Origin of the sequence: Siphonobacter sp. BAB-5405 (assembly GCF_002872335.1) — a bacterium.
In the GTDB taxonomy this organism is placed as follows: domain Bacteria; phylum Bacteroidota; class Bacteroidia; order Cytophagales; family Spirosomataceae; genus Siphonobacter.
In genome coordinates, this window is the sequence record NZ_NJAG01000036.1 from 115,343 (window position 1) to 230,685 (window position 115,343).

General features: G+C 50.3%; 94 protein-coding genes and 2 pseudogenes (2 of these 96 running past the window's edge). 50 read left to right on the top strand and 46 right to left on the bottom strand.

Translation table 11 applies throughout. The features are described 5' to 3' along the window. The 3 genes in view from BWI97_RS19915 to BWI97_RS19925 are tightly spaced (at most 41 nt apart) and all read right to left on the bottom strand, a layout consistent with a single transcriptional unit that may run on beyond the window. A protein-coding gene (locus BWI97_RS19915; RefSeq protein ID WP_102202484.1) for a hypothetical protein crosses the window boundary here: on the bottom strand, positions 1-310 show its beginning. The gene continues 458 nt to the left of window position 1, outside the view; the window shows 310 of its 768 coding nt (coding positions 1-310); the start codon lies at positions 308-310; its stop codon lies off the left edge, out of view. Positions 311-351: 41 nt separating this feature from the next. Further along, positions 352-615 (bottom strand): DUF2024 family protein, encoded by a 264-nt coding sequence (locus tag BWI97_RS19920; RefSeq protein WP_094808600.1) that lies wholly within the window; start codon positions 613-615, stop codon positions 352-354. 22 nt (positions 616-637) lie between these two features. Then, a complete protein-coding gene (locus BWI97_RS19925; protein WP_102202485.1) occupies positions 638-1,225 on the bottom strand; it encodes a protoglobin domain-containing protein in 588 nt (195 codons plus the stop codon). A gap of 461 nt (positions 1,226-1,686) precedes the next feature. On the opposite strand from BWI97_RS19925, the gene BWI97_RS19930 reads away from it, so the two are divergent. Together BWI97_RS19930 and BWI97_RS19935 are read left to right on the top strand one after the other, a co-directional pair. Continuing rightward, a complete protein-coding gene (locus tag BWI97_RS19930; protein ID WP_233207919.1) occupies positions 1,687-2,157 on the top strand; it encodes a cupin domain-containing protein in 471 nt (156 codons plus the stop codon). Between the two features lie 49 nt (positions 2,158-2,206). Then, positions 2,207-3,088, top strand: a complete 882-nt coding sequence (locus BWI97_RS19935) for a dihydrodipicolinate synthase family protein (protein ID WP_102202486.1) — start codon at positions 2,207-2,209, stop codon at positions 3,086-3,088. Between the two features lie 886 nt (positions 3,089-3,974). Here BWI97_RS19935 and BWI97_RS19940 read toward each other — a convergent pair. Together BWI97_RS19940 and BWI97_RS19945 are read right to left on the bottom strand one after the other, a co-directional pair. After that, complete coding sequence (locus BWI97_RS19940) at positions 3,975-5,033, bottom strand: PLP-dependent aminotransferase family protein (protein ID WP_102202487.1); 1,059 nt, start codon at positions 5,031-5,033, stop codon at positions 3,975-3,977. Beyond that, positions 4,942-5,418 (bottom strand): GntR family transcriptional regulator, encoded by a 477-nt coding sequence (locus BWI97_RS19945; protein ID WP_102202488.1) that lies wholly within the window; start codon positions 5,416-5,418, stop codon positions 4,942-4,944. Before BWI97_RS19945 ends, BWI97_RS19940 begins: the two co-directional genes overlap by 92 nt. A gap of 353 nt (positions 5,419-5,771) precedes the next feature. Here BWI97_RS19945 and BWI97_RS19950 point away from each other — a divergent pair, with 353 nt between their 5' ends. Both BWI97_RS19950 and BWI97_RS19955 read left to right on the top strand, forming a co-directional pair. Then, positions 5,772-6,491, top strand: coding sequence for a YggS family pyridoxal phosphate-dependent enzyme (locus BWI97_RS19950; RefSeq protein WP_102202489.1), 720 nt, complete (start codon positions 5,772-5,774; stop codon positions 6,489-6,491). 178 nt (positions 6,492-6,669) lie between these two features. Continuing rightward, positions 6,670-7,578, top strand: coding sequence for a hydrogen peroxide-inducible genes activator (locus BWI97_RS19955; RefSeq protein ID WP_102202490.1), 909 nt, complete (start codon positions 6,670-6,672; stop codon positions 7,576-7,578). Between the two features lie 52 nt (positions 7,579-7,630). Here the strand turns inward: BWI97_RS19955 and BWI97_RS19960 are convergent, their stop codons facing one another. Further along, the gene (locus tag BWI97_RS19960; protein ID WP_102202491.1) at positions 7,631-9,109 is read right to left on the bottom strand and encodes a catalase; all 1,479 of its coding nucleotides are present in this window, start codon (positions 9,107-9,109) and stop codon (positions 7,631-7,633) included. A gap of 266 nt (positions 9,110-9,375) precedes the next feature. Here BWI97_RS19960 and BWI97_RS19965 point away from each other — a divergent pair, with 266 nt between their 5' ends. The 10 genes and pseudogenes from BWI97_RS19965 (at position 9,376) to BWI97_RS20010 (ending at position 24,175) form a co-directional block, all read left to right on the top strand. Continuing rightward, on the top strand, positions 9,376-9,987 hold the full coding sequence (locus BWI97_RS19965) for an RNA polymerase sigma factor (protein WP_102202492.1): 612 nt from the start codon (positions 9,376-9,378) through the stop codon (positions 9,985-9,987). Between the two features lie 83 nt (positions 9,988-10,070). Next, entirely contained in the window at positions 10,071-11,093 is a 1,023-nt protein-coding gene (locus tag BWI97_RS19970) for a FecR family protein (protein ID WP_102202493.1), read from the top strand. A gap of 123 nt (positions 11,094-11,216) precedes the next feature. Continuing rightward, positions 11,217-14,609, top strand: coding sequence for a TonB-dependent receptor (locus tag BWI97_RS19975; protein ID WP_158242805.1), 3,393 nt, complete (start codon positions 11,217-11,219; stop codon positions 14,607-14,609). 20 nt (positions 14,610-14,629) lie between these two features. Next, positions 14,630-16,102, top strand: coding sequence for a RagB/SusD family nutrient uptake outer membrane protein (locus BWI97_RS19980; RefSeq protein ID WP_102202495.1), 1,473 nt, complete (start codon positions 14,630-14,632; stop codon positions 16,100-16,102). Positions 16,103-16,185: 83 nt separating this feature from the next. Beyond that, complete coding sequence (locus tag BWI97_RS19985) at positions 16,186-18,891, top strand: c-type cytochrome (protein ID WP_102202496.1); 2,706 nt, start codon at positions 16,186-16,188, stop codon at positions 18,889-18,891. A gap of 7 nt (positions 18,892-18,898) precedes the next feature. Beyond that, a pseudogene (locus tag BWI97_RS19990) lies at positions 18,899-19,647 on the top strand (DUF1080 domain-containing protein). A gap of 3 nt (positions 19,648-19,650) precedes the next feature. After that, a complete protein-coding gene (locus tag BWI97_RS19995; protein WP_102202497.1) occupies positions 19,651-20,712 on the top strand; it encodes an aldose 1-epimerase family protein in 1,062 nt (353 codons plus the stop codon). 14 nt (positions 20,713-20,726) lie between these two features. After that, positions 20,727-21,938, top strand: a complete 1,212-nt coding sequence (locus tag BWI97_RS20000) for a class I mannose-6-phosphate isomerase (RefSeq protein WP_369826616.1) — start codon at positions 20,727-20,729, stop codon at positions 21,936-21,938. A 32-nt stretch (positions 21,939-21,970) separates the two neighbouring features. Next, positions 21,971-22,999, top strand: a complete 1,029-nt coding sequence (locus BWI97_RS20005) for a sugar phosphate isomerase/epimerase (RefSeq protein WP_102202499.1) — start codon at positions 21,971-21,973, stop codon at positions 22,997-22,999. A 15-nt stretch (positions 23,000-23,014) separates the two neighbouring features. Then, positions 23,015-24,175: a Gfo/Idh/MocA family protein gene (locus tag BWI97_RS20010; protein ID WP_102202500.1), complete on the top strand. Its 1,161-nt coding sequence runs from the start codon at positions 23,015-23,017 to the stop codon at positions 24,173-24,175. Between the two features lie 157 nt (positions 24,176-24,332). Here BWI97_RS20010 and BWI97_RS20015 read toward each other — a convergent pair whose 3' ends face one another. The 6 genes and pseudogenes from BWI97_RS20015 to BWI97_RS20045 form a co-directional block, all read right to left on the bottom strand. Next, a complete protein-coding gene (locus BWI97_RS20015) occupies positions 24,333-26,810 on the bottom strand; it encodes a PAS domain-containing sensor histidine kinase (protein WP_158242806.1) in 2,478 nt (825 codons plus the stop codon). Between the two features lie 510 nt (positions 26,811-27,320). After that, positions 27,321-29,717, bottom strand: coding sequence for a penicillin acylase family protein (locus BWI97_RS20025; protein WP_369826617.1), 2,397 nt, complete (start codon positions 29,715-29,717; stop codon positions 27,321-27,323). A 70-nt stretch (positions 29,718-29,787) separates the two neighbouring features. Then, positions 29,788-30,876 carry a S9 family peptidase gene (locus tag BWI97_RS20030; RefSeq protein WP_102202503.1) on the bottom strand — a complete coding sequence of 363 codons (1,089 nt, stop codon included), beginning with the start codon at positions 30,874-30,876 and terminating at the stop codon, positions 29,788-29,790. Positions 30,877-31,013: 137 nt separating this feature from the next. After that, positions 31,014-33,203 (bottom strand): annotated as a pseudogene (locus BWI97_RS20035) (penicillin acylase family protein). 344 nt (positions 33,204-33,547) lie between these two features. After that, the gene (locus BWI97_RS20040) at positions 33,548-34,429 is read right to left on the bottom strand and encodes an SDR family oxidoreductase (RefSeq protein WP_102202504.1); all 882 of its coding nucleotides are present in this window, start codon (positions 34,427-34,429) and stop codon (positions 33,548-33,550) included. A gap of 109 nt (positions 34,430-34,538) precedes the next feature. Continuing rightward, a complete protein-coding gene (locus BWI97_RS20045; protein ID WP_102202668.1) occupies positions 34,539-35,129 on the bottom strand; it encodes a Crp/Fnr family transcriptional regulator in 591 nt (196 codons plus the stop codon). A 233-nt stretch (positions 35,130-35,362) separates the two neighbouring features. Here BWI97_RS20045 and BWI97_RS20050 point away from each other — a divergent pair, with 233 nt between their 5' ends. Next, positions 35,363-35,755 carry a RidA family protein gene (locus BWI97_RS20050; RefSeq protein WP_102202505.1) on the top strand — a complete coding sequence of 131 codons (393 nt, stop codon included), beginning with the start codon at positions 35,363-35,365 and terminating at the stop codon, positions 35,753-35,755. 89 nt (positions 35,756-35,844) lie between these two features. Here BWI97_RS20050 and BWI97_RS20055 read toward each other — a convergent pair whose 3' ends face one another. From BWI97_RS20055 to BWI97_RS20100, 10 genes are all read right to left on the bottom strand, one after another. Next, positions 35,845-36,903, bottom strand: coding sequence for an acyltransferase (locus BWI97_RS20055; protein WP_102202506.1), 1,059 nt, complete (start codon positions 36,901-36,903; stop codon positions 35,845-35,847). Positions 36,904-37,061: 158 nt separating this feature from the next. Then, positions 37,062-37,940: a PHB depolymerase family esterase gene (locus BWI97_RS20060; protein ID WP_102202507.1), complete on the bottom strand. Its 879-nt coding sequence runs from the start codon at positions 37,938-37,940 to the stop codon at positions 37,062-37,064. An 84-nt stretch (positions 37,941-38,024) separates the two neighbouring features. Next, positions 38,025-40,883: a M1 family aminopeptidase gene (locus tag BWI97_RS20065; RefSeq protein WP_102202508.1), complete on the bottom strand. Its 2,859-nt coding sequence runs from the start codon at positions 40,881-40,883 to the stop codon at positions 38,025-38,027. Then, positions 40,828-41,178: a hypothetical protein gene (locus BWI97_RS20070; protein ID WP_102202509.1), complete on the bottom strand. Its 351-nt coding sequence runs from the start codon at positions 41,176-41,178 to the stop codon at positions 40,828-40,830. Before BWI97_RS20070 ends, BWI97_RS20065 begins: the two co-directional genes overlap by 56 nt. Further along, positions 41,175-42,047 (bottom strand): ABC transporter ATP-binding protein, encoded by an 873-nt coding sequence (locus tag BWI97_RS20075; protein WP_102202510.1) that lies wholly within the window; start codon positions 42,045-42,047, stop codon positions 41,175-41,177. The genes BWI97_RS20070 and BWI97_RS20075 overlap by 4 nt, the downstream gene beginning before the upstream one ends. Before the next feature lie 72 nt (positions 42,048-42,119). Continuing rightward, positions 42,120-42,329, bottom strand: coding sequence for a helix-turn-helix transcriptional regulator (locus tag BWI97_RS20080; RefSeq protein ID WP_102202511.1), 210 nt, complete (start codon positions 42,327-42,329; stop codon positions 42,120-42,122). A 1-nt stretch (position 42,330) separates the two neighbouring features. Then, positions 42,331-42,843: a DUF2975 domain-containing protein gene (locus BWI97_RS20085; protein WP_102202512.1), complete on the bottom strand. Its 513-nt coding sequence runs from the start codon at positions 42,841-42,843 to the stop codon at positions 42,331-42,333. A 105-nt stretch (positions 42,844-42,948) separates the two neighbouring features. Continuing rightward, positions 42,949-43,425: an RES family NAD+ phosphorylase gene (locus BWI97_RS20090; protein WP_102202513.1), complete on the bottom strand. Its 477-nt coding sequence runs from the start codon at positions 43,423-43,425 to the stop codon at positions 42,949-42,951. A gap of 4 nt (positions 43,426-43,429) precedes the next feature. Then, positions 43,430-43,927, bottom strand: coding sequence for an antitoxin Xre-like helix-turn-helix domain-containing protein (locus tag BWI97_RS20095; RefSeq protein WP_102202514.1), 498 nt, complete (start codon positions 43,925-43,927; stop codon positions 43,430-43,432). 172 nt (positions 43,928-44,099) lie between these two features. Then, positions 44,100-44,465, bottom strand: coding sequence for a VOC family protein (locus tag BWI97_RS20100; protein WP_102202515.1), 366 nt, complete (start codon positions 44,463-44,465; stop codon positions 44,100-44,102). Between the two features lie 327 nt (positions 44,466-44,792). Here BWI97_RS20100 and BWI97_RS20105 point away from each other — a divergent pair, with 327 nt between their 5' ends. The 4 genes from BWI97_RS20105 to BWI97_RS20115 all read left to right on the top strand — a co-directional run bounded on the left by BWI97_RS20105 (position 44,793) and on the right by BWI97_RS20115 (position 47,092). Next, positions 44,793-45,671, top strand: a complete 879-nt coding sequence (locus BWI97_RS20105; protein WP_102202669.1) for an AraC family transcriptional regulator — start codon at positions 44,793-44,795, stop codon at positions 45,669-45,671. 70 nt (positions 45,672-45,741) lie between these two features. Continuing rightward, positions 45,742-46,251, top strand: coding sequence for an SDR family NAD(P)-dependent oxidoreductase (locus tag BWI97_RS20110; RefSeq protein WP_369826620.1), 510 nt, complete (start codon positions 45,742-45,744; stop codon positions 46,249-46,251). Between the two features lie 2 nt (positions 46,252-46,253). After that, positions 46,254-46,478, top strand: a complete 225-nt coding sequence (locus tag BWI97_RS29265) for a hypothetical protein (RefSeq protein ID WP_369826621.1) — start codon at positions 46,254-46,256, stop codon at positions 46,476-46,478. A gap of 203 nt (positions 46,479-46,681) precedes the next feature. Continuing rightward, entirely contained in the window at positions 46,682-47,092 is a 411-nt protein-coding gene (locus BWI97_RS20115) for a DUF1810 domain-containing protein (protein ID WP_094808563.1), read from the top strand. Positions 47,093-47,412: 320 nt separating this feature from the next. On the opposite strand, the gene BWI97_RS20120 is transcribed toward BWI97_RS20115, so the two are convergent. Then, complete coding sequence (locus BWI97_RS20120) at positions 47,413-47,814, bottom strand: DoxX family protein (protein ID WP_094808562.1); 402 nt, start codon at positions 47,812-47,814, stop codon at positions 47,413-47,415. 116 nt (positions 47,815-47,930) lie between these two features. Between BWI97_RS20120 and BWI97_RS20125 the strand changes: the two genes are divergently transcribed. Both BWI97_RS20125 and sugE read left to right on the top strand, forming a co-directional pair. Next, positions 47,931-48,272 (top strand): helix-turn-helix domain-containing protein, encoded by a 342-nt coding sequence (locus BWI97_RS20125; protein WP_102202516.1) that lies wholly within the window; start codon positions 47,931-47,933, stop codon positions 48,270-48,272. Positions 48,273-48,491: 219 nt separating this feature from the next. Further along, on the top strand, positions 48,492-48,812 hold the full coding sequence (gene sugE, locus BWI97_RS20130) for a quaternary ammonium compound efflux SMR transporter SugE (protein WP_094808560.1): 321 nt from the start codon (positions 48,492-48,494) through the stop codon (positions 48,810-48,812). Positions 48,813-48,921: 109 nt separating this feature from the next. On the opposite strand, the gene BWI97_RS20135 is transcribed toward sugE, so the two are convergent. After that, entirely contained in the window at positions 48,922-50,439 is a 1,518-nt protein-coding gene (locus BWI97_RS20135) for a T9SS type A sorting domain-containing protein (protein ID WP_102202517.1), read from the bottom strand. A gap of 45 nt (positions 50,440-50,484) precedes the next feature. Then, entirely contained in the window at positions 50,485-52,041 is a 1,557-nt protein-coding gene (locus tag BWI97_RS20140; protein ID WP_102202518.1) for a tail fiber domain-containing protein, read from the bottom strand. Positions 52,042-52,523: 482 nt separating this feature from the next. Here BWI97_RS20140 and BWI97_RS20145 point away from each other — a divergent pair, with 482 nt between their 5' ends. Next, positions 52,524-53,570 carry an Atu2307/SP_0267 family LLM class monooxygenase gene (locus tag BWI97_RS20145; RefSeq protein ID WP_102202519.1) on the top strand — a complete coding sequence of 349 codons (1,047 nt, stop codon included), beginning with the start codon at positions 52,524-52,526 and terminating at the stop codon, positions 53,568-53,570. 115 nt (positions 53,571-53,685) lie between these two features. Here BWI97_RS20145 and BWI97_RS20150 read toward each other — a convergent pair whose 3' ends face one another. From BWI97_RS20150 to BWI97_RS20160, 3 genes are read right to left on the bottom strand one after another with little or no spacing between them, the layout of a single operon-like run. Beyond that, on the bottom strand, positions 53,686-54,924 hold the full coding sequence (locus BWI97_RS20150; RefSeq protein ID WP_102202520.1) for a lipopolysaccharide assembly protein LapB: 1,239 nt from the start codon (positions 54,922-54,924) through the stop codon (positions 53,686-53,688). A 23-nt stretch (positions 54,925-54,947) separates the two neighbouring features. Then, complete coding sequence (locus tag BWI97_RS20155) at positions 54,948-55,979, bottom strand: lipopolysaccharide assembly protein LapB (protein ID WP_102202521.1); 1,032 nt, start codon at positions 55,977-55,979, stop codon at positions 54,948-54,950. A gap of 1 nt (position 55,980) precedes the next feature. Further along, on the bottom strand, positions 55,981-57,312 hold the full coding sequence (locus BWI97_RS20160; RefSeq protein WP_094808555.1) for an AAA family ATPase: 1,332 nt from the start codon (positions 57,310-57,312) through the stop codon (positions 55,981-55,983). 214 nt (positions 57,313-57,526) lie between these two features. Here BWI97_RS20160 and BWI97_RS20165 point away from each other — a divergent pair, with 214 nt between their 5' ends. The 5 genes from BWI97_RS20165 (at position 57,527) to BWI97_RS20185 (ending at position 63,039) form a co-directional block, all read left to right on the top strand. Beyond that, positions 57,527-58,285 carry an AraC family transcriptional regulator gene (locus BWI97_RS20165; protein ID WP_102202522.1) on the top strand — a complete coding sequence of 253 codons (759 nt, stop codon included), beginning with the start codon at positions 57,527-57,529 and terminating at the stop codon, positions 58,283-58,285. Positions 58,286-58,314: 29 nt separating this feature from the next. Next, complete coding sequence (locus BWI97_RS20170) at positions 58,315-59,457, top strand: NAD(P)/FAD-dependent oxidoreductase (RefSeq protein WP_102202523.1); 1,143 nt, start codon at positions 58,315-58,317, stop codon at positions 59,455-59,457. Positions 59,458-60,016: 559 nt separating this feature from the next. Further along, positions 60,017-61,291 (top strand): sialidase family protein, encoded by a 1,275-nt coding sequence (locus BWI97_RS20175; RefSeq protein WP_094808552.1) that lies wholly within the window; start codon positions 60,017-60,019, stop codon positions 61,289-61,291. Between the two features lie 111 nt (positions 61,292-61,402). After that, positions 61,403-62,299, top strand: a complete 897-nt coding sequence (locus tag BWI97_RS20180) for a hypothetical protein (RefSeq protein ID WP_102202524.1) — start codon at positions 61,403-61,405, stop codon at positions 62,297-62,299. A gap of 98 nt (positions 62,300-62,397) precedes the next feature. Beyond that, entirely contained in the window at positions 62,398-63,039 is a 642-nt protein-coding gene (locus BWI97_RS20185) for an HAD hydrolase-like protein (protein ID WP_102202525.1), read from the top strand. Here BWI97_RS20185 and BWI97_RS20190 read toward each other — a convergent pair. Both BWI97_RS20190 and BWI97_RS20195 read right to left on the bottom strand, forming a co-directional pair. Continuing rightward, entirely contained in the window at positions 63,036-63,731 is a 696-nt protein-coding gene (locus BWI97_RS20190; protein ID WP_102202526.1) for a LytTR family DNA-binding domain-containing protein, read from the bottom strand. The two genes, BWI97_RS20185 and BWI97_RS20190, sit on opposite strands and share 4 nt — an antisense overlap. A 1-nt stretch (position 63,732) precedes the next feature. Continuing rightward, complete coding sequence (locus tag BWI97_RS20195) at positions 63,733-64,755, bottom strand: sensor histidine kinase (protein WP_158242807.1); 1,023 nt, start codon at positions 64,753-64,755, stop codon at positions 63,733-63,735. 221 nt (positions 64,756-64,976) lie between these two features. Between BWI97_RS20195 and BWI97_RS20200 the strand changes: the two genes are divergently transcribed. Both BWI97_RS20200 and BWI97_RS20205 read left to right on the top strand, forming a co-directional pair. After that, positions 64,977-66,521, top strand: a complete 1,545-nt coding sequence (locus tag BWI97_RS20200) for a TonB-dependent receptor (RefSeq protein ID WP_102202528.1) — start codon at positions 64,977-64,979, stop codon at positions 66,519-66,521. Then, the gene (locus BWI97_RS20205; protein ID WP_158242808.1) at positions 66,460-67,395 is read left to right on the top strand and encodes an outer membrane beta-barrel family protein; all 936 of its coding nucleotides are present in this window, start codon (positions 66,460-66,462) and stop codon (positions 67,393-67,395) included. The genes BWI97_RS20200 and BWI97_RS20205 overlap by 62 nt, the downstream gene beginning before the upstream one ends. 331 nt (positions 67,396-67,726) lie before the next feature. On the opposite strand, the gene BWI97_RS20210 is transcribed toward BWI97_RS20205, so the two are convergent. The 3 genes from BWI97_RS20210 to BWI97_RS20220 form a co-directional block, all read right to left on the bottom strand. Further along, positions 67,727-68,170: a hypothetical protein gene (locus BWI97_RS20210; RefSeq protein WP_146010985.1), complete on the bottom strand. Its 444-nt coding sequence runs from the start codon at positions 68,168-68,170 to the stop codon at positions 67,727-67,729. A gap of 193 nt (positions 68,171-68,363) precedes the next feature. Beyond that, complete coding sequence (locus BWI97_RS20215) at positions 68,364-69,455, bottom strand: sensor histidine kinase (protein ID WP_102202531.1); 1,092 nt, start codon at positions 69,453-69,455, stop codon at positions 68,364-68,366. Between the two features lie 131 nt (positions 69,456-69,586). Continuing rightward, positions 69,587-70,702: a sensor histidine kinase gene (locus BWI97_RS20220; RefSeq protein WP_102202532.1), complete on the bottom strand. Its 1,116-nt coding sequence runs from the start codon at positions 70,700-70,702 to the stop codon at positions 69,587-69,589. Positions 70,703-71,049: 347 nt separating this feature from the next. On the opposite strand from BWI97_RS20220, the gene BWI97_RS20225 reads away from it, so the two are divergent. The 3 genes from BWI97_RS20225 (at position 71,050) to BWI97_RS20235 (ending at position 72,959) form a co-directional block, all read left to right on the top strand. Next, positions 71,050-71,538, top strand: a complete 489-nt coding sequence (locus tag BWI97_RS20225) for a MarR family winged helix-turn-helix transcriptional regulator (protein ID WP_102202533.1) — start codon at positions 71,050-71,052, stop codon at positions 71,536-71,538. A gap of 232 nt (positions 71,539-71,770) precedes the next feature. Continuing rightward, positions 71,771-72,001 carry a hypothetical protein gene (locus BWI97_RS20230; RefSeq protein WP_102202534.1) on the top strand — a complete coding sequence of 77 codons (231 nt, stop codon included), beginning with the start codon at positions 71,771-71,773 and terminating at the stop codon, positions 71,999-72,001. Between the two features lie 343 nt (positions 72,002-72,344). Continuing rightward, positions 72,345-72,959: an outer membrane beta-barrel protein gene (locus BWI97_RS20235; protein ID WP_102202535.1), complete on the top strand. Its 615-nt coding sequence runs from the start codon at positions 72,345-72,347 to the stop codon at positions 72,957-72,959. 76 nt (positions 72,960-73,035) lie between these two features. On the opposite strand, the gene BWI97_RS20240 is transcribed toward BWI97_RS20235, so the two are convergent. Continuing rightward, entirely contained in the window at positions 73,036-73,476 is a 441-nt protein-coding gene (locus tag BWI97_RS20240) for a DUF2141 domain-containing protein (protein ID WP_146010986.1), read from the bottom strand. Positions 73,477-73,796: 320 nt separating this feature from the next. After that, positions 73,797-74,633: an AraC family transcriptional regulator gene (locus BWI97_RS20245; RefSeq protein WP_102202537.1), complete on the bottom strand. Its 837-nt coding sequence runs from the start codon at positions 74,631-74,633 to the stop codon at positions 73,797-73,799. A 110-nt stretch (positions 74,634-74,743) separates the two neighbouring features. Between BWI97_RS20245 and BWI97_RS20250 the strand changes: the two genes are divergently transcribed. Beyond that, entirely contained in the window at positions 74,744-75,613 is an 870-nt protein-coding gene (locus BWI97_RS20250) for a DUF1080 domain-containing protein (protein WP_102202538.1), read from the top strand. A gap of 253 nt (positions 75,614-75,866) precedes the next feature. Continuing rightward, the gene (locus BWI97_RS20255; RefSeq protein ID WP_102202539.1) at positions 75,867-76,574 is read left to right on the top strand and encodes an AAA family ATPase; all 708 of its coding nucleotides are present in this window, start codon (positions 75,867-75,869) and stop codon (positions 76,572-76,574) included. Between the two features lie 136 nt (positions 76,575-76,710). Here BWI97_RS20255 and BWI97_RS20260 read toward each other — a convergent pair whose 3' ends face one another. From BWI97_RS20260 to BWI97_RS20275, 4 genes are all read right to left on the bottom strand, one after another. Continuing rightward, positions 76,711-77,277, bottom strand: coding sequence for a sugar O-acetyltransferase (locus BWI97_RS20260; protein ID WP_094808536.1), 567 nt, complete (start codon positions 77,275-77,277; stop codon positions 76,711-76,713). 33 nt (positions 77,278-77,310) lie between these two features. Beyond that, positions 77,311-77,853: a DUF1349 domain-containing protein gene (locus BWI97_RS20265; protein WP_102202670.1), complete on the bottom strand. Its 543-nt coding sequence runs from the start codon at positions 77,851-77,853 to the stop codon at positions 77,311-77,313. A gap of 236 nt (positions 77,854-78,089) precedes the next feature. Then, a complete protein-coding gene (locus BWI97_RS20270; protein WP_102202540.1) occupies positions 78,090-78,677 on the bottom strand; it encodes a Crp/Fnr family transcriptional regulator in 588 nt (195 codons plus the stop codon). A gap of 207 nt (positions 78,678-78,884) precedes the next feature. Continuing rightward, the gene (locus BWI97_RS20275) at positions 78,885-79,097 is read right to left on the bottom strand and encodes a hypothetical protein (protein ID WP_094808534.1); all 213 of its coding nucleotides are present in this window, start codon (positions 79,095-79,097) and stop codon (positions 78,885-78,887) included. Positions 79,098-79,384: 287 nt separating this feature from the next. Here BWI97_RS20275 and BWI97_RS20280 point away from each other — a divergent pair, with 287 nt between their 5' ends. The 3 genes from BWI97_RS20280 to BWI97_RS20290 all read left to right on the top strand — a co-directional run bounded on the left by BWI97_RS20280 (position 79,385) and on the right by BWI97_RS20290 (position 81,595). Continuing rightward, positions 79,385-79,828 (top strand): MarR family winged helix-turn-helix transcriptional regulator, encoded by a 444-nt coding sequence (locus BWI97_RS20280; RefSeq protein WP_102202541.1) that lies wholly within the window; start codon positions 79,385-79,387, stop codon positions 79,826-79,828. A gap of 13 nt (positions 79,829-79,841) precedes the next feature. Beyond that, positions 79,842-80,975 carry an epoxide hydrolase family protein gene (locus tag BWI97_RS20285; RefSeq protein ID WP_102202542.1) on the top strand — a complete coding sequence of 378 codons (1,134 nt, stop codon included), beginning with the start codon at positions 79,842-79,844 and terminating at the stop codon, positions 80,973-80,975. A gap of 101 nt (positions 80,976-81,076) precedes the next feature. Beyond that, a complete protein-coding gene (locus BWI97_RS20290; RefSeq protein WP_102202543.1) occupies positions 81,077-81,595 on the top strand; it encodes an antibiotic biosynthesis monooxygenase in 519 nt (172 codons plus the stop codon). A 35-nt stretch (positions 81,596-81,630) separates the two neighbouring features. Here BWI97_RS20290 and BWI97_RS20295 read toward each other — a convergent pair whose 3' ends face one another. From BWI97_RS20295 to BWI97_RS20315, 5 genes are all read right to left on the bottom strand, one after another. Further along, positions 81,631-82,773 (bottom strand): glycoside hydrolase family 88 protein, encoded by a 1,143-nt coding sequence (locus BWI97_RS20295; protein WP_102202544.1) that lies wholly within the window; start codon positions 82,771-82,773, stop codon positions 81,631-81,633. Positions 82,774-82,818: 45 nt separating this feature from the next. After that, the gene (locus tag BWI97_RS20300; RefSeq protein ID WP_102202545.1) at positions 82,819-83,802 is read right to left on the bottom strand and encodes a glycoside hydrolase family 43 protein; all 984 of its coding nucleotides are present in this window, start codon (positions 83,800-83,802) and stop codon (positions 82,819-82,821) included. A gap of 74 nt (positions 83,803-83,876) precedes the next feature. After that, complete coding sequence (locus tag BWI97_RS20305) at positions 83,877-85,511, bottom strand: RagB/SusD family nutrient uptake outer membrane protein (protein ID WP_102202546.1); 1,635 nt, start codon at positions 85,509-85,511, stop codon at positions 83,877-83,879. Positions 85,512-85,535: 24 nt separating this feature from the next. Further along, a complete protein-coding gene (locus BWI97_RS20310; RefSeq protein ID WP_102202547.1) occupies positions 85,536-88,547 on the bottom strand; it encodes a TonB-dependent receptor in 3,012 nt (1,003 codons plus the stop codon). A gap of 276 nt (positions 88,548-88,823) precedes the next feature. Then, a complete protein-coding gene (locus BWI97_RS20315; RefSeq protein ID WP_102202548.1) occupies positions 88,824-90,725 on the bottom strand; it encodes a family 43 glycosylhydrolase in 1,902 nt (633 codons plus the stop codon). Positions 90,726-90,911: 186 nt separating this feature from the next. Between BWI97_RS20315 and BWI97_RS20320 the strand changes: the two genes are divergently transcribed. The 10 genes from BWI97_RS20320 (at position 90,912) to BWI97_RS20365 (ending at position 110,064) form a co-directional block, all read left to right on the top strand. Then, on the top strand, positions 90,912-95,105 hold the full coding sequence (locus tag BWI97_RS20320; protein WP_102202549.1) for a two-component regulator propeller domain-containing protein: 4,194 nt from the start codon (positions 90,912-90,914) through the stop codon (positions 95,103-95,105). Positions 95,106-95,914: 809 nt separating this feature from the next. Then, positions 95,915-96,655 (top strand): SDR family oxidoreductase, encoded by a 741-nt coding sequence (locus BWI97_RS20325; protein WP_102202550.1) that lies wholly within the window; start codon positions 95,915-95,917, stop codon positions 96,653-96,655. Between the two features lie 47 nt (positions 96,656-96,702). Beyond that, entirely contained in the window at positions 96,703-97,608 is a 906-nt protein-coding gene (locus BWI97_RS20330; protein ID WP_102202551.1) for an AraC family transcriptional regulator, read from the top strand. A gap of 330 nt (positions 97,609-97,938) precedes the next feature. Continuing rightward, positions 97,939-99,477, top strand: a complete 1,539-nt coding sequence (locus BWI97_RS20335) for a glycoside hydrolase family 43 protein (RefSeq protein ID WP_102202552.1) — start codon at positions 97,939-97,941, stop codon at positions 99,475-99,477. A gap of 214 nt (positions 99,478-99,691) precedes the next feature. Further along, complete coding sequence (locus BWI97_RS20340; protein WP_233207920.1) at positions 99,692-100,333, top strand: RNA polymerase sigma-70 factor; 642 nt, start codon at positions 99,692-99,694, stop codon at positions 100,331-100,333. A gap of 42 nt (positions 100,334-100,375) precedes the next feature. Further along, positions 100,376-101,374 (top strand): FecR family protein, encoded by a 999-nt coding sequence (locus BWI97_RS20345; RefSeq protein ID WP_094808523.1) that lies wholly within the window; start codon positions 100,376-100,378, stop codon positions 101,372-101,374. 27 nt (positions 101,375-101,401) lie between these two features. After that, on the top strand, positions 101,402-104,821 hold the full coding sequence (locus BWI97_RS20350) for a TonB-dependent receptor (RefSeq protein WP_102202553.1): 3,420 nt from the start codon (positions 101,402-101,404) through the stop codon (positions 104,819-104,821). An 11-nt stretch (positions 104,822-104,832) separates the two neighbouring features. Next, positions 104,833-106,680, top strand: a complete 1,848-nt coding sequence (locus tag BWI97_RS20355; RefSeq protein ID WP_102202554.1) for a RagB/SusD family nutrient uptake outer membrane protein — start codon at positions 104,833-104,835, stop codon at positions 106,678-106,680. Between the two features lie 232 nt (positions 106,681-106,912). Continuing rightward, on the top strand, positions 106,913-108,283 hold the full coding sequence (locus tag BWI97_RS20360; protein WP_158242809.1) for a chloride channel protein: 1,371 nt from the start codon (positions 106,913-106,915) through the stop codon (positions 108,281-108,283). A 119-nt stretch (positions 108,284-108,402) separates the two neighbouring features. Continuing rightward, positions 108,403-110,064 (top strand): ATP-binding protein, encoded by a 1,662-nt coding sequence (locus BWI97_RS20365; protein ID WP_102202555.1) that lies wholly within the window; start codon positions 108,403-108,405, stop codon positions 110,062-110,064. A gap of 227 nt (positions 110,065-110,291) precedes the next feature. Here the strand turns inward: BWI97_RS20365 and BWI97_RS20370 are convergent, their stop codons facing one another. Beyond that, positions 110,292-111,518 (bottom strand): lipase family protein, encoded by a 1,227-nt coding sequence (locus BWI97_RS20370; protein ID WP_102202556.1) that lies wholly within the window; start codon positions 111,516-111,518, stop codon positions 110,292-110,294. A 451-nt stretch (positions 111,519-111,969) separates the two neighbouring features. On the opposite strand from BWI97_RS20370, the gene BWI97_RS20375 reads away from it, so the two are divergent. Further along, positions 111,970-112,248: a hypothetical protein gene (locus BWI97_RS20375; protein ID WP_102202557.1), complete on the top strand. Its 279-nt coding sequence runs from the start codon at positions 111,970-111,972 to the stop codon at positions 112,246-112,248. A 282-nt stretch (positions 112,249-112,530) separates the two neighbouring features. After that, positions 112,531-113,667, top strand: a complete 1,137-nt coding sequence (locus tag BWI97_RS20380) for a hypothetical protein (RefSeq protein WP_102202558.1) — start codon at positions 112,531-112,533, stop codon at positions 113,665-113,667. Positions 113,668-113,752: 85 nt separating this feature from the next. Here BWI97_RS20380 and BWI97_RS20385 read toward each other — a convergent pair whose 3' ends face one another. Next, complete coding sequence (locus tag BWI97_RS20385) at positions 113,753-114,127, bottom strand: WD40 repeat domain-containing protein (RefSeq protein WP_102202559.1); 375 nt, start codon at positions 114,125-114,127, stop codon at positions 113,753-113,755. A 321-nt stretch (positions 114,128-114,448) separates the two neighbouring features. Between BWI97_RS20385 and BWI97_RS20390 the strand changes: the two genes are divergently transcribed. Continuing rightward, a protein-coding gene (locus BWI97_RS20390) for a PAS domain S-box protein (RefSeq protein ID WP_102202560.1) crosses the window boundary here: on the top strand, positions 114,449-115,343 show its 5' portion. It continues 2,255 nt past the right edge of the window; only the first 895 of its 3,150 coding nucleotides appear in the window; its start codon is at positions 114,449-114,451; the stop codon falls past the right edge of the window.

Below are 115,343 nucleotides of genomic sequence, written 5' to 3' on the forward strand. Positions count from 1 at the left end.
GGGCCAGGGCTACGATGCCCTCGGTGGGCGAAAAGCCGACGTCCTCTGGCTTAAGCGTAGTCGGAAATACATAGGCAAGCACGGGGGCATTGGCCATACTGCCCGATGGTTTCGGCACGGTACGCCCGGCCTGCCCGCTTACTTTCATCGACATAACCACCAGATCCAGATCGGATTGATAGACGGCCTGCGTCGAAGTAACTTTAAAATCGGCATTGTTGTAGGCGGCTCCGGGCTGCGTAGTCTGGGCCAGAGCAAGTCCCGAAGAAACAACAAGCGTAGTGAATGTGAGGACAAGGGAACGATTCATGATTAGTCGTGTCAAAAGGATGATGGAATCAAAGGGGAATGTTAGTAACAACCCTGCATTTCAATGATGTGAAAACCCTGGTTGGTGATGCTGGTCTGTACTTCTTCCGTAGCCTGTTCAATGTGGCAGAACTGACATTCCTTCGCGGTTAAAGGTTGTCCGGCCTGGCCTTTGGTTGCCAGGTAGGTTTGTCCGTACTGGTGGATGGTATCCGTACAGGTTACGTTGGAGGGCACCAGAATGTCGAAGTGCATAAGCGTACCATCGGTGCGGGTAACGTAGGTATCAAAAACAGAAACTTGCATGGCTTTGAAAGGAATAAAGTGATTAAAATTCGTTGGTGTGAACGTAAGGATAGCTCCAGAGTACGGCGGTGAGGGTGACGGCTTTGAACCAGGCCGCGTGCATACCGGCTACAGTTTCGGCGTCGTGTCCCTTGGCTGCCAGAAACTCCTTAATGGTCAAGGTCAGGGGAACGATAAAGGCCAGGATGTACCGCAGGTGAATAATCGGTTCGGCCCTGGCCTCGTCGGTGCGGTTCTTCTTGGCCGTATGATGACGCAGGGCAATTTCCTGCTGATAGGCCAGCCAGGCAGTGTCGTAGGGACGCGTGCAGGTGTCAATGATCCACTGACCAAACCGCTTCCGCACTGCCGACAGGTAATGGGCGTCGGGCTGGCCCTGTAAACTAAAATAGTGCAGGAGGTGCGGGTGGCTCCCCACGTATCCGTACCAGACGTCCAGTATTGCTTCTGTTTGATCGCCCAGTACATCACCCGCCAGTTGCAGAAAACGCTCGTCTTCCGGGCTAAACAAAACCGTTTGTTTGAGTAAGTCCAGTTCCTCTAGCGAGAGGGGAGTAGTTTGGGATACGTCGCCGTACGTGTATCCAGGAATGGCATGTGATTCGCTCATCGTTGCTTGCTTGGTAAAAGGTTCGTGACAAATGTAGTTAGGAATCCTAACTATTATACTTTTGACGATTTTTCTTTTATCAATGGACCCATTAATAAAATCAATCGTGTTTACTGAAGTATTCGTGTCACGTTCTGATTGAGTTATAGTATCCCGCTTATGTATAGAAGAACATAGGTTCAGTTTAGCAGCGAGCAGACGGGTGGGGTCAGCTAGAGTTATGTAAGGATCAGATAAGAGGGATGGTCTTATAAGGGATCCCTCAACACTGGTTCATATCTACGCCTCAATACTTGGATTGATTTACTGATCAGCCTGAAGAACGTACCAGCCTCAATAATCAATATTTAATCTGGACCAGTAGTATTTGTGGAAACTGGATGATTCGTAGGGGCCAAACTACCTGCACTTTTGTCACGTCAATCACCGAAACGATGACTGTTAACGAATCAAGAAGGCCTATGGAAACTGCATCACCCAAAGACGAAAAATTCACGTCTAACGATTTTCACAAAACCTACGCACGTCCCGTGTTTCGGCGTCCCGAAAAACTGATTCACCGGAACGTCGAGCAGGCCGGTGCCCATGATCAGTTCTCTTCCGAGCGGAAGCATCCGGTTTTCTTCGTCGATCTGCCCACGCAGAATGTCAGCATGACCATCGGTGGATTATTGCCCGATCAGCTTACCAACCGCCACCGGCACACCTACGAGACGGTGCTATATGTACTGGAAGGACAGGGCTGGACGGAAGTGGAAGGCGAACGCGTGGAATGGAAGGCGGGCGACGCCGTCTACATTCCTTCCTGGGCCTGGCATCGGCACCAGAACACGAGTGCTACCGAACCAGCCCGGTATCTGGCCTGTGAAAACGCTCCCCAACTGCAAAATCTAGGCGTGGCTCTACGCGAAGAAGAAGGTCGTGACCTTTAAACCCACCCGGCCGGGGCGTTCGATCCCGGCCTTACCTGACTGACTACCTATGACGAATGTACCCTTTCACGGCGTTATCGCCTATCCAATTACTCCCTTCGACACCGCTGGAAAGGTCGATCTGGGCTTATTTAAATCACTGGTGGAACGACTGGTGGTGAATGGCTCTCACGGCATCGCTCCGCTGGGAAGCACGGGTGTGTTACCCTATTTGACGGACGAAGAAAAAGAAGCCCTGACGGAAGCAACCATCCAGCAGGTCGGCGGACGGGTTCCGGTCCTGGTGGGCGTTTCGAACCTGACGACCGAACGGACTGTGTACCACGCCAAATTTGCCGAAAAGGCCGGAGCAACGGCCGTTATGATTATTCCCATGAGCTACTGGCGGCTGACCGACGACGAAATTGTGGCCCATTACGACACCGTAGCCCAGTCTCTTTCCATTCCTATTATGGCTTACAACAATCCGGCTACGGGAGGGGTGGATATGTCGCCCGCTCTGTTGAAACGACTGCTTCGGATTCCAAACGTGACCATGATCAAGGAAAGCACCGGGGATGTGCAGCGGATGCATTATCTGCGTCGGCATCTGGGCGAAGAGGTCGCTTTTTTCAACGGCTCTAATCCGCTGGCTTTGTCAGCCCTGGCGGCGGGTGCCCGGGGCTGGTGTACGGCGGCTCCTAACCTCATACCAAAGCTGAACCTTCAACTTTTCGACTCCTTCCAGCAAGGGCAATGGACACAGGCTCAACAGGCTTTTTATCAGCAGTTTGATCTGCTTCAGTTTATCGTACAAAAGGGACTGCCGCGGGCCATTCAGGCCGGGCTGGAATTGCAGGGCGTGAGCGGTGGCGAACTACGGGCTCCCCTCGCTAAACTGACCATCGAGGAAAAAGCCCAACTTAATTCCATTCTGGCGGCATGTTTCTAAGACCGCAGCGGCAGGGTTAACCTGACGCTGCGTTTTATATAGAATAATAGGAGGTTTGTTTTATAGAGTATGAGGTCGATTGTACCAGGGCTGTTTTTTATCCTGCTACGAAGGCTGGTCAGCAGCCTTTGCCCATTTCTTGGAAGAACATCTGCTAGTTTTACTCTTATGGGGTTTCGTTATTCACCTAGACTGGATTCGTCCAGCAGGCAGGGCTGTTCGGTAGCCTATCAGCCACTCCACGCCTAACGATAGCCTGCTTAGGGCCACCGCATTGCAGCTATCGTAGGTCGTTCCGCGGCTGACAGGCGGGAGAGGTTTTCTTCTTCTGAAAGTTGATCAATATTTGACTAATTGTCAGAAGTTGATGGTTGTTGAATTTCAATCAAAACTCTTCATGGACGGCATAAACCCAATCCCCGTCCTATCGCGATAAGCCGCCTTTTTTATCCGCAATGCGGTGGCCTTGAGCAGGATGAAAAGAGCGGCATTCGCGATACGGACTGAAAAATCAGCCGCATCTACGGGGCGAAAAACAGCCTTAGTACAATCGACCTCTTACTCTACTGGTACAATCGACATCATACTCTATAAAATAAACCACCATTTTACCGTAAAGCCATATAAATCATATTTAACGTCACCGGCAATCTGGAACCGATTGTACGACTTTCCGGGGCTTCCTTTCTGGTTCCTCTCATGCTCTATACGGAATGGATGCTATTCGTACGGCTACCGTTTTATAAGCTGGTAACTGTACTTATCGGATATGATCCGCTGAAAGCCTTAGTGCGGAAGCTTTTTTCGAGGAAAGCCGCTTGCCACTTTCGGACGATGGGTTGCCTCTGTAATGCGATGCACACTGGCCCGGCTAAATCCTAATCGCTTAAAGCGTTTTTTGCAACACCTGTAGTACCTGTTCCATTTCCGGACTGGTCAGGGAAGCAAAACCGATGCGGAGGGCATTCAGGCCCGCACCCTCGTACGAAAAGGCATCCGTATCGATAACGCTGACGCCCTGCTGTTGTAACTGTTTGGTCAGTTCAGGAATATTTCGGCTCTGATTGAAACGAATCCAGTAAGCGAGGCCCCCTTCCGGTACGCGATAGGTAACAGCATCGGCCAGATACTGCTGCAAAAACTGGTGGGTTTGAGCGTGCCTTTGGCGGTACACATTCAGGGCCCGGCGGGCGTGTTTCTGAATTTCTCCCGCCTGCATCAACTCCGCCACCGCCTGTTCCAGCACATTGTCTCCCTGTCGGTCGATAATGGAACGAAGGGTGGCAGCCGCCTGAATAAAAGCCGGTGGACCCGTTACAAAACCAATGCGAACCGCCGGAGCAATGAGCTTACTCAGGGAACTAATGTAAAGGATAGGTCCGCCATGGGCAAAACTTGCCAATGGCAAAGGAACCTTGGTGCCGTAATGGAATTCATGGTCGTAATCATCCTCGATGATCGTGAAACCGTACTGATGCGACAACTCCAGCAGGGCCATACGCCGATCCGCTTTGAGGGTAACGGTGGTGGGAAACTGGTGCTGGGGTGTCGTCAGCAGGGCTTTGACGGAAGTACGCCGACAAACGCTTTCTACGGCTTCGATCTGAATCCCTTCGTCGTCCACCGGAATCGGGATCAGCTGTGCCCCCGCCTGCCGCAAAACCTGCCAGGCCGGAGCATAACCGGGGTTTTCAATCAGTACCACATCGCCCGGCTGAATCAGAGACAAAGCGGTTAAGTACAGGGCCATCTGGCTTCCCCGGGTAATGAGAATTTCGTCGGCCTGCACCGGAATGCCCCGGTACTGCGAAAGCATGTGAGCGATGTTTTCCCGAAGCAGCTCATTGCCCAGCTCACTGCTGTACCCCATCAATCGCCAGCGGCTTTTGGTTGAAAATACGCCGATAAGCCCTCGACAACTCATCCAGCGGAGCCAGTCGAACATCCGGAATGCCGTCGGATACTGCGATTACGGGAAGTTTGGGGGAGACGGTGGTCGCCGCTACCGAAGAACGGCTGGCCGCAGCTTTCCGGGTAACCCGACCCTGATCCGCCCGTTTTTGCGGGAGTTGCGGGGAAACGTACGTACCGCTTTTATGCCGACTTTCCAGCCAGCCTTCGGCCAAGAGCTGTTCGTAGGCTTCCACAACGGTTTTGCGATTGACCTGAAGTTGCTCCGCCAGACTACGACTGCCCGGCAAAGCCGTGTTGGGGAGTAGTCGGCCTTTCTGAATTTCCTGCCTGAGGTAATCCGCAATTTGTAGGTAAATGGCTTTTGAGTCTTCCCAATTCAGGGATAAACCAAGTGTCCATGGTCTTAACTGGCCCATGTGTATTTGTTAAAACTGGAGGAGATAGCTAGGCCAAATATAGGCAACCTTTGCTTGCGAATCCATCCAGTACTAATTCATTCTCAAGCATTGTGAAAAGGCAAAGCGAAATGAAGCTTTTGATTAATCTGTTCATGCTTCTTATGAAAACCTGATCGATACCAGCAAGTAGACCCGCAGCGTGTTAATGATGGAGTGGCGGCTCCAATCCTCTTTTCGAAGCTGTGGGGTACTACTTGCTTTTTTTAACATCAGCTAACCTTACACTACGGATAAGAGGTGTGTAGGAAAGCCAAAACTACAAGCCCGGCACTTGTACTCAGAAAAATCAAAACCTCATTTTCAATCCACGTATGCATACGCCCGTTTCCACAAATCTGCAAAGGGTTCATCAGCGAATCCAGAAAGCCTGTCAGGAATCGGGCCGGCCTGTCGCTGAAGTTCGTCTCTTGCTGGCTACCAAAACAGTACCCGCCGATCAGATTCGAGCGGCGATTGCAGCCGGTGAAACACTTATCGGTGAAAACAAAGTCCAGGAATTACGGGACAAACAGGCAGAGTTAGAGCATCTCCCCGTCGAGCGGCATTTCATCGGTCATTTACAAACCAATAAAATCAAAGAGGTGCTTAAGTACGTCTCCTGCATTCAGTCATTGGATCGGGTGGCCGTTGCTCAGCAACTCGACCAGCAGCTGCAAAAACTGGGTAAATCGCTGGAGGTGTACATTCAGGTCAATACTTCCTACGAAACCAGCAAATACGGACTAAACCCCGCGGAGATTCTGAACTTTATCAAAGCGATCCGACCCCTCGATACGCTCCGGGTCAAAGGTTTAATGACCATTGGACTGCTGGATGTTGAAAAGGAAAAGATGCGTCCCTCCCTGTCCTTACTTCGCCACACCAGAGATCAACTCCTGGCGGAAGGACTGGATGGTATCTCGTCCCTGGAACTTTCCATGGGTATGAGCCAGGATCTGGAATTAGCCATTGCCGAAGGCTCCAACCTGGTACGTATCGGTACGGCTGTGTTTGGGAATCGTTTTCTGGGTAAGGAAATCTGGAAGGAGTGAGAGGGGCATGGCATCTGTTCAACGAACAGTGGTAGCGTACCGCTTGCTTTTGAAATCTCCCCAATCTGTCATCTCCCCGGTGTAGTGCGTTTCTCCAGCTTATTTACGACTCCTCCGTTGCCACCGATTCATTCATTTTTCGGCGTAATACCCGTTCATCCTCAAGTCGTTTATTCCCATGACAATCGTTCAGCTCGAATACCTGGTGGCCGTAGATACCTACCGGAGTTTCAATAAAGCCGCTACCCATTGTTTTGTAACGCAGCCGACGCTCAGCCTTCAGCTGCAAAAGCTGGAAGACGTACTGGGCGTGAAGCTTTTTGAAAGAAATCCCGTGGTTCCCACCAAAATTGGTACGGAAATCATCGAAAAAGCTCGTTTGCTGCTGGACGATTACTATCGGATCAGAGAAGTGGCTCAGCAGGAACAACGGGCCTTAGCTGGCGAGTTGCACATCGGTGTCATCACGACGCTGGCTCCGTACCTGATTCCTGGCCTGATGAGCCGGTTTCGCAATAAACATCCAGGAGTTAAACTCGTGATTTGGGAAGAAACCACAGCCCAGATTATTCATAAAGTCAAACAGGGCGTAATTGACTGCGGGATTGTCTCCACGCCGCTTAACGAAAGCCAGTTGCTGGAACATCCGCTATTTACGGAAAAATTAGTGGCGTACGTGGACACTACCAGTCCATTGGCCCAGAAGAAAACATTGAAACCGGAAGACATTGATCCAACTGAAATCTGGGTACTTAACGAAGGCCACTGCCTGCGGGATGAAGTATTGAAGATGTGCCAGAAAAAGAGGGAACAGCCCGAGGAGCCCAACTATGCATTTCATACGGGCAGTCTGGAAACCTTACGACGACTGGTGGATGAAAACGGCGGAGCTACCATTCTTCCCGAGCTGGCTTTAACCCAGTTGAGTAAGGAACAACAACGGAAAATCCGACCCTTTAAAGCCCCGGAACCTACCCGCTCGATCGGCATCATCACCCCCAAAACGTTTGTCAAGCGACGAATGATCGAGTCACTAAAACAGGAAATAGTAGAGGTGTATGAGACGGCTATTCAAGCCAAACTTTAATCACTTGTGACAGGATTACAAAAAGCCAGTCGTAGCTACGACTGGCTTTTTTTTATAACTGAGGATGCGTAAACTGGTTAACCTCCTCCATCGTCAGCCCCAGAGCCTGAGCTACGCCCGTACCGTAAGCCGGGTCGGCCTGATAACAATTGCGGATGTGACGTACCTGAATGAATCGCTGGGCTTTACCCACGGCGGCGGCCGTATTGCTGAAAAGTACCCGTTTCTGGGCTTCAGTCATCTTTCTGAACAGATTGCCGGGTTGGGAGAAGTAATCCGTATCGTCTTCTCGAAACTCGTATGCATCCGCGTCGCCGTTCAGTTTCAGGGGTGGTTCCTTGAATGCGGGTTGCTCCTGCCACTGACCAAAGCTGTTGGGTTGATACGCGATCGTTGACCCGTAATTGCCGTCGGTACGCATGGCTCCGTCGCGGTGGAAGGCGTGGAACGGACACTTCGGGGCATTCACTGGAATATGGGCATGATTCACGCCCAGACGGTACCGTTGAGCATCGCCGTACGAGAACAATCGCCCCTGCAACATCTTATCGGGCGAATAGCCAATGCCAGGAACAATGTTGGCCGGATTAAAAGCGGCCTGTTCCACTTCCGCGAAGTAATTAGCAGGATTCCGGTTCAATTCAAACGCACCGACGGGAATCAGCGGATAATCGGCATGCGGCCAGACTTTGGTGAGATCGAAGGGATGAATGGCGTACGTGTGGGCCTCGGCTTCCGGCATGATCTGTACCAGGAACTGCCATTTGGGGTAGTTCCCCTGCTCGATGTTGTCGTACAGGTCGCGTTGGTGCGATTCCCGGTCCTGACCAATGAGTTCAGCCGCCTGTTCGTTCGTCAGGTTTTCAATGCCCTGCTGACTTCTGAAATGAAACTTCACCCAGAAACGCTCATTTTGATGGTTGATGAAGCTGTAGGTGTGACTGCCGAAGCCGTGCATGTGCCGGTACGTGCGGGGAATACCCCGATCACTCATCACAATCGTAACCTGATGCAGGGCCTCGGGCAACAGGGTCCAGAAATCCCAGTTACTGTCGGCATTGTGCATATTCGTTCGTGGGTCACGCTTGACCACGTGATTCAGGTCGGCAAACTTCATCGGGTCGCGGAAAAAGAAAACGGGCGTATTGTTTCCGACCAGATCCCAGTTTCCCTGGTGCGTATAAAATTTCAGGGCAAAACCCCGAATATCGCGTTCGGCATCGGCGGCTCCCCGTTCGCCAGCTACGGTCGAAAAGCGAATGAATAGCTCAGTTTTCTTCCCAATTTCGGAAAAGAGATCGGCTTTGGTATAGGCCGTAATGTCGTGTGTGACGGTAAACGTGCCGTACGCTCCCGAGCCTTTGGCGTGCATGCGACGCTCGGGAATAACTTCACGGTCGAAGTGAGCCATTTTTTCCAGAAACCAAAAGTCCTGTAGCAAGAGTGGACCTCGCGGCCCCGCTGTTAGTACATTTTGATTGTCCGGAACGGGCGTCCCCGTAGCCGTGGTTAATTTGTTCTGGTTTTCCATGGTAAAACAAGGGGTTAAACTGGTTTGCCGAACAAAAGTGACCACGCCCGATGGTTAAGAAAAATTGATAGTTTTAATCGAAAAATTGATTTTGTCAATGCTGGGAAGAAACGCCTAACACCCCTTTGAACGGGTGAGGACTAAAGGAGAGGAGAACATCTTTTTCCGAAAATCAGGAAAATTTAGTACCGGATATAAATTGCACTTTATGGTGTTTTTTTGTTAATTATAGTAACTTGCCGCGAAATCATAACCCTGTTTAAGCCTTGATTTCCCAGCACCCCCACTCCTTAGAGGCCCAACACGTATGGCTACAGCTTTGCCAGGGGGATTCGGCTGCCTTAAATCAGGTAGCGGAGTGGTATTATGCGGCTCTAATGAATTACGGGTTAAAGCTGGAACGTGATCGGGAACTCGTCAAAGATTTACTACAGGAGCTTTTCCTGGAACTCTGGACCCGACGCGAGTCATTGCCGAAACCCGAGGATATTAAAGCCTACCTGTTTGCCATCCTGCGAAACAAAATCTATCGATCTTACCGGCAGCAATCGGGGTATTCGCACGAAGCGTATCCGGAATCCTTGGGCAGTGAGGAGCTGGGGGTAGAATCGCTGCTCATCCATCAGGAAACCCAGGAAGAATACCACCTGCGTCTGACCAAAGCTCTGGAATCGCTGTCTCCCCGGCAGCGGGAAATTATTTTTCTACACTATTACGAAGGTCTCTCGCACGATCAGATTGCGGAGATCATGCAACTCAACCACCAGAGCGTCTATAATCTGCTGTCCCGTTCGCTCAAGGAACTCCGCAATGCCTGGGTCGTGGGAGGTGTCCTTTGGGTAACGAATGCGTTGAGTTTTCCTTTCCCCGAAAATTAATTCAAAAAATTTTCATCGTTTTTGGTTAGGTTCTGCGGCTACCGCACACTCTACTATTGAAACGTGCACTGTTTTATTTTTTCATGAAAAAATACCAGAATTTTGAAGCCCGTGATTTTATTCAGGACGAATCCTTTCGTCACTGGGTACGTGATCCGGCCGGATCACAGGCTTTGTTCTGGCAGGAGTACCTTACGATGCATCCGGAACAGGAGGACGTAATTCGTCAGGCCCGCCTGTTTCTGGAGGAGATTTACGCCCATTACGCCGAACCCGTTCCGCAGGCGGAGGTACAGCTGGAACTGGAAAAGCTGAGGGAACGCGTGGCGGTACAACCCGTACGTCGATTGCGAGTGTTTACCTGGGTCCGGTGGGCGGCGGTGCTGCTGATTCTGGCGGGACTGGGGTGGTGGAGCTGGCCGGAAAAACCCGCGACGCCCGAACCTGCTTCCCTGCATTGGGCCTTGAAAACCAATTCAGGAAAAGAACCTGTCACGGTACTGTTACCGGACGGCAGTATGGTAACGCTGGAAAAGAATAGCCGTTTATGGTATCCGGTGCAGTTTCCGAAGGACAAACGGGCAGTACAGCTCTACGGCGATGCTTTCTTTGATATTACTAAAAACCCGAATCATCCATTCGTCGTGTACACGTCTGAATTGAGTACAAAAGTGCTAGGTACGAGTTTCTGGATTTACGCCCGGCCCCAAACCCAGAAAACGGTGGTTCAGGTACGCAGTGGCCGGGTCGGGGTACGGGTACGAACGAGTACCGCTGTGCCGACGATTCTGAATCCGCAGGAACAGCTTACGTACGACAAACGGCTGGACCGTCTGGACAAAATCACGCTGGTTAAAAAACGAGCCGTGTTCCGGGAACAGACGTTTGACAACGCTCCGGTGCCCCGGGTACTGGCAGAACTGCAACGTCAGTTTGGGGTCAAAATCAATTACAATGCCGAACAGCTTCGCAACTGTTCCATTAATACCTCTTTTAAAGAAGAAAATCTTCAGGAACGTTTAAGTGCCATTTGTCAGGCCATCGGGGCCACTTACCAGGTGAAAGGGGGACAGGTATTTATTCAGAGCGACGGCTGTACACCGTAGTGCGGGTTAAAACCTTCGATAGACCTCGAACCCAGCTTCAGTTCATTTTTCGTCTCCAGTACATCCCTTGCCGGGATGCAGGGAAGTATTGTGTCTACTCTAAACCGTAAAACAGTACCTATTATGAAAAAATGGCTTACTTCTACCTGTCTTGTTTTGTGGGTATTCGCCAGCTATTGCGGAGCGTACGCGAATGACTCGGCCGATCAGGAAGTGCTGCAACGCAGGATTTCACTGAATCTCGTGAATCAGGACGTAAAAGTAGTACTGCAACAGCTGAGCAAACTGGCCGAAGTACGGTTTACCTACCAATCCTCTTTGTTCGGCTCCACTCCAAAAGTTTCCGTACAGGCTCAAAACCTGCCTTTGTCCAAAGTACTTGACCAGTTGCTTCGCCCGCTACAGGTGGAGTATAAGGTGGAAGCTCAGCAAATTATTCTGATCCGGCAGTCGCCTTCGGCTCCCCGTACGGCCGTGGACACGGAAGTTTCCGGAACGGTAACGGATGAAAAAGGCGAACCCCTGCCCGGCGTAAATATTCTGGTCAAAGGCACCCAGCGGGGTGTCGCTACGGACGTGAAGGGACAGTATCGCCTCCGTGTCCCGGATGAAAACGCCGTATTGGTTTTTTCCTTCGTCGGCTTTACCCCGCAGGAAATTACGGTGGGTAGTCGTACCAGTCTGAATGTCGTGCTGAAAGCCGATGCCAGTGCTCTCAATGAAGTGGTGGTCGTGGGTTACGGTACCCAGCGGGCTCAGGATGTAACGGGTTCCGTGGCGTCTATTTCCATGAAAAACGTCAAGGAAATGCCCGTCGCGGGCCTGGATCAATCCCTGTCCGGACAAATCGCCGGGGTGCAGATCAGCTCTTCCAACGGGGTGCCGGGGGGTGGACCACAGATTCAGGTACGCGGGATCGGAGCCGTTGGAGGGGGCAGTCAGCCGCTGTACGTGGTCGATGGGTTTCCCCTTTCCACGACCTCCAATCAAACGTCCAATCCCATCAATGACATTCCCCCGCAGGATATTGAATCCATCACGGTGCTGAAAGATGCCTCGGCTACGGCCATCTACGGTTCCCGGGGAGCCAATGGCGTTATTTTAATTACGACCAAACGGGGAAAGACCGGAAAAACCAACGTACAAGTGGGCGTATACACGGGCTTGCAGCAAATCCCCGATAAAGGAAAGCCGGATTTGATGAACGCTCAGGAATTCGCTCAGTTTCGCAAGGAAGCCATTTCGGATCGGATTCGGGCGGAACAAAACCGGGAAGCTACCGATGCCGATATTCCGGAGCAGTACCGTAATCCAGAGCGGCTGGGCAAAGGTACCAACTGGTTTGAAGCCATGACCCGCGTAGCACCGATGACGGACGTGAACCTGAGTTTGAGTGGCGGCAATGAAAACCTGAATACCTACGTATCGGCTGGCTTTTTTCAACAGGACGGTGTCGTGACGGGGACGAGCTTTCAGCGGTTTTCCCTGCGAGCCAACATTGACGGTCGGCTGAGCGATAAACTGCGGGTCGGGGTGAATCTGGCTCCCACCTTTACCCGTCGGCAACGCGGTATTTTCGGTGGTGCCGGGCGGGGGGAACAGGGCTTCGGCGAAGGCTTGGTAGCCAGTCCCTTACCACCCGTGTACCTGTCGGATGGTTCTTACAATCCCATGATTCAGAGTGATGGAACGTTTAATTATCCAAACCCGGTGATGGTGCTCAACGAAGTGGATGATCGCTCGAACAGTACGCGGGTGCTCATCAACGCCTACGCCGAGTATGAACCCGTGAAAAATCTGAAGTTCAAAACGACGTTCAATACGGATTGGCAGGACGGACGGGCCGAGTACTTCCACCCCTCCACGATTGGGTACCTCAACCAGAACCCGCCCACCATTCCTACGGCCCGCTATAACCGGAATTCGTACCAGAACTGGCTTAACGAAAATACGCTGACGTATCAGACTACCTTCAACGAAGTCCACTCCCTGACGGCCCTGCTGGGTTTCACCATTCAGCAGCAGACCAATAAAGGAGCCTCGTTTACCGGTGAAAATTTCCCCGATGATGATGTAAAAACCTTTAACGCCGCGGCTCGCATTACGGGCAGTACGGGTCAGGAAGACTGGTCGTTACTTTCCTATCTCGCCCGCCTGAACTACGCCTACCGCGACAAGTACCTGCTGACGGCCACCCTCCGGCGAGACGGCTCCTCCCGCTTTGGGCAGGATAACCGCTGGGGTATTTTCCCTTCGGCGGCTCTGGGCTGGCGAATTTCGCAGGAGGAATTTTTAAAACCCGTCAACTGGATTAGTGACCTGAAACTGCGGGCTTCTTACGGCGTTTCGGGAAATTTCGAAATCGGTAATTACACCTACCTGAGCCAGATGATTTCCAATAACTACGTGTTGGGCGGAACGCTGGTGGGTGGTCGTCAAATGGAAACGCTGGGAAATCCCCGACTGGGCTGGGAACGGATGCATGAGCTGAACGTCGGCTTCGATTTCGGCTTGCTGAGTGATCGTTTTTACATCACGGCGGATTTTTACCGCCGCAATACGGAAGACCTGTTATTGAATGTAGAGATTCCGCAGTCCTCGGGGTTTGGCTCGGTAATGGAAAACCGGGGCAACGTACAGAACAAGGGCGTCGAGCTGGCTATTACGTCCCGAAACATTTCGCGGGGTTCTTTGGGCTGGACGACGAATTTCAACATTGCCTTCAACCGTAATAAAGTACTCGCTCTGGGTCGTAGCGACCGTCCGATTCTGTCCGGCGTAAGTGGTGAGGGCAATCCGACCAACATCACCATGCTGGGCCGACCGCTGGGACTTTTCTATGGCTACGTATTTGATGGCCTGTACCAGAGTCAGGAAGAAATCAACGCGGGACCAGCCTTTCCCGGTGCCGTACCCGGCAACATGCGGGTAAAAGATGTCAACGGTGATGGCGTCATTACGCCGGTGGATGATTTCGATGTTATTGGCAATCCCTATCCCAAGTTTACCTGGGGTCTGACCAATACGCTCAATTACCGAAACTTTGATCTACGCGTCCTCGTCACCGGTTCCGTGGGCGGGCAACGGCTGCATACGGCCTATGAATACCTGCACAACATTGATGGCGTCTTTAACGTCACCCGCGACATTAAAGACCGCTGGCGATCGCCCGAACAGCCCGGCAATGGTCGTATTCCGACGACCAATGGCTCAGGACGGGGCCGGGTGATGTTCCGGGATGTCAGCTCGTTGTGGGTGGAAGACAATGATTACGCCTGGATAAAAAATATCACCCTGGGTTATAACCTGAGCAAAGGCATCGGGAAAGTCATTCGCAGTGCCCGCTTTTACGTATCGGCCCAGAACGCCATCCTGATTACCAATTATACGGGCAACCCCGAAGTGCAGAACTATGGTAATTCGGGGACTAAATCTGGCACCCTGGTACCCGGCGTAGACTACTCCAGCTATCCCGTTCCCCGCATTTTCACCGTAGGTACGAATCTTAGTTTTTAACGATCTGACGCTCTAAACCGATGAAAACATACCTTTTGTTCGCAGCCCTGTTGTTGAGCCTGACGGCCTGCCAGCAAGCACTCGATGTCAATCCGCACAGCTTTACGAGTGGTGACAAGTACTATAGCACGGAAGATCAGGTGTTAAAAGCCGTCAACGGAGCCTACGGGCAGCTCCAGGGTTTATACACGGGAGATCTGTACGCGATGGCTGAAATGCGATCGGATAACACCACGTACCAGTTCAACGAAAGTGATCGCGGGGTCCAGCAACGGGAGGAAATTGACGAGTTCCTGATCAATTCTTCCAACAATTACGTGCAGAATGTCTGGGCTGCCTTGTACAAGGGCGTCATGCAGTCCAATGTCATCCTGAGCCGGATAGATGCGGTTCCATTTAAGGACGAAAGCCTCAAGGCCCAGTACGTGGGCGAGGCTAAATTCCTGCGGGCGGTGCACTACTTTTATCTGGTACGTTTATTCGGCTCCGTTCCGCTGATTACGAAGGAAATTGCCGGACCGGAACAGGCCTTTACGGCGGAAAAAGCCAGCGTCGACAACATTTACCAGCAAATTATCAGCGACGTGCAGGATGCGGTGAACCAATTGCCGCAAACGTATACGGGCCAAAACGTCGGTCGGGCTACGAAGGGGGCCGCTCATACCTTACTGGGACACGTGTACCTGACGCGGAAAGACTATGCAAAAGCCATCGCCTCCTTCGAACAGGTCAAGGGCTATACATTGGTCAGCGATTACGCCAGCGTATTTGCGACGATAAATAAAAACCATTCCGAATCGGTCTTTGAAGTGCAGTACAACGCCGATATGGAAGGGGAAAGCAGCAACTTTATCTACTCCTTTGGACCGTATAACGCCGGTGTGCCACTCACGACTTTTCAGGGCAATCTGGGTGGTATGAACATTCCCACGCGGAATATTTTTCAGGCCTACGAAAAAGGAGACAAACGGCGGGACGCTTCGATTGGGTACTACATTGATGCCGGTAATGCCAAGTATTCGGAAGCGTTTGGCCAGGATTCGCTGCCTTACATCAAAAAATTCTTTCATCCACCCTTCAAGCTACAGGGCCGAACCGACGACAACTGGCCCGTATATCGCTATAGTCATGTGATGCTCATGCTGGCGGAGGCTCTGAACGAAACGGGACAAACGGCTGCGGCGTACCAGTACCTGAATCCCGTTCGTCAACGGGCGGGGCTGGCTCCGCTGGCGGGTCTGAGTCAGACGGCCTTTCGTGAAGCGGTGTATCACGAGCAACGGGTAGAGGTGGCTTTTGAAAACCACCGCTGGTTTGACCTCCTGCGAACCGGACGGGCACGGACGGTAATGAATGCTCACGGTGTCGAGGAGAAAAAGCGACTACCCCGCCTGAGTGCTGCTGCCTTCAATGTGCAGGATTACATGCTGCTGTATCCGATTCCCCAGCGGGAAATCCGGCTCAATGGTTTTGAGCAGAATCCGGGCTGGTAATTCATTTGATGTTACGCAGGCAAGGCCTCCTTTCCGACCTATGGAAAGGGAGGAAGACCTTGCCCTAATCTTCCGAAACCGTCATGGCTTTACCCTCTTTTTTTACCAGGCAGACGCTCGTGTATGGACTGCTTCTGTTGGGGATCCTGGGCTCGACTGCCTGGATCGTTCAGGCCCCGGAGCCTGAACATCCGAAAGTCAAAAAACTCAAACTACCCGCCGGATTTAAAGCGGAACACCTCTACAGCCCTTCGGAGCAGAAGCAGGGTTCGTGGGTGGCGATGACCTTTGATGGAAAAGGCCGACTCATTACTGCCGATCAGTACGGCTACCTCTATCGCCTGGAAATCCCGCCGCTGGGAGTACCGGATGCGAAGCCAAAGGTGGAGCCCCTGCCGATTCAATTACCGGATGCCAACGTACCCGACCCAGTCAAGACAAAAGTTCGAATGGGCTACGCTCAGGGTTTACTCTGGGCTTTTAACAGCCTGTATGTCATGGTGAACCACGAAAGTGACAAGAACTTTGACAAAGGCAGCGGCCTGTATCGGCTTCAGGATACCAATGGTGATGATCAGTTTGATAAAATTACGTTGCTGAAATCCCTGAAAGGGGAAGGTGAACACGGTCCGCATAGCCTGGTATTGGCTCCGGACAAACAGTCCATTTACGTCATTGCGGGGAATCATACCGACGTGCCCGAAATGAATAGCTACCGACTGACCCAAAATTGGCAGGAAGATAACCTCCTGCCCACGATCAAAGATCCCAGAGGGCACGCCGTAGACCGGATGGCACCGGGGGGGTGGATTGCTCACATCGATTCGCTGGGTTCGAACTGGGAACTCGTCGCGGCGGGTTTTCGGAACCCCTTCGATCTGGCCTTCAACGAAGCGGGCGAACTGTTTACCTACGATTCGGATATGGAATGGGATTTCGGACTGCCCTGGTACCGGCCCACCCGCATCTGCCACGTAACGAGTGGGGCGGAGTTTGGCTGGCGAACGGGCAATGGCAAATGGCTGCCGGCGTATCCGGATAATTTACCGCCCGTTGTGAACGTTGGACAAGGCTCGCCTACGAATCTCATCCACGGAGGTTCCGCCCGTTTCCCCGAAAAATACCGGAACGCTTTATTTGCTTTCGACTGGAGTTTCGGCATCATCTACGCCGTACAGCTCAAGCCGAAAGGAGCCAGCTACGAGGCTCAACTGGAAGAATTTATTTCCGGACCGGCTCTGCCCCTGACGGATGGACTTATTGGGCCGGATGGTGCTCTGTATTTCTTAACGGGCGGACGTCGACTCGAATCTGATCTGTACCGGGTCTCCTATCAGGGGGCTGTGGAGGAACCTAAAGCCGTAACCGCTTCGCTAACTTCTGAACAGCAGCTTCGCCGCCAGCTGGAGGCCTTTCACGAAAAGGCTCAGCCGCAGGCCGTAGACCTGGCCTGGCCCCATCTTAACCACTCGGATCGATTTGTCCGGTACGCGGCCCGTCTGGCTCTGGAGCATCAGCCCGTAGCCCAATGGCAGGAAAAAGCCTTGCAGGAATCCGATCCACAGCGTTCGCTTCAGGCTCTGCTGGCCCTGACCCGACAGGCCCCGGCCACGCTGAAAAGTCAGGTACTCGAAGCTCTGGCAAAAATCAAATTCGAGCGGCTTAATGAAGCACAGCAGGTAGACTGGCTTCGGGTGCATGAACTGGTACTGCTACGCTTGGGCACGCCAACGGCTCCGGAAAAAACTCGCTTACTGGCTACGCTAGAACCGCTGTACCCGGCCCGCAGTGCCGTACTTAACCGGGGCTTGAGCAAGCTACTGATCGCCCTGGAATCCCCGCAGGCGGCCCCCAAAACGCTGGCCCTGATGCGTCAGAAAGAAGAACCCGGCAGTCAGACCCTGGGCGGTATTGCCGCTACCAGTTCTTCCGATCTGATTTTGCGTAATCCGCAATATGGACTGGACATCGCCAAGATGCTGGAAAAAATGCCCCCCGCCCAGCAGACTTTTTATGCCGTAATGCTTAGTCGCCAGCAAACGGGCTGGACGCCGGAACTACGGTCGCAGTACTTCGAATGGTTTGCCCAGGCGTTTCAATACCAGGGTGGTCGCAGTTACATTGGTTTCATCGATAAGGCCCGGAAAATGGCCCTATCCCAAGTACCCAAAGAGCAGTTTGATCGCTACAACAAACTTTCGGGGGAAGGGCTGATCGGTCGGTCGGGGAATGAATTAGCCAGCAATTATACCTTACAGGGACCAGGTCGAAACTGGAAGACGAGCGACGCCCTGGCGGTAGTAGATAGTGGCCTGAACCGTCGCAATTTCGATCGGGGTAAAAACATCTACTCGGCCATTCTGTGCAGTCGGTGCCATACCCTGCGGGGCGAAGGCGGTGACATTGGTCCGGATTTAACTCAGCTGGGCACTCGCTTTTCCAACAAAGATATTTTAGAAGCCATCATTGACCCGGACAAAACCGTTTCCGATCAGTACGCTTCGACCATCTTTTCCCTGAAAAATGGCAAGTCGCTGGTGGGACGGCTGGTGAACGAAGATAAGACCAGCTATACCATCTCGCAGAATCCCTTCGCTCCGGAGCAGGTTCAGAAGATTCCCAAGAAGAACGTTACCTCTACTAAATATTCCTCCGTGTCGATGATGCTTCCGGGCTTGATCAATGGGCTTAATGCGGAGGAGCTCAAAGATCTGATGGCGTTTTTAAAGTCTTCCGGCAATCCACAACACGAAGTATATCAACCCAAAACGGCGGGTGGTAACGAATAATCGACCTATGATACGACACGCACGAATTACGCTCCTACTCTTCTTCGGACTTTGGATCGGTAGCTCCGAAGGCCGGGCCCAGACTACCGAATCCGGTTTTGTACCCCTGTTGAACGGATCATCGCTGGAAGGCTGGGAAGGTGATCCCACCTACTGGCGGATCGAAAACGGTACGCTGGTGGGCGAGGTAACGCCGACTACTCTTCTAAAAACCAATACTTTCCTGATCTGGCAGCAACAGCAACCGGCAGATTTTGAATTGAAGGGTACCTTTCGAATTACGAAAGATGGGAATTCGGGCATCAATTACCGCAGTGAACGCGTCCCGGAGGTACCCTACGCCCTGAAAGGCTATCAGGCAGATATCGATGGCCAAAACAAATACACGGGGCAGAATTACGAGGAACGAGGCCGCACGACGCTCGCGTACCGGGGTCAGCAAACCCGCATCCAGCCCTTTACGCAGGGAAACGTCCGCGATCTGATTAAAAACAATGCCTGGACAATGCTGACGGTTGAGAAATCGCTGGGGGAAGCGGAAGCTCTGCAAAGCCGTATCAAAACCGAGGATTGGAACGAATTTCACCTGATTGTGAAAGGGAATCGCCTGCAACATTTTATCAATGGGGTACTGATGAGTGACGTGACCGAGCTGGATACGGTACATGGCAAAAAGCGGGTTTACTAGGGGTGCAGGTACACGTAGGTCCGCCCATGAAAGTTGAATACCGGAATCTCCGTCTAAAAACCTTGTAAACCATGGCAGGAATCGATCAGCGGAGTCGGGACAAAATTTCCAATCCCGCCCAACTGGGGGGCATCGAAACGTCCGTACTCGATAACGGACCCGGACGGGGCAATCGAATCGCCTGGGTGAATACCGGAGCGGGACTGCGGTACAAAGTAGTACTGGATCGGGGAATGGACATTGCCGAGGCTTTTTATCAGCAACACAGTCTGGCCTGGCTGAGTCACGGGGGCATTACCACGCCGCAGCCCTTTTCTAACCGGGGTTTGGGCTGGCTGCGAACTTTCGGAGGCGGCCTGCTGACTACCTGTGGATTGACGCACGTAGGTGGTCCGGAAAGCGACGAATGGGGGGAACGCGGTCTGCACGATACGTTCAGCAATACACCCGCAGAACTCGAATGTATCACGCAACCCGATCCATTCACGGGTCAGCTGGTTATGAGCGTACGCGGGCGGATTCGTCAAAGTCAGGCCTTAGGTACGCGGTTGGAACTAAGCCGTACCCTTTCGTCAACGTTGGGAAAAGCCAGTCTTCGCTTGCGGGACGAAATAGTCAATCGGGGCAATACTACGGCTCCGCACATGCTGCTGTACCATATCAATCTGGGCTGGCCGCTCATCGATGAGGGTACCCGCCTCCTCTGGCGGGGTTCCTGGGAGGCGGGATCGGAGTCCTCGCAATTGTTTCGACCCGAGCATGATTTTCGTACCTGTCCCGCCCCCCTGGACGCCCACGCCGGGGCGGGGGAGGAAGTAGCCTTTATTAATCTGGAAGCGGACGAAGCAGGACAGTGTCAATGTGGCGTATATAATGAAACGTTAGGATTGGCACTTGTCATTCGCTTTTATAAACAGCAGCTTCCCTGGTTGACCAACTGGCAACATTGGGGAAAGGGCGAGTACGTGACGGGCCTTGAACCCGGAACCCACCCGCCGATGGGTCAGGCCCAGGCCCGAGCAACCCGGCAGCTGATTTGGCTCGAACCCGGTGAACGTCGTGTGTACGAACTGGAAATAGAGGTGCTGACGGATCCGCGGGCTCTGGAAACGCTTTTCATGCCATACCACTAAACCTTATTATGACAATGACATCAGCAAGCATGGCCGTCCGGGCCTTAGAGCAGGGACAAGGCATTCTACGACTGGCTCCTACCTGGGTGCCCCGCTCTTTTTGTGTACCGGGTCGGCGAATCAAACTGCATCCCGATGACTACTACGTACTCGGGGGCGAGCGGGGTGGTATCGATGAACGCTGGCTGGCTTCGACGACACCCGCTAAAAACGGACCCTTGACGGGCCAGGACGAAGGCCTCAGTCAGGTTGTGTTCGAAGCAGACGGAACCTGTCATCAGTTTCTTTTGAAGGATGCCGTAGCGGAGTTGAAGGGGGCGTTAATCGGCGATCGACTTTGGAATGCATACCAGAGCTGGCCGATGTATTCCAAGTTTTTCGACAACATGGGTCCCTTGCCGCATCACATCCACCATAACGACGAACACGCCCGGCTCATCGGGCAGCTGGGTAAACCAGAGGCGTATTACTTTCCACCACAACTAAACAACCACGGCGGAGACTTTCCCTATACGTTCTTTGGACTGACGCCGGGTACCACGCACTCGCAGGTCCGCCAATGCCTGGAAACTTTTACCAAAGGCGATAACAAAATCACCAATCTTTCGCAGGCATACCGGCTCGAACCCGGTACCGGCTGGGACGTGCCGCCCGGATTGCTGCACGCTCCCGGTAGCCTGTGTACGTACGAACCGCAAAAGGCTTCGGACGTTTTCGCCATGTACCAGTCCCTGGTCAATGAAGCGATTATTCCGGAAGAACTACTCTGGAATGGGACGCCACCCGAGCGTCGCGGGGATGTGGAACAACTCCTGGAAGTGATCGACTGGGACCTGAATCTGGACCCGCAGATGATGCAAAACCGATTCATGGCTCCTAAACCCGTACGCGATCCGGAAGCGATGCAGGGGTATCAGGAAAGCTGGGTATGTTATAAATCCGAAGCCTTCAGTGCTAAAGAATTGACCGTCCTGCCCGGCCAGACCGTAACCATTCAGGATGGGGCAGCGTACGGACTCATTCTCATGCAGGGGCACGGGAAACTGGGGGTCTGGAACATCGAAACGCCCAGTCTGATTCGCTACGGGCAGTTGACCAGTGATGAATTTTTTGTCAGCGAAAAAGCAGCTCTTGCGGGTGTTGTAATTACCAATGCTTCCGCCACGGAGCCGCTGGTGATGCTCAAACACTTCGGTCCCAACAATCCCGATCTGGTACTTGACTAGATTTTTTCACGTATCCTCTGAACCTATTTACGATGCATACATTCCCTAAACTTCATAACGCTACCTGGCCCGGCATTGTCGGCAAGGGGCCTGACTTGGAACCCATTCTTTCCCTCGATACCATGCTTGAACTGACGGCCGGGGCCGAAGTCAACGGCATTACCTTCGATGGCATAGATCTGGGCCTCTTCGAGCAGCACGTCAATCTGGATGCCGACGATCGAGAGATTCAGGCACTTGCCGACAAAATCAGCGGCTTTGGTCTGGACGTCGGTAGTCTGGTGGCTCCCATCTGGGGCGGCCCGGCCCTGGGTTCTGCATCAGAGCAGGCCTTTTTTCTGGAACAGGTTCGTAAATCCTGTCGCTTTGGGCAGAAGTTACGGCAGATCGGAATCCGTCCCGGCGGCGTCATTCGCATTGATTCGGCCAGCTCGCCGGAGCAGTGGGCCACGGACCCGCACGGAAATACGCAGAAAATTGCCGATACCTTTCGCCGGGCCTGTGACATTGCAGCCGAGTACGGAGAAACGCTGGCGGCGGAGGGGGAAGTCTGCTGGGGCGGTATGCACAGTTGGAAAACCATGCTCGAAACGCTGGAAGCCGTCAATCGACCCAACCTGGGTTTTCAGGCGGATATGTCACATACGCTTCTGTATCTGCTGGGAACAAACCGACCCGAGGATCGCATCTTACCGCCCGATTTCGACTGGAGTGACCGCGATACCCTTCAAGAGGCCCTTCAAACGCTAACGGCAGCCCTACGACCCTGGACGGTCGATTTTCACGTGGCCCAAAACGATGGAACCGTGTACGGAACGGGCTCGCACGATAAAACCGGACGGCATTGTTTACCCACGGACCCTGCGGGTAAACTCGACATTGTACACGATGCGGGCTACTGGCTGCGGGATGAAAAGGGGCAGCTCACCAAAGCCTTCCGCCACATTTGTTGGGATGGCTGTATGTTTCCCAACGAAGTAATGCAACGGCAGCAAACCTGGAACGACATTCTGGCGGTGATGATTCAGGTACGCGAAGCTCACGGCTGGTCAGAAGCTTAACCTTTCCCTACACACATGAACGCATCCAAAGAACTCCGCATTGGTTTAATTGGTACGGGCTTTATGGGCCGTACGCATTCAAACGGGTATAAACGGGTTGGTGATTTTTTCCCGAAACTGGCCTATCGTCCGGTTCTGCAGGCCGTCTGCTCGCGAAACCTTGAAAAGGTAACAGATTTTGCTCAGCAATGGGGCTACGCCTCGGTCGAAACGGACTGGCAGGCCCTGATTGCCCGGGACGACATTGATGCCATCGACATCTGTACACCCAATGAGTGGCACGCGGAAATAGCACTAGCAGCAGCGGCAGCCGGAAAAATGATTCTCTGTGAAAAGCCCCTGGCCCGAACCTTATCCGAAGCCGAAGCGATGGTAGCGGCGGTAGAAAAAGCCGGGGTTCGCAATACGGTCTGGTACAATTACCGCCGCCTGCCCGCGGTTACGCTGGCCAAGCAAATCATCGATTCGGGGCAGCTGGGACGTATCTTTCATTACCGGGCCAATTTTTTGCAGGACTGGACTATAAATGCTAATCTATCACAGGGGGGAGGAAACTGGCGAATGGACGTTGCCTCGGCGGGGTCGGGGGTTACGGGCGATTTACTCGCCCACTGCATTGATACGGCTCTGTGGCTGAACGGGTCGATTCGGGACGTATCAGCGGTAACCGAAACGTTCATCAAAGAGCGGGTTCATGAACAAACCGGAGAACTTACGGCCGTCGGTATTGACGATGCCTGCCTGTTTCACTGTCATTTTGAAAATGGTTCGCTCGGTTTGTTCGAATCCACGCGATATGCCCGGGGTCACAAAGCGTTGTATACCTTTGAAATCAACGGCGAACACGCGTCCATCCGCTGGGATCTGCATGATTTGAACCGACTGGAATACTTTGATCACCGCGATGCATCGGCCTTGCGGGGCTGGCGATCCATTCACGTTACAGATGGCGAACATCCCTACCTGAGTCAGTGGTGGGTACCCGGTTTAGGGCTAGGCTACGAACATAGCTTCGTGCATCAGGTCGCTGATTTTCTGAAAAGTCTGGAAACCGATGAACCCTGTCATCCTACCTTTCTTGATGCTCTGCAAACACAACGGGTATGCCAGGCTGTACTGGATTCAGCGGCCACCCGAAGCTGGCAGAACACGGGCATTCACGAAGCGGTACAGTGAGAAAAGATTATTCAAGCCATGAAAACAAATTTCAATACTGCGAAAGACCGATGATATGTAAGGTACTTCATGAGTAATTTCTGGTACTTTACTTAAGCAAAAAGGGGTTAGAAAACAGATGTTCCTAACCCCTGTTTCTGTTTCATAGCCTATTATATCAGGCCGGGAAAAAAACGTGGAAGGTGGCTCCCTGTCCGGGTTCACTTTCGGCAGTAATGGCTCCCTGATGATTTTCCATGACTCGCTGACAAATGGCCAGTCCAATGCCCGTTCCCTTGTACTGCTGTCGGGTATGCAGTCGCTGAAAAACTTCGAATAAACGCTCGGCGTACTGCGGCTCAAAACCAATACCCTGGTCGGCTACGCTGATGCGATAATACCGCGGAGCCTTCAGCACGGTTTGCAGTTCCGGGGGTAAACCACCGGATGGAATCAGTTGCGAATACACGTGAATACGCGGAATCTCTCCGGCTTTGACAAACTTCAAGGCATTGGAAAGCAGGTTCTGAAACAATTGCCGAAGCTGACTCTCATCCCCCAGCAAAGCCGGTAACGGATCAATCTGTAAGTCCGCTTTCGTTTCCTGTAGACGTATTTCCAGCGATTCCAGTACGCGGGCTAATACTCGCTGTAACGAAACAATCATTTTTTCGTCCTGATCGACGGCCAGCCGTGAAAAGGCCAGTAGGTCCTGAATCAGGGTGGACATTTGTTCGCCGGATTTGGTAATTTTTGACAGGATGGTCAGACCCTGTTCATCCAGTCGGTCCGCGTATTTCTTTTCAATGAGTGTACTGAAGGCCTGAATTTTCCGCAGCGGTTCCTGTAAATCGTGACTGGCTACGTAAGCGAACTGCTTCAAACGATCATTGGAAAGATGCAGTAGTCGATTCAGCTGCGTCATTTCCTCCAGATGCGTCGATAGGATTTCGTTGCTTTTCACTACTTCTTCGCTACTGGCCTGCAACTCTTCATTCACGGCGGCTAATTCCTCGGTGCGTTTTTGTACTTCGTTTTCCAGTGTGTTTTGTAACGCCCGTTCCAGCGTAATATCACGGGCTGTACCTAGAAAACGATGGACCTCGCCTTTTGCATTCCTGTAGTGCTGACCGATAACCTGAATGGCCTGGGCATGACCCGTCTCCGCATTCAGGATTCGATATTCGGCCTCAAACCGACCGTTGGATTCCGGACTTAAGGATTGCTCCCATAACCGGGTGAGATGACTCCGATCATCGGGATGTACCATGGACCAGGCTTTTTCCAGGGAAATTTCCGTATGAGATAGGCCAAACTTACGGGCGTACTTTTCAGAGGTGTACATCTGGCCTTTCGCAAGATCAATAGTCCAGGTGGTCAATTCCGCCAGTTCAATGGCATCCCGCAAAGCCGCTTCACTTTCTTCGAGTGCCTGGCGGCTAACAACCGTTGGCGTAACATCCTGAATGATACCCGAAATCGAAATGGGTTGCCCTTTTTCCGTCAGAACCTGTCCCATGGAATGCAGGTAACGCAAGTGGCCATTCTGGCGACTGATGACCCGGTAGGTGACATTGTGATAACCACCCTGCTTACCCGCGATGGAATCTTCAATCGCCTGGATCGTTTTTTCACGGTCCTGTTCGTGAATGAGTTGAAAAACTTCGTCGAGTGGGTACTCCTTGCTGGGTAACTCAAACCAGTCCATGATTTGCTGAGCGTGCGTAGAGATGCGACTCGCTAGATCTACCTTAAAGCTACCCAGGTTTCCAATCGCTAAGGCTAGTTCCAGATCACGGCTTTTATTCAATAGTTCCTGCTGGGCGTGCACCTGCGAAGTGACGTCCTGACAAAAGACGATGACACCCGTGATCGTACCATCCTGCTCGCGATACGGCTGATAAACCAGATTTAAAAAGCCCTGTCTGGTCCCGTTTTCAACCTGTATCTGATACGGTTGTTCGTAGAGGTACATGGGTTCGCCGGATTGCATAACTCCCTGTATTATAGTCTGAAAAGGGTCAGTTGCTTCGGGAATAATCTCAAACAAAGGATGATGCAGAAGCTCCTCAACCGTACGGTTCACCAGTCGGGCGTAGGCTTCATTGACAATCGTTACCCGCAGCGATTCCCCGGTCAGAACAATAATGCCCGCCGTAGCCTGACGAATCAGATTTTGGAAACGTTGCTCAGAAACAGCAAGTTGCTGAACCGTCAGCACTTTCTGTGTAGTCTCCGTACACGCCACAAATACGCCCCGTACCTGACCCTTTTCGTCTTTAACGGGACTGTAGCTGTAGGTCCAGTACACGGGTTCCATTTTTCCGTTCCGATAGATGGGCAAAAGCTGATCTTCCTCCCAGGTTGCTTCGCCACCCGCCATGATGGCGTTGAGCCGGGGACCATTAAACGCCCACACTTCCGGCCAAATGTCTTCGCCGCGGCTGCCAAGTACCGCTGGATGTTTACCCGTAACGCCCAGACTGGGTCGGTAGGCGTCGTTGTAAAAGCAGATATAGTCGGGTCCCCAGTAAAGAAACATGGGAAACTTGGAGTTCAGTAAAATACCCAGACTGATACACAAGCTGGCTGGCCAGGTATCCGGGGTTCCGAGCGAGGTCTTCGACCAGTCGAACTGCCGGGTAAGTTGACCCATTTCTCCACCTCCTTGTAAAAAGGGAAACGAATCAGTGTAGACGCGGGGTGAGGTCATAATTACGAATAACAATCAATACTTTCGTTGAAGGGAGAAATGAATTGATCCTAACGTTGAAAAGGAACAACTACCTCAAGAATGATTTGTTTCTTGAGGTAAGTCCACTACTAAAAAACCGTACAGGGGCGTGTTTTAAGTGAAGAACGAATGCATTCACGCATCATTCAGGTCTCTTTGGGGAAGACAGTAAACAAGCGATAAGTAACGGGTGGAGAGCTAGCGTACTTGGATCATTGAAGAATGGGAAGAATAGTGCGGAAGATCTGGAAAAAAACCATTGTTTCCGGTGTAACCTTCGTTAGGCTGGAACGTACCGTTTTCAAAGCCGAATCCCCGATCCAGCTTTGAAAGCGGTGTAATTTATAGAGCAGGCAATCGAAGAAAAGAAAGCCTCGATTAGAAAGGGCTGCAATCCTTTCGTTGAGAAAACGCAGCATCAACCACTTGGGGTCAGGGCGTAAGCAAGGTCGTTCGATCAGCTACGCTTTTGATTTTTTCTTTGTTGAAATACACCGGGAAGTACTCCCCCCGATTCCATTTGTCGAACAAATCCCGGTAATGCGGATCTTCGGGATTTTCGGATTGCCCCGGACTATTTACGCCCAGCGTCTTATCCCAGTTTTCGGTATCTACCAGGATTCGGAACGAAGCTCCGTGCGTCTGATTCAACGTATTGCCCGAATTGTTGATTGTCTCCGCATTGCCACCCCGGGCAATTGGACCCAGGTTGATTTTCTGTTGCATTGCGGGACTTACCCAGTCACTAAAGGCATGCGTGATGGTAATGTGTTTGTTAGTAGTCTGCCCATATGCCCAGTTCTTGGAATCTTTGCCTAACCGTTTGGTCAATACCGTCAGGGCTTCCTGCAAGGCCGTGGTTACTACCTGATTCCGGGTTTCGAGGGGTGTAGAGCCAAAAACTTCCGGCGGCGGCGTGAGCAGATAGTCGATCAGAACTTTCGTAGAAAGCTTTCTGAAATGAGCCTGAGCGGCTTTGGGTACTGCTTTTTCGTACACGTAGTCCCGCAGTTGGTTTTCCCATTCGACGTAAATGGCCGCTTCTATGGATTCCGGGTTCAACCGGAAATCCCAGTTTTGCAGCAGGCTTACGGCTTTCTGAATCGATTCCTCGTTCGAAGGAAAAGCAAATTTCAGCAGCGGTACCAGCGTGCGGGCGGGAATGGACAGAACATCATTCTGTAACTGCGAAAAATCACTCAGATTGAACCGTTTACTACTGCCCAGCACTTCTTCCAGCCGATCGGTTCGGTACGGAGTTGACCATTCCCAACCGAGGGCCGTACGGGGTTGGTAGTCAGGCGAGGTAAGGTTACTATTGGCCGAGGCAATGAAGCCTTTGGCGGGGTCGCTCAGGTGCGGTAACTGCTGGATGGGCAGATAACCCTCCCATTCAAATCGTCCGTCGCCGGGGACGGGTACCAGTCCGGACCAGTTGGGGCGAATGGGTGCTAACGTTGAAACCTGCCAGCCGATATGCCCTTTACGATCGGCCCAGATCATGTTGAGCGACGGAAGCCGGGCGAAGGAGCAAGCCTCGCGAAACTCGTCCCAGCTTTTCGACTGATTCATACGAAGACTTGCCAGATAAGGGGCACAACCCACGTCCATCCAGCCCGCTCGCACGGCGTAAGCTTTATTGGCTTTTGCGTCTTCGAACACCACCGGACCGTGACGGGTGTATTTCAACTGTACCACCTGCGGTTGCTGACCTTTAACGGGGATTGTATCCGTCACGATTTTCATCGCCACCCACTGCCCTTTGTATCGATATTGATTCGGGTTTTGCGGGTTGAGATCGTACACGTACAGATCCTCGCAGTCCGATCCCGAGATGGTCAGTCCCCAGGCTCCGTAGTCATTATGACCGATGGATACGCCGGGTAACGTCGGTTCGCCGGCTCCTACCACATTCCAGCCCGGAGCGTTGAGGTGAATCCAGTACCGCAGGGAAGGCGTAGACTGCGTACGGTGCGGATCATTGGCTAACATCGGGAAATGACTTTGCGACTTTTCGCCGCTCAGCGTCCAGTTGTTCGATCCCACGTATTCTTTTTCCGTTTCGTACCAGTCCAGAAAGTCAAAGGTCTTTCCTACATCAGAGCCCGGTTTTTTAAAGCGTAAGGGAGCCCGGAAGGCATTGTACAGGCCCAGAATATCCTGCATTAGGGCGGCACCGTCTACTCCCTTCTCCAGTGTAAGTTTCGGTTCGGACGCGGGCGTACGCGTGGGGTGAAACCAGTTGAGTTCCCGGGTTTTTTCTTCCCCCATGACGTGAACCTGCCGCCCAAAACTCAACTCACTTGTGAGGTTGGCAATCAGGCCCTGGTGGCGACTGATAACGACCTCCGGCGTCCAGAATCCGGGTACGCTTTTCAGTAATTTAAACTCGAAGGAAAGCTTGCTCGTATCCTTCCGGACCTCAGCTATCCGGGCATTCACACCCGCGGTGTAGGCGGTAATGATGAGTTTACCCCTGGGATGATAATGAGCGAATTCCTGGTCGAGGTTCTGACGAAACTTAAACAATCGCGTACCCAGATCCCGTTTCAACTCCGAAGGTCCCAGCCACTCGGCGACGGTACCCGTGGCCTGCCTCCGCCAAAGCTCCAGCTGAAACAGGCGGTCCGTAGCGGCGACGTAGCCCTGGGCAAAAAAGAGATCATGGTCATTTTTAGCGTAAATGTGCGATACCCCCCATTGGTCCCGAATGATCTCCACGGACTGTTGCAGACCGGGCATTTTCAGCGTCTGGGTTGCCGACTGGCCCATCGCCTGTAGCGTGCCGAGTATCCAGATGATGCCCAATAGTAAACGTTTACAATGCATACGCAGGAAGGATTACAGCGGAAAGAATGGAAGAGAGGCCGGGAAAGCCCCTCTCTTCCGAAGGGGTAATTTATTTAGTTTTCGGGAAATAACTGACCTCGATCAGTTCCTTTACATTCCTGAATTTCTTGTTGGGTTTGAGGTACTGGGCCAGAAAGTCGTAAATCTTCAGGCGGCTTTCCTTGGCACCGTAGGAATCGATACGGTTGAAGGTATGTCCACCGGGAGCGTCCTTGTAGATTTCGTATTCAAATTTCTTCCCATCGGCTTTGAGGGCTTTGATCAGGTGCTCGACTTCCAGTACGTTCACGTCCTCATCGTTGGTATTGGTGTGAATCAGGAGTGGAGTCTGAAGTTTGTGCGTGTTCCAGGCGGGCGAGCGTTTGCGGTATTCTTCCACGTTTTCATCCGCTGATTTCCCTAAGTGAAAATCCGCTGAATAGGCATCCCGGTAGCCCTGACTTTTATAACCCATCCGGGCAATCAGGTCACTTACGGGAACACCCGCGTAACCGACGGCGTAGGCGTTGGGATAATTGAAGAGATTCAGTAAGGTAATCATTCCGCCGTGACTCCAGCCGAGGATGCCCACCCGACTTTTGTCAATAAAATCGTAGTTTTCGAGCATGTAATCCCGACAACTTTTGGTGTCATCCACTTCCAGTCCGCCGTAATCAATCAATTCGTAAAAGCCTCGGCCGTAACCTGTACTACCCCGGTAATCGGGGGCAATGACTACGTATTCCTGAGCCGTTAATTCCTTGACAATATGGGCATACGCCGTGTTGAAATTGCTATGGACGCCGCCGTGCGGAAGCACCAGTAAGGGGTACTTTTTGCTCGGATCGAGTTTCCTGGGAATGAAGACGTATGCTGAAAAACGAACGGGATTTTTAGCTCCCTGTCCCGTGGGATTCTTAATGACGGCTGGGGGTGGCCCCGTAAGAATTACTTTGTCTACCAAGGCTACATCGCCTACTTTCTGCTCCCAGCTCAGGTCATCAATGCCTTTATCCAGAGCATCGAAGCTGTGCTGGAGATTGGATAACTGCTTTTGTAAAGTCGCAATCTGGGCTTCGGGGCTGGCGGGTGTTTTACTTTGGCCCAGGGCCAGGGAGCTGACCAGACAGGCCAGAGCGATTCCAGTAATTTTTTTCATCGATCGCAAAGAGTTGTTAAGTGGTTTTAAAAGCACCTAAAGCTTGTAGGATACAATCCCTTACAAGCTTTAGGTGTCGATATAAATCCTGAACACTACGGCTTGCCTGGATACCATCCGGACAAGCCGCCTGTTTACTAATCGCCGGGGTGGTATTTCTTCTCCATGTGTTTCAGGACGTCTGCTTTGTAGAAGTAAATCTCCTTGTACGTCCCGTCGATATACCCCCGGACCTGATCGGTGTAGTGCGGGGACTTCGGATCGCTGCTGGACCCGCCCGTCAGAATCGTTTTGGCCCGTAGTCGATCCCCAAACTCAACGGCGGCGACAAAGGTATTGCCCGTAACCCCATAGCGTTTATGCGTTTGGGGTGTTTTACGACTCACATAGGCATTGAGCGAACCCATGAATCCGGGCGTGGCGGGAACGGCCCAGCTTGGTTTTTGGTCACTCGGCTCGCCTTCGGTGCGTTGAAAACGGTTCGCCGTACCCCAGGGTACTTCCCAGGTGCCGTAGTCCTTGTTCAACTCGCTGGCCACCTGAGCCAATGCCAGTACCTGCTCCTTCGCGGAAAGAAATTCAGTAGTCAGGGCGGCTCCGTTGGTCAGGGAATACTGCTCTTCCGTCGTCAGGGGACGGGGCAGGAGGGCCATGTCCAGCTGGATAATTTTTTCCAGCCAGTGCACCGTCAGGGTAGTTGCCACCGATTGCGTATCCGTCTTAAAATTCCACTGTTTCAGGACCTCAATCGGACCTTTGAGGATGGATTTTAGAGAATCAGAAGTTAGGGAGTGGTAGGCGGCGATCAAACTGGGTACGTAACGCTCGCCGCTGGGCAAGTAGGCATCGTAGGAGGCCCGAACGACATCATCCATCGTGGCTTCTTTGAGGGGTGTCAGTACTTTTACAGCGTGAACCGCCCGTGGCGTATGCCCATCGGGGTGCATGTAGGCGGGAAGTTTCAGAATCTCCTGCGATAATTCCCCGGCTCCGTACAAGGGCGTCGAATTGCAGTTTTGCAGCCAGCCATTAGCGGGGTTAATGTAGTGAGGAATTTCCGAGAGCTCGTGCGTACCCTGCCATTCCGTAGCTGCCGTGGTACCATCCACGGGCCGTTTCCAGTCGAGGAGCGGGTTCTTTCGGGGTACGAAGTTGCCGTGCCAGTACGCAATGTTCCCGTCTTTATCGGCGTAGAGTACGTTACTGCCCACCATGGCCCGTTTGTTCAGGGCATCGGTGAATTCCTTGATGTTTTTCGCCTTCATCTTCAGCCAGTGCATGGCCAGCAGGTCGATGTTCGGTTCGTGCGTTTTCAGAGCAATCCAGCGGGTCGCCGTCGCGTAGACGATGGGTCCGTGGTGCGTCCGGTACGTGACCACGTTGCGGGTTGCTATCCCATCCGCTTTTTTGTAGCGAATTTCGTGAACGGTGCTATCGACGTTTTTCCAGGTACCCTCGTAGCGGTACATGAGTTTTCCGTTTTTCCGTTGCACGTCTTCGGCGTACAGGTCTTTGGCATCGGAAAGCGAAACTGGATGCATCCAGCCGCAGTATTCATTAAAGCCCTGAAAAATGGGAAATTGGCCCAGGAAAGGAGCCCCGTACGAATTGAGTCCTTCCTCACTGACCACCTGTATTTCAATCCGGCCGTAGTACTCGGAGTGGGGATTGATGAGCAGAATGGGCTTTTTACTTTTCGTTCGGGAAGGTCCCAATACCCAGCCGTTGGAACCGTCGTTTTTGGGCGGTTCAGCCGTAAAACTCCGTCCCGGAATGGCATGCGTATCGTTCAGGTAAAAAGCCTTAAATCCGCCTCGGCAACGTTACTACCCCCCCATGGCGGGCACGTTGTTCATCAGATTCATCCAGGGTTCTACCCGGGTAATGAGTTTGGGCTTTACGGCAGGATGCGTGGCCAAGTAGTAGTTAATCCCGGCGGCGTGGGCATCGCAGAGTTTTCGTAACCACTCGGGCGACTGCTGGTAATACGCTTTGGCCTGCGTCGAGTCAATAAACAGATTAGACCAAAGGTCGCGGAGTAGGGCCGCTTCGCCTTCTACTTCTGCCAGTCGCCCCGTCCGGCTGATCAGGGAATTTTCAACTTTATCGAAGAACTCTTCACACTGTACGTACATCATGCCAAACACGGCATCGGCGTCGGTCTTCGCGTACACGTGGGGCACGCCGTAGGTATCCTTGATAATTTCGATGCGTTTGGCCTGCGTCCGCATGGCCTTTACTTCCTGGGGCGAAAAGGGGCTTTGAGCCAGAACTGGACTCATGCTTAAACCCAAACCAATATAGAGGAGAGAAATCTTCGACAGCATTTTACAACCATTGGTTAGTATGGCTGGTAAAATAAGGTTCGTAAGGCAAAAGCTGTGATGACTAGAGTACTATTTTGTAATACTTCCTGTTATTGAAATATTATATGGTATTTTAGTTATATCGGACTGATTTCTGTCAAACAAAAATAGGCTTTCGGGGAAGAATTTCACGAGCAAGACTTACTCGTAATTTGAAGGGAAGAGTTAAATAGAAGTACTGTGCTGGAAGAGCCAGGAAGCAATTGGAAAGCTTAAGGAAGTAAGTATGGGTATACGATAAAGTGAATAAAAATCGGGTTTCCTGACCACAAAGATCAACCCTTGCAGTCAGGAAACCCGGTAGCTTATCGATTGAAATAATGACTCTTCCGCAAATCCTCAATCAGCCCGGCATGGACGGGTTCCCAGCCCAAAGCTGCTCGGGTCTGGGTAGCCGTTGCCGGACTATCGAAGGTGATAAACCGACTCATCCAGTCAAAATGATTAATGGCCTCTTCGGGCGATACGGAGACCACGGGTACTTGCAGTTCCTGTCCGATTAATTCCGCAATTTCCCGAACCGGAATACCTTCGTCCCCAATGGCATTGTACCGTTGACCCGTTGCGGCTTTTTCCAGGGCCAGTCGGTATAAGCGGGCCGCATCCAGACGGTGTACGGCGGGCCAGCGATTGCTGCCATCTCCTACGTACGCCGAAACGCCCTTCTTCCGGGCCAAATCAATCAGGAACGGTACGAACCCAACATCGCCCTGATCATGGACGGAAGGCGGAAGCCGGATCACCGAAGCCTGTACGCCCGCCTCGGCCAAGGCCATAGCCGTAGCTTCGGAGGCCCGGTGCGTGGCCGGAGCCGCGTTCGTTTCCGTAATGATCCCTCCCTCGCTGGGTACAATCAGAATTCCTCCGGTTACGATCAACGGACGATCCGTACCGACTAACGCCGAGCCGAGGGCTTCAATGGCTCGCTTGTCCGTTGCCGCCGCCGCATACTGCGAAAAGTCGTGAATAAAGGCCGTATGGATGACGCCATCCGCTGCCGAGGCTCCCTCTTTCAATGCTTCCGGATCTTCCAGGTTACCCCTGAGTACGTCCACACCAGTCTTTCGGAGGGACTGGGCGGAGGCATCGGAACGGGCCAGGCCTAACACCTGATGCCCGGCCGCTAGCAATTCCTGTACAATGGCGGAGCCTACAAAGCCCGTGGCTCCCGTTACAAATACTCGCATGGTCGTGTATGTTTGTGAGGCGAGTGTTCGAACGAACGGATTGCTCACTCGCCTGTGATTACGAGGCAAAATTGGACAATCAGGACAGGCAAAAAGAGGACATTTGTCCCTATTTTACCGGTTGCCTGAGCTGATCCTGTCGGATTCGCGTCAGCGTTTTCAAAGAAACGCCGAGGTAAGAGGCCACCATCCGCAAAGGTACGCGGGAGAGAATACCGGGATAGGCTTGAAGAAAATCCTCGTACTTCTCGGCGGGCGTAGCACTGAAGGTCTGGTAGAGGCGATTGCGACTGAGGTGCAGATGCCGGGAAATCAGTTGTTCGGAATAGGTTCTAAGGTTGGGGATCGTTTGGAGTAAGGTATCAAACCGATCGCGGTTCCAGATCATCAGCTGACTGTCTTCCAGGGCTTCAATGATGTAGGACGAAGGCGTGCGATGCGTGTAACTTTCGCCATCGGTAGTCCAGTTCAGTTCCGGGGAAAACTGCATGATGTGTTCCGTACCATCCGCTCCAATTCGATAAGTTCGCAAAAAGCCCTTAGTAATGAAGATTTTATGCCGGCAGATGTCCCCAGCCTGTAATAAAATAGTTTTTCTGGAAACCGTCCGCTCCACCGCCGCGGCCGTAATCATCTGAATCTGTTCCTCCGTCAGATCGATGTGCTGGGCTTTCATATAGTTTTCAAAAATGGCTAACATTTTCTGCTGGGGTAAAAAGGGATAAAGCAATCGATGAATGACTGGCGTTTTGTCAACTCTTTTACACTAAGGTAATACACAAAAAAGCTTGAATTTCCTGGGATCGTCAAAATCCTGAAGACGCCTTCGTTTACGCAATTATTTTTTCGCGTTCCAAAAAAGGTATGACATAAGGCTGTCGCTAGAGGCAGTGATTTTTGTACGGTCAAATCAATTCTAACATCGTTACCCGCATGGAAAAGCGAACCATTGATCCCTGGAAATGGAGAGAGTACACCAATTCCGTACAAGCCGTTGAAATCAAACAGCCCGCCGGCACGCTCTATTGTTCCGGACAGGCCGCCATCGATGCTCACGGCCAGCCCAGTACGGCTGACATGCGAACTCAGTTACAACAAACCTTCGCTAATCTGGAGCAACTCATTACGGAGGCTGGTTACAGTTGTCAGGGTATCGTGCGGCTGAATGTGTATACGACTTCAACGACTGAATTTTTTACAACCTGTGGGGATTTATACCAGTCCTGGATCGTCCAACACGGTATTAAACAGGCCACTAGTTTACTGGAAGTGAAAGGTCTTTTTCAGGGGCTAACGATTGAGCTGGAAGCGACTGTAGTGAAGTAAACGGGATACGCCTGGTCGTAAAAAAGGTTCGGTAAATTACCGAACCTTTTTGTTGTACTGTAAAATATAATAATTTGAAATAGAGGTGTTTATGTCCGTTTGAAGTAAGTACGAATCGGCTCATCCAAAAATTTCAGGACGATATACGCAAACAGGATTAGTAAGACCACGCCGACGATCATGATCCCAACCAACTCACTCACGGGCGGCTTTTTTGCCTCGATGTAACTCAGCACAATCCACAAAAAAGGATAATGCGTCATGTACAGCGGATAGGAAATATCGCCCGAAAATGTACAAATCCGTTGTAATGTGGGCTCGACGGGCGTACCCGCTCCCAGGGCAATCAGGAAAGGAAAATAGAACACCACGAGCAGCGGATCGACCAACCAGTTGATTGCTTTCGAAAAAGGTACTAAAAACGTCAGTAGTAGTAAAAGGCCTACTACGCCAAAACCCAGTCGCGTACGAATGATCCAGCGACTCCGATACACGAGCATACCCGCCAGAAAAGAATAGAAAACCCGGCTTCCGCCGCCCCAAAAGTTATCCCCACCAAATCCCACGGCCAGGTACGTGGATCGGTGGGATTCGTAAAACAGCGTACCCGCGGCAATCAGGGTTAGGATTGCCAGAATTCTGGTGGGTAATTTGACCAGCACCAAAGCGTAGAGCACATTGGCCAGGTATTCCCAAAACAGCGTCCAGGTGGGCGGATTGAGGTGAAACAGATTGAAATACCGTTCCCGCACCAGCGGAAAGGGAATCATCAGACAGGAGGTGAGAAACATGCCCAGCGTCTGACTGGCGTATACGGAATAGAGTTTGCTAAACGGATCAAAAACGAAGGTCAGTAAGCCAATGACCGAACCGATTACCACCAGCGGGTGTAAACGAATCAGTCGTCTTTTTAGAAAGGTAAGCACGCCCATCGATCCTAATTTATCATCGTACGCGTAGGCGATGACAAAACCCGACAAGCAGAAGAAAAAATCGACGGCCAGGTACGCGTGGGCAATGAAACTGTCGTGGTAATCCGGAGTAATGAACTCCATGAAATGGAAAATAACCACGGCTACGGCAGCAATGCCCCGCAGGCCATCGAGCACTTGAAAATGAGGTTTGGTCGGTACAGAAGAGGTCAGCATACGGGCTGTTAGGGTACTGGATACGGAGAAGAATTCCTGTCGTAAGATGCTCGGAAACTTACCTCAGGAGCTAAAAAGAAGCGGAAAACGGTACGTACTAACCAAGCCTCCAGATACCGAAATACCTGGAGGCTTGAAAAAATACAGCGGTTCGCCGTCTAGCGAAGCTGGCGTTGGAAAAAACGCAACGCTTCTACGTGTACGTCAATATCCTTGGGGTAATCGTGCTTGCCACCGATGACTTTCAGGAGTACTACTTCGGGCTTCCCTTTGGCCTGATACGTATATCGTTCTACGGTACGGCCATCGCTGGGATCTGTATCGGGGAGTTTTTCCATCGTTGGTTTGCCGCGATACCCCGCCAGCTCGGCCCAGTAGGCAAAGGTGCGGTCGGTGGAGCGGACTCGGCCCATGTTCATGTTTGGTCCCAGATCGACGACACCGCCCTGATACGGGTTTACGTTATCTTCTGTACCATTGATGATCAGCACGGGTACGGGTTTGCCCGCGGGCGTGCAGTCCAGATTATTGGTATCGGGCAGATTGGCGATGATGGCCGTTACGGCTCGGAAGCGATCCGGCATGGTCAGGGCTAGTTTATACGCCATGTGACCACCCCCGGAGGTGCCCACGGCAAAAACCTGCTTTGGCTGAATGCCGTAATGCCGCTCAAAGTATTCGATCATGCCCGCAAAGAAAGCCTGCTCGTTGACGTCCTCCTTGTTCGCCAGGGCGGGCGAAGCTTTCCGGCATTCATTCCAGTAGCGTTTATAACCATCGGGGTATACCAGCAGCGTGCGGGTGGCCTGGGCCTCCTGTTCCGCTTTTTCGGTGCCCCGCATCATGCCTTTGCCATCGCCGCCCGATCCGTGCATGACGAAAGCCAGACTTTGCGGTTGCTGACCCACGGCGGGTTTATGAAAATGGAAGACGCGATAATTTCCTTCAATCTGTAGGGAATCGGTCAGCACCTGAGCGTGTAATCCACTGAAGGATAACCAACCCAGCACGCTGGTCAGGACAATACGTTTCAACATTACAATAGATTTAGCATGCAAGAAGGAACGAAGATCGGAGGCACCACGCTCGGATTCAACAATTGATGAAAATTTTCCTGGAATTCATCGTTGAACCTGCTTGAAAAGGGCGTCGATTTTCGGGTGAGTGGCAGGTGGACTGACGCGGTACAGTTCGTCCAGCAAATCCGTCGAAACCGGTGCCGCATTCGGATAGGCGTGGGCCGCCAGCAGCCGTCGCAGGGCCTGATTGACGCGTTTTTCACCGATTAACTCGCTCAATTGATACATCGCTACCAGCCCTTTCGAGTAATGCAGGTGATCGTTTTCGGGTTTGACCCGATACAGGGGTTCTTCCGTGGTGAATCCCCTTTCCTGCTCGTAAATTCCCCGGTGCAGGGCGACGTGTTCCAAGGTCTTTTCGTAGCCGAGCGTATGCTTGACCAGCATTAGCTCGGTATACATGGCCAGTGTTTCGGTCAGTAACTTACTGCCCTCGCGTTCGTCGGGTACCAATTGATTAGCTCCCCACCACTGGTGCGAGAGTTCGTGGGCGGCTAGTTCGTTGATCACGTCCTGCTGCAGATCTCCGGCCAGATTGGCGTGAAAGAGGAGATCTTCCGTCATGAAAATACTGGCGGGATACGCCGTGCCGGCAAAGCCCGACGTAAAGGAGGAAACTTCGGCAAAACGAATCCCTGGAAAGGGGTACGGCCCAAATTCCCGCTGGCAGTAATCCAGAGCCCTTTGCGTCCGTCGGATCAAATGATTCACGTTTTCTGGGTGTTTTGCATCATAATACACCTCGATACCCGTACCCCGATGATTCACCCGCCGAAGCTGATAGTGAGCCGAGGAAAGAGCAAAACGAAACGGGACCTGAGTGGGCGTCTGAAAATGAAAATACTGGCGATCCTGCTGCGTCCACTGCCCAACCAGTGATCCAACGCCTACAACGGTCTGAGCGGCGGGCGTCGAAACGAGCATATCCAGTCGAATAAAATCCGTCGGACTGCGGGGAGCTTCCAGCGGTCGTAAAGGACTGGCGGGGCCTAATCCTCTGTTGCGTCGCTCTTCCGGCGAGCTAATTTCTACATCGGTCTGATAGCCAATTTGCGGAAAATAATTACTGAGTCGGAGAAACGTTCCATTTTGCACGATGGCATTAAATGCTTCATGGCCCGAAAAACCGTCCCAACCCGAATGAAAGGAGAAATGCAACTGAGCCGTATCGCCGGGCTGCAAGGGTTTTTCCAAACGCATAAGCTGTGTCTGATGCGGCAGAACTTTACGCAGTTGCCCACGTACCCATACCAGCGAATCCAGTTCAATTCCTTCGGGGAGGGTCCACAAAACCTGATCAAGGGTCTGGGATGATTGGTTAACGAGCTGATACGTACCCCGTACCCGGTACCTGTGTTGCTCCGGAAATAAATCGACCTGCGTTCGAATGTCCGTTACCCGCGGCTTCGGCTGATCGCGGAATCGACGAAACTGCTGTTCATACCACTGCCGCTCCGCGAGCCGATCGCCACGTTTGGGAACTTTGGCGTGAATGGTCAGGCCCAGCGTAAGACTTCCAACGAGGAATAATACCAGGATTGGTATACTCCGCAGGTGGGGACTTTTTCGCTGTACCGTAAACGTGAGCAGGAGCAACACAACGCTCCACCCGTAGGCCAGTCGCCAGCTAAAGCTTTCCACGTACGCGTCCCAACCATTCATTTCGCTATAACGCCCGCTGTACGGTGCGGCCAGGCGAATCAGTGGATGCGTGAGTCCCAGAATTTTACCCAGGGACGTGGAAACGAGTAGCACCACGACGGTCGCCACGAGCAGGCTAAGTCCTTTCTGGGGAATGAGCCAGTATAGGCATAAAGCCAGTCCACTACTGATGCTTACCGGCAAACCAATGAACGCATACAGAGCTGCGTAAGCCGACCAGTCGACGGTGGGGTATTGGTACACCCATTGGAAGATTAGAGCCACCCCAATCACCAGCGTAAGCATCAGCACGTGAAGTAGGCTTAGGCTGAGCCACTGGGCTACTAACTGCGTCACTTGCTCGGCCGGCGTGGAACGTTCCAGCAGGCTAAAACCTTCGTTGCGGCTCCGATAAAAGAGTTCATGGCTATAGAACAGTACGATGCAGACCTGCAAGCCCGGTACGTTGGCCAGAATCCGGTTGACAAAAACGGCCGTAGTCGCGTAGCGTTCGGGCAGACGAATGCCCTGATCCAGCGTGCCGTAGTATTCCATGGCCATATAAAACACGAGACTCAGGGCCAGTACCGCAAAAGGAATGCTTCGGATGATCCAGAGCAGACTGAGTCGAACTTCGCTGATGAGGACGGAATAATGGTAAGCAACTCCCTGAGCGAAACCCGTCAGAGGTCGGTATTGCCCCTGAAAGGAATGAGCTGAGGATGTAGGCGAACGACGACTTTTCGTAGGGATCTGAAACCGATAGCGAAGTAAACTGAAACCGATGACCAGTCCGGAAAATAATAGGTACCCGCATCGGTTGAGGAGCAATACCCCGCTAAGCTGCAAAAGCTGACTGTTTTTCTGTACGATAGTCCAGTGATTCGTCTGCTGATAAAAGGCGGACAGTCCCAACGGATCCAGCAAGGCAGCCCCATACTGGGCTTGTTCCGACGCAGGGAAAGCGGCAGACATGAGCGGCGAGCCCGCATACAGCATCACGACCAGATAAGCCATGTACAGCAGCAGGGCGACCATGTATACGAGCAATTTTCGGGAGCTGAACCAGGCTACGCCGCTCAGCAGAGCCACGTACAGGAAAAGGTTCGGTACGCTGAACAGGAAAAAAGGCTGGGCGTAATACGTCCATTGAAAAGTGCCATTGTATTCGGTCTGCGTGAATTGGGAAAGCAGTACGCCCGTGCTAAGACTTAGCATGAGCAAAGCACTCAGCAGGAAAACCGCCGTGAACCGTCCCATCAGAAAGGGAACCTTCCTTAGCGGCAGGGCGTACAGAACCGTCTCCAGGTTGGCGTCTTTTTCCCGAAAAAAATACCTGAGCTGAAAAAAAAGCGGTAATAAAGATGCCGGCCAGATTGAATAAACCCGTAAGGTGCGTAAGAGCGTAGCTGCCGTACCGGGTCAATTCTTTGCCCGGACTAAACGTAAGCTGTGAGCCGATGAAATAGCCGATCAACAAAGCTAGTGCCAGACTTATATAAAAACCGGGTTTGCGGAAGTACGAGTAGAGTTCGAAGGTAAACGTCGCTTTCATAACGCAGGTTGATTGAGGGTATGAAAATAAACGTCTTCCAGACTAGCCGCTAAGGGCTGATAATCGGGCCCGGGACAGCTAGTTGCGTAGTAGTGGGCCACGTGCGTACCGCCGACCAACTGCATCGAAAGCAGACCCGGTTGGGAGGCAGCGAGTTCCGCTTTAGCGACGCGTCGCTGCCAGAGTTTGCCTTCCAGGTTTTGAATGAAAGCTTCGGGTTTGCCCCGGGCGATAATCTGACCCCGATTCATGATCGCCATATCGGTACACAAATGCCGTACATCTTCGACCAGATGCGTGGACAGGATGACGATTCGTTCTTCACTGATTTCACTGAGCAGGTTATTGAATCGCAGGCGTTCTTCGGGGTCGAGGCCCGCCGTAGGTTCGTCCACAATCAATACTTTAGGATCACCGAGCAAGGCCTGAGCAATCCCGAACCGCTGTAGCATACCCCCCGAAAACCGATGAGCTTCCTGATGCCGTACGGCGTAGAGATTCGTTTTTTCGAGTAAGGCCAGTACCTGTTCCGTTCGGGACGCCCGGTGAGTAAGGCCTTTCAGAATGGCTAGATGTTGGAGTAATTCGTAGGCCGATACCTTGGGGTAGACGCCAAAGCCCTGGGGCAGGAAACCCAGGTGTTGCTTGAAGAGCCGGGGCTGTTGCCGAACGTCGAGGTCGTTCCAGTGAATTTCCCCCTGATCGGCGGTTTGCAGGCCCGCCAGCGTTTTCATGAGTGTTGATTTGCCCGCTCCGTTGGGGCCTAGTAAGCCAAACATACCCGGACCGAGATCGAGCGAAACATCGTTGAGGGCTTTGACGCCATTGGCGTACGTTTTGCTAAGGTGTTGAATGCGTAAGCGTTGCATGGTTGAAAAGACATAGCGATCCCCGCCCTCGCCGAAAGCGGGAGTCTAAGAAAACAGGAAGGAGAAAAGGGCCTAGGACTCGGCTACGTATTCAAGAATATCGCCGGGTTGACAGTCCAGAATCTGACACAGGGCTTCCAGCGTATCGAAACGAATGCCCTTAGCTTTGCCCGTTTTGAGAATGGAAAGGTTAGCCGGAGTAATGCCCAGCCGCTCAGCCAGTTCTTTGCTCTGCATTTTCCGGCGGGCGAGCATGACATCCACGTTGACAATGATGGGCATACTAAATAATTAAGTCCTGTTCATTTTGAAGCGTAAGCCCCTGTTGAAAAATAACAGCTAGAAAATACGTAAACACGCCGAGCAGGAAATGCAGGCTGATGAGTACTTCCACCGGCGAACCAAGGGGATAAACCAGCGAAATCAGCACGGTTACCAGCGTAGGTAACAGCAGATTCCCCCGGTAAAACCACTGCAATTGCCGGATGCCGTAGGTAGTAAACAGTCGGGTTTGGGTAAAAACCGTAAAAACCCGACTCACCAGATAAAAGAACAGCGTATACATGCCCAGTAACAACAGAAACATGCACAGATAGCCAGGATTGTACTCTCCCAGTAGGTACGGTTTGGTGGTGAAGGGATAATAAATTTCAAATCGGCTTTGCTGCTCATTTACATGGAATGACCAGCCCGTGGCAAAAGCCAGGGCAGAAAGTAGAAAGGAAAGTCCATAGCCCAGGGCCGCCAGGCGGGTCAGGATAAACAGGATGCGGGAGATAAAACGAACGGTTGCCATCGGTAAGAATCGTTAGACCTTACAAAGCAACAATTAATTATCGTAAAACAATAATTAATCAAGAAAAATAATAATCTCTTTTGAGGGAACCCTATGTGTTCGCACTTAGGCCGTACCGCTTCGAAGCCGAGTGTCCAGCGGTAATACTCGCTGGTGAATCAGCTGAACGTCGATATAAGCCGGGTGACGCGGATGTAACAGCAGGTTGTACGATTCAGGCATGATGACCGAGGGTACGCCTACGGCCAGACAAAAGGGATCTTTCAGCCATTCTTTCAAAATGGTCTGGCTGGCGAAGAGGGAGGGAGCGTTCCAGTATGCGGGCAACTGACTGGGGTTCAGCCAGAAAACGGTTTCTGGGTCTTCGGGAAGGCGGAGTGTACTAAGCCACAAACGGGGCAACTCGCTCGTGAGCAGGGGCGGCAGGTGGACCAGCGTTTCCAGCAGGGCCAGTTCCGGCGTTCGGCTGGTGTAGAGAATACCGATGCCTTTGGGGTTCCAGCGACCCCCGTATTTATAACTCCCCACCGTCGACAAGGGGTCCGTATGGTAAGGTTCTTTGTTGATACGAAATACGTCCATGTACTTAACTAATGATTCCCCATTCAATCCGGCCGAGTACGTCTTCGGCTAAGGCAAAGCCTGAAACGGTATCCAGTACGGCAAGCGGCGACTGGGCTTCCTGTTCGCTGGTGGCGGGGCTGCTGTACGCTTCGGCAACCGGGGCTTCGAATGAGCCCATACTTCGTAGCGGTGGCGTAGGCCCAGGTTCCTCGGTTCGCTCGGCGTAGGCTAATTCGGGCAGGGGGGTATGCAACCAGCGACTGACCAATTCCGACCGACCATCGAAAACGTTCAGACTGTGCCGAAGTAAGCGTTCCAGTAACAGCAAACGCTCGCTGGCGGCCAAGGAAAGTACCTCCGAGGGCGTTTTCCCGTGCAGACCCCGGACGGACATATTCAGTACGTGGGCCATTTCCTTGTCGCTCAAGCCGGCAAGGGCGGCTACTTCGTCCACCCGGGCACGCAGTACGCCTTGCCGGGCTTGTTGGATCAGATGCGTTACGGGCAGAACAGCTTGCATAGATTGATTTCACTAGTGTATGGTAAATATACACACACACGAGTGAAAAAATTCCATTTTGCCGTATTCTTTTCCTGGGAAGGTGAAAATCGTTGCCTTTGGGTAAACAAAAAAGTAAGGAAAGGACCAGCTAACGCGGTAAAACTTTCCCGTTGAAAAGCTCTACAAGTGATTACTCTACTCGGAAATGCGGATTGTAAATGATTCCCAGCGTATTACCGAAGGGATCCTGTAGTGTAGCCACGAAAATGCCGCCACCTACTTCCTGGGGTTCTTCCAGCGATTTCGCTCCCTTTTCCAGCAGCGATTGATACACCTCGTTGATGTGCTCTACGCCCCAGTACGTAACGGGCGAACCCTTGGCGGGTGCCAGATGCGGGTCCAGCCCTAATTCATAACCGCCGACATTGTAGCCCACGTAAAAAGGCTCATCGAAATACGGAGCGATTCCTAAAAAATCGGTGTACCAGGCCTTGGTCTGTTCCAGATCAGGAGCGGCGTAAATGGTGGTTCGGAGGCCTAACAGCGGAGATGCCATGCGTTAGCGGTTAAGTGAGCGTATGAAAAAGAAAACCAGAATGAGCTGCCAAGATAGCAAACCTGCCTTTTAATGAAAGATACTCTCTCGAAACGTTTGCACGAAAAAGTGCATCGTCTACTCGCTTTAATGTAGAGAAGAACCATGCCGGATGAAACTTTCTGAAAGCAATCTGAATTCCTTCGGATGGCGATCAGATACAGGAAAGGATGTCAAAAAAGATGCATACGCTCCACGATTAAACGGAGAGCCTGTATCCAACGCAAGTAATTATGAATGGAACGGGGCAGCTCGCTCGTATGGAGGAATGCAAACGAAAGCCAGGCTATGAAAGATACAAAAGGCTTACTACAAGAGATTAGGCATCACGATACGCTGGTGTTAACCGTTAACGAAAACTGTACGAAACCCCCACCGGAACGAGTTCTACAGACGCTGCTGCAACCCCATAAGTTGTCCTACTACTATTTTGTGTTCATGGATCAGGGAGCCGCCACGTATAGAACGGATTTACAAAACGTGATCCTGTCGGATAGCCAATTGTTGATGGGATTGCCTAATCAGGTGTTCGCCAATTCGTATTCCCACGCCCGGACTCAACATTTTAAGATTGGTTTTGATGAAACTACGCTGGCCCTGTTGCCGCAATCCTATTCCTTTCTGGTCAATCCTAATAATCTAAGTACTCTCACGTTCGATCCCGTGGCCAAGCAGCGGGTCAAGGCGATATTGGCCATGTTGTTTCAATTGCTTCATGCGTCGGAACGACGGGCCGATGTACCGATCCTTTTAGCCTATTTAAACGCCCTGTTAACGGAATTCAACAGTGCCTACTTCGAGCAGAGCCAGCAGGAGGTACGTTCAAATCCCAGACTGGCCAAATACGCGGCTTTCAAACAGGTGGTGGAAAACTATTTAACCGAACAACCGGAAATCCATACCATCGCGGAAGAATTATCCCTGACCCCGAGCGGTTTGTACAGCGTGGTCAAGGAATTTTCGGGGGTTTCACCCAAAGAATGGATTACTAACCGATTAATACTGGAAGCCCAACGCAAATTGCAGTACTCCAGCGTTTCGGTCAAAGAACTAGCCTACGAGCTGGGCTTCAATGATCCCGATTATTTTTCGCGAGTATTTAAAAAAAAGACCGGCAAAAGCGTCCGTTCCTATTTAACGGAAGGGCACGATTTGTCCGGTAGATAACATGATTTGTCCAGAAGCCCTGGATAGGGACTCGCTACTTTCGCCCCGTAAGTTTTAAACGGTTTAAACAATGAAAGTAGCATTAGTAACAGGAGCTAACAAAGGCATTGGGCTGGAAGTAGCCAAACAGCTCGCTCAAAAAGGATTTCAGGTGTATCTCGGAAGCCGTGACCTGGCTAAAGGCGTACAGGCCGTAGAAAAACTCCAGGCAGAAGGATTCAGCAACGTCGAAGCGATCGCTTTGGATGTGACGGACGAGGCCTCGGTTCAGGCCGCCCGCGAGCGTATCGGTCAGCAAACGGAGGTTTTGGATGTACTGGTCAATAACGCCGGTATTTCGGGTGGATTTGAACAGTCGGCCCTCGGGTCACCCATCGAGCAGTTTCAAACCGTGTACGATACCAATCTGTTCGGCGTAATCCGAGTGACGCAGGCATTCATTGATTTGCTAGAGAAAGCAACGGAGCCGCGAATCGTCAATGTCAGTACCAGCATGGCTTCGCTCACGCTGGCCGCTGATTTGACTTCACAGAGCTATCCCACCCGCTTTGTGGCGTATCAATCTTCAAAGACAGCCTGAACATGTACACGATCAATCTGGCGTATGAGCTTCAGGATACACCCTTCAAAGTGAATGCGGTTTGTCCCGGTTATACGCAGACCGATTTTACCAATCATCACGGGACTAGTACGGTGGCCCAGGCTGGCGAACGGATTGTTAAATACGCAACGATCGGATCGGATGGACCAACGGGTAAATTTTTCAGTGAAGAGTACTTTCCGGAACCGGCCAACTGTCCCTGGTAAAACCGAAACCCCACTAGGTACTCCCTGGTGGGGTTTTCAGTACTTCTTTTGCACCGCAAGAGAACGATGCGGAGTTGAGAAACATGGATAACGGATTTTCATCTGGCCAGTAGGCGAAAGTGTGGGGCGGAGCATTGCCAGCCAGAAGGATAACTAGGCTAGGCACAACTCTTTTTATACCGGTTGGAGCTAAAATTACTGCAATGGACCTCAATCGATTTATAGAAGCTCAGGAAGAAGAGTATGCTCAGGCTTTGTCTGAAATTAAAAACGGACGAAAGCGGAGTCACTGGATGTGGTACATTTTTCCGCAGTTGAAAGGACTCGGTTATAGTCACATGGCCCAGCACTATGGTATTGCGGACCGGGCGGAGGCTCAGGCTTATGTACAACATCCCGTGCTTGGGCCTCGTCTTATCGAAATTTCCCAGGCCCTGCTGGATCTGCCGATAGCCAATGCTACAGTCATATTGGGAAGTCCCGATGACCTGAAATTACGTTCCTCCATGACCCTGTTTGCTACGCTCGAAGCAAGTGATCCCGTATTTCAGCGGGTACTGGATAAATTCTACCAGGGAGAAGCGGACGCCCAGACGCTACGTTTACTGGGTTAATCAGCTGATAATCGGACACTGGTATTCCATTGATTAGAATCGACGATACGTCCCAGACCCTTCTGAGACGTATTCTGAATCGTTCGTTTTGATGGCTGTAAACGGCTATAAATTCCGCAGCGATCCAAGATCATTCCATTGAAAGAAGCCATCGGCAGGTCTTCCACTTACTACAAAAGGGAATAATTCATCCCCTGTCAGGGTCATAAACTGCCGATGACCGAACCGCCTGGCGTAGGTCAGAAGTAAGTCCAGGTAGGATACACAACACAGGTACGGCACACAACAATGGATGTAATTCGGTGCGGCGTCTTCATATCTTACAAAAATGAACGCATGGGTGCGTTCGTCCATCGACCCCAGGCGACCCCGGCGGCCAGTAGTGCAAAGACAACATTTACACCAATAAGCGAGGCCTCCCCGCGGGCAATGTGAAAAATACTGGCGGTGATCATCAGCAGAATTACCCCCACGGCTGCGAGCGGCGTCAGTGCAGGTTTGACGTTAAGTAGCATCGGTACTACCAGACCCAGGGCTCCCAGCACATCGACCATTCCGGTAAGCGTGACCACCGATCGGGGAACCTGATTCGTCCAGGGCCACATCGCCGCTAATTGATCCAGAGGTTGAAATAATTTCATACTGGCGGCCCAGAGCAGACTGGCAGCCAGCAAGAGTTGAATAAGCCAAAGGGTTACGTGCAGGATTCGGTTCTTTTTCATGCCATAGTTGATTTGTAATGGCACGAAACTAGGTAAGTTTGCTATCCCGTAGAAAGCACTATCCACTGGGATAGCACTTTCCAGTTGGATAGTAACGTACCCCAAAATCCTGTGTGATGCTCACGAGCGAAGGTTGCCCCAGTACGATGTTATCGATCAAAGATGCCCTGGAGGCTCTGGAAGGAAAATGGAAATTGCTGATTTTGTTCGCTTTATCTTCTTCGGGGCCTAAACGCTTTAAACAGATTTCCAAAGAGGTCGCCGGGATTACCGATAAGACATTATCGAAAGAATTGAAATTGCTCGAATCGAACCAACTCGTAAAACGCGAAGTACACGATACGTTTCCGCCGACGGTTGAGTACTCGATTACGTCACACGGGCTGTCGCTGGAAAAAGTAATCGCAGAACTGCATTACTGGGGACTGGCCCACCGGAAGCAGATTATTGGAAAGTAAAGAATGATTCGATTAATGAAAAGGGCTTTGGGTAGCATAGCGACCTACTTTACCGCATAGCCATTACTGCCAGAATTTAAAAAATGAACCCAAACGGGAATTTTTGAAGGCCTGGGGAAGTTTAGACAGCACGATCTACGTTAAGTCACTGGAGGACGACCTCCCCCACGCAGGGAATCGCATTCGGGACGGCCCGGCTTATTTTAAAAAAGCTAAACCATGGCCTGGATCTATTTGATTTTCGCTGGACTGCTGGAAGTCGTCTGGGCGTACTTCATGAAACAATCCGAAGGATTTTCCCGCCTTACCCCCTCAATACTTACGCTCGTAGCCATGCTGGCCAGTTTTGGACTGCTATCCGTAGCCATGCGAACGTTACCCTTAGGAACCGCTTATTCAATCTGGACGGGAATTGGGGCCGTTGGAGCTTTTCTGGTGGGAATCATTCTGCTGGGTGAAGCAGTGAATTTTACCCGCATCCTGGCCGCTGTACTGATTATTGCAGGGCTGGTATTGATGAAAGTTTCTTCTTCGCATTAATAGCTGAGCCTTGTAGGAGGCAGTCTCCGGTGAGTACTAGTAACGTAAAAAACAGGCCCATTCCTTGTATAAGAAATGGGCCTGTTTTTCTGCTGTCAAGGACAGCGTATTACTGCTTGAGCACTTTAAAGGTTTCTACCGTGCCGTTCGCAAACTGTAATCGGACCACGTACAAACCCTTGGTTAATCCCTGCATAGGAAGCTGGCTACCGGGATTTGAAGTACGGTACACGGTAGTTCCCATGGAAGAAAGGACCTGTATAGCCTGTAATTTACTCAGATCTTTTATCTTCAGCGTTAATACATCGGCTACCGGATTGGGATACACGCTGGCCAGGGCGGCTACTTCGAAAGCGATACTTTGGGAACGCGTGAGTTCAGTGTGACCATCAAAATCAACGATTCGCAGGCGGTAGTAATTGATGCCATTAGCGGGGTCCGGGTCCAGGAAGCTATAACGTTGCTCCGAAGTACTATTACCCTTCGCAGCTACTGAGCCAATGCTTCGCCAGGTACGCCCATCCAGGCTGTGTTCGATTGCAAAGCTTTTCGTATTTTTCTCCTGTGCGGTAAGCCAGGTCAGCTGGGCGGCATCTCCCTCTTTGCTTACTTCAAAACGGGCTAAGGTTACGGGCAAAGCCGAAGCTACGGAGCCAATGGCCAGAGCCGTAATGGCGGTTCCTGCCGGAATAGTACCCGTAATGGGGCTATCTTCTTGGTTGCTGGTAGCGGTAGCTCCGCCACTTAGGTCAATCCATTGTGTACCGTTCCAGCCCACTACCCGTAGATTCTGAGCGGAGGCAAAGCCACTCATGTCAGGCATGGCTACGCGAAAGTTCACCGCGTCGGCTGTTCCCTGTACCGTAATCCAGTCCCATTGGCCGGCCGGACTTACACTGGTAATGCCCGAACCTACGGCGGTGGTGGGGTGCAGACTGCCGCCATCAGAAGGGTCGGGTGTGCTGGTTGGATCGCCCGTAATCCAGGCGACGGCGTATTCATTGTCTCCGGCGGGAACGCTCAGCGTTTGCAGGGGCCGGTAGTCCGTACCACTGCCGATGGGGAAGAAAAAAGGCGTATTTCCGCGTTTGCTAACGTACCCATTGACGTGCTTGGTATCACTGGGGTTGTTGTCCCCATAAACTCCTGCCGTGCCAAAATGAATAGCCCCCTGATCGGTAGCACTTCGAACAGTGGTCGTAATCCCGTTATGAAAGTTTAGGGTACCCGCTACGTTGATGCCCTGACTATTGGTGATAGCCATCACGTTGGGGCCAATGTTGAAGCGGAGGTTCGCAAAATTGGGAGCAATCGTACCGGCAATGGTGCCGTTGCCCTGGGCTGAAAATAAGTCCAGACTGCCCGTACTGAGCCAGGAGCCTCTAGTATCGAAAAGCGAATTGCCGTGCTCAAAGGTACTGGTATTGAGGAGGGTCATACGTCCATCTGCCAGCACAAAAAGCCCGTCGGGACTATAGTCAGAAACCGTACCTCCGTCGATGGTAACCGGAGAATTACCCCCACCCAGGGTAGTGGATTGGGCCATCCCCGCCAGTGGACTTAGCAGCAAAGCGAAGGCCGCACTGATCCAGGGGGTGACCAGGTATCGTTTAGAAGTTGAATGCATAGCGATCAGAATAAAGATTGAAAAACACGCTGAAAAGCCTACGGCTTACTTGGCCGCCTGAGCCTGGGTTTTGCTCACGCCCAGCAGTTGTTGTAATTCCTTGATCTGATCGGAGAGACTGGCCACGGCTTTCTCGGCGTTTTCTGCTTTGGTCGCACTCAAACGCAATTTTACATTTTCAGCTTTTAAGGCTTCAATCTGAGCTTGCTGTTCCTGAACGGCCTTCGTAAGTACTACCGTCATTTCAGCGTAATTGACGCCTAACGTTTTTAAGGAATCATCGGCAGTGGTTACTAGCTCTGGCAGAACCGCTTTTACTTCCTGAGCTACAAACCCAATTTTGTGGTCTTTGCTCAAGGTTACATCCTTGTATCGGTATCCAATCGTACGGAGACGCATAATTTCCTTCAATCCATACGCATTGTCCGTGATGTCTTTTTTGATGCGAAGGTCAGAAGGCGTAATTGTGCCCGAAGCCAGGATATTACCGATTACGTGCAATTTTTGAGTGGGAGCCAAGGTGCCAATCCCCACATTACCCTCTTCATTGACGAGCAGACGAGCCGCACCACTGGTATGGAGTCGTAAGTTTGAAGCATTCGTAGTTCCGTCCCCTACGTATTGGGAGATAATGCTACTCATGATAGAACTTCCTCCATTCACCTGTCCTCTGAAGACGATGCCTCCCAGGGTTGCATTGGTAGCTAAATTACCCGGGGTTGCTCTTGAACCAGTCGCTGAGTAAAAACTGAATCCAGGTCCAGTTGCCGCTCCATAGGATTGGATGGCGATATCATCCGTTCCTCCATCGCCCAGGCCGTCACTTAATAAGTTTAAACGTGATCCTGGATTTTCCGTACCAATCCCTACAAAACCCGTACTGGGAGCAATGGTCATGCGAAGAATGTTATCTTCACTGCCCGGTTCCAGTGAGCTTCCGGTTCCATTACCGCCCGTAAAAAAGCCAATACTTTTGGCCGAACCCGCTACAATCTTAGGGCCAATCGCACCCGTTGTACCAAATGAGCCATAACCGAAGAAAGCTCCACCGCCACTATTACGGAAACTAATGCCTCGATCCGTGCTAATATCTCCGCCATTATCAAACATAGCTATCACGGGTTGGCTGGATTGCGGTTCTCTCACACTGAACTGATACGTTGGATTATTCGTACCAATTCCCACCTTACCTAATTGATAAATATCTTGCGTGTTGGCCGTTGCCGGAGTCCGTGTAGCTACATTGTACCAGGGTTCTACGTAGGCCGCCGCTGCGGTTTTCTTACTTACCCAGCCCGTTCCATCATAGTAATATTCACCCGTACCCGCGGCTGGATAGGAGGCATTTGAGCTAGTTAGATTGGTATTAGTGTTATAGACACTCATACCGGCTATGGGTGTAGTTCCTGCCAATCCCCAGGTTGTAGTGGTAGAGAGGGATACCCGAGGCATCAAAAGACCTTTATTTGTGCTATTGAGTTCAAGAATAGCACTCGCGTCAGAAGCACCCGTACCGCCGATTTTCATCTGGGCCTGGAGTGAAGGAGCCGCCGACAGAGCCGCCAAAAAGCAAGCAGTAGTAAGTAGTTGTTTAGTCTTCATAGTGTAAAGGAATTGGATGAAAAAATTGATTAGTAATAAATCAAGGATTACCTGACGGGTGAAACCACCAGGCCTAACAAACCGTCAAATAGAAATCAGGGAACGTTCAGGTAAAGTGAACAAACCGCGTAGTGATGGGGCTGTAAAAAAGAAAGGTTCAGTGGATAGATAGGAATCATTTTAGCGGAAACGATTTGGAATATCTAATGTGAGCGTTGCGGATCGGGGGGCAAAGGAATTGAGTATCCCATTGATAAACTATAGTAATACGTGAATCCTGGTGTAGTAGTACTTGTATTCTTCAATAAGTATCGAATTTGGATTTGGTATGATGTGCTTAAGTGAAACCTAAGTATAAAAAGGTTTTATTTTGACGAAAAAGGCTTAAAATGAAAGCTCCTTTTGGGAAAGGAGTAACAAATGAATCATTTGCTGGAAATTTCCATTAAGACAACAAGTCGAATCCTATCTAGCTTTAACGCATGGAACTTGGTATTTCCAGTTTTGGTGAAATCCATCCCGATCACGTTTCGGGTGGAGCACGCAATGCCCACGAACGAGTACAGCAGTTGCTCGAAGAAATTAAACTCGCCGATGAAGTCGGTCTGGACGTCTTTGCCCTGGGTGAGCACCACCGGCCTGATTTTGTGGTGTCGGCACCGGAGGTCATCCTTTCAGCGGCGGCGGCTCTGACGAAAAACATCAAACTTTCCAGTTCGGTAACCGTATTAAGTTCCGCCGATCCGGTACGGGTCTTTCAGAATTTTGCGACGCTGGATTTAGTCTCAAATGGACGGGCCGAGATCATGGCGGGGCGGGGGTCGTTTATTGAATCTTTCCCCTTGTTTGGGTACGACCTCAATGATTACGATGGCTTGTTTACGGAAAAACTGGAATTGCTGCTAGCCATTAATCAGAGCGAGAAGGTTAGCTGGGAGGGACAGTTTCGGGCAGCTATTCAGAACTTGGGGGTGTATCCAAGACCTTTACAGGAGGCTTTGCCTATATGGTTAGCCGTTGGTGGTACGCCGGCTTCGGCGGCTCGGGCTGGCTCACTGAATATACCCATGACGGTAGCCATTATTGGGGGAACGCCTGATCGTTTTGTACCTTTCGTCAAGCTCTTTCGGCAGGCGGCCGCTCAGGCGGGTCACGACGTAAGCAAACTCCCGCTGGCCATCAACTCCCATTTTTACGCCGCCGATACGCCTCAACAGGCCATCGACGACTTTTTCCCACCCTATGAACTCATCATGAACCGGGTAGGACGGGAGCGGGGCTGGTCACCCATTGGCCGGGATTATGTCGAATTTATGCAGAAAAGTGGCCCCTTGATGGTGGGCAGCCCCCAACAGATCATCGATAAAATCATGTACTTCTACGAGTTGTTCCAGCAAACGCGGTACCTGGCTCAACTCATCGGCGGGCATTTGGTTCCGCACAAGAAAATACTCAGAGCCATTGAATTATTCGGTACGGAAGTGGCCCCGGTGATTCGTAAGGAAATGGCTTCCCGGCAAACGGTATAAAAAGATAGAATCCTCTAAGAACTCCAGTCAGTAGAAGAGATTGCCTATAAAAAACCCGAGTTGAGATGCCTCAGCTCGGGTTTTATTCTTTTCAAGTACTCAAGAAATTGGCACTTTAAGCTCCTCGCATCAAGGCAAAGTTGTACAACCAACTGTAAATTAATACTCCGAAAAAGGCCAGATAACCCAGGAGAAGACCCAGGCCGAGGTAGACAAATCCAACCAGAACCGCTAACGCTCCCAAGCCAATAATCAACCAACTTACGACTTTAAGCCAGGTTGGAATACGTTTGGGGTGATCAAGCAATCGGGATAGCGGAATAATAACCAGCAGTCCGTACATACCTAACAGAAACAAAGGACCGTAATCCAGCCAATAATGAACGGCTAACGATAGGACCCCTACGCAAAGAGCGATACCCGTAATCCAGGCCAGCCGCTTTTGATTTTTTTCCAGAGCCATTCTTCCGTACGAATCCAGCTGTAGAATCAGGTAACCAACCGGCATCATGACCCAGGTAAAATACAGAAAGCCGATGATGAGGACCAGTAGTACATTCAAAACAGGAAAACGTTCAGCGTACTGGCGAACCAGATTCTGCCCCAGTAGTACACCCAAAATGATCGACCACTGCATGCTCGACTGGTGACGGCTCATCCAGAAGGAATAGTTGAGATAAGCCCGGTACAGAGGATTTTTGGCTTTTACGGCTTCTTTCATACCCTCCTGAGCAAACTCATACGTCGGCTTCATCCGTAAGGCTTCGGCAAAATGCTGCCGGGCCTCCGAAATATTCCCCCGTTCCAGTTTACTCCAGCCGACGGTGGCCTGCGTGTAGGCGTTATGTGGGTCGGCAGCCAGGGTTTCTTCAATGGTACTTTGCATTTCGTCCAGTCGTCCCAATTTGGTTAGGGCTTCGGTACGCGTGTTCAGACACTGCACGTGTTCGGGGTCAATGGCCAGGCCCTGGTCAGCGTAAAACAACGCTTTTTCCCAATGCTTCTGCAGGTTATGTAGCGTGCCGAGCATATTGAAATAGTCCGCATCCCAGGGATCCAGCTCAACGGCTTCCAGCAAAGCCTGTTCGGCGTCAGTATATCGTTTGACAAGGAGTAAAGTTACGCCGTGGAAATAGTGAGCAATGGAATAGTCGGGTGCCTGGCTCAGGAGTTCTTCGGCCGTTTCCAGTGCCTTTGGATACTCGTGCGTATTGATGTAAGCCTGTACGAGCAGAACCAGGGCTTCTAAATCTTCGGGTTGTTGCAACAGCCACTGCCGTAATTCCTGAATCGCTTCCGCGGTGCGGTTGAGATTCATCAGCAAACGGGCTTTATCAAGGGCATTTGATTCCAAACGAAAGAATGGTTTATGTACAGTTAATACAAAAAGTAGGCGATCAGAACAAGACAGAATCCTACGGAAAATAGAGCCGCTCTTTTCTCACGTTTCTCCAGACACATTTTTCCGAAAGGATGTAAAAGTAAGGCTGCGTTGGATAGCGGTTTCAGAAATAGATTTAGAAACAGTAAACTGACTAGGGCTACGGGAATGGCAAAGAGGAAGGCGAAGACCCGGTTTAGACTGCTTAGCCACTGCCACTCTCTAGGTACATGCTTGGGTACCCAGATGATGAATACTACGCAACATACGATTATCCAGCCTAAACGTAAGCCTCGGGCCACATCGTCATTTACATTGCCATCCCTGCAATCCATCAAAAATCGATATACGACACTATTAGCCTTAATGGACTCCAGTAAGCCGTCTCTGGGGCTCTTGACCATCGGGTCAATTCTCAGCGACGTTTTAAAATGATATTGAGCTTCCTTGATCCGATGAGCGTATAAATGTACCCAGCCTACAATGGCGTGCGTCATCGGATCTTCGGGCGTAAGGGTTAACAGATGAAAAGCTTCCGATGAATAATCATATTCCAGTAGTGAAAGTGCCGCAATCTGTATTTTCAGACACCCAACATGCTCAGCATCGATGGCTAAGCCCTGACGGCTTACATCCCAGCTTTCTTTGTACGATTTACTGGTTAGTAAAAGCTCCGCGTACAGGCAATAGTAATCCGGCTGATCGGTTTGTAATGTCAGGGCTTGATGAATGGATTCCCGGGCCTGCCCGTACTCTCCTTGGCTAGCCAGTAACATACTACGCAAGAAATACACGCGGCTATCGAAAGGCAAGGTTTTTTCCCAACGCAGAGACGTGTCCCAGGCGTTCTCGAAATCTTCCATGGCTAGATACGTCTGCATTAAGCCTTCCCATACTTCAGCAGTTTGCACTTGCTGGTGAAGCAATTGCCGATAAATGCCAAGAGCATCCCTCCACAATTTTCGATCCTGTAAAAGTTGGGCTTTGATAAGCAGGCCATTTACTTCGGCTGAAGCATCTTTATACATGCTACTTTAGCTTCAAATAGGTCAAAATGTCATCGTACAGACCACTCTCATTGGAATATAAAGCATAGTTTTTGGCCGTCGCAAACCATTCCTTGGTCGTAGGGCGATGCCTGCGAAGAGCTTCCTTGAAGTCAGCCATCGTTAGGGGTAGTACCCGACCTTGCCGAAGTGATTCGGGTAATTTCTGCTCAATGGCGAGATCGACCAGAGCCCGTAAATCTGCCCCCGAATAGCCGTCGGACTGTTTGGCAATGGACTGGTAATCGATTCCTTCGAGCGGTTTATCAGCCAGCAGGATTCGCAGAATTTCTACCCGGGCCGCTACGTCGGGCGGACTCACAAACACAATACGATCAAAACGACCCGGGCGGCGGAAGGCGGTATCCAGGTACCAGGGCGTATTGGTAGCTCCCAGAATCAGGATACCTTCGTTGCTGTACTTCACCCCATCGAGTTCATCCAGAAATTGGTTGATGAGGGTACGGCCCGCCGCTTTGCGTAAATCGGTCCGGCTGGCACCCAGGGCATCAATTTCGTCGAAAAACAGAACGCAGGGCGTATGCATCCGGGCCTGCTGGAAGAGATCGTGCAGGTTTTTTTCGGAGTTACCCATCCACATATCCAGCACTTCATTGATCCCTACTGAAATAAAATTCGCTTTGATTTCACCGGCCGTAGCCCGGGCCAACAGCGTTTTCCCACAACCGGGAGGGCCGTACAGCAGGATACCGCCGCCAATTTTCTTGCCGAAGGCTTTATAAATTTCCGGGTTATTAAGTGGGTGAATCACTTTTAGAGCAATTTCCTCCTTGACGGCCGAAAGTCCTCCGACTTCGGCGAAGGTGACGCGGGGCTTTTCGATAAGCCCTGAACCTTCCGCTTCGAGGCGGTCAATCACCTCGTCAAAACTACTGGTTTGACCCAAACCCGAATCCCGAATGGCCTTATTGAGTTGCTCTTCAAATTCTGCCTGCGTTAAGGTATGATCCTGAGCGGTGGCCTGCTTGTAGTACGCATTGGCCATCTGTAGATCACCAGACGCCAGGGCAATACGAGCGAGCAGAAACAGAACCTGAGGGGAGGGAGCCGTATCCAGTAATTCTTCGGCAATGACGTGAGCCGTTGAGAAACTGGCTAGTTGCAGGTAACATTCGGCCAGTTTGAATTTTAAATCCAGGTCAGCACTGAGTTGTAGGGCCGCTTTATAGGCTTCGAGAGCTTCTTCATACCGAGCGAGCTGGTAATAAGCATCGGCCAGCATTCGCCAAAGGGGTACATTCTGCGGCGAAACCTGAAGAGCTTCGCGAAGGGCATCGAGTTGGGACTGATTCATGCCCAAAAATACGGGATCGGCTTGTTACTCGGCCTTTTTGACAAATTCAATTTTAATGGGTCGTTGTATACATCGTTAAGGCTACAGGTATGCAAAGAAGAAGGATATAGTATTTAAAATCTGGTTTTTCGTTATAGATAAAGGCTTGTTCCGCGTATTGTCTTTACGGGTACGCACTACCTTTGGGTAATCATTTGCTTACACTGGTGCCGCTATGTCAACCCACGGTCTAACTTATCAATTACGAAAGCCAGATGGCCCCCTTTCGACCTTTGTGGAGGGTTTCTGGATGCTCGAACAGTCATCCGAACAGAAGCTGCCCGTCATCGTGGTGCCCGACGGACGCGTGGATATTCTCTTTTCAAAGACTTCGACAGGGACGATACAGGCGATGTTACGCGGACTGGATACGGAACCCGGCAAGGGAGACCTTTCACCGGGTACGCGGATGTTTGCGGTGAGTTTAAACCTATTGGCGGTGGAATATGTATTGGGCGAAAGCGTGGCTGCCCTGTTGAATACGGGTCGCTTGTTACCGGCTGGGTTCTGGGAAATCCAGCCAGAGGATCTCCTGGATTTTACAGCCTTTTGTTCCCGCGTTAGTGAGTTCATCGAACGTCGTATTCACCCCAATCCCGATACCCGAAAGCGGCAGTTGTTTGAATTATTATACGAGTCCCGAGGCGATCTATCCGTAGAAGAACTGGCCCGGCGGGTAACGTGGAATCGTCGGCAGATCAACCGTTATTTCACCCAGTGGTTTGGCTTGCCTTTGAAAACCTACAGTACCATTCTGCGTTTTCGGGCTTCGTTTGAGCACCTTCGTCAGGGAAAACTCTTTCCGGAAGAGAACTTCACCGATCAGGCTCATTTCATTCGGGAAGTGAAAAAGTTTGCCGGTGTCGTACCCAAGGAGTTAAGCAAAAATGTCGAGGACCGATTTATACAATTTTCAACCCTCCCTGCTGTCTAGGTTTGCTGCGTACTTAAACGCAAAAAGCCATGACTATACAAGGTAAAACAATCGCCATCGTCGGCGGAGGACCGGGGGGCCTGACCCTCGCCCGTTTGTTACAACTACAAGGAGCCGAGGGAAAGGTATACGAACGGGATGTGAACGAAAAGGCCCGCGTTCAGGGAGCCACCCTGGATTTACACGAAGAGTCGGGTCTGGAAGCCCTCCGCCAGGCAGGATTAATGGAAGCTTTCTTGGTGAATTACCGACCCGATGCCGGTAAGTTACGAGTCGTAGATGCGAAGGGTACGATCTACTGGGATGATCATGTACAGGATTCGTATCAGGACGACCGTCCGGAAATTGACCGTGGGCCCTTACGAAACCTGTTGCTGGATTCATTACAGCCGGGTACGGTGGTTTGGGATCGTCAATTGATAACGATGCGACCCAGACAAGAAGGATGGGAACTGACTTTTCAAAACGGCACTTCCGTACAAGCCGATCTGGTGATTGGAGCCGACGGGGCTCGTTCCCGTATTCGACCGTTTTTAACCGAAATCAAACCCTTTTATAGTGGCATCACGGTGTTGGAAGGAGCCGTTCTGAATGCCGAAACAGCCAGTCCATCCATTCATACGCTTTTGAAAGGAGGAAAAATCTTTGCCCTGGGTAACAGTCAATCGTTGATTGTAAGTTCAAAAGGGGACGGCAGTATGGCATTCTACGCAGGATTCAGAACGGAAGAAGACTGGGTACGGACGTCTGGGATTGACTTCACCCAAAAAGAGCAGGTACTGGCCTGGTTCCAATCGGAATTTGCGGCGTGGGATGATCACTGGTCTGAACTGTTTACCCAAGCCGAAACGCCCTTTATCCCTCGCCCGCAGTACTGCATGCCCTTAGACCAAACCTGGGAAGCACAAGCTAACCTGACTCTGCTGGGTGACGCGGCTCACCTGATGCCCCCTTACGCCGGGGAAGGCGTGAATATGGCCATGGCGGATGCTCTTGAATTGAGCCAGTGCTTGACGAATCCCACTTATACGACTATGCTGGAAGCCATTGCAGCCTATGAACAGCAGATGCGATCCCGGGCCTCGCAAGTGGCTAAAGCTACTCTCGAATCTACTGAAATGCTGCACGCTCCGGGAGCTTTGGAAGCCTTAGTAGCGGTATTTCAGGGATAGTGCTGGTTTATGTGATTAGAGAACGAGCTTGGCTTACCCCATGGGTAGGGCAGGCCTTCTCGTTCGAGAAAAGTTACCAATGATTAGGAACTGGTTCCAATCTCCGCTGCTGTTAGGGGTAAGGTAAAACCCAACCTTAGGCAATGGGTCGAGCCCAAAGCTCCTTTTGTAGTTTCCACTGGACGAACTAGAGTTCTAGGTTTACCTTATTGTTTAGTAGCGTATTAAGGGCTGTCCTGGTGGGCAGAGACAATAATGAAAATTTCAAATTATTATAACGTTTTTTTTACGTTATAATAATTTAATTAAATTTAATCTTCTTTGGATTTCTACTCTTCATTAGCTCAACGTTTATCCCACTCATAGCTATTCCATACCTACTAACCATTCACCTCTCCTTTCTTTTACATCTCATTTATTATCGATTGAGTCTCATTTAATTGTATTTTGAGCTAATTGCTATTTAGACTAGTTCTTAATCGTTATGTTTGTTCCTACATTCCCAGCACCTTCCCAACAACTATAGCTGGCCTTGATCATATCTAAACTTTATCCGATTATGGTACGTCTTACGTATTTTCTCCTGCTTTGGTGCTTGAGCCTGGGAGCCTTCGCGGCCCATCCATTGTTTAGTGATACGACTAAAGTATACGGTCTTCCACTCCTGACTAAAACGCCCAAAGGGGATGTAATTTTATCCTGGACCGAGAAGGATAACCAAAGTGTAGTGGGTTACTACTTTGCAACGTCTACCGATCAGGGTCAGCATTTTTCCGACAAACAACTGATCTTTTCAGCACCTGGCATTGGAACAGGTCAGCTGATGCGGCCCAAACTCATTTTCAAAGGAGACGGAACCTGGGTGGCCGTTTTCACCTATAATCCCAAAATGACGGCTAAACCGATGGTGGCAACTACCACCCCGGCCGCTGCTCCACAAGGGGGTGGCCATGAAGGTCATGGTACCCGGCCAACCGGTGGCGGAGGTCGTCCCAACATGGGTGATCGGAAAGCCATGCAGGTCGTGTATACGTTTTCCAAAAATGCTGGCAAAAGCTGGTCTACGCCCCAGCCCGTGTACCAGGATGTAGACGTACCTGCTCTGCGGGGCTTTTTCGACGCTACGGTCATGGCCAATGGTGAAGTAGCCGTTGCTTATCTGAAAGATGTGGTCGGCAGTACCAAACACGAAGAGCGTGATTTACGCCTGGTTGTATCGAAAGGAGATCGCTTTGAACCCGAACAATTGCTGGACCCTACACCCTGCGATTGCTGCCCCATTAGTTTGCTGACTGATACCGATGGCAAGCTTAACGTATACTATCGCGATAACCGTGACAACATTCGTGACATTGCCCGACTGGTTTCCAAAGACAATGGCAAAACGTTTTCGCAATCCGAGATTCTGCACGATGATAACTGGCAGATCAACGGTTGCCCGCATTCAGGTGCCGTTTCCGTACGTTCGGGTAAAAGCGGACTAGTATCGTGGTTTTCGGCGGGTAAGAACGAACCCGGTCTTCGTCTGGTAACAACCGAGGGCAAAAAACTACTCGTCATTACGGATCCGTCGGCTAAAAATGCCGCCCTAGTGGGTTCGAAAGACGGCGGGGTTTTACTCTGGGACCAGAACAAACAGGATGGTGCCGGTAAAAGCATTGCGTACCGGACAGTTAAAGGCACTGCCGTTTCTGATACAAAATGGCTCAATGAAACCGCCAGTACCATGAATCCGAGTGGTTTGATGGTGGGCAACAACCAACTTCTGATCGCTAGTGAAGTGGCTACGCCCCAAGGGAAAAATTCCATTCAACTCACGAAGGCGTCTTTGTAAATACTTGTATTACGCGTAAAAAAAGACCAGTCTGCACAAGGCTGGTCTTTTTTATGGCTAGTTGATCTATTTTCCGTACTTTCAATTCCCGTACGTATCGCTCCCTTCTGCATGAAATCATTCAGCCTGCTCAGTTTTCTTTTTGTAGTTTGCTTAAAATCCTGGGGTCAGGATAAACCCGTCCGCATCCCCTTTCAACTGACTCCCGCCAATAACATCTCGGTACGGGTTCTCATCAATCGGATCGATACCTTACAGCTCATGTTCCACACGGCATCGGGTGGACTCACGCTTACGGAAGACGCTACGCGAAACGTGCGAAGTCTGCAATTTGCCCGAACCGATACGGTCAAAAGCTGGGGTGGTGAGGGAAATGCCTCCCGGTATAGTCCAAACAATACCTTGCAACTGGGCGATCTTACCTATGAACAGGTTTCCATTTGGGAAAACAAATATTCGGGGCCCGGTACCGATGGAAAATTTGGCCTTGATTTTTTCGCGGGCCGGGTGGTTGAGATCAATTTTGACGAGAAAGTCCTTGTCATTCATCAGCATCTTCCCAAGGCCATGCGGGGATACGAGAAACTTCCGCTGAAGGTTCAGCAGGATATGCTTTATCTGGAGGGAGGGCTGGTTATCGGAACGGACACGCTGCGTCATTCTTTTCTCATGCATTCGGGGTATGCGGGTAGCTTGTTACTGGATGATGCATGGGTGGCTCAGCACGCTCAGATTCAACATTTGCCCGTTATCAGTGGCCAGGAGTTAAAGGATTCGTACGGCAATCGTTTAAAGACCAAGAAATCCAGTCTGTCGGCTTTTTTGCTGGGAAAGGCTAAGCTCCAGCAGGTTCCGGTCAGTTTTTTTGAGGGAGCGATCGGCCGACAGAAAATCAGTGTATTGGGCGGTGATGTGCTGAAACGATTCAATTGGATCATTGACGTTGCCGGAGGATATGTGTACGTGAAGCCGAACCGTTTACAAAAAGCTCCATTTAGTACAACGTAACCTCAATACATCCGGCAGATTAGCTGATTCATTCATTACTAGCAGGATTACCATCGGTAACGCTACTATCTTTGTAATCACCTGAAACCACCGCCCCCATGCCTTATAAACTGGTCATTTTTGATTTTGACGGTACCCTGGCCGATTCCTTTCCGTACTTCCTGCGTACGGTAAATACGCTGGCTCTTACCTATAAGTTTCCCGTCATTCAACCCGAAGACGTGGATCACTTACGGGGTATGGATGCCCGACAAATGATGAAACGAGCCAAGCTACCCGCCTGGAAAATGCCGCTGATTGCCCGCTCGTTTATCCGCCTCATGGCCCGAGATATTGATCAAATTCAGTTGTTTGAAGGCATTCCGGTTGTGTTACACCAACTTGCCGAACAGGGCGTTCGGTTAGCCATCGTCAGTTCCAATAGTGAAGCCAATATACGCCGCGTACTGGGGCCAGCCTGTGCTTCGCTCATTTCCTATTACGGATGCGGGGCTTCCCTGTTTGGGAAGCGGAGAAAGTTTACCAAAGCCATGAAGCGAAACGGCGTTCTAGCCCACGAAACCCTCTGTATTGGGGATGAACTTCGGGATCTGGAGGCAGCCCGTCAGGTAGCTACGGCGTTTGGAGGCGTCGCCTGGGGGTATACCCGGGCGGATGTACTGGCTTCGCACCCTGACGTTACGCTGTTTCATACCTCCACGGATTTGTTACAGAAAGTGCTAGGTGTACCGCAACCTTAAGCTAAGCCCACCTCCCGAAGAAACTGCTCGCGGTAATTGGCTCCAATCGGAATCTCGTAGCCATCCAGGAAAATGCGATTTCCTTCAATATGCGAGATCTTGGACTTGTTGACTAAAAAGGAACGATGTACCCGCAGAAATACCGTACCCGGCAAAAGTTCTTCCACCCGCGTAAACGTCATCGCTGGTAGAATCATCTGCTTTGGTGTAACGATCTTCGTATTATTTCCACTGGCCTCGGCAAAGAGGATTTCTTCGTGTAGGAGTTTATAGATACGACCTTCAAATTTAAGAAAGACAAAGCTTTCCGACTTGTCAGGCAGAGCTACGGGCGTAGGCCGTAAAGCGGCCAGAGCCTTGTCAACGGCTACGATGAAACGTTCCAGTGAAAAGGGTTTCAATAAGTAATCGCAAGCAGCCAGATCGAAGGCGTCTACGGCGTATTCTTTGTAGGCTGTGGTGAAAATAACCTGCGGGGGCTGGCGAAGCGTTTTCAGAAAGGCAATGCCATCCAGCACGGGCATGTTGATGTCGAGAAACAGAATCGATACGGCTTGCTGTTGCAGGATCGCCTTGGCTTCCAGAGCATTACCGCAACTGGCCACGACCCGAAGCTGGGGTAAATGACTACAATACGTCTCGATGATTTGCCGGGCAATCGGCTCGTCATCCACAATCAGGCAGGGCACCATGTTACTTCTTCTTTAACTGTAAAAGTACCTGATAAAACGTCGGCTGGGCGTTGATCGTTAAGGTATGTTCGCCGGGATACAAAAGCTCTAACCGTTTCCGGGCATTCTCCAGACCCAGGCCACTGTTTTTATTGAGCGTCTGAGCTTCTAGTTTCTCGTACGAATTTCGAACGGAAAACAAAATGGAATCGGCCCAGCGTTTCAGTTCAATTTCAATGGTAATCTTCGATTCAACCGTGTTTTTAGAATGTTTGAAGGCATTTTCAACAAACACAATCAACAACATCGGGGCAATTTGCACGCTAGGATCATGAATGCTTTCCCACTGTACCCGTAAATTGAGCCGATCTCCTAACCTGATCTTTTCAAAAGCAATGTAGTTATCCAGGTACGAAAGTTCATCGACCAAGGGCACCCATAGGGCTTTGGTTTCGTAGACAGAATAGCGTAAAAGATCCGAAAGTTTTAACAGCAGGGGTGGTACTTTTTCGTGATCGGTCAATGACAATCCGTATAGATTGTTAAGCGTATTGAATAAGAAGTGTGGACTTAACTGGGACTGTAACAATTGCAACTCACTCTGACTTTGTTCCGCCGATACCTGAGCATCCTTCAACTGTAAAGTGATGGCGGTACGGATGTGCTTGACAAACATACCCACCAGAATACTTAAAGCCGTAAAGGGCGTGATGAAGATAACGAGATTCAAGAAAGAGGGTAAGGTATTAATAAGTAATAAAGCAATACAGCAAAAGAGAATTAGAATAAGCAGAATGATTAATTGTCGATTGGGAATGCGGGTTTGGTTAACCGTCAAAAGCTGTGAAAAGGTCCGACCGAGGTAGATCCCCCCCACAAAGTACACGCCCGCCAGTAACGCAACCTGGTCTTCGTGCTTACCCGCCAGGACCCGTTCGAAATACGGTTCTAACAGGAAATAGACGACGAAAACGACCGCCGCCGCGATCAACAGATGCAGAATCCGACTCGTCTGAAAAAGGTTTATAGAGCTTGTTGCTTTCATTATACTTAAGTTTTGCCGAAAACTACGGGATCGACCATAGGCTTGAAAACTTTCCGGTTGAACAGGCTGCCTTTCCTTACCAATACTGTTTAAAAGCGGACGAATGGGTTTAACCTCTGAAATGCTCATTCTGTCCGTCTCCTTATGCCCTCCATCCGGATCATTAGGGCTACCGATCAAGTCACTGCACTTTCGCCGACGAAACAATTCGCTCGTCTGTTATGAAACGCTTACTGACCGTACTCGTCTTTTTGCCACTGTTCGTCTGGGCTCAGGATTCCACCTATACCTTACAGGGCAGGATTCAGAATGAACAGGCTCGCCCCATTGCCGGAGCTACGATTATACTTTTGAAAAACACGAAGGTACTGCAAGGGGTGGTTGCCGATAGTACCGGATTTTTTGAATTACATCGACTGGCGAAGGAAACTTATCAGGTACAGGTGACCGCTTTGGGATACGAAAGCTATACTAGCCCATCCTTTTTCCTGAATCGCAGCCCCTGGAATCTTTCGGTCATTAAGCTTCAGCCTTCAAAGAATACGGACTTAAAGGAAGTAAAGATTACGGGTAAACGTCCGTTGATTGAGCACGATCTGGATAAAACGATTGTGAATGTCGAAAATCTGCTGAGTAGTGCAACCAGTCACGTGCTGGAAATGCTCGAAAAGGTACCGGGAATCACGGTGGACACGGATGGCACGATTCGCTCAAATGGCATGAGCAGTGTCACCGTACTCATGGATGGGAAGCCGACGTATTTATCCGGTCGCGATCTGGCCGATTATCTGCGGTCGTTACCCGCTTCGTCCCTTGACCGACTGGAACTGATGACAAATCCATCCACTAAATACGATGCTGCCGGTAGTGCTTTGCTGAATATCAAACGCAAGAAAGAACGCTTGCAGGGCCTGAATGGTAGCCTGAGTGCCAATTACAGTCAGGGTTGGGAAAGTCGAACGAACCAGAGTATATCGCTTCAGTATACCCACCAAAAATTACGACTGTCCGGGCTACTTTCCCATAGTAAGGATGGCAACCAAACCCGTGAACAAGTGGGCCGAACCTTTACCGAGGTATCCGGCCAGTCGGAGGCTTTTGTCAATCTGATGAATCGCTCCTGGCTCAGCGGTCATAGTCTGACGGGTAAACTGGAAATCGAGTACGCATTTACGAAAAAAACATCCCTCAGTTTAGAGCTGGATTATACGCACGCCCCCAAACGGGAAGGGTTATCCTACCTGAGTAAGCGTTTTGCCACAGAGCTGGATTCCACCGGACGCGGCTCGATTGATACTCATTCGCAACGAAACAATCGCGGCCTCTCCCTCCATTTACAGCGGGAATTTGACCGCAAAGGGCAGGAATGGACCATAGACCTTACACACTGGTCGTACGGTAATCAAAGCACGCAATTCCTGCAAAATCAAAGTTATAATCCCCATGAAGTGTTAGTAACTGACCAGCGATTTAGGTATGATCTCCCTTCCTCACTACTGATCAGTACGGCTAAAACGGATTTTACCCGTCCGTTCGCGAGCGGTGGCACACTGGAAGCAGGTTTAAAGTGGAGTCACGTGACCAACGATCTTGATTCCCGGTACTATCAACGCGTAGACAACGAGTTCATCCCCAAGTACCGCCAATCCAATCACTTCATCTATCAGGAATCGATTCGTTCGGCGTATATTAATGCTCGTAAAAATGGAAAACGCTGGCAGGGCCCAGGCGGGGCTGCGGCTCGAACAAACGGGGCTAAAGGGTGAGCAGCGGGAAAATCCGGAAGTACCCGAATCCAGTTTTTCCCGACAATACACGAATCTGTTTCCCAGTATCTTTCTGAGTTATAAACTCGATAGTACGGGTACGCGATCGCTAACGCTGAGTGCCAGTCGCCGGATCAACCGCCCGAATTATCAGCAGTTGAATCCATTTCTTTTTTATCTTGATAACTATAGCTATACGTCAGGAAATCCCCAGCTTTTACCGGCCTATCCCCAGCAATTTGAGCTTAAGTATCAACACAATACCATTTGGGGTTTGAGTTTTCAGTATAACCAGTTTCGTAATATCATTTTTCAAACAACTCAGGCCGTGGGAGATATTTTCATTACGCGTCCCGGAAACATTGCCAACGGCAAACTCCTTTCGCTTTCAGCTTACGCCTCCTATAATCCCTTTCTCATTTGGACATTCATGGCGTCTGGCGGGTTCGTGCATCTGACCATTTTACCGACTGAACTCTACGGACAAGCCCTCGACGCACGGTTGCTAACGGGTCGTATCAACGTAACGAATCAATTGAAACTGGGTAAAACCTGGCAAGCGGAATGCAGCCTTAGTTATACGGGTCCCAGTATCAATGGTCAACGCAGGAGTCAATCCCTGTATCGAATCAACGCTGGAATTCGAAAGTCACTTTGGTCCAATAAAGCAAGCATCAATCTGATGGTGGAAGACTGGCTGCGAAGCTGGGTACAGCGTGAACAAATCGGCAGTCTGCAAGGGGCTACGGAGTTTCGGACCAGTCGAGCCGACACGCGTCGGATAGGTCTGGCCTTTGCGTATCGTTTCGGCAAACAAACCCGTAATCGTTCCTATAGTGATGCTGCCCAGGAGGAAAAAGGACGGATTCATTAAGCGGATGAACCTTGCGATCTTTCACGAGATTTCAGTATTCACTATTCCTTTCAGATCAGTCTTGTTCTACACGATTCTCAACCATCCATCAGATTCAGTACTGAATTCGTCTAAAGCATTGATAACTAATCTTCTACTTGGTTGTTTTACATTTCTTGAATGGACGTCTAACAAATGTAAAATCAGTCAATCCTAGCTGGTTTTTAGGGCGTGGAACACTTGAAAATCTCGAAAGACAATTTGTCAGGCCTTTTTAAAGCCCGCGAGAATTAAACAGAAAGATTTTTCCAGAGTACGTTCGGAAGGATCGAAATCTCAGAATGGTGCAGCGTTAGGGTTGTCGGGTGTAGATATAAGCCTGGAAATCTACTTCCCGTCCGTAGTCCAGGATAAGTTCCTCCTCGCAGATATACATCCTGGATTTTCCCAATTGTCGCAAGTACGAAGTTTCGACACTATCCATAACCGACAATTGAAGGGGGCGATCCGCTAGAGAAATTTCATAAGGCATTCGGGGAGAAGTACGGCCTTGAGCAGTAACCTGGCACGTGTAGTTAGCAAAGAAATGAACTACTTGGTTGGGTATTGTATCGTGCTTTACAAACCCACCTTTAACGGTCTTTAGTCGCCAGGTTCCTAGTAACCGACGGGACCCTTCTTCCACGGAAGTCACATATGCTTGCGAAGCATCGCAATCCACTGGCCTGGGAGAAGAAGGTGTTTTTTTACAGCTAACTAAAACGAGCAGTGATACAAAAACAAGTAGATAGTTCATAGCCATTAGGTTTTACGAATAAGACCCGAATGGATTAACGAACGTTGGAAAGGTTAAGGAAAAAGTAAATCCTGAAGCTAGTTACTAACTCAGCTTTATTGGGATGGAACAGCTTCAAAATTTATCAATCCTGCCAATCGATTGATCTTTATACATACAGAAAGACTTTATCTCTAACCTTCAATACCGTAGTTTATTTATAAGAAGAAGTGCTATCTACTAGTAAAGGAGCTTTCGCAGTAAAATAATTATCCTGTTGAGCGATAACAATAGAGCGGTCGGCCAGCAATTGATAACGTTCCTGTATATTTTTTAAACCAATACCTGATCTAGTCTGGAAGTCATTTTCAAAATCGACTTTGGGCTGATAGTTATTTCTGACTACTATATAATCCTGTTCGTCAAAGATTTCAACGGATAATGGTTTGCCAGAGGACATAATGTTATGTTTGATTGCATTCTCCACTAAGGTTTGCAAGGCATACGGCGGAATTTTGGCTTGTCTAGCCTGTTCACTGACACGAAAGGCAATGCGTAAGGCTCCTTCAAAACGTTCCTGTAAGATATAGACATAAGATTCCACAAACTGTAATTCATCCGCAACAGAAATCAAACTATTCTGATCGTGATCTTGAAGCTGATAACTAACTACTTTGTTTAATTCTGCAATGTATTTTTTGGTCCAGTCATCACCATTACCTGATCCCAACACCTGCAATGAATTGTACAGAAAGTGGGGTGTCATCTGCTGTTGTAATACTATCAGTTGAGCAGTAAGCTTTTCATTTTTAGCTTGCTCTATTTGAATCTTAGCCAGCATCACATCTCTACGCTTCACGTAAAAATAAGCGAACGGTAGGAGAAAAGAAACCATCATTAGGCCTCTAAGTGACAACCGAAATAAGGCCCATGGCAAGGGGTAGCTTTCCAAAGATCTTGCTGTGTAAATCTCACCTAGGGAATGGAAAGCGTAATGGAAACCAATGGAAATAAATAGGCAGGCTAAAGCACTAGCTAAAATTTTCTGCCAGACTTGGGGTATATTTTGTTCATGAAGAATGTACAGAATGGCCAACCAGCTGCTGCAACACATCAGGAAAAGAAAAAACTGTGAAACCAGCAAATTTACGGGGTCACGCTGCCAATCGTGAGGAAAACGCAGGGGCAATGCATAAACGTAAATTAAAAGAAAACAGAAGATAATTCCCGGCTTAATCAGTTCACGGGCAGAACCATCCTTTATATACTTGTTATCTCTAAAGAAGGAGAAAAATGAACTTTCCATACTGATGTATTGTAAAATTACAGCTACTTAAAATCCTTTTCGTATGTGCTTGCTTGGTAAGTAAAAATGACAGAGCCGTCTGGAAGGAATGACCTATTTTTTAAATGAAAATATAAAACCTTTTAATTACCCTAACTACCATTATTAATCAAGGATTCGTGTATTAAAGGTTCGAAAATCAGAGGAGCTTTAGCTATAAAACGGTCATTTTGCTGAGTAATCTCCAGAGTGCGATCATGTATCAATTGGTATCGCTCCTGAATATTTTCAAGAGCGGTGTCGGCGATCGTTTGACGAGCCTTTTCTGAATCTTCCTTGTACTGGTAATCACTCGTTACAATAATGTAATCTAACTCATCATAAATCTCAATGCGTAAGGGTTGCTTGCTGGACATACTATAAGGCTTCATCGCATTTTCTACCAGAGTTTGCAACGTATAAGGAGGAATTTTTGCTTTCCAGACCTCCTCACTTATCCGCATAGTTACTTCCAGCTTTCCTTCAAAACGCTCTTTCAATAGGTAGATGTAGGACTCAACGAATTGCAACTCCTGAAGCAGAGTAATCAGACTCTGTTTATGACTGTTTCCGTATAGTTGATAACGAATAATTTTACTTAATTCGACAATATATTTTTTAGTCCAGTCGTCCTTATTGCCTGATTTCAATACATTTAATGAATTAAATAAAAAGTGGGGTGTCATCTGCTGTTGTAACAGCTTGATCTGAGCGGTAAGCTGTTCACTCTTCACGGCTTCAATTTGTAAGTTTGAATCCAGCCATTCTTTCTGCTTCATATAAAAATAGGCGAGTGGATAAAAAAACAGCCAAATCGCCAGGCCGCGATTAAACAAACGAAATAAAGCCCAATACAACGGATAAGTACTTAAGGGTTTTAAAGGGTAATCCTCAGCAAGACCATTAAAAGTATAGTAGAACAAGATAGAAGTGAGTCCACTTCCTACGAAACTAACCATAGCTTTTTGCCAGGTTTTGGGAATTTTTGGCTCATGAAAAATAATCAATATAAGAACCCACACTGAACTACAGAGCAGCAGCAGAAAAATCTGGGAGAGGACCAGATTAACGGGATTCATCTTCCATTGACCTTCCATGATGCGGGCAGTCAGAATATAACCATTAATCAAAAAAAAGGATAAAATAAGTCCCGGCTTGATGAGTTCACGAACGGACCTGTCTTCGAAGTAAGCGTTTTTTCTAAGGTTAGAAAAGAGAATATGATTCATTAATTCGACCCGATAACACGTAAAGAAGGGTTAAATATAAGGGATATAGAACCTTTTTGCCAAGTCATTGACATTGATTAAGACAATAAAGCGTTTACTATGGTTTTGAAACGAACAGGGTAGGAGTAAGGCCCGATTTCGTAGACTATACTCCATTTCTTATCAATTCTGCTTAACATAAGCATAATTATGAAACATATATTTACCTTATTTTATACTCAATGTTACTATAATCATTATCTAGACAACAATAGTTATTTTAACAGATACTGAGTCAGTAAGTTGTAGCTTCTGAGCGGTACAACCGTAACATATTCTATTAATTTTGACGAAACGAGCCTGCTTACATGAAAAAGCTTACTGAAGATATAATCGTTACCAACCTAGAATCTCAATTAGGAAATTCCGTCGCCATTTCATTCAATATGGTCAATATGCTCATGGTAAGGTTGCTGGACCGTGAATACATTCGTAGAGGCTTTACCTTCCAGTTTGATCAGGTTCCTGTATTAGCTATTGTTCATCTGGCGGGTGATTCCCTTTTATCGCAGCAGGACATTGCAACCCTTATCAAACGGGATAAATCCAGTGTACGCCGCTCCCTACAGGTACTGGAACGAGATGGGTACGTACAGACACTCGCAGATACCGCAGATAAACGTAAGAAATTGATCAGGCTAACTGATAAGGGCAGACTGGTTGTTGAAATGGCTTTTAGCACTGCCAGCCGATTCGATGATTTCCTGGCTAAAGAATTGAGTACAGACGAACTCGATCAGCTGAATCAGACGCTCAAGAAGATGCACGCATTGTACGAACGACAGTTAGCGGATTAGAACTTCACTCTGCCCATTTCAGCAAGTTGAGTAGATATATTCCCAAAATCCACTTATTTATTTGAAGCCATCGTCGATATTTTAATATCGGGGATATATCTACCAAATGGATCGTTATTTTTGCAGCATAGCTCTGTACAAAGTCGTATCCAACGGAACTGCGGTACTCGAATGATCGGGTTTGAAAGATTTAGGGTTTACTACATGTGAGAAGCAGCGTAATCTTAAGGCGATGTATTTGTATATCTTTTCAACAACTATTCAAACCGAGGCCGATCAGCAGAACTTGCATCGGTTTCTCAAAAACAGTACGCTCATTTGCCGCTGGACGCTGGATCAGAACGATCCTGAATGCGTATTAAGGCTTTTTACCCGGCAGGAACAGACGCTGGAAGTATTACAAATCCTGGGAAAAACGCCCTTTATGTACAACTATTTAGATAGCGTTTATATTCATCCCTAAATTCCCCGTACGTTTTTGTAACACTCCCCTAATTCAACCTACCTCTACAACAATTAGTAGATATATCTCCTAATGACGTAGCCATCCAACTGCCCCTTTTCGTACGACCATGAAAACAGATCAAAAAAAAAGGCAATCTCCATTGCATCGAAAAGTACGATCCCATGAGCATCGACTAAAGATCAAACCCATTACGCTTGCAAGTCTTTGGAAGAGCGATCCCTGGGCTGATTTTTTCTACCATCTTGCTTTCGAGAAGCCTGACCGAAAATGAGGCTAACGTTCTTTTTCAGTATAATCCACCTGCCATCCCAGTGATTTATTCAATCTACCCGTCAAATCCATGAAAACCCAGTCACTATTTTACGGCCTGTTCCTCAGCTTATTTTTTCTAAGTCTGAGTCAAAGATCCCATGCTCAGGTAGCCTTTTCCATTCACGGTACCGGCGTCACTTCTACGCTCGATGATGCCAAGGTAAAACCCGGCGTAGGGATAGCGGCCAAAATGTATTTTAGTCCCAGAGTGGCCCTGGGCGTCTCGGCGAAATACCTGGGGCTGGCTTACGACGAACACCAGTCGCTGGGTGTGAACCTCAGAAACAAGGGATCCATTGTTCCCTTAACTGGTATGTTTGAATATTACCTGACGGATGGGTTCATTCGCCCCTACCTGGGCGTGGAAGCCGGAGCCTATCTAAGAACGGTAAAAGTTGATTTTCAAGGAGAACAGGTGGCTAAGCAGAAAGATACGCGTTTTGGAGCAGCCCCGAAGGCAGGCGTTGCTTTGTCTTTTGGAGGAATCGGCGTATTTGCCGAAGGAAGTTATCATCTCTTGTTCGGTAATAAAAATGGCCGTACAACCATTGGTTCAACCACTAATATCAACTGGCAGAACCCTAACCGACTCTGGGCGGTGAATGTGGGCCTGACTTTTGGTTTCCCAAGAACGAATGAATAAGTGTTTTCCTAATCAAAGCGGGTAGTTGGTATAAACCGGCTACCCGCTTTTTTGTATCCCCTACTCTACTGAGTGTTCAGAAGTTTCGCATTTTACAGTTCAGATTCATCGAAGCACCTTTTACCTCAAATTTGAAGTCATCGAACGTAGGCTTGCTCATACCGGAGAGATAAAAATTAGAGAAGGCTACCCCCTCTTTGGGTATACCGAGCATATTTTTATCCATTTTCCCGTTTTTATTGGCATCATCAACCAAGGCTAATCCATAAGTACCCGGTGGCAAGTCTAGGGATACTTTGAGCGTGCCGTTCGTCAGCGAGGACTTGGGGAAGCGGTGCCGCGAAACCGGTTTTTCATCTTTAAAACCCTGCTGGTCCTTAAATACTGCCACTAGAATCTGTCCATCGGTCGATTTAAGATTCGTAATCGTAAGCTGTACGGTTTGAGCCTCAGTGGTGAGGAAACTGGTGGAGCCTACTAACAACAACGTTTTCAGCCAGAGATGTAAATGTTTCATAGGAACGATGAAGCAGGAATCAGGTACGAATTGGAATTGGCAATAAATAAACTCAAACAACTGTTTCAGAACTTTACTATAAAAAGTAATCCAAGCTGGTACTTGGGTAGATATATCCCTGAGTCTGGATTATGAGGTCCCTTTTACTAGTGCAGATTTTCAAAAAGAACATCGGTCTAGTCGCGGAACAGTAGGAATTTCAGGTAAAGAAAAGTCAGTCCATCAGTTAGTCCTTTCTGCCTGTACTGCGGATCGTATGATTCAGCTCTGGTCAGGTTGCCTTCACTATACGTTTTCCAGCTTTCATTTGTGCACGGTAGTCAGTCCCGCTTCCGAAACAGCGTTGGCGTTGTTCCGGTGTATTTTCTAAACTGTTTACAAAAATGGCTTTCATCAGTATAGCCAAACTCATCTGCAATTTCTTTCAGACTAAGCTGACTGTACAACAGGCGGGCCTCGATGAGCTTGATCTTGTGCTTGACAATGTATTGTTTGAGTGATTCTCCCGTTTGTTTCTTAAATAAAAGACTGATGTACGCGGGAGCATAATGAAACGTCCGGGCGAGGTGCTCGATACTCAGGTTTTCGGGCTGATAGATATGTTGTTTAATGTAGCCGAGAATGGCCTCCACCGAATCTTTCAGTACTGGTTTGGCGGGGGTCTCCCTGAATAAGTTACGAGCCAGAATCATCAGCATACTTCGCATCAAACTATCCCGAATGATCTCAAAATAAGGCAATTGATCGTTCGCCGATTCGGCTTCCAATACCGTCAGTAACTGGTGCAACTTCTGTTTCTCCTGCTTATCCACGACCAGCGACCCCCGACTTTGCGAGGAGGTCGTCAGTAACGTTCGAATCACGGGTTGCCACGGACGATCTTTATCGGAAGGATGTGCTTTGTGAATCGATTCATTGAAACGGACAAAGCTAAATTCGGTTAACGCCTCGATTTCAAATGAATGGAAATCCTCCGGCCCTAACAGGAAAACGTCGCCGTCCTGATAGGGAAAGGTGTTGCCATTGATGTGATGAATGCCCTTTCCTTTCAATACGAAAATGATTTCAAAGTACGTGTGCTTATGGACGGAGTGCATCCAGGTGTGAGCTTCGAAGTGATAGATACTAAAGGGCGTGTGTAAAATGTAGCGTTTCATAGAGCCAGAGCCTGCCGGTAAATCTACCGATAGATAATGGATTTTTACAATTACGGGCTAAAAGCAGACCTGTACTTTTGTTTCTGTAACGGACTAAACATCCTATCCTTATGAAACAGATCTTCCTACAGATAACGTGCTTTACACTCCTGATTCTATTTTCATCCCTGAAAACGGCGGACGAATGGACTCCACTTTTAGATAAAAATCTATCCCAATGGCAAAGCTATCTGAGCTACGCACATAAGCCTGGTTATAATGGAAAAGTACCGAAAGATGCGGCTGGTAATCCGATCGCTCCGGTTGGGTATGACAAGGATTCATTGAAGGTATTTTCGGTGATTAATGAAAAGGGCGGTACGGTATTAAGGGTTAGTGGAGAGCTGTATGGCTGCCTGATTTCGCGGCAATCCTACGAAAACTATCACTTGAAACTTCAGGTGAAATGGGGCCAGAAGAAGTACGTGCCGCGTATGAATTTGCTCAAAGATTCCGGTATCCTCTACCATTCCATTGGAGAAGCGGGGGCTGATTATTGGCGAACCTGGATGCTCTCCCAGGAATTTCAGATTATGGAAGGACACATGGGCGATTTCTGGTGTCAGGCCAACTCCGCCATTGATATCCGTTCGTATCCATCGGAAGGGAGTATGAGCCGGATTGCCGACGAAAAACAACCCTTTGGCATGCTAAAACAAGGGGGCGATGGCTTTTGCATGCGTTCGGGTAATTACGAAAGTCCCAACAATGAATGGACGACGCTTGAATTAATTTGTTTCGAAGGTAAAAGCCTTCATATCGTGAATGGCCACGTGGTGATGATCCTTCAAAATTCCCGTTACATAACGCCTGAAGGAAAGGAAGTTCCGATGACGAAGGGTAAACTGCAGCTACAGAGTGAGGCCGCTGAGGTTTTCTTCCGGGATATTCGCATCAAACCGCTTACTAGAATGCCACCGACTTACGAGCGTTTGTTCTAAAGACCTTTGCTTTCAGAGAGCCTCCGTTCTCCAGGTTGTGCATACGGTGCAGCCTGGAGATTTTTTTTCGGACGACAAACCTGCAAACGGTTACACGCTGCCCCTGTATGACTTGGTTTTCCTTCAACCTGCTACTTATAACGTTAAACTATTCAAACCTTAAACCTTTTCAAACGTATTCTCCTCAATAAGGAAGTACCTTCGCGAAACAGAAACAAGGGTAAGCTAAGGCCCCGAACACAAGCGTTACGGCATGAATGCATGGGATGTACTGATTCACGACAAAGAAAAAATTGATTGGCAGGATATTCGACTGGATGAAACGAACCGCAAGTACCTTCAGCAAGTCATTAAAGAATACAAGTATGTGGAGGAACTCCGCAAGTACAACCTTCCGGTGACCAACAAGCTGATGCTGGCGGGCAGCACCGGGTGTGGAAAAACCAGCACGGCCAAAGCCATGGCTTCCGCCCTGCATAAACCCCTGTATATTCTGGATTTGAGTACGGTTGTCTCCGCCAAAATTGGTGAGACGGCGGGGCATGTCAAGGCGGCCTTTGACCGGGCCTTACGGGATAAGGCTATTCTGTTCCTCGACGAATTTGATCACCTGGGCAAAACCCGGGATGATAAGGATGTAGGTGAGATGAGACGGCTGGTTAACTCACTCATTCAATTGATCGACTACCTGCCCGACACAGCCTTGCTCATGGCCGCTACCAATCACCTGGAAGTAATCGATCCGGCCCTCAGAAGACGTTTTCAGCTGACCTTACGCTACCAGATGCCGGGACCGGAGGAACTGGATGCGTATTACGAACGCTTACTCGAAGCTTTTCCTGAAACGTTGCATCACGTGGATCGTAAGTACGGGGTGTCTTACGCCGAAGCGAAAGATCATTTGCTCACGGGACTTAAATCGCTCATTATTCAATCGCTGGAATCGCAAGAGGTTCAATAAACTGGATGCCTTTTTAGTCGAACGCCACCGAATAGGGGCTAGACCAGATCCAAGAAGTCAGAACCTGAACAGGCTTATTTTTTAATTAAAAAAGCAGTGGAATGATCCACTGCTTTTCAATATTTCTAACGTTTTTTTAAACCGGTGCATCCAGAGGTCGGATGACCCGACAGGGATTCCCAGCGGCAAACACGTCGGAAGGAATGTCACGCGTAACTACGCTACCCGCTCCAATAACCGAACGATCGCCAATGTGCACACCGGGGCAAATGACCACGCTCCCCCCTACCCAGACATCTTCTCCAATGGAAATGGGCTTGCCACTTTCCAGTCCTTCCGCCCGTACCCGAGCGTCCATGGGATGCGTGGCCGCGTAAATCTGTACGTTAGGGCCAAATAGGGTACGGGCCCCGATGCGAACCGGGGTCACATCCAGTACGGTGCAATCGAAGTTAAAAAATACGTTTTCACCGATCTCAATGTTCGTTCCGTAATCGCAGTAGAATGGCGGCTGAATATTGAGTCCGGGGCCCGCCTGGGGCAACAATTCCTGCATAATTTGGGCTCGCGATTCGGGTTCATCTTCCCGTGATTCATTGAGGGCTTTCAGTAACAGCCGGGCTCGCGTTCGTTCCGCCGTTAATTCGGGGTCCAGAGCGTTATACAGCTCTCCCGCCAGCATTTTTTCTTTTTCTGTTTTCATGACTTTTTGTACTTAGCACGCTCGCTGTTACCCCTATTTCTGAACGGGTTTAACCACGAAATTTTCAAAGACGACGGGAAAGCTCTCTTTACCCGGGGCCGCTGCTACCATACCAATCTGAGCTTTAACACCGGGAGGAAAATACGCCAATCGGAGCATTTCAAACTTATGATTATCAAAGGAGTATTCGATTTGAACATAATCCCCTTTGCGGAGTAATTTTAACCAAAGGGAGGCTGGGCTGTCGTGTCGCGGTACCACTGACCAGTCTGAAAACTCACGGGTTACCACTGCACTGACATTCTGTACCCCATCGACGTACTCAATGCCCGTTTTGATCCAGTTTTTTGTGTCGATACGCACCATCAGTCCGGCCTGGTGAAAAAGCTCCCGGTACTGCCCGGTGACTTTCACGCTGGCCTCAAAATCGCCCGTTAGTTCCTGATAATAAAAAGGTCCGGAATCGCGGATGAAATCATAATGGGTGATCCGCCAGAAATCGGTGTTTGGTTCCACCGTCAGGGATAATTTCTGAGCATCACCGCTCCACTGTTTGGGGGGATTAAGCCATTGCATAGAAGATTTCGTTTGGGCAGAAACCAGCAGTGAGGAAAATAAAAAAAGGCTACTAACCAGCAGTTGCTTCATGGGAAATATAAAGAAGGTACATAAAACACCTTTTCGGGGTGTAACCGCAAAACTAGAAGCTGGCCATGATTAAACTTTTTTACAAATGTTAAAAAAAGCGGGTTGGGTTGAAGACCCACTGTACGAAGAAACCTTTCTAGGTTGGGTCGAAACCGTTCCTTCCGTCACCCTCTGGGAGAAGAAGTTAATCCCACTGGCTTCATACGAATTCGGCTCAAGCTAACCTGCGAGATGCCCAGGTACGATGCGATATAGCCTAACTGTACCCGTTGAAGCAGTCCGGGGTAATTATTGAGAAAATCCTCGTACCGCTCCCGGGCAGTTTTGAATTGACGAGCCGTAAAACGTTCCTCCGCCAGTCGTAATTCGGATTCCGCAAATTTTCTACCCCAGTTGGCCAGGTAAAGGTCCTGGCGGTACAAGTCCTGTAGCGTTTCAATAGCAATGGCGTATACCTCCGTACTTTCTAAGGCTTCGAGAAATTCAAAAGCTGCTTTACGAATGGTAAAGCTGTTCATCGACATGGCAATATCACCCTCCTGCCCAAACCAGAACGTAATTTCCCGTTCCTGGTGCAAAACATACGCCCGCACTACCCCTTTTCGAATGAAATACACCTGATCCGCCAGTCGATCCGCACTCATCAGCAAATGCCCTTTCGGTACAGTGATTAGTTTTAGCTCCTGAATAAGTTTTTGCTGGAAAGGCTGCGGCATGGGATCAATCCGATCCAGTATTTCTTCAATCTCCACGGTACGCGTTTTAGTAAAATACGAAGGTAGCGAAGGTTTGCCTAGTGGCTTCGCTTTTTCAATACTACAAACCTCAATCTACCAGAATCACTTTTGATTCCTTACCAATACACAAGTTCATAAAACAGAAAAAGTGGTAGCGTCTTCCGATGCTACCACTTTTTTTTACCTGCAAGGGCGTTACTCGTGCAGGCAATGACTGCTTCCTTACGCTCTACGTCTGGACATTGCAAATACGGCAATGCCTCCCACGACCAAAACTGCTCCGATGTAAGGAGGCCAGTTGACCGTTTCTTTTTTATCAGCCGATACTTCCAGCGGACCAATATCCAGTACTTTTTCTTTTTTGGTGAAGGAGAACCCGGTCCATACTAACATGATGGCACCAACAACGATTAAAAGGAGTCCAGCGGTTTTCATAGATATGCAAAGGTTGTTTTCGTTTGATTACTAAAAACAAGTGCCAATACCGCTGCAACGGTCTAAGTAAGGAGAAGAAAGGCAGGCACACGTATCTGAATTTATCAAAAGCCAGGCAAAAAATCCTCACCGATCTTAATGAAGGCATTGCATCCAATGGCGGTACATCTTTTATTTCTTATGCTGCGTAAATCAGACTTATCGATTCTCCAGTATAAAATAATGTATGTGGCTCTATGCTATTCATTTATCAAAGTTATTTTTGCAAAGTTTACTTTGATAAATGAATGAATTCAGACGAAAATTTAGCCCATGACCTTCGAAAGCTGGTCGTTAGCCTGTATCGGCAGTTGCAAAAACAGATTAGCAACGAAGAACAACTTTCGGTCGCTGCCCAAAATGTACTGTATCAGTTGACCTTACAAGCGGAACTACTGCCTTCTGAACTCTGTACGCGACTCAATATCTCTTCACAGTACATTTCTCAGGTGTTCCATCAGTTGGAAACCCTGCACTACATTTCCCGCAAACCATCACCTACGGACGGGCGGAAAACCCTGGTGTCGCTGACGGAAACGGGCCGAAAAAAAGTTCTGGATTCAAGGCGGGAACGGGAAACTTGGCTAGTAAATCAGATGAACGAACGCTTTTCGGCGGCGGATAAAGAAGTGGTACGCAAAACCATCGATGTTTTAGCAACCTTAATGGATACGCCCCCGTCTTACCTGTAATCAACGCAACCGTATGCACCTTCAACCCTACCGTATTGAAATTCCCGAGGAAGACCTTCAGGACTTGAAACGCCGTCTGGTCCATACCCGCCTGCCCACTCCCCTGCAGAATGCCAGTTGGACGGAAGGTACTGATCCTACTTACTTACGAAATCTGCTGAGCTATTGGACAGACGGTTACGACTGGCGGCAACGCGAACAGTGGTTTAATTCCTTTCCTCATTATCGGGCTGAAGTGGATGGGGTCGCTCTTCATTTCATTCATGCTAAAGCTGCCTCTCCCAATGCCGTACCGCTCCTCCTGATGCAGGGCTGGCCGAGTAGCTTTGTGCAGGTACTCGACTTTATTCCCTTGCTCACGCATCCCGCCCGAGCAGATGCCTTGCATTTTGATGTTATTGCCGTGAGTTTGCCCGGTTATGCCTTTTCGGAACTACCTACGGAACACGGAATGAATTTTGCCCGCGTGGCCGATCTGGTCGTGAAGCTGATGGTTGAGGTACTGGGCTATGAACGTTTTGCCGCCCGAGGCTCCGACCAGGGTGCGTTGGTACAGCAACAGATTGGACTCAAATACCCCGAACGTCTGATTGGGTTGCATCGCAGCGGGATTACGCCCTTTCTGAATCCATTACCAGGTGATCTGACGGAAGAAGAAAAAACGTATCAGCAGCAGGTGGCTATCTGGGCTCAAAGGGAAACGGCGTATGCTCGCCTGCAGGCCCAACGCCCGGAAACGCTGTTGCCCGCCTTAACTGATTCTCCAGCGGGACTAGCCAGCTGGATCCTTGAAAAGTTTCAGCGGTGGGGTGATACGGAAGATCTGGATCAACACTTTGGCCGGGATAAGCTGTTGGACACCATTACCCTGCACTGGTTTGCTCAGGGCGGAGCGGGCTCCATTCGACTCTACCACGAAGCCGCCCGCGATCCGGGCCTGTCGGGACGGGTGCAGGTACCAACCGCCATTGCCATGCCGCTTCGGGATGGTATCACCGTACCTGCACCGCGTCGCTGGGCGGAACGTTTCTATGATGTTCAACAGTGGACGGTGATGGAAAGGGGTGGTCATTTTCCCGAATGGGAAATTCCCGAAGCCCTGGCAGAAGACATACGAAGCTTTTTCAGCCATTTGTTGAGTCAATAAACGAAGGAAACTGCTGCCGGAAAAGATAGGCTTTGCCCGTATTTTTGTGTACAACGTTTATCTTAACGTTCGCTAAAGACCTCAATTCCTACCGAAACCCGATGCCTATCCACGTTGCCATTACCCGTAAAGTACGTCCGGGAAAAGAAGCCGAATTTCGCGAATCGCTACGCCGTTTTTTAGGTGAATCTTTTTCACACGGGGGCGTTCACGGAGCCGCCATGCTTACCTCCTTACCCGACACTGGTGAAATCGGCATTTTGCGAACCTTCGCCGATGAAGCAGAACGCGATGCCTTTTACAGCTCCCAACGGTTTAAAGACTGGGAAGCCTATGCCTCTACGTTAACCGAAGATCCCGTATACCGACAACTCAACGGCCTGGAGGCGTGGTTTCGGTCACCGGGTGCCCCACCCCGCTGGAAAATGGCCCTGGCTACCCTGTGCGGGGTGTTTCCCACGAGTCTGTTTCTAGCCTTCACCGTCGGTCCTTTTATTAAAGATTTCCCTATCGTTCTTCGATTATTGATCACGGCGGCCTGTATGGTCGGTTTACTTACCTGGGTAGTCATGCCTTTCGTCACCAGGGGGCTAAAAAAATGGCTTCACCCGCATCGGTAAAGCCATTGGAAACTATGCATCGGTATTACTCAAAATCAGTGAGCGATGGCGTCTGGTTTTTTCGAGAGTAAACGATGGAGTTCGCAACCCGCGAGCAGGAAAGCTCCTACGCCAAAATTGGCCGTGGAATTGGCATCTACCACCTGTCCCGGTATAGCTTTTTCGCCAATGGGCTGTACATAACCCACTTTCCCATCGGTTTGCAGGGCTACGTTCGACAGATACTGCCAGCCTTTGAGGGCCGCAGGCAGATAGGTTTTCTTCGGTAAATAGCCGTGGTTGATTCCCCAGCACAAGCCGTAGGTGAAGAAGGCCGTACCACTGGTTTCGGGACCGGGAGCATGAGCCGGATCGAGCATACTTCGCGTCCAGTATCCTTCGGGTTGCTGGGTTTTCAGAATAGCCTGGGCCATTTCCTGAAAACGGGTCAGGTACGCCTGGCGATGGGGATCATCCTTAGGTAAATCCTGTAATACTTTAGCCAATCCGGCAAAAACCCAGCCATCTCCACGAGCCCAGAAATCTTTTTTACCGTTCGTACTCCGGTGTTTGGGGTACACGTATTTGGCATCGCGGTAATAGAGTTTTTCCGCGGGATCGTACATGATACCGTTAGCGTAGGTGAAGTATTCGTATAGCTTGGAGAGGTACTGCGGATTGCCCGTTACCTGATACAGCTTGGTCATCACCGGCATCACCATATACAACCCATCGGCCCACCACCAGTAATCTGACTGGGGCGTGTTCATTTCGTACGTCATCACTTCCTTGGCCCGGGCAATTTTATGCGGCTCCGGCTTCAGTCGGTATAGATCAATGTAGGTCTGGAAGCAGATTTGCCAGTCGCCAAACAGTACGTAGTCATCCGTTTCTCCGTACGAATATTTCCATTGGGTCGAATCGGCCGATTTAGCTCCCTTCCATTCATTGTGCTCAGCCCAGTCTTCCGAATACTGACGGTACGCTTCCTTGCCCGTGCGGAAATACGCTTCCATGTTTCCGGTATGATAAGCCGCGTTGTCCCAGAAGGCTCGGCCGTGTTTGGGATGCGTGGACTGCCAGTATTGATTCGCTTTTTCGATGGATGCGAGTACCTGGTCTGCCGTGGGGCGTTGCTGGGACCAGCCCGTACAGGCCAACCCAATCAAACCCAGACTTAATAGAATAGATTTAAACATGTGCTTTCTCTGACTCAATAGGCCTTTAGTTTCTGAAAACGTTGATTAGTTCGGAAATGTCGAACGCAGGTTCCAGCGATCCGTCCAGGTAATGACTGGCTGACCTTTTTCAAACTGAATGGGAAGCCACAGGTAGCGGCTGTCTTTCAGATCCTTGGGATTCCAGCGATCGGCCATAAAAATAAAAGCGTCTTTTTTACCCGGTACGGGCAGAATGTAGGTGGATTGTCCGTCAAAGGTTAGTTCGGCATTTGGCCCACGCATCGGGTCACCCAACAGTTGCCAGGGGCCCATCAGCGACGAGGCCACGTGTACACTGGCCGCGTTGGGTTTCCAGCCCGTACAGCCGCTGGTAATGAGGTAGTACTTGCCTTCTTTTTTAAACAGGGCTGGTGCCTCCCGGTGTTTGCTGAAAAGCAGGGTATCCTGGGTCGTCACGGAAAGGAAATCGTCCGTGAGTTTGGCAATTCGCAGGTCGTAGTTGTCCCGGGCAGCGTATACGTGATACGCAGATCCGTCGTCATCCACAAACAAGGTCATATCCCGCGACATGTGCCCATTGGGCCGAAAACTCTTCACGTAGCGATAGGGACCCGTGGCTTTGTCGCTAACCGCTACGCCAGCCCGGGCGGCGTCATAGCCTTTGCCCGGCAGCTCCAGGTGAAACCACATGACGTACTGTTTCGTTTTCGGGTTATAAATCACCTTGGGTCGCTCCATGAGTCCACCCACGGCGATTTCGCTGGCGGGGTCGGACGATTTAGGCAGGGCCACGCCCTGATTTTTCCAGTGATACAGGTCTTTAGACGTGTATACGCTGACGCCTTCGGAAGCTTTGGTACCGCGAATTTCACCAAACCAGTAGTAGGTGCCACGATCGTAAAGCAAGCCGCCGCCGTGGGCGTTAATCAGCTCGCCGCTTTCGTCATACCAGCGTTCACCCGGCGTGAATGCGTCTCTTTTCTGCTGGCTAAAGCCGGAGGCAGCCAGCCCGGTTAGTAAACTGATGGTCAGCAGTAACTTTTTCATGGTTTAGAGCGTATTGTTAAATAAAGCGTCCGGACTGGGAAAACCCCATCCGGACGCTAAACTACTGGTATTCCTTAATACCCTGGATTTTGCTTTAACTCAGCATCTTTATTTAGCTGAATTTCCGTTAAAGGAATCGGCATCAGTAAATGCGTATTGCTCAGACCACGCGTGGGGTTGAAACCGTTGTTGCTGTTCAGACGAGTAGCCCGCTCTACCAGCGTTTTCGTACGCATGAGCGTCATACGGCGGTTTTCTTCGCCCACCAGTTCCCGAACGCGTTCATCCAGCACAAAATTAAGCGTCATGTCCGAAGCAGAAACTCTACCCACCGTAGGATAGCCTGGGAAGGCCCGCTCCCGAAGTGTGTTGATGCTGGCCGCCGCCGCGTCGAGCTTACCCTGTTTCACCTGAGCTTCGGCTAAAAGCAGGTAGGTTTCACCGAGACGCATCAGCACCATGTCTTTAATCATCGCGTAGCCAAACGTATCGTTGGGATCAAACTGGTACCATTTGGTCGTGTGCGGGGCCAGGTTAAATACCGTATCTGCTCCGGCATAAGGGACGGGTTTTCCGAAAGTCGCCGGTCGGCTGGCATCGTTATAGATGTACCGACGGCGGATGTTGTACTGCGAGTTACGCATATCGCCCGGTTTGTAGAGTTCGTAAAGAACCCAGTTGCTCAGTCGCAAACGACCCAGGGCCCGGCCTCCCGTAGAATCGGAAAGAGCCATACCCGGTACGTTGTGGTAAGCCGCTCCCCATACCCGGCGATGTTGCGGGCTATCGGTAATACCGCCGACCACCGTGCTGGGGTTTTCCTGCTCCAGTACCCAGATGGCTTCGGTGTTGCCCTGTACGCGTCGCTGATTACCGTAGATAAACATATCGTGGTAATAATCACCGGGCTGCGTAGACTGAATGCCGTACCGACCTTTTACCAGTTTAAACCGTCCACTATTTATGATGCCCTGTAACTGAGCTTCCGCCAGATCGGGTTTATCCATCCGCAGGTAGGCTTCTGCCAGTAGCTGCATGGCCATGAACTTATGGGCCCGACCGTACAGCTTTCCTTTGGTATTGCTACCCACGCTTTCAATGTCAGGTAAGTTATTCACAGCAAAGGTCAAATCCTCCACGATGAGTTTGTTTACTTCATCGAGCGAAGCCCGCACGAAATCCGTTTTAGGACCCGTCAACGCCGTCGTAATCACGGGAACGCCGCCAAAACAGGTAGCCAGGTTATTGTAGGCGTAAGCTCTGAAAAACTTGGCTTCGGCACTGATTCGATTCTTGCCTCCCTGACTGATACCCGTCAAGCTCGGATTATCAACGGAATTGATGATCGTGTTGGTGAGATTCACCATGATGTAATTCCGGTTCCAGAAATAACTTGCTGCTCCATCCGTAGGTGTCAGCAGGGTATAGTTGTAATACGGAATTTCAATGCCCTGCTGATTCGGTGTTGCATTGGCAACGTCTGTTCCTACCTGCCATACGCTAAGCCAGCCTTGCTGACCAGACCAGGAGTAATACGTACTGGTATGGTTGTATAATCCGACCAGTGAAGAATTGAGCCCCAGCGAATCGTTTAAGGTAACGGGCGTGTAAGCGGAATAGGGTTTTTCGTCGAGAAAGCTTTTTTGGCAGGACGAAGTTGCCAGAGCTACTGCCGCCAGAGCCGCCAGCTTTAGATATATTTTTTTCATTGTGTGCAAGAGTAAAATCGCGTATTAACGAAGCGAAACATTTAAGCCCAGTACCAGTGAACGGGTCAGGGGATAGTTGTTAGTCCAATCGCCTGAACCACGACTGCTTTGTACCGCCTCGGGATCCCAACCAATCCAGTTGGTGAAGGTGTACAGGTTCCGGCCACTGGCGTATACAGTCAGGCTACCCAGGCCCAGTTTGTTCGCCAGATTCTGGTTCAGATTGTAGCTCAGCGTTACGTCTTTAATCCGGGTGTAACTGGCGTCCGAAGCATATCCATAGCCCCGCGTATTGCGGTAGGCCAGTGAAGGCCGGGTATTGCTTTTGTTTTCAGCCGTCCAGTAACCTACCTCAATAGGTGTATTCCGTTTGCCCGTTTCATCGGCGTAGGTTAAATCCGCGTTGTTACGGGTTATTCCCTGTACGGTTTGAATGAATACACTCAGGTGCAGATTCTTGTAATGGAAGGTGTTGGTTAAACCGCCCGTCCATTTAGGAGCCGTTTGTCCGAGGATAATCCGGTCGCCATCGGGAGTAATTTTTCCATCCCCGTTGATGTCGGCAAACTTCAAATCTCCCGCAACGGCTCCGGGATCCTGATCGGCCGCACTTTCGCCCTGTTGCCAAACCCCGATCATTTTGTAATCGTAAATCACACTGATGGGCTTACCAATAAACCAGCGATTGCCTAAATCATCTTTCTTATCGCCGTACAGATCCACAATGCGGTTACGGTTAGAAGCAAAGACGAGGGTGGTCTCCCACTTGAAATCCGAAGCCGTGAGGTTACGCGTGTTCAGCGTTACTTCAACCCCGGTGTTCGAGGTTTCGCCCAGGTTGTCGAACACGCTGGAGTAACCCGTCATGATGGGAAGGCTACGCAACAATAGTAGGCCTTTCGTGCGGTTTTTATACAACTCCACACTACCGTTGATACGGTCGTTGAAGAGTCCGAAATCCACACCTAAGTTCTGGCTTACCGTCGTTTCCCATTGCAGATTGTTGTTACCCAGGTTGCCCGGGAAGGTTCCGATGGTACTAATGCCGTTGAAAGGCGAGCGGCCCGTGTTGGATGTCGTAATCGTCCGGTATACGCTGATGGCTTCGTTACCCGTTTTTCCGTACGAGAACCGCAGTTTCAGGTTGTTAATAATGCTCTGATTTTTCATGAACGCTTCGTTGCTGATATTCCAGCCCAAAGCCGCTGAAGGGAACAGACCATACTTTGTCGTATTGCCTCCGAAAACCGACGATCCGTCATTCCGGGCCGTAACGGTCAGTAGATAGCGACTGTCATACGAATAGTTCACCCGACCCATTTGAGAATTCAGGGCATAGCGGTCAGCGTACGAACTACTCGACTGCGTAGCTCCGGCTCCCAGGTTATTGAACGAAAGCTGGTCATTCACAAAACCCGTAGAGGAACCCGACGTAGTACCGTACTTACGTTGCTGGGCACTGTACAGACCCGTAAAATCGAAGTGGTGCTTGCCAAAATCCTTGGTATAGGAGATGATGTTTTCCAGCGTGAAACTGTTGGTTTCCGAGAAGAACGTATTTGCCGTTCCCAACAGGTCATTCGCTGCCCGTCCGGTATAGCTGCCCGTACGTGAAGGAATGTAGGAGTAACCGATGTTCATGCGGTACTTCAAACCGTCCAGTTTACCAGGCAACTTTACTTCCACGTAACCGTTACCGTTCAGGTTCGTACTCCGATCCAGTCGATCCGTAGTTAAACCCAGTAGGGGGTTCGAAAACAATTGCTCGGGGAACATAGGGAAAATCTTATAGGTCCCGTTTGCATTGTACATCTGGCCGTAGGGGCTCATAGCCGAGGCATTCAGCAGGTTGGCCCGGCCACCGTCGCGGTTGTTGTTGGCAATAAACAGTGACGTTCCCACAGTCAGGAAATCCGTCAGCGTCACATCAAGATTCGAACGGAAACTGGCCCGCTTATAGTTGTAGCCTTTCACAACACCTTTCTGATCCAGAAACTCGCCCGAAACGAAGTACCGGACATTGGGAGATCCTCCGGAAATGCTCAGGTTATGATCCTGCAAAACGCCCGTTCGGGTCGATTCCTTGATCCAGTCGGTCGTGATACCGGCGTTGTAATTCGGAAGCTCGTCGTAGTTTGGAACGGGGAAAGGTGCCTTCTGACCCGTTTGTGCGATAAAATCGGCGTACTTCTGAACGTATTCAGCTCCGTTTCTGGGGCGAAGAATGTGTGAAAACTCTTCAATCCCTACGTAGTTATTATAGCGAATGGTAGGCTTGCCGGTGTTTCCGCGTTTGGTCGTAATCAGGATTACCCCGTTAGCTCCGTTCGTACCGTAAATGGCTACGGCAGAGGCATCCTTCAGAATTTCCATCGACTCGATGTCGTTCGGGTTGATGTCGTTGAGCGAACCGCCGGTTTTACTCAGCGGAATACCATCCACCACCACGAACGGTCCCGAATTGGCATTGATCGAGTTCTGGCCCCGAATGGTCGTAGAAGGTGTAGCACCGGGTACGGAAGAAGGCTGCGAGATATTTACCCCCGCCACGGATCCCTGCACGGCCTGTAATACGTTGGTCACGGGCAATTGCGACAGACGTGCTTTGGGTACGGAGGCCACCGATCCCGTAATATCCGAACGTTTCTGGGTACCATAGCCCACAACGACCACCTCGCTCAAGGCCCGGCTATCGTCTTTCATCTGGACATTGATGGTGGTCTGTGAGCCTACTACTACTTCCTGGGTGGCATACCCTACGTACGAGAAAACCAGAGTTGGATTGGACGTACCCTCGGGAATCTGGAGTCTGAAATTCCCGTCGGTGTCGGTATTCGTTCCCAGCGTTGTTCCTTTTAAGGAAACGCTAGTACCGGGAATTCCCTGTCCGTTGCCGTCGGTTACTTTCCCGGTGATGATAATGGCTTGACGGGAAGTCTTCGCTGAGGCGTGTAAAGGACTTCCGGTCCAGGGCTGGGCGAATCCACCCCGCAGGTGTAACATCGCTCCACAAATAAGTAGCCATTTAAATTTCATAGAAGTAAAAAAAGGTGTCTAACTATTGGTAGAATTAATATTCAATCGATAGTGGTCGGTTAAACTATTTACTTGAATAGTCCAAAAGTAGAGGTCCGCAAGCAGAACAAACGGGGACGATTTCGTCAAAAAGCGGGGGTAAATTTGACTTCGCCCCATTCAGTATCAGGGGGTTACCAGATGACTTCCCTAAAGACGATTGCAAGCACCTTTTAGGCCATAAAAAAACAGCTGATGCTCAGAGCACCAGCTGTTTTGAGGTATGAAAAGTCAGGTTTATTTCTTCAGTGATACGGGAGCAATCCCTTCCAACGTGGGCTTCGCTGGAGCAATGCTACCGTCCGGATTGAAGGTCAGCCGATCGATACAGGTTTCGCGATTATACCCCGCCGCATCGCCCAGCGTGATGCCATCGGGGTAGCGGAAGCGGTGATAGACAATGTACCATTCATCCCTGCCCGGCACCTGAATCACCGAGTTGTGACCCGTACCGTAAATCCCTCGACTCTTGTCTTTTTCGATGACGAGGTTATTGGATGGAATAGTCAGAGGACCCAGCGGAGACTTTGCTGTAGCGTAGCGTACCCGGTAATTTTCACTGCGAGTATCATCTTCCGACCAGAAGAAGTAATACGTTCCTTTCCGATAGATGACGTAGGTGCCTTCGCGGAAAGTCTGATCCGGCGTCAGAATTTTCTGCGTTTCGGGTTTGAGTGAACGCATATCTTCGCTAAGCTCCGCCGCGGCCAGATAGCCATTTCCCCAGTACAGGTAGCTTTTGTTCGTTTGCGGATCAGTAAAAACATCCGGATCGATTTCCTGCCCGTGTTTAATGCCTTCGGGATGTTTATCAATGAAAGGCTTACCAATGTCGGTAAAGGGTCCCGTCGGCTCGTCGGCGATGGCCAGGCCAATTTTTTGGGCTCCCGAATAGTAATAAAAGTACTGATACTTCCCGCCAATTTTCTTCTCCACAATGCACGGTGCCCAGGCGTTGCGGTTGGCCCAGGTGGTTTGCTTGGGCAAATCCAGAATAACCCCTTCGTCGTGCCAATCTACCAGATTCGTGGACGAAAAGGTTTTGAAGTACGTACCTCCCCAGTTATCAAAACCATCACTGGTTGGATAGAGATAGAACTTACCCGTTTTCTCCGCGTACAGCACTTCCGGATCCGCAAAATGGCCACCCAGTACGGGATTATTCGCCAGCGGCCATTGCTTCGTCAGAGCCTGATACTCGGCCTGCGTAATCGGCAGAATGGTACCGTGCCGGGGGAGGAAATTCATAGAAATTTCGTGGTCTACTTTCGTAAAGTGCTCCAGGTCTTTGCTGGTCGTAAATTCGTAGCGGCCCTTGGTGTAGACATCGTACATAAGAATGTACTGGTCGGAATGGTTGAGTTTAAAAATTCCGGAGCCTTCCACCGGATCCTTGGTCTGTTGCAGGTAGGCGTCGTGCTGGGTGTAAGGACCCGTCAATTGTTTGGCGGTAGACTGCTTGATGCCATTACCGTTGCCTTCCGTTTTATAGAATAGGTGGTATACCCCATCTTTCCGGATAATATCCGCATCGATACAGGAACCGCCCTGAGGGTTGGTGAAGAGCAACTGGGGCGTACTTTCCAAGGCCGTGAAATCCGCGTTGGCGTAGGCATAGTAGATTTTATCAGCATCTTGCCCGAATCGCATGGACCAGTAAATCATATACTTTTTCGCGACGGGATCGTAGATGGTTTGCGGAGCCCATACCCGGTTTACTTCCTTGAAGGCCGGATACGTTTGCGTAATGTCAATTTTACTGGATTGCCAGTGCAGTAGATCCTTCGAACGCAGCAGCACCATGCCGTGATTAGGACCCCAGCTATTTTTGACGGTATGCATGTCCGTGGCTACCATGTAAAACGACTTGCCGTCTTCACTACGCAGAATATGCGGATCGCGAACGCCGCCCGTGGCACTTATCTCGGCCGAGGGAATAACCGGCTGATTGAAGTTGAGTGCCTTATAGTTGTAACCATCTTTACTGACGGCAAAACGTATGGCTTCCTGATTAGCTCCTTTACCGGTAAAGTAAACGAAAAGGTACGCCGAATAGGGATCTTTCCGAAGGGGTTCGGCCCATCCGGAGGGAATGAAACCTACGAAAAGCCACAGACAAAAAAGAATACGATAGGACATAAAGGTTTTGAAAAGGAATTGAAAAAATACTTGTGAATAAGAGAAAAATAAGTAAACTTATGATCTTTTTAAGTTGATTTTCGAGTGGATTATTTCTCTTACACCACGCGTACAACAAAGTTAGAACCTGCGTAATGGCCGGGGAGGCTTTTTTTCGTCAAAACAGAGGGGCATATTAGCCAATCTATGAAGTTCTTTTTCTTAAGCTGTCTTTTCTGGATGAGTTGCTGCCTGATACCGGCGATGGCTCAATCCGCACCTTTTCGGTTCGAACATATTACGGTCAACGAAGGCCTTTCCCACAGCGATGCCATGTGCGTCGCTCAGGATCGGCTGGGTTTTACCTGGGTTGGAACCAATAAGGGGCTGGATCGGTACGACGGGCATACCCTGAAGACGTACGACTTGCCTTTGAATGACCGCCTGGGGACGACGGCCAACCGCGTTCGAACGCTGCATGTGGACCCCAGCGGACGCTTGTGGGTGGGTGTGGAACGAGCCGGATTATATCTGTACAACGCTTCAAAAGACCGCTTTTCCAGTATTCAGGAATGTGCAGGAGCCGCTGCTTTTCAGGCTCTGGCTCAACAATTATCCGAAGTAAACATCAATGCCATTACCTCCGACGCCCCGCACCGCCTCTGGATTGCCACCCATCAGGCCGGATTGTTTGTCGTAGAGCTGGCTCCTTCGGGAAGCATTCAAAAGATTGCCCAGATTCCGATCTTCGGTCAGCCCAGCATTTCCCGACTTGCGGTAGATCGTACCGGACAGGTTTGGGTGGGAACGCTTAATCATGGGCTATGGGTCATCAAGCCCCATTCCCGCACGGCTTTACAGGTACAGGCTCTGGGACAGACACCGATTCGGGCTCTTCACCGGGATTACCGGGGTGATTTGTGGATTGGTACGGGAAATCAGGTATTCTGGGCTCCAAACGCTACACTCGCTCAGGCGGGACAGTTACAGCCCCAAGCCCTACCCTTGCAGTTTGCAACGATTGAAAGCCTGTTTCTCGATTCATTTCAACGACTATGGATTGGTACCAGTTATGGCCTGATGCTTATGCGGCCTGCCCAGCGTAACGGACTGCCGCTGGATGTGACCGACGTACAAACCTTCCTGCCCCAGGATACGGATTTACGCAGCATCAATTCCGTACGGGTGCACGATATTCTGGAAGATCGGTTTAATAACCTCTGGCTGGCAACTTCGGCCGGGGGCCTCAACTTGCTGAAACTCCGCTCGAAACCATTCGGTCTCATCCGGCGGCAGATGCTAGGCTCCACGACTCCGGCTCACAATTACATCAATACCATTTTTAAAGACGAAAAAGCCCAGCAGATCTGGATGGGTACCCGTAACGGATTTGCCAGTTACGACCTCCGCCAAAAAACCTTCAAAAATTACCTCAGTAGTACGGTATTTGGCCGGGATAATGGCATGGACGTATCGGCTATCTATCAGGATACCCAGGGTACTTTATGGATCGGTACGCGTTACAAAGGCCTCTTGCGGATGGCTCCCGGCGGAAGCTCACCACCCCGCCTGCAAGCTCCCGTCCCGAACGGACCGGACTGGCGAAACATCTGCATCGAACACATCACGCAGGACCGCCACGGTATGCTGTGGGTTGCCACCAGCAGTGCCGGTATTCTTGCGTACGATGAGCAGGGAAAATACCGGGGTACCTACTCGCCCGATCAGCGTAATTTGCCCACGCGACAGATTACCTCGCTTCTGTACGACGCCAGTCAGGATTGTTTATGGGCCAGTACACGGGATCAGGGCGTGCTCAAACTCCAGATCCGGCAGGGTAAATTGTCCTTGCTGAAAGCCTTTACGCACCAACCGGGTAATCCGAATAGTCTGCAAACAAATTACGCCTGGCCCCTGGCCAAAGATTCCGCCGGAAACCTCTGGATCGGTACCATCGGGGGTGGTCTGCACCGACTCACACCCGGTACGGAACGCATCGAACGCTACCGCCGCTGGGTACCCGAAAACGATATTGAAAGTTTACAGTTTGACGAATCGGGAAATCTCTGGATTGGCGGAACGGGTCTGTATCAGTTCACCCCCCGTACTCGTCAGCTCTGGCATTATGATGTAACGGACGGCCTCCAGAGTAATTCCTTTAAAGTCGGAGCCTCCTACCGCTCCAGCGACGGGACGCTTTACTTCGGCGGTATCAACGGTATTACGTCTTTCAAACCCGCCGCAATCCGTCCGAACCCGTATCCGCCGCTGGTACAGATCACCGAATTTCGCGTACACAATCAACCCGTAGCTACGGGTGATACGTTAAATGGTCGGGTACTGCTGGAAAAGCCGTTTTCGGCAAATCCGGATGTTCGGCTGGAGGCCTCTGAAAACGATTTTTCGCTGGCTTTTGTCGCCCTGAACTATGCCAACCCGAAGAAGCAACGGTACGCGTATCGTCTGGCAGGATACAATACGAATTGGGTGGAATTGCCCAGCGGACAACGGATGGCCAGTTTTTCAAACCTGGCTGCCGGTACATATACGTTTCTGGTGAAAGCAACCAACGGCGACGGCATCTGGTCGAGCCAGTCCGCTCAGATGCAGGTAACGATTTTACCGCCCTGGTGGAAAAGCTGGTGGGCCTACGTGCTTTATGGCTGTATCCTGACGGGGGCTCTGCTGTTGTACCGCCGCATCGCTACGGCCCAGCAGGCTCTGAAAAATACGCTGGCTTTTGAAAAATTCCAGCATGAAAAAGAAAAGGAACTGACCGATTTGAAGCTGAGCTTTTTCACGAATGTCTCCCACGAACTCCGAACGCCCCTTACGCTAATTCTGGGACCGATGGAAGAACTGGTATCTTCCAAATACCAGCAAAGTGGCTTGCGGGAAAAAGTATTACTCATGCACAGCCAGACGCGTAAGCTACTTGATCTGGTGAATCAGTTACTCGATTTTCGCAAGGTGGAGTCGGGTCACTTGTCCCTGAAGGCCAGTCGGGAAAACATTAGCAGTTTTGTGGAGGAGCTGTATCTCATTTATCAGCTCAAAGCCGAAGAAATGCAACTGGATTACCGGCTGGAAAAACCGGCAGAGCCCATCTACCTGTATTTTGACCGGAACAAACTGGAAATCATTCTGACTAATCTCTTGTCAAATGCCTTCAAGTACACCCGCCCGCAGGACCGGATTCGCTTGTCCCTACAGGTCGTGGGAGATGCCGGGCAGTCGGCGGAGTACCAGAATGGCCGGCTTCTACAGCATTACCTGGAAATTCAGGTACGGGATTGGGGTGTAGGGATGCCCACCGAAGAACTCGAGCACATTTTCGATCCCTATTTCCAGGCTTCTCATACCCAAACGCTGAAGATTGTAGGTTCGGGCATTGGCCTTTCGTTGGTGAAACAGTGGGTGGAACGGCACCGGGGCGAAGTTTCGGTGACCAGTGCACCGGATCAGGGGACTACCTTTACGGTCCGCCTGCCTTTCGGAAACCGCCATTTGCAAGCCTCCGAAATTCACGTTCCCGAAACCTCCGTTCCCGCTACGCTGGAGCTACCCGAGGCCGATGCGGAACTCCTGGCGGCCACCAGTCAGTTACCGGTTTCGCTTCGCGTATTGGTGGTAGAAGACAACGAAGAAGTGCGGAAGTATCTGCACCAGCTATTGGTCGGTGAATTTGAAGTACTAACGGCCGTTGATGGGCTGGATGGCTGGAATCAGGCCCTGGCGAGTCTGCCCGATCTGATCATTAGTGACATCATGATGCCCCGAAGCGACGGTCTGGAACTCTGCCGAAAAATCAAGCAGCATCCCAAAACCAATCATATTCCCGTATTGCTGCTTACGGCCCGAGCCGCGGCGGTGTACGAACTGGAAGGTCTGGAACACGGAGCCGACGATTATATTGCCAAGCCCTTCCATCCTAAAATCCTGTACGCCAAGATCACGAGTATACTGCTGAACCGGGTCAAACTACGGGAGTATTACCAGCGAAAAATTTTGCTGGAGCCCTCCGAAGTCGTCATTCCGGATGCCGATAAGTTCTTCCTGGAAAAGGCCATGCAGATTGTCGAAAGCCAATTACAGGAACCTGAATTCAACGTTCAGATCCTGGTTCAGGAAATGGGCATGAGTCAGTCGGTATTCTATCGGCGGCTGAAAAGTATTACCGGGCAAACCGTTGTTGAATTCATTCGCGATGTACGCATGAAACGGGCCGCCCAGCTTCTGGCCAGCACCCCGATGCGGGTATCGGATATTGCGTATCAGGTAGGGATTGAAGACGTGAAGTATTTCCGGAAAATGTTCCAGAAGCTGTACAACGTGCCGCCCTCGGAATACGCCCGACAATTTCGAACGACGACTACGCCGCTGGAAGAAGACTACAGTTAAAACGTGTAAATCACAAACAGGGTTAATCCAATAATCACTACCATTAACGCATAGATGAGCCATGCAGGATAGTGACTTTTTCTGGGGTTGGAAGGCGATGCGTTCATAGCGTGTTTTCGGTAGGCAATACTAAGCCATCCGCTCGCCCGAACGGGGGTACAAATTCGGTAGTTAAGGGGGAAGAATTGGGCGACACTTCGATTCAGTCGTGTATTTCGCCTGATCGCGAGCCGATGGTCCTTGTTTGCCAGTTATCCAACAGAAACTATAAGGCATTCCTTACGTTCCCCAAGCAATAATAAAGGCTCTCTCCAATAATCGGAGAAAGCCTTTACCAGGATACATAGAGGTGGGTGGATATAAAATGCTACATGGACTCTTAGAAATCTTCCTTATACAGGAACTCCGTCAGTCATTTTGATAATCCCCATAAATCAGCCTGACTAACGGAGTAGGTTCCAACCAGAGAACCCGGCCCTGCAACAAGGAGCAGAGATCTTGTTTCAATCCCTCTGCATTAACGAGACGATACAAAAGTAACGGTTTATACTATACGAAAAAACGGCTTAATTTTACCATAAAGATGCCCTTACTATTAGGGTTGAGCGAATCCATCAGTTAATCCCATTTATTGATTCCGGATAGGATGTAGGGACCTTGGGCTGAATCTTAGCGGAGACATGCCGGGCTACCACTGTTTATACACCATTCATCCCTACCCCAACATTTTGGCTAAGTCTTCTGCATTTTAGGCTACGTTTAGCAAATGGGTGATTGTGAACTTTGTCGAAACATTCCACAGCACACGTATGTCAAGCACAAATCAGGGAAAAGTTATCGTCATCACGGGAGCCAGCAGTGGCATTGGCCAGGCTACCGCTCGCCTGTTAGCTCAGCAAGGGGCGATTGTGGTTCTGGGAGCCCGGCGGGAAGATCGTCTGATCGAACTCGTACATCAAATTAAAGAACAGGGCGGACAGGCTACTTACGTTCTAACCGATGTTAGCCAGCAGGCAGATCTGACGCGTCTGGTTGCGTTGGCCCGTCAGCAGTACGGCAAGGTAGATGCTATCATCAATAATGCGGGCGTGAGTGAGCTTTCGCGAATGGATGAGTTACAAATTGAGGATTGGGAAAAGATGATCGATATTAACCTGAAAGGCGTTCTGTACGGTATCGCTGCGGGGCTGGCAGTATTCAAACAACAGGGTTTCGGGCACATCATTACCATTATTTCTACCTCGGGGATTAAAATTACGCCCAATCAGGGCGTCTACGCGGGAACCAAAAACGCCGTTCGTACCATTCATGAAGCACTGCGACAGGAATCTAAAGGGAAGTATCGGGTGACGGGCATTTCACCAGGCATGGTAAAAACCGATTTTGTAGCTCAGTTGAAAAATGAAGCCTTAAAAGCAGCCATCACGGATCAAATGGACACGTTCGGCCTGCCGCCCGAAGCCGTGGCCCGAACGGTGGCCTTTGCTCTGGAACAACCGGATGACGTAGAAATTGGTGATATTGTCATTCGTCCGACCGCCCAGGACTAGTAGAGGGCATTCAGCCCTCAGCCCTTACGCTTATACAGATTGATCGCATGAAAGCACCGCAAACGCACGTTTTTAAAACGATTACCGAGCTGCTAGAGCACCTGAAGCAGCCGAAGCCCTTGCATCCGCTGATCGCTCTGGTTTCGTATCAGGCAACCGCTCCCGATTTAGAGCAGGCCGGAGCCGTTTTCATGCTTGATTTTTATAAAATCTCTTTTAAAACCCGCTTCAACGGTCACGTTCGGTACGGACCGGGCTACTATGATTTCCAGGAGGGTGGACTGGCTTTTCTAGCTCCGCATCAGTTGGTGACCATGACTGCTTCCACGGACAACTACGAGGGGTTCGCCCTGTATTTTCATCCGGATCTGATTCGACCCTATCCGCTCGGCAAGTCGATCCGGCAGTATCATTTTTTTTCCTACGATGTCTCGGAAGCCCTGTTTTTATCGGCGAGTGAAAAGGAGGTCATTACCTCGCTATTTGATTCCATTCAGCGGGAGCTTCACACCAACATCGATGCCTTTAGTCAGGACGTACTGGTTTCGCAGATTGAACTGCTACTGCATCACAGTAATCGCTATTACAACCGGCAATTTCTGACGCGTAAAGCAGTCCATCATGATTTAATAACCACCATGGATGCGTACCTAACCAGCCGATTCTCGCAACCGTTGAACGGCATTCCCACGGTACAGGAAGTGGCGGATTACGTGAAGGTATCGCCCCGCTATTTAACGGATCTACTCAAAACGCTACACGGGGTCAGTACGCAGCAGTACATTCACAATCAGTTGATTGAAACGGCGAAAACCTACCTGAGTACGAGCGGCTTAACCGTGGCTGAAATTGCGTACCATCTGGGTTTTGAGCATCCGCAATCGTTCAGCAAGCTGTTCAAAGCCAAAACCAGACTTTCTCCGGTGGCCTTTCGGCAATCCTTCAGGGATTAGATTTCAGCTGAGAACGCATAGATCAGAATGTCTCTTTCGATACCAATGTCCTGCAAATTGATAGGCTTAGACAGCAGGACTTTTAGGAAATAGGTTCTCCTGTGTAGTTTATAAAAGCAGAATCGGTCTTGCCTGGCAATCGATTCTGCTTTAGGCAACCAATAGGTTTTGCCCCACTCATTCGGTTAGTCTTTTCTGCCGCTTCCCGTCAGGCAAAGTCGATTCATACGTAAAAAGCGGTCGATTTTACATTTATTTGTACTGGCAAGGCTGGCTATACGTACACGCTTACGACAGCCGATTGCCGCATGTATTACCTCGACAAACCGTATGAAACTCCTTTTCTTCCTGCTTTTTACCCTTCCCTTTTTGACTTTCTCAAAGCCTGAAAGCATTTCCTCTGTCTCTGCCTTGGCTTTAGTCGATAGTAGCCAGCGGCGGGAAAATCCGGTCATTCCCGGGGATTTCGCGGACCCTTCGATCATTCGTGTGGGTCAAACGTACTACGCGACCGGAACTTCTTCGGAATGGGCACCCCATTTTCCTTTACTTCAGTCCACCGATTTATTGCACTGGAAGCCCATCGGGTACGTGTTTCCCAAAACGCCCGCCTGGGCGGCGGCTTCGTTCTGGGCTCCGGAGCTGTATTACCGAAACGGTACCTACTTTGTGTATTACGTAGCCCGCAAAAAAAGCGATGGCATTTCCTGTATCGGCGTAGCGACATCCAGGAATCTGGCGAAAGGATTTACCGATCGGGGCATTTTGCTGGAGTTTGGCAAAGAAGCCATTGATCCCTTTGTGATCGAAGATAAGGGTCAGTTGTACATCACCTGGAAAGCCTATGGTCTGGATCAACGGCCCATTGAAATTCTGGGGAGCCGACTTTCCAATGACGGATTAAAAGTACAAGGAGAACCCTTTATGCTCCTGCGGGATGATAAAAAAGAAGGATTGGAAGGACAGGCTCTCATCAAGCGAGACAACGCATACTATCTGTTTTATTCCCCCGGCAATTGCTGCGGCAGAGATTGTAATTACAAAGTAGAAGTTGCCCGGTCGGCATCTTTGCAGGGACCCTATACCCGCTTTGAAGGCAACCCCCTACTGGCCGAAACCGACGAATGGAAGTGCACAGGCCACGGCACGCTGGTTACTTCGCCAGCCGGAAAAACCTATTACCTGTACCATGCTTATAATAAGAAGGATCTGGTGTACACGGGTCGACAAGGTATGCTGGGCGAAGTAGTATGGGATGCGGAATGGCCCCGAATCAAACCGCTGGGCAACGACGCGGAACGCGTCAAGAATTTCCGGGATGATTTTTCCGCAACCACGGTATCCGGCAGCTGGCAGTGGGATTTTCGTCATGCCACACCGGAAGTTAAAGTAAGCAAGGGTAATCTTTTCTTAACGGGTCAATCCCTTGCAAACAACCTTTCCGGTACGGCGTTGACGATTCGACCCCTTCTGGGTGATTATACCATGACCACCGAAGTCGTCAATCAAAACGCGGCCTTGAAAGGCCTGGTGCTCTACGGGGATGCCGGACAAGCCGTAGGCATCGGCATGCAGGGCAATCAGGTACAGATTTGGGAGGTAAAGAAAGATCAGCGGCAGATTCTCCGGCAGGAGTCGATTGCTTCAGCAAAAGCAGTTCAGCTTAAAATGGACGTGAAAGAGGGCTCCCGATTGCGGTTCTATTGGAGTCCGGACGGTAAAAAATGGAACGAACTCACCACTACCTCCGGTGTGTATGATGGAAGCTTTCTGCCCCCCTGGGACCGTAGTCCACGACCCGGCTTATTGCATCAGGGGGCCTCGGGCGAGCCAGCCGTATTTAGTTTCTTTGCCCTTTCTTACCAATAATTTAGGTACAGCTGAAACCCGTCTACCCCCCCAAAGGAATGCCTGACTCCTTTGGGGGGTTGCTTTTGATAGGTACCTAGCTGATTTCCACGTGGGTCACCTATCCTAAATCGATTATATTACTTCACGAAGTTTTTATTAAAATATTTCGAGTTGAGTACTAAGGGTATGGGGGGTATTCTTTGTCACCCTAGTAAAGACTCATCTGTAGCTAATGGGATTGGTAGAAAAGCTTTCTAGTTCAGAAACTTCTTTGCGGGAAGAGCGTCTGCAACCGGAACCGTCCAAAGTGATTGATAACGAACATTTTATTCGAGCCGCTTTTGCCGAGTCTACCGGGAAAGGTTTTGAAGCCCTGTTTCGTCTGTATTATCAGCCTTTGTTCAGCCATGCCTTACGCTTTGTGTATACTAGAGAAAAGGCGGAGGATATTGTATGTGATGTATTTCATGATTTCTGGAAGAGCAATACCTACGACTCCATGCAGGGTACGTTTCGTTCGTATTTGTACGCGGCGGTGCGAAATCGGGCGTATACCTACGTTCGTTATGAGTTAAAAGAAGAGAAAAATACGACTTCCCCGGAATCTTCCGAACACCTCTCAGAGGCAAACAATCCCGAATCCCTGATCGAGTATGATGAGTTGTACCAACGCATAGATCAGGCCATTTTACAGCTTCCCGCCCAATGTCAGCGGGTCTTCATGCTGAGCCGGTTTGAGGGAAAGAAAAACAAGGAAATCGCTACCGAATTGAACCTGTCCCTGAAAACCGTAGAAGCTCACATGGCCAAAGCACTGAGTCAGCTTCGCAAGGCTATACTAACAATCACTATTCTGCTACAGTGGTTTAGCTAATCTCTTTCATCCCAACCACCTATTGAAAGCCAACCGATTACCATGGAAGACCAGGTCATTAAAAACACGGTGCACGATTATTTCGCGGGTCGGGCTACACCCCTTCAAAAGAAAGTCATTGAAGACTGGCTGAAGGATGCTGGCAACCACGAACAGTACTACCAGTGGCTGCACGAATGGGAGCTAAACCACCTACAGGGCCGAGCTTCGTGGGAGGATGCTTTTCAGCGTACGCAGCAAATGCTTCATCAGGAACCCGAGCCGGAATCGATCCTTCAAACCGATGATACGCCCACCCGCTGGTGGAACCGGACTTCGATTCGGCTGATTGCGGCCGTGCTGGTCGTTGCCTTCCTCGGCGTATCTTTTCCGGCCATTCGGAACCTGATTTATTACCAGACGAGTGAAACGGGATACGGTGAAACCCGGAAAATTTCCTTTGAAGACGGTTCAAGCGTTACCCTGAATGCCAACTCTTCCCTGCGTTATCCGCGATTTGGCTTCGGCGAAGGTACGCGTCGGGTCGAACTGCGGGGCGAAGCTGATTTTCAGATTGAACATACGCCGCAGCATCAGCCTTTCATCGTTTCCATTCCCAGTGGTCTGGAAGTGAACGTCTTAGGTACCCAGTTTACCGTTTTTGCCCGCAGCCGTCGCTCGCAGGTTACGCTCCGATCCGGAAAAGTGGCCTTACAGATGAAGCAGGCTCCGCAGGCTTCTCCGCTCGTGATGAAGCCCGGCGATCTGGTCGTCATGAATCCGTCGGGAAAACTCAGTCGCTCGCACACCGCCCATCCGGAGCAATACGCCTCCTGGAAAGACCATCACCTCACGCTCAACCGAACCTCCCTCCGGGAACTGGCGTCCATTCTCGAAGAAACCTATGGCTTCGAAGTGGAAATCAATGATCCGGAACTTGCCAGTCGAACGGCTACGGGCCTCTTACCCGCCGAAAACCCCGAAGCCACCCTGGAGCTTATCGCCGAACTATTCGCCATCAATTTCACCCGTCACGACAACCGGATTGTTTTCAAAGACTAGACGCTAACCCTAAACCTATTTTTGTGTATGAGACTGCTTTCCCGGCGAGCTCGAAGATCGCTATTGGTCTGTGTTTCCCTATCCGTCTGTTCGCAGGTGTCGGCCCACTCCCAGACGGGGCCCGGATTTTCCTTTGTTACGAATCAGATGACCCGCCAACCCAACGCGACCCTGCGGGATGTGTTGATGCAGCTAAAGAGTACCTACCGGGTCAACATCATTTTTGAAGATCGACTGGTGCAGTTGCCCGTTGATCCGGCAATAGTGGATCGCAAACGTTCGCTCGAAGAAAACCTGACCCGACTGCTGCAACCCAATGCCCTCGGCTTCAAAAAAGTAAGCGATGGGGTGTACATGATTGTACGCAATCGCAAGCCGCAGGAACAGACCTCAACTTTCCCCGAAAAAACGACAGTTCCCATCAATACGCCCACACTCGCTACCGTAGCCGAGGTAGTAGAGTCACCCAAGGCTCCTCAGGATCGCCAGATTCAGGGAACGGTGAAGGACGAAAAAGGCGAAGCATTGCCGGGCGTCAGTATCATCGTGAAGGGCACGACGCGGGGTACCAACTCCGATGTACAGGGGGAGTTCAAGCTGAGTATTCCCGATGGCGAAGTCACGCTGATTCTATCTTTTGTGGGGTATAAAAGCCAGGAATTGCTGGTGGGGAATCAAACCGCACTGAATGTTTCCCTGCAACCCGAACCTAGTGCTCTGGACGAAGTAGTGGTCATCGGTTACGGTACCACTCGCCGAAAAGACCTCACCGGGTCCGTTTCCAGCGTGAAAGCCGCCGACATCACCCTAAGTCCGGTAACGAATCCCGTCGAAGCCCTACAGGGCCGCGTGGCGGGTCTGGATATTGAACGGGGTAGCGGTCGGGCTGGCACTACGCCCAACATTCTCTTACGCGGGAACCGCTCCATTTCCGGGGGACAAACGCCGCTGTACCTGATCGACGGCGTACCGGGAAATATCAATGCCCTGAATCCCAACGATATTGAAAACATCGATGTCCTGAAAGACGCGGCGGCAACGTCCATTTACGGCGTGGCCGGAGCCAACGGGGTCATCATTGTTACTACCAAAAAGGCCAAAGCCGGAAAATTACAGATTGACGTTGATAGCTATTACGGCATCAACGGTTTCGCCCGTTTTCCCAAACCACTCACTGGCAACCGCTGGATTCAGTACCAGAAAGACCGCTATTTTACCGAACGGGGCACCTACACCGATAACCTCGTCGATCTGGTTTCGTCCGTGGAAGTGCGTAATCTGGTCGAACAGGGCCGCTGGGTAAACTGGGTGGATGAAACGCTTAAAACCGGGGTTCAGCAAAACCACTTCGTTTCCCTGCGGGGCGGCACGGATAAAGTGCAGGCCTATTTGTCCATGGGTTACATCGGGGAAAAGGGGATTTACCAATTCGACGAAGCCAAGATTCTCAACCTGCGTACCGGCATGGATGTGAAGTTCAGCAAGCTGTTTAAAGCCGGGATTCAGACCGTACTGACGGCCCGTAATACCGATGCCACCGCCAGCCGGGTGAACAAAGCGTATAGTGTGGCTCCCGTAGGTGAAGCGTACAATGAAGACGGCACCGTTCGACTCCGGCCCCTGGGTGAAAGCAATTCTACCATCAGCCCCATTGCCAATTACGCTCCCGGCGTATACGTAGACAATTCCAAAAGCCTGAATGTCAATATTTATCCCTACGTCGAATTAACGCCCCTGGATAACCTGACCATCCGGTCCAACCTGGGTCTGACGGCATCGGGTTCGCGGGATGGCTTTTTCCAGAGCGAACGAGCCTATAATCCAGCATCGGAAGGACGGGTAAACAAGGAAGCGAGTTACTCCAACGGTATTGGCTATTCGTACATCTGGGAAACCTACGCAACCTACAACCTGAATCTGCCCAAAGACCATCAGTTAACCGCCACGGCGATCACTTCGATGGCGAAGACGCAGACGGAAACGTCCAACATTTCAGTCAACGGCCTGGATTTTGATTACTACCAGTTTTACAACACCGGAGCCGCCAATACCGTCAGCAACCGTTCGACGGGCTATTCGGAAACCAGCCGGATGTCGTACGCCGGACGTTTGCACTACAGCTATCAAGGCAAGTATCTGCTGACTTTATCCAATCGCTGGGACGGGGCTTCGCAGTTGTACCGCAACTGGGCGTCTTTCCCTTCGGTGTCGGTGGCCTGGCGGGCCAGTGATGAAAAATTCATGGAAGGCGTCAAGACCTGGATTGATGATCTGAAGGTTCGGTTTAGCTACGGGGTTACTGGAAATAACAACATTTCGCCGTACCAGAGCATTTCGGAAATGGTATCCAAAACGGCGGGGTCTAACCTGTCGCTGGGCGGTTCGAGCATTCTGCCCATCTACGTAGTGAAACAGGCTCTGGGTAATCCGGATCTTACCTGGGAAAAGTCGTATACTACCAACTTCGGCGTCGATTTCTCCCTATTCAACGGCAGAATTGACCTGACGGCCGACCTCTACCGGACGCGGACAGATGGGGTGTTGTACAAACGCAATCTGCCTTCGACGGCGGGCGGCTTCGACGCGAAAAACCTGTATACCAAAGTGCTGAACATTGCCAAAACGCAGAACGAAGGGTTAGAACTGACCGCCTCTTTCCGCACCATGGCAAAGAAGGATTTTCAGTGGAACACCACCGTAACCTTTACGGCCGCCCGTGAAAAGCTGGTTAGTATTGATTTGGGAAACGCTCAGAGTGCCACTTCGCTCATCTCGGAAAACCTCTTCGTTGGCTCGCCGCTTCGCACGTTTTACGATTACAAGAAAACGGGCATCTGGCAAACGGCAGACAGTGCTCAGGCTCGCCTGTACGGAGCTAAACCCGGCGATATTCGGCTGCAAACCGTCCCGCGAGTCAATGCCAATGGCGAATCCGACAACGGGGTACATGCCTATTCAGCAGCCGATCGGATGATTGTGGGCAGTGCGAACCCCCGGTGGCTCATGGGGATTCAGAATTCGTTTGCGTATAAAAACTTTGATCTGACCGTGTTCGTCAATATGCGTTTCGGCCATACGATCAATGCGACCGGACTGGGTTACTGGAATACGATTTCCCAGCCCGAAACCTACAACTACTGGACGCCCACAAATCCGACGAATGATTTCCCGCAACCGGGTTCGGCTTTTAGTAACACTTTCGTTTCGGCCCTCAATTACGTGGATGGCTCGTACGTAAAAGTCAAGAATATTACCCTGGGCTATACCCTGCCCAAGCCCCTGCAGAATACCCTGGGCTTATCACGGATGCGGTTCTACGGCACGATCTATAATCCACTGATTTTCACGAGAAGTCCTTTGTTGAAAGGGTTTGATCCGGAATCGGGCGGCTCGGATTCCTTTCCGCTCTTCAAACAAATCATTCTGGGGGTGAACCTCTCCTTTTAAAAACCATTCGTATGCGAGTATATACACTGATTTTCGTAGCCATCTGGACGCTCGCCTCCTGCCAGAAACTGGGCGAATACAACCCCGCCGGCTTACCCGTGGAAGGGGTACTGACGGACAAAGCAGGCCTGGAGGGAGCCATCAACGGCTGTTACACCGACCTGTACTTTTTTCACGGAAAAGTGGACCTGATCGGCCCTACCGAAGCGGGTACGGATAGTTGGGTGAACGTCGGTAACAATGACATCGGGCTTTTGCTGTACAACAACACGCTGAACACCACGACGGGTACCGTTCGGGTGATTTGGAACGGCCTGTATTCGCTGGTAAACTACTGTAACACAGCCATTAATTACTCGAAAAATGTAAAAGGCTACGCATCGCAGGCAGAGCTGGACGCCAAAATTGCCGAGGCGTACTTCATTCGGGCGTATGCCAATTTTAACCTCGTCGAGCAGTTTGGTAACGTAACCCTGTCAAAGACATCGGCGGCGGAAGGTAGCGTGGAGCTAAGTCCGGTGCGGAATCCCGAAGCGGAATTTTACGATTCCATCATTGCTGATTTGAAATTTGCCTGTGAGCATTTGCCCTACACGCAGTCCCTTCGCGGTCGGGTCAGCAAGAAAGCGGCCTACGGGTTACTGGCGAAAGTGTATCTGCAACGCACCCGTCTGGGCGAAAAAGAAACCTACGCCCGTCTGGCCCTGGAAACGGCCGAGCAGCTCATCAACAATACGGCAACCTTTCGCTGTGCCCTGTATCTGAGCGACGCCAGCCGCTCAGGTTTCAGCAAATTGTGGGACGGAGCCAATAACAAAACCAACACTGAATCCCTGTTCCTCCAAGCCATTGATCCTACCTCAGGCCTGAACCCAGAGCAGTACAACCGGGGCCGTACGCGACAGTACTACCTGCCGGAATTGGGTGGTCGGGGTGCCGAATGGGGTACCCGCGAAACCAGCGTCCTGTACGGACGGGCCAACTCCCGCTATTACAAACCCAGCAAGTACCTGCTCACCAGCATTTTCGAGCCGCAGGAAAACACACCCGACACGCGGTTCAAAGAGACGTTTACGTATAAGTTTTACGCCAACGCGAACAAAACGATTACCGCCGCGATGGCTACGGCTTACCGGAAAGATCCGTCCGTGGTTGGGAAGGTTATTCTGGGTACTACGGCCCCCTACACCAGTCCCTTCCTGCCCGTTACGACGCAACTCGAAGAAGAAACCAACATGGCTAACGATCAGGGACTGGCCGTCTTTACGCCGAACTGGACGATTGATGAAACTACCAAAAGTAAATTACCTTATCTGGTAGCCGACCCGAGCGATCTGTTTGATCCGGTTACGGGCAATTACAAAACGACGGCTCAGATTCCGGCCAACTACCCGAACCTGATTAACATCTACCCGGCGATGCGGAAGTTTTCGAGCAAGCCATTTGCCTACACGAATCAATACTGGATGGGTGACATTCCGATTATCCGTTTGGGCGACATTTATTTGATTGCCGCAGAAGCGGCTCTGTATCTCAACAATCAGGCGAAAGCGACGGATTACGTCAACACCATTCGCAAACGGGCTGCCCTGGCCAGTCGCGAAAGTGAAATCACGGTAACGCCTAATCAGGTCACGCTGGATTTTCTGGTGAACGAACGGGCCCGCGAACTAACCGGCGAGCACTGGCGATGGTATGATCTGAAACGGATGGGTAAACTGACCAAGTCGTACCTGCAATCGACGAACCCCATCGTGAGCGTTGATTTCAACGAATCCAGACATACCGTACGACCTATTCCCCAAAGCTTTCTGGATGCCATCAGTAACGCAGCGGATTACGGATCAAATGGATACTGAGAAAAAGGAGCTGGTAAGTACTGGCTCCTTTTTCTTTTAAGGAATTTTGACGGTATGACCTGATCGGTATTTCGAAAGGCATTGGGAAGTTTCTAGAATCGGATTTCTTCTGGAGCAGAATCGATCGTTTACCTATACTTTTCACTTAAAAACAATTCTATTTGTTCCCTCCCATTAAACCTTAGTACCTTCGAGCCATCATGTATCTATGATGATGAGGGGCAAATATCACTTGAATGAATGGGAGATACGCTTACGAAAGTATCTCAAACGCGTCAGCCGAAGTACGGGTGTACAAAAAATTAACCACTGGCTGATTACACATAATCTATCCACCGCACCTTTGCGAGCCGCTCCTTTGTGGATCGCTTCGGTTTTAGTCGGATTAATGGCGGTAGGGTACGAAAAAGTGTTTGCTTTCGTCGAGCACACGGGGATGCACTGGTACCAAAATCACCCGTATCTGATCTTTTTGACGACGCCCCTCTGTTTTTGCGGAGCCTGGTTGCTCACGCATTACCTCGCTCCAACGGCTTCGGGCAGTGGCATTCCACAACTCATGGCCGCGGTAGATTTGGCCGAGACGAAGGCTCACTGGAAAGTAGATAAATTGCTCAGCATCCGCATTGCACTGGTAAAAGTGGCGAGCAATCTGGTACTGCTCCTCGGCGGGGGTGCCACCGGACGGGAAGGCCCAACGCTTCAGATTGCCGGGTCCATTTTTGAAACCATTTACCGGCTTGTACCCGAAACCTGGAATAAAGTCTCGCAACGGGTCATGATCGTGACGGGAGGAGCGGCCGGACTAGCGGCGGCGTTTAACACCCCTCTCGGTGGTATTGTATACGTAGTCGAAGAACTGACGAAAGCTCATCTCGCCGTTTTCCGGACGGCCGTACTCAGTTCCGTGATTATTGCGGGGATAACGAGTCAGTTTTTGCTGGGTCCGTACCTATTTCTGGGCTTTCCAAAAATCACTCGACTGCCGTTGGAATCCATCTGGCTGGTCATCGGCATTGCCTTTGTTACGGGGTTGGCGGGTTCGGCCTTTACCAAACTATTACTGCTGATTTCTTCGCTGCGGAAACGTTTTCCGGGCCTGACTAAACAACTCGTATTCGTAACCGGACTGGGCCTGCTGTTTGCAACGATTGTTTTTTTCTCGGGCGTACAGGCCATGGGTTCCGGAAAAGAATTGATTAATCAGGCCTTATTTGAAGGCACGGAACACATTGCGTGGTACGCTTTTCCGGTTCGATTTATTGGCAATGCCCTGTCGTTTTCGGCGGGTGGAGCGGCGGGGATTTTTGCCACGTCTTTGTCTTCCGGAGCGATGCTCAGCTCGCTGTTGCTGGAATATGTCATTCCCGTTCAGGTCCAACACCATAATCTGCTCATTCTGGTGGGTATGATTGGTTTTCTGACGGGCGTGACGCGTACCCCCTTTACGTCGGCCATTTTGGTACTAGAAATGACGGACCGGCATTCCGCCATTTTCTATTTCCTGCTGGCGGGCATCATTGCTAATGTGGCGGCTAGCTTAATTTTGCGTCATTCGTTTTATGAGATCCGCAAGGAGGAATTTTTAAGTCAGCCTGCTTAATCACTCATGAGACAGCAACTTGTTTACGAAAATAAAACATTAACCAGGGATACTACCTCTCCAGGCCTAGTGCTGTCTCAATCTTTTTGAAACTTTAAAGTGCCTAGTTCGTTATCAATATGCAACACTTTGTTGCTTCTTTTTCCTGCATGAATAATGATCAGCGACTAGACGCTTTTTCCGGGGATCGTTTAGACCCCACTTTAGCTTTACAGGCAGCTGGTCTGGGAGTCTGGCGAATAAACCCCCTCACCGAAGCATTACAAACGGACCCGCTGGGCCATCAATTACTGGGCTTACCCGGTGATGCTGATTCCTTCACTATTCAGCAACTGCTTGAGCGTATTCATCCGGAAGATCAACGTATTTTAAGCGAGGCCTGGGAAAGCCTTTTGCATAGATCAGAACCGGTTGACGAGACCTTTCGAATCATCCATTCCTCTAATCAGATCAAATGGATTCGATGGTGGGGACAGCGGTATTTCGCTAAAAATGAGCAACATTCTATTTTAACAGGTCTTTGTCAGGAAGTAAAACCCAGGGTTGAACATCAAAATCAGCCCGTCGATCAATGGTTATCGCTTTTCTTTGAACAGGCTCCCCTGGGCATTGCCCTGCTGGAAGGTCCTACGCACCAGCTTCGCTTTGCGAATACTCCCTTTCAGGAACTATGGAAATTGAGTAGACCTGTGGAAGAGGTATTGAATCGCCCGGTGTTTGAAGCTTTTCCGGGCATTGCGGGACTGGGTCTGGAAGAATTGCTCGAGCAGGTCCGGACAACGCATCAGCCGGTGAGTGGCCAGGAACAACCTGCTTATTTTGACCGCAATGGTCAGTTGGAACTCGCCTACATCAGTTTCGTTTACGCACCCTTGCGAGGTAGGCTGGGTCAGGAATATATTGTAGTTGTGGCCACGGATGTCACCGAAATAGTAATCAGTCGTCAGGAGATTGAAAGCCGCCGGAAAGAATCGCAGGTTATGGCTGAGGTATTGACCCGGAATAACGAACAGCTTAGTCAGGCCAATATTCAACTCAGCCGTTCGAATGAACTACTCCAGAGTTTCGCTTACGTAGCCAGTCATGATTTGCAGGAACCCCTGCGTAAAATTCAGCAATTTGTCGATTTGCTTCGTCCGCAACTACCCGATGAAAATCTGGTAGCCGAAAACTATTTGAACCGCGTACAGGCCTCTGCCCGTCGGATGTCGGAGCTTATGCAGGCTTTGCTGGAGTTTTCACAGGTCCCCTCCAAAGTGAACACGCCCAAACCCGTACCTCTGGACGAGGTACTGCAGGAAGTCGTTCAGTTACTGGAATTAGGGCTAAAGGAATCCCAGGCTAAACTTTCTATTGAACCCTTGCCCATCGTTTGGGGACAACGGCAATTGTTGATTCGGCTCTTTCAGAACCTTTTATCCAACGCCCTCAAATTCAGCCGGGTCGATCGGGCGGGCATCGCGACCATTCCTCATATCCAGCTTACTTCAACCCTAATTGCTGCGAGTGACCTTTCGCTAAAGATTCATCCTGCTCAAAAAGCCGCTCAGTACCTACGCGTTGATGTAATCGATAACGGCATCGGTTTCGATCCCGAATATCTGTCCCGTATGTTTCAGATTTTTCAGCGTCTGCACAGTAAGAGTGCATACGGTGGCAATGGCATTGGTCTGGCCATTAGTGAAAAGATTGTAACCAGCATGGGCGGGGCTATTACGGCCCATAGTCAGCCGGGCCAGGGAGCCACCTTTCAGGTTTTCTTCCCCTACCTACAGAAATAAAACGAAAGCGAGCAACGGTCAACGCCTGCCTGGCTCGATCTGTCTGGACTGCTTTCATCCCGCATAAATCGGTCAGGATCTCATCCAGCCAGGTTAGGAAACTGTTTCAGGCAAAGTCATTTCAGACAGATAAGCCTCTGACAGTAAGGGCTAGCAAAAAGTTTGCTAGCCCTTACTATTCCGTTTAAAATATGAGTACAATCAAATGGGTGTATTCAATGGCCGTTTTAGGGAGTGGTCAGTAGACGTACCATGGCTGCCAGATACAGTTGTGCTCCTTCCCGATGGGTCGTGCCAGCCGTGCCCAAGGCCTGAAAAGCCACGGTAGCTCCTTTGGCCTGCATGGCCTTCACCGCTAGTTCCGTATTCAACACCGGAACAATATCGTCCCCCGTGGCGTGCAGAAAGAGTACGGGGGCCTTCGGTTTCCAGTCGTAAACGTTGTTTGCCTGTAACGCTTTAATCAACGGCTGATTGGTTTTATTTTTAATCCCCGCAATGAAGGAACTTGAGAATAGTTTCGTAGGATTTAGATCCACATCAGCCGCCAGAGGATTACCCGTAGCTACCGCAGCCGCTACTTTCGTTGCGTTGCCGGGCGTAAGAAAATCCGTCAAAGGAGTATTGATGCCGTAAAGCTGATTATAAGTAAGCAGTACCCACATGTAGTAAGCCGAGGCAAATATGGGTAGATCTTTGTCCTGACTCACCACCCATTCGGCCGTTGCCAGCATGTCGTAAGCTCCCGCCCCCGGGTAGCTTCCCAACACCGTGAGTTCACTCGACGTCTGTTGTTCGAGAGCCTGGTGCAGGGCCAGTGTCGCGTATCCTCCTTCGGAATAACCCGCCAGGCGTACACCTTTCTGAAGTTTGATTCCTTTACTGTTCGCAAACTCACGGGCCGCCTGAAGCATATCCAGCGTAGACGAAGCCAGACTGGCCTTATGCTGGTACGGATGCGGCAGTGCCTTGCTCTCCCCAAAACCCAGATAATCGGCCATAACGACCAGATAACCCTGACCCAGCGAGGCAGCCAGCGTACCCGCTCCGTAGGCCTCCATGTTGCCGACGGGTAGATATGACGACGGAGCTTCCTCCTGAGTAGTGATGGTACCGTGCTGGAAACTAAGGACGCGAAGGTCGCCCGTATAGCCAACGGGTAGCAGGATTAAGCCCGAGGCCTGGACTGGTTTCTGGTCAACGCCTAGAGTTTGATACGTAATGCGATAAGCAGTAACGCCGTACTGCACGATGGGAGCCAGAATAGACGCTCGTTGTTTGACTTCATTGACGGAAACCTGAGCGATGGCGTCGGCTTTGACCAGATACTGAAACTCCGGTTCGGGGTTGTGGTCTTTGACACAGCCCGAAACGGTAACAATCAACAGGATAACCAGAGCCGGAATGGTCTGGAATCGGGCCTTTTCGTACCCGCGTTTAAATGTGGTGAGCATAGGGTTACATGTTAAGATAGGAGAATGCTGTAAAACGCGTACTGGAAGGGCGGAGACTCGAAAAGCGTACTTAAAAAGGCAAGAACTAGTACTGTTTCGTAAGAAGACCTGGCACTGAAGCCGCTTTGCCTGGGCAGACTAGCCATTACTCAGCCTGAGTTTGCTCCAAAGCACTGCTTTGAATGAGGATTCTAAAGTACTGAAAAACAATGGATATACTATTGATTCGATCTTATTTGTAAGCATTGACCGGAAGAAAGGGGACTAATTTTAACTTTCCGCACCACATCTATCCGCCCTATATGATTTTGTTTACATTACCCGCCCTTTTTGGCCTTGGTTTTGAGGTCCATGTAACACTGTTCGTATTGGGAATAAACCATTATTTCTTTTTTCGCTGGCCAGGTACGGCGGCTATTAAAGTGGACGCCGTTACCCGTCAGGGAGTCATATGGATTTCACGATTGCGGCCACACCCATACTCTACGTAACCCTAGTCCTTTTCTTTTTTAAGGCTATCAGCTATACGCCAAATCTGGATTTTGAGGCTGAACTTTGGGCAACCCAGACCGCCAAACGGTTTCAAATGGCTGAAGATCTGATTGACAGCGAGATTTTACTGGGAAAAGATACCACTCAGGTCAAAGCCCTGCTGGGCGACCGGATCACTACGGCCGATGCGTTTGGAAAAAAGATGCTGTTAATACCTGGGCCTATTCGATGGGAGTAAGTGACGGCGGATTCGGTTTTTTGCTTCACCAGTTGGCTCTACGGTTTGATCAGGATAACGTAACTCAGACGGATCACGTCAAACTCAAAGATTAAGTAAAAATGTGATCAGGGATGATTTCGCTACCCTTAGTTATTTCAGGTACCTTCGAAAACATCCAGATCATGAGATCCGCCCCACAAGGCCTCCCATGCAACCTCCAATTATGTAACGATCATGCAGACTGTACCGACTGTTTTAGCGAGCATCTGTACCTTTGCCGGGTAACCTCAACGATTGCCCATGAGATACGTACTGTTTTTTGTTCTGTTGATTCAGATTTGTGTGGGTCAAACGCCTCCTTCGGGATGGTCGAGCCGTCAGCACGGGACCACCCTTGAAATGAGCCCGCCTGATTTACCTGCTAACCGAATGTTTCTGTACGCCCTGTACCCGCCGGAGACTCGTACTCAATCCACGCAAAGCTGGCTCAGGAACAAAGCGGAGAAGGATATTTCTACGCTAGGTAAACAGGTTCGGCCCCTACAGTATAACCATACCGGGCCCGTTCAGAATGTTACGGGGGCAATCATGAATCAGGGCCGGGCTCAGGTGGTTGCGTATATGGCGACTGAACAGGCAGGACAAATGCACTGGGCCCGTATCATTACCGATGCGGATGCCAAATTTTTCAAACCTTACCTGAGCGAAGCGATTAAGCACTTCACAGCGGTTAGTAAGGTATCCCATTCCTCGGCTGCTTCAAAGAATAAACCCGAAAAGAGAAGCCGTGCCAAACGGCCTGAAACGCCGCTGACTGCACCGGGAAAGGGACTTACCCCGGCTCAGATTCAAGGTATTTACATGCACCTGGAAACGGGTTTTGGCGTAGGCGGATTCGTTACGCAGAATTACGAAGCGTATTTGTTTCTCAGGGACGGAACAGTCTACGAATACCCCGACGTGCCCCCCTACGATCTGGACGTACCCGCCTCCCGTCAGACTGAACCGAAAAGATGGGGCCGCTGGAAAAAGCAGGGCTCCAAAATCGTAATTCAGGAGAGCGATGGCAAGACCAGTGACTGGAACCACTGGCACGTGGCCGTAGCCGCGAAACCCGGCGAGAAACTCTCGGGGAGTTTTAAGTCGATTAGCGGTGGCGGAAATGTAGCTTTCGGCGGCAGCTCCGTAGTGGTTTCCATGAAACGGATCACTTTTCTGCCTACTGGTCAGTTTCGGCTGGCGTCCACTGGCGGTGGTTCCGATGCTAATGTTTCTGCGTATAGCAACAAAGATCTGGCGGGTACGTATCAACTGGATCAACACGTCATTACCCTGAAATTCAACAATGGACAGGTAGAACGTCGTTTTTTTTTCTTTTACCCGGATACCAGGGATACCTTTGGGATGGGTGGCAGTGTATTCGTTCCGGCTGATTAGGACTTGAATGAGAAGGGAGGTATGAATAGGCCACGCCTCCGTTCCCCAACAGAAAAGGCCGTAACGGGCTCGTTGCCAAGGCCTGTTACTGGTTACCTTTCGTTGTACTATCGGGTAAAGACCACACCCTTATACCCCCCAAAGCAGCCGTAGCAAGGGTTCGGCCATCCGGTGAAAAATGAACCCGTCGCGGGGTAGCGTTTCCTAAAGATAAGTCATAATCATGGTGCGATTTTGGGTGTACACTCCAAACCCGTACTCTTCTGAACGTACCCACGGCCATCCAGTGGCCATCGGGCGAAAAACTTACCCGTCGGGGTGTCTCGTTTTTTACTTTGGTCGGATAATCGGTGGCCTGCCGGGTTTCCAGGTCCCAAAGGCGTACAGCCTCCCAGACGCCGGCAGCAATGGATTTACCATCTGGAGCATACGTTGATTCATACGGCGTTTCATTGCTCATTTATTGCCTTTAAAGTAGGTTGAGACGATTTGGAACATGAAAACAGGCTGATGGAAAGTAAGCCAGCGAGAGCAAGAAATGGTTTCCTAGCAAAGGATCTTGTCAAACGATGGGAAGCTAGGTAATTCCTCCCATTTCCGCCCCACTGCACCCGGCTTCATCGCTACTGAACAAATTATTTTAACAAATTTTGAGCTTTTGCCCCAGGCCTCTTAAAACTTCCCCCCTGCCCTAATCGTTTATAGTCACTGCTTAAGGTGGAACTGAAAAGGTTTGACTGTTTGGGATAGCCGTTCTTCCTTTAATGCATCACCTCCATGTATGAATCCTTCAAATCAATCTCAGTCGGCTGCTCTTCCTAGTGCGGAGGAATGTCAGCTCTTACTGGCATCCCTGACCCAGACGTTCTGGGAAACGGACGCTCAGGGCAGGGTACTTGCTGATTCGCCCAGTTGGCGAGCATATACGGGTCAAACGTATCAGGATTGGTTGGGGAAAGGCTGGACCAGCACGGTCCATCCGGATGATCGGTCGGAAGCTCATCGGCAATGGCAGGAGGCTCTGCTTGAGCAGAAACCCATGGATGGGGAGTTCCGGTTACAGCATCCCGAAGGAGGCTGGCGATGGACCAACCTACGGGCTACTCCGATTCTTAATCCAGACGGAACGCTTAAAAAATGGCTGGGACTTACGATAGATCTCAGTCAGAAAAAACAGGCCGAAGAAGAATTACTGGAAGCTCATCAATCGTACCAGTTACGCCTGGAACAACAGGTCAGTGAACGAACCTTCGAGCTGGTCGAAAGCCGGGAACTCCTTCAGGCCACGCTGAATAGTACGCTGGAGATGATTCAGGTATTTAAAGCCGTTCGTGACGAAGCAGGAGAGATTATTGATTTTACCTGGGTACTTAACAATAAAGCCAGCGAGCGACGCTACGGCGATGTCATTGGTGAACGTCTGCTGACCTTGCAACCGGGAGTTCGACAAGCGGGCATATTCGATACGTTCAAACGGGTCTGTGAAACGGGTATACCGGACCAATCCGAACGCCATTATGTCTATGAGCAATTCGATGGGTGGTTTTACCAATCCACGGTTAAGGTAGACGATGGCGTAGCCACGACCACTACCGATATTACTGCCCGCAAAAAGGCCGAACTGGAATTAGCTACGACCAAGGAACACTTACAGACGATCCTCGACAGCTGTTTGT

What these genes read in the sequence shown, in the direction of transcription:
- BWI97_RS19920 (WP_094808600.1), bottom strand. Translation starts at nt 615, where the DNA reads ATGCAAGTTTCTGTTTTTGATACCTACGTTACCCGCACCGATGGTACG.
- BWI97_RS19925 (WP_102202485.1), bottom strand. Translation starts at nt 1,225, where the DNA reads ATGAGCGAATCACATGCCATTCCTGGATACACGTACGGCGACGTATCC.
- BWI97_RS19930 (WP_233207919.1), top strand. Translation starts at nt 1,687, where the DNA reads ATGGAAACTGCATCACCCAAAGACGAAAAATTCACGTCTAACGATTTT.
- BWI97_RS19935 (WP_102202486.1), top strand. Translation starts at nt 2,207, where the DNA reads ATGACGAATGTACCCTTTCACGGCGTTATCGCCTATCCAATTACTCCC.
- BWI97_RS19940 (WP_102202487.1), bottom strand. Translation starts at nt 5,033, where the DNA reads ATGTTCGACTGGCTCCGCTGGATGAGTTGTCGAGGGCTTATCGGCGTA.
- BWI97_RS19945 (WP_102202488.1), bottom strand. Translation starts at nt 5,418, where the DNA reads ATGGGCCAGTTAAGACCATGGACACTTGGTTTATCCCTGAATTGGGAA.
- BWI97_RS19950 (WP_102202489.1), top strand. Translation starts at nt 5,772, where the DNA reads ATGCATACGCCCGTTTCCACAAATCTGCAAAGGGTTCATCAGCGAATC.
- BWI97_RS19955 (WP_102202490.1), top strand. Translation starts at nt 6,670, where the DNA reads ATGACAATCGTTCAGCTCGAATACCTGGTGGCCGTAGATACCTACCGG.
- BWI97_RS19960 (WP_102202491.1), bottom strand. Translation starts at nt 9,109, where the DNA reads ATGGAAAACCAGAACAAATTAACCACGGCTACGGGGACGCCCGTTCCG.
- BWI97_RS19970 (WP_102202493.1), top strand. Translation starts at nt 10,071, where the DNA reads ATGAAAAAATACCAGAATTTTGAAGCCCGTGATTTTATTCAGGACGAA.
- BWI97_RS19975 (WP_158242805.1), top strand. Translation starts at nt 11,217, where the DNA reads ATGAAAAAATGGCTTACTTCTACCTGTCTTGTTTTGTGGGTATTCGCC.
- BWI97_RS19980 (WP_102202495.1), top strand. Translation starts at nt 14,630, where the DNA reads ATGAAAACATACCTTTTGTTCGCAGCCCTGTTGTTGAGCCTGACGGCC.
- BWI97_RS19985 (WP_102202496.1), top strand. Translation starts at nt 16,186, where the DNA reads ATGGCTTTACCCTCTTTTTTTACCAGGCAGACGCTCGTGTATGGACTG.
- BWI97_RS19995 (WP_102202497.1), top strand. Translation starts at nt 19,651, where the DNA reads ATGGCAGGAATCGATCAGCGGAGTCGGGACAAAATTTCCAATCCCGCC.
- BWI97_RS20000 (WP_369826616.1), top strand. Translation starts at nt 20,727, where the DNA reads ATGACATCAGCAAGCATGGCCGTCCGGGCCTTAGAGCAGGGACAAGGC.
- BWI97_RS20005 (WP_102202499.1), top strand. Translation starts at nt 21,971, where the DNA reads ATGCATACATTCCCTAAACTTCATAACGCTACCTGGCCCGGCATTGTC.
- BWI97_RS20010 (WP_102202500.1), top strand. Translation starts at nt 23,015, where the DNA reads ATGAACGCATCCAAAGAACTCCGCATTGGTTTAATTGGTACGGGCTTT.
- BWI97_RS20015 (WP_158242806.1), bottom strand. Translation starts at nt 26,810, where the DNA reads ATGGGTCAACTTACCCGGCAGTTCGACTGGTCGAAGACCTCGCTCGGA.
- BWI97_RS20025 (WP_369826617.1), bottom strand. Translation starts at nt 29,717, where the DNA reads ATGCATTGTAAACGTTTACTATTGGGCATCATCTGGATACTCGGCACG.
- BWI97_RS20030 (WP_102202503.1), bottom strand. Translation starts at nt 30,876, where the DNA reads ATGAAAAAAATTACTGGAATCGCTCTGGCCTGTCTGGTCAGCTCCCTG.
- BWI97_RS20040 (WP_102202504.1), bottom strand. Translation starts at nt 34,429, where the DNA reads ATGCGAGTATTTGTAACGGGAGCCACGGGCTTTGTAGGCTCCGCCATT.
- BWI97_RS20045 (WP_102202668.1), bottom strand. Translation starts at nt 35,129, where the DNA reads ATGTTAGCCATTTTTGAAAACTATATGAAAGCCCAGCACATCGATCTG.
- BWI97_RS20050 (WP_102202505.1), top strand. Translation starts at nt 35,363, where the DNA reads ATGGAAAAGCGAACCATTGATCCCTGGAAATGGAGAGAGTACACCAAT.
- BWI97_RS20055 (WP_102202506.1), bottom strand. Translation starts at nt 36,903, where the DNA reads ATGCTGACCTCTTCTGTACCGACCAAACCTCATTTTCAAGTGCTCGAT.
- BWI97_RS20060 (WP_102202507.1), bottom strand. Translation starts at nt 37,940, where the DNA reads ATGTTGAAACGTATTGTCCTGACCAGCGTGCTGGGTTGGTTATCCTTC.
- BWI97_RS20065 (WP_102202508.1), bottom strand. Translation starts at nt 40,883, where the DNA reads ATGGGACGGTTCACGGCGGTTTTCCTGCTGAGTGCTTTGCTCATGCTA.
- BWI97_RS20070 (WP_102202509.1), bottom strand. Translation starts at nt 41,178, where the DNA reads ATGAAAGCGACGTTTACCTTCGAACTCTACTCGTACTTCCGCAAACCC.
- BWI97_RS20075 (WP_102202510.1), bottom strand. Translation starts at nt 42,047, where the DNA reads ATGCAACGCTTACGCATTCAACACCTTAGCAAAACGTACGCCAATGGC.
- BWI97_RS20080 (WP_102202511.1), bottom strand. Translation starts at nt 42,329, where the DNA reads ATGCCCATCATTGTCAACGTGGATGTCATGCTCGCCCGCCGGAAAATG.
- BWI97_RS20085 (WP_102202512.1), bottom strand. Translation starts at nt 42,843, where the DNA reads ATGGCAACCGTTCGTTTTATCTCCCGCATCCTGTTTATCCTGACCCGC.
- BWI97_RS20090 (WP_102202513.1), bottom strand. Translation starts at nt 43,425, where the DNA reads ATGGACGTATTTCGTATCAACAAAGAACCTTACCATACGGACCCCTTG.
- BWI97_RS20095 (WP_102202514.1), bottom strand. Translation starts at nt 43,927, where the DNA reads ATGCAAGCTGTTCTGCCCGTAACGCATCTGATCCAACAAGCCCGGCAA.
- BWI97_RS20100 (WP_102202515.1), bottom strand. Translation starts at nt 44,465, where the DNA reads ATGGCATCTCCGCTGTTAGGCCTCCGAACCACCATTTACGCCGCTCCT.
- BWI97_RS20105 (WP_102202669.1), top strand. Translation starts at nt 44,793, where the DNA reads ATGAAAGATACAAAAGGCTTACTACAAGAGATTAGGCATCACGATACG.
- BWI97_RS20110 (WP_369826620.1), top strand. Translation starts at nt 45,742, where the DNA reads ATGAAAGTAGCATTAGTAACAGGAGCTAACAAAGGCATTGGGCTGGAA.
- BWI97_RS29265 (WP_369826621.1), top strand. Translation starts at nt 46,254, where the DNA reads ATGTACACGATCAATCTGGCGTATGAGCTTCAGGATACACCCTTCAAA.
- BWI97_RS20115 (WP_094808563.1), top strand. Translation starts at nt 46,682, where the DNA reads ATGGACCTCAATCGATTTATAGAAGCTCAGGAAGAAGAGTATGCTCAG.
- BWI97_RS20120 (WP_094808562.1), bottom strand. Translation starts at nt 47,814, where the DNA reads ATGAAAAAGAACCGAATCCTGCACGTAACCCTTTGGCTTATTCAACTC.
- BWI97_RS20125 (WP_102202516.1), top strand. Translation starts at nt 47,931, where the DNA reads ATGCTCACGAGCGAAGGTTGCCCCAGTACGATGTTATCGATCAAAGAT.
- sugE (WP_094808560.1), top strand. Translation starts at nt 48,492, where the DNA reads ATGGCCTGGATCTATTTGATTTTCGCTGGACTGCTGGAAGTCGTCTGG.
- BWI97_RS20135 (WP_102202517.1), bottom strand. Translation starts at nt 50,439, where the DNA reads ATGCATTCAACTTCTAAACGATACCTGGTCACCCCCTGGATCAGTGCG.
- BWI97_RS20140 (WP_102202518.1), bottom strand. Translation starts at nt 52,041, where the DNA reads ATGAAGACTAAACAACTACTTACTACTGCTTGCTTTTTGGCGGCTCTG.
- BWI97_RS20145 (WP_102202519.1), top strand. Translation starts at nt 52,524, where the DNA reads ATGGAACTTGGTATTTCCAGTTTTGGTGAAATCCATCCCGATCACGTT.
- BWI97_RS20155 (WP_102202521.1), bottom strand. Translation starts at nt 55,979, where the DNA reads ATGTATAAAGATGCTTCAGCCGAAGTAAATGGCCTGCTTATCAAAGCC.
- BWI97_RS20160 (WP_094808555.1), bottom strand. Translation starts at nt 57,312, where the DNA reads ATGAATCAGTCCCAACTCGATGCCCTTCGCGAAGCTCTTCAGGTTTCG.
- BWI97_RS20165 (WP_102202522.1), top strand. Translation starts at nt 57,527, where the DNA reads ATGTCAACCCACGGTCTAACTTATCAATTACGAAAGCCAGATGGCCCC.
- BWI97_RS20170 (WP_102202523.1), top strand. Translation starts at nt 58,315, where the DNA reads ATGACTATACAAGGTAAAACAATCGCCATCGTCGGCGGAGGACCGGGG.
- BWI97_RS20175 (WP_094808552.1), top strand. Translation starts at nt 60,017, where the DNA reads ATGGTACGTCTTACGTATTTTCTCCTGCTTTGGTGCTTGAGCCTGGGA.
- BWI97_RS20180 (WP_102202524.1), top strand. Translation starts at nt 61,403, where the DNA reads ATGAAATCATTCAGCCTGCTCAGTTTTCTTTTTGTAGTTTGCTTAAAA.
- BWI97_RS20185 (WP_102202525.1), top strand. Translation starts at nt 62,398, where the DNA reads ATGCCTTATAAACTGGTCATTTTTGATTTTGACGGTACCCTGGCCGAT.
- BWI97_RS20190 (WP_102202526.1), bottom strand. Translation starts at nt 63,731, where the DNA reads ATGGTGCCCTGCCTGATTGTGGATGACGAGCCGATTGCCCGGCAAATC.
- BWI97_RS20195 (WP_158242807.1), bottom strand. Translation starts at nt 64,755, where the DNA reads ATGAAAGCAACAAGCTCTATAAACCTTTTTCAGACGAGTCGGATTCTG.
- BWI97_RS20200 (WP_102202528.1), top strand. Translation starts at nt 64,977, where the DNA reads ATGAAACGCTTACTGACCGTACTCGTCTTTTTGCCACTGTTCGTCTGG.
- BWI97_RS20205 (WP_158242808.1), top strand. Translation starts at nt 66,460, where the DNA reads ATGGAAAACGCTGGCAGGGCCCAGGCGGGGCTGCGGCTCGAACAAACG.
- BWI97_RS20210 (WP_146010985.1), bottom strand. Translation starts at nt 68,170, where the DNA reads ATGAACTATCTACTTGTTTTTGTATCACTGCTCGTTTTAGTTAGCTGT.
- BWI97_RS20215 (WP_102202531.1), bottom strand. Translation starts at nt 69,455, where the DNA reads ATGGAAAGTTCATTTTTCTCCTTCTTTAGAGATAACAAGTATATAAAG.
- BWI97_RS20220 (WP_102202532.1), bottom strand. Translation starts at nt 70,702, where the DNA reads ATGAATCATATTCTCTTTTCTAACCTTAGAAAAAACGCTTACTTCGAA.
- BWI97_RS20225 (WP_102202533.1), top strand. Translation starts at nt 71,050, where the DNA reads ATGAAAAAGCTTACTGAAGATATAATCGTTACCAACCTAGAATCTCAA.
- BWI97_RS20230 (WP_102202534.1), top strand. Translation starts at nt 71,771, where the DNA reads ATGTATTTGTATATCTTTTCAACAACTATTCAAACCGAGGCCGATCAG.
- BWI97_RS20235 (WP_102202535.1), top strand. Translation starts at nt 72,345, where the DNA reads ATGAAAACCCAGTCACTATTTTACGGCCTGTTCCTCAGCTTATTTTTT.
- BWI97_RS20240 (WP_146010986.1), bottom strand. Translation starts at nt 73,476, where the DNA reads ATGAAACATTTACATCTCTGGCTGAAAACGTTGTTGTTAGTAGGCTCC.
- BWI97_RS20245 (WP_102202537.1), bottom strand. Translation starts at nt 74,633, where the DNA reads ATGAAACGCTACATTTTACACACGCCCTTTAGTATCTATCACTTCGAA.
- BWI97_RS20250 (WP_102202538.1), top strand. Translation starts at nt 74,744, where the DNA reads ATGAAACAGATCTTCCTACAGATAACGTGCTTTACACTCCTGATTCTA.
- BWI97_RS20255 (WP_102202539.1), top strand. Translation starts at nt 75,867, where the DNA reads ATGAATGCATGGGATGTACTGATTCACGACAAAGAAAAAATTGATTGG.
- BWI97_RS20260 (WP_094808536.1), bottom strand. Translation starts at nt 77,277, where the DNA reads ATGAAAACAGAAAAAGAAAAAATGCTGGCGGGAGAGCTGTATAACGCT.
- BWI97_RS20265 (WP_102202670.1), bottom strand. Translation starts at nt 77,853, where the DNA reads ATGCAATGGCTTAATCCCCCCAAACAGTGGAGCGGTGATGCTCAGAAA.
- BWI97_RS20275 (WP_094808534.1), bottom strand. Translation starts at nt 79,097, where the DNA reads ATGAAAACCGCTGGACTCCTTTTAATCGTTGTTGGTGCCATCATGTTA.
- BWI97_RS20280 (WP_102202541.1), top strand. Translation starts at nt 79,385, where the DNA reads ATGAATTCAGACGAAAATTTAGCCCATGACCTTCGAAAGCTGGTCGTT.
- BWI97_RS20285 (WP_102202542.1), top strand. Translation starts at nt 79,842, where the DNA reads ATGCACCTTCAACCCTACCGTATTGAAATTCCCGAGGAAGACCTTCAG.
- BWI97_RS20290 (WP_102202543.1), top strand. Translation starts at nt 81,077, where the DNA reads ATGCCTATCCACGTTGCCATTACCCGTAAAGTACGTCCGGGAAAAGAA.
- BWI97_RS20295 (WP_102202544.1), bottom strand. Translation starts at nt 82,773, where the DNA reads ATGTTTAAATCTATTCTATTAAGTCTGGGTTTGATTGGGTTGGCCTGT.
- BWI97_RS20300 (WP_102202545.1), bottom strand. Translation starts at nt 83,802, where the DNA reads ATGAAAAAGTTACTGCTGACCATCAGTTTACTAACCGGGCTGGCTGCC.
- BWI97_RS20305 (WP_102202546.1), bottom strand. Translation starts at nt 85,511, where the DNA reads ATGAAAAAAATATATCTAAAGCTGGCGGCTCTGGCGGCAGTAGCTCTG.
- BWI97_RS20310 (WP_102202547.1), bottom strand. Translation starts at nt 88,547, where the DNA reads ATGAAATTTAAATGGCTACTTATTTGTGGAGCGATGTTACACCTGCGG.
- BWI97_RS20315 (WP_102202548.1), bottom strand. Translation starts at nt 90,725, where the DNA reads ATGTCCTATCGTATTCTTTTTTGTCTGTGGCTTTTCGTAGGTTTCATT.
- BWI97_RS20320 (WP_102202549.1), top strand. Translation starts at nt 90,912, where the DNA reads ATGAAGTTCTTTTTCTTAAGCTGTCTTTTCTGGATGAGTTGCTGCCTG.
- BWI97_RS20325 (WP_102202550.1), top strand. Translation starts at nt 95,915, where the DNA reads ATGTCAAGCACAAATCAGGGAAAAGTTATCGTCATCACGGGAGCCAGC.
- BWI97_RS20330 (WP_102202551.1), top strand. Translation starts at nt 96,703, where the DNA reads ATGAAAGCACCGCAAACGCACGTTTTTAAAACGATTACCGAGCTGCTA.
- BWI97_RS20335 (WP_102202552.1), top strand. Translation starts at nt 97,939, where the DNA reads ATGAAACTCCTTTTCTTCCTGCTTTTTACCCTTCCCTTTTTGACTTTC.
- BWI97_RS20340 (WP_233207920.1), top strand. Translation starts at nt 99,692, where the DNA reads ATGGGATTGGTAGAAAAGCTTTCTAGTTCAGAAACTTCTTTGCGGGAA.
- BWI97_RS20345 (WP_094808523.1), top strand. Translation starts at nt 100,376, where the DNA reads ATGGAAGACCAGGTCATTAAAAACACGGTGCACGATTATTTCGCGGGT.
- BWI97_RS20350 (WP_102202553.1), top strand. Translation starts at nt 101,402, where the DNA reads ATGAGACTGCTTTCCCGGCGAGCTCGAAGATCGCTATTGGTCTGTGTT.
- BWI97_RS20355 (WP_102202554.1), top strand. Translation starts at nt 104,833, where the DNA reads ATGCGAGTATATACACTGATTTTCGTAGCCATCTGGACGCTCGCCTCC.
- BWI97_RS20365 (WP_102202555.1), top strand. Translation starts at nt 108,403, where the DNA reads ATGCAACACTTTGTTGCTTCTTTTTCCTGCATGAATAATGATCAGCGA.
- BWI97_RS20370 (WP_102202556.1), bottom strand. Translation starts at nt 111,518, where the DNA reads ATGCTCACCACATTTAAACGCGGGTACGAAAAGGCCCGATTCCAGACC.
- BWI97_RS20375 (WP_102202557.1), top strand. Translation starts at nt 111,970, where the DNA reads ATGGATTTCACGATTGCGGCCACACCCATACTCTACGTAACCCTAGTC.
- BWI97_RS20380 (WP_102202558.1), top strand. Translation starts at nt 112,531, where the DNA reads ATGAGATACGTACTGTTTTTTGTTCTGTTGATTCAGATTTGTGTGGGT.
- BWI97_RS20385 (WP_102202559.1), bottom strand. Translation starts at nt 114,127, where the DNA reads ATGAGCAATGAAACGCCGTATGAATCAACGTATGCTCCAGATGGTAAA.